The organism is Acinetobacter sp. YH12096, from assembly GCF_013419215.1.
Taxonomy (GTDB): domain Bacteria; phylum Pseudomonadota; class Gammaproteobacteria; order Pseudomonadales; family Moraxellaceae; genus Acinetobacter; species Acinetobacter amyesii.
In genome coordinates, this window is the sequence record NZ_VPAM01000014.1 from 1 (window position 1) to 86,846 (window position 86,846).

The 86,846-nt window shown below is 39.7% G+C and carries 75 protein-coding genes, 1 other RNA gene and 3 pseudogenes; 31 read left to right on the forward strand and 48 right to left on the reverse strand.

Annotation, left to right across the window (positions count from 1 at the left end):
* Positions 1-110: 110 nt before the first annotated feature.
* The 4 genes from FTU36_RS07820 to FTU36_RS07835 form a co-directional block, all read right to left on the reverse strand.
* Positions 111-293, reverse strand: a complete 183-nt coding sequence (locus tag FTU36_RS07820) for a hypothetical protein (RefSeq protein ID WP_180117351.1) — start codon at positions 291-293, stop codon at positions 111-113.
* Between the two features lie 165 nt (positions 294-458).
* Complete coding sequence (locus tag FTU36_RS07825) at positions 459-1,958, reverse strand: succinate CoA transferase (RefSeq protein WP_171525809.1); 1,500 nt, start codon at positions 1,956-1,958, stop codon at positions 459-461.
* 133 nt (positions 1,959-2,091) lie between these two features.
* Entirely contained in the window at positions 2,092-3,261 is a 1,170-nt protein-coding gene (locus FTU36_RS07830) for a thiolase family protein (RefSeq protein WP_078193795.1), read from the reverse strand.
* Positions 3,262-3,362: 101 nt separating this feature from the next.
* Positions 3,363-5,141 (reverse strand): acyl-CoA dehydrogenase C-terminal domain-containing protein, encoded by a 1,779-nt coding sequence (locus FTU36_RS07835; RefSeq protein ID WP_180117353.1) that lies wholly within the window; start codon positions 5,139-5,141, stop codon positions 3,363-3,365.
* Between the two features lie 605 nt (positions 5,142-5,746).
* Between FTU36_RS07835 and FTU36_RS07840 the strand changes: the two genes are divergently transcribed.
* The gene (locus tag FTU36_RS07840; protein ID WP_078190941.1) at positions 5,747-6,352 is read left to right on the forward strand and encodes a TetR/AcrR family transcriptional regulator; all 606 of its coding nucleotides are present in this window, start codon (positions 5,747-5,749) and stop codon (positions 6,350-6,352) included.
* 67 nt (positions 6,353-6,419) lie between these two features.
* Here the strand turns inward: FTU36_RS07840 and FTU36_RS07845 are convergent, their stop codons facing one another.
* From FTU36_RS07845 to cysK, 4 genes are all read right to left on the reverse strand, one after another.
* Positions 6,420-6,614, reverse strand: a complete 195-nt coding sequence (locus FTU36_RS07845) for a heavy-metal-associated domain-containing protein (protein WP_180003680.1) — start codon at positions 6,612-6,614, stop codon at positions 6,420-6,422.
* A gap of 66 nt (positions 6,615-6,680) precedes the next feature.
* On the reverse strand, positions 6,681-7,100 hold the full coding sequence (cueR, locus tag FTU36_RS07850; protein ID WP_180003682.1) for a Cu(I)-responsive transcriptional regulator: 420 nt from the start codon (positions 7,098-7,100) through the stop codon (positions 6,681-6,683).
* A gap of 1 nt (position 7,101) precedes the next feature.
* Entirely contained in the window at positions 7,102-9,774 is a 2,673-nt protein-coding gene (locus tag FTU36_RS07855) for a heavy metal translocating P-type ATPase (RefSeq protein WP_180117356.1), read from the reverse strand.
* A gap of 571 nt (positions 9,775-10,345) precedes the next feature.
* Positions 10,346-11,344 (reverse strand): cysteine synthase A, encoded by a 999-nt coding sequence (gene cysK, locus FTU36_RS07860; protein WP_180011715.1) that lies wholly within the window; start codon positions 11,342-11,344, stop codon positions 10,346-10,348.
* A 282-nt stretch (positions 11,345-11,626) separates the two neighbouring features.
* On the opposite strand from cysK, the gene FTU36_RS07865 reads away from it, so the two are divergent.
* From FTU36_RS07865 to gcvH, 11 genes are all read left to right on the forward strand, one after another.
* Positions 11,627-11,944, forward strand: a complete 318-nt coding sequence (locus tag FTU36_RS07865) for a helix-turn-helix transcriptional regulator (protein ID WP_078193801.1) — start codon at positions 11,627-11,629, stop codon at positions 11,942-11,944.
* A gap of 309 nt (positions 11,945-12,253) precedes the next feature.
* Positions 12,254-13,990 carry a SulP family inorganic anion transporter gene (locus tag FTU36_RS07870; protein ID WP_180117358.1) on the forward strand — a complete coding sequence of 579 codons (1,737 nt, stop codon included), beginning with the start codon at positions 12,254-12,256 and terminating at the stop codon, positions 13,988-13,990.
* 204 nt (positions 13,991-14,194) lie between these two features.
* The gene (gene sstT / locus FTU36_RS07875; RefSeq protein WP_180008874.1) at positions 14,195-15,388 is read left to right on the forward strand and encodes a serine/threonine transporter SstT; all 1,194 of its coding nucleotides are present in this window, start codon (positions 14,195-14,197) and stop codon (positions 15,386-15,388) included.
* Between the two features lie 34 nt (positions 15,389-15,422).
* Positions 15,423-16,097: a YoaK family protein gene (locus FTU36_RS07880; protein WP_180117360.1), complete on the forward strand. Its 675-nt coding sequence runs from the start codon at positions 15,423-15,425 to the stop codon at positions 16,095-16,097.
* A gap of 12 nt (positions 16,098-16,109) precedes the next feature.
* A complete protein-coding gene (locus tag FTU36_RS07885) occupies positions 16,110-16,646 on the forward strand; it encodes a DUF2058 domain-containing protein (RefSeq protein ID WP_168377529.1) in 537 nt (178 codons plus the stop codon).
* A gap of 246 nt (positions 16,647-16,892) precedes the next feature.
* The gene (locus FTU36_RS07890; protein WP_180117362.1) at positions 16,893-18,143 is read left to right on the forward strand and encodes a mechanosensitive ion channel family protein; all 1,251 of its coding nucleotides are present in this window, start codon (positions 16,893-16,895) and stop codon (positions 18,141-18,143) included.
* A 307-nt stretch (positions 18,144-18,450) separates the two neighbouring features.
* Complete coding sequence (locus FTU36_RS07895; protein WP_257224808.1) at positions 18,451-19,734, forward strand: GGDEF domain-containing protein; 1,284 nt, start codon at positions 18,451-18,453, stop codon at positions 19,732-19,734.
* A 96-nt stretch (positions 19,735-19,830) separates the two neighbouring features.
* Positions 19,831-21,705, forward strand: a complete 1,875-nt coding sequence (locus tag FTU36_RS07900; protein WP_180117364.1) for an ABC transporter ATP-binding protein — start codon at positions 19,831-19,833, stop codon at positions 21,703-21,705.
* Entirely contained in the window at positions 21,683-22,132 is a 450-nt protein-coding gene (locus FTU36_RS07905; protein ID WP_180054813.1) for a MaoC family dehydratase, read from the forward strand. The genes FTU36_RS07900 and FTU36_RS07905 overlap by 23 nt, the downstream gene beginning before the upstream one ends.
* A gap of 149 nt (positions 22,133-22,281) precedes the next feature.
* Positions 22,282-23,310, forward strand: a complete 1,029-nt coding sequence (locus tag FTU36_RS07910; protein ID WP_078190954.1) for an AraC family transcriptional regulator — start codon at positions 22,282-22,284, stop codon at positions 23,308-23,310.
* A gap of 72 nt (positions 23,311-23,382) precedes the next feature.
* On the forward strand, positions 23,383-23,757 hold the full coding sequence (gcvH, locus tag FTU36_RS07915) for a glycine cleavage system protein GcvH (protein WP_180117366.1): 375 nt from the start codon (positions 23,383-23,385) through the stop codon (positions 23,755-23,757).
* 97 nt (positions 23,758-23,854) lie between these two features.
* Here gcvH and FTU36_RS07920 read toward each other — a convergent pair whose 3' ends face one another.
* Positions 23,855-25,045 (reverse strand): PilT/PilU family type 4a pilus ATPase, encoded by a 1,191-nt coding sequence (locus FTU36_RS07920; RefSeq protein WP_180117368.1) that lies wholly within the window; start codon positions 25,043-25,045, stop codon positions 23,855-23,857.
* A 270-nt stretch (positions 25,046-25,315) separates the two neighbouring features.
* Complete coding sequence (locus FTU36_RS07925; RefSeq protein WP_180117370.1) at positions 25,316-26,398, reverse strand: 3-deoxy-7-phosphoheptulonate synthase; 1,083 nt, start codon at positions 26,396-26,398, stop codon at positions 25,316-25,318.
* 700 nt (positions 26,399-27,098) lie between these two features.
* Between FTU36_RS07925 and FTU36_RS07930 the strand changes: the two genes are divergently transcribed.
* Positions 27,099-28,682: an ATP-binding cassette domain-containing protein gene (locus FTU36_RS07930; protein WP_180117372.1), complete on the forward strand. Its 1,584-nt coding sequence runs from the start codon at positions 27,099-27,101 to the stop codon at positions 28,680-28,682.
* Positions 28,683-29,173: 491 nt separating this feature from the next.
* Here the strand turns inward: FTU36_RS07930 and FTU36_RS07935 are convergent, their stop codons facing one another.
* The 3 genes from FTU36_RS07935 to FTU36_RS07945 form a co-directional block, all read right to left on the reverse strand.
* Positions 29,174-30,343, reverse strand: coding sequence for an acyl-CoA desaturase (locus FTU36_RS07935; RefSeq protein WP_180117374.1), 1,170 nt, complete (start codon positions 30,341-30,343; stop codon positions 29,174-29,176).
* A 35-nt stretch (positions 30,344-30,378) separates the two neighbouring features.
* On the reverse strand, positions 30,379-31,398 hold the full coding sequence (locus FTU36_RS07940) for a flavin reductase family protein (protein WP_180117376.1): 1,020 nt from the start codon (positions 31,396-31,398) through the stop codon (positions 30,379-30,381).
* Positions 31,399-31,656: 258 nt separating this feature from the next.
* Positions 31,657-32,772 carry an S-(hydroxymethyl)glutathione dehydrogenase/class III alcohol dehydrogenase gene (locus tag FTU36_RS07945; RefSeq protein WP_180109120.1) on the reverse strand — a complete coding sequence of 372 codons (1,116 nt, stop codon included), beginning with the start codon at positions 32,770-32,772 and terminating at the stop codon, positions 31,657-31,659.
* 125 nt (positions 32,773-32,897) lie between these two features.
* On the opposite strand from FTU36_RS07945, the gene FTU36_RS07950 reads away from it, so the two are divergent.
* Positions 32,898-34,454 carry a phospholipase D family protein gene (locus FTU36_RS07950; RefSeq protein ID WP_180117378.1) on the forward strand — a complete coding sequence of 519 codons (1,557 nt, stop codon included), beginning with the start codon at positions 32,898-32,900 and terminating at the stop codon, positions 34,452-34,454.
* Positions 34,455-34,546: 92 nt separating this feature from the next.
* Here FTU36_RS07950 and FTU36_RS07955 read toward each other — a convergent pair whose 3' ends face one another.
* The gene (locus tag FTU36_RS07955) at positions 34,547-35,215 is read right to left on the reverse strand and encodes a class I SAM-dependent methyltransferase (protein WP_180113994.1); all 669 of its coding nucleotides are present in this window, start codon (positions 35,213-35,215) and stop codon (positions 34,547-34,549) included.
* 137 nt (positions 35,216-35,352) lie between these two features.
* Here FTU36_RS07955 and FTU36_RS07960 point away from each other — a divergent pair, with 137 nt between their 5' ends.
* Entirely contained in the window at positions 35,353-35,790 is a 438-nt protein-coding gene (locus tag FTU36_RS07960; protein ID WP_180117380.1) for a hypothetical protein, read from the forward strand.
* Positions 35,791-35,893: 103 nt separating this feature from the next.
* Here the strand turns inward: FTU36_RS07960 and FTU36_RS07965 are convergent, their stop codons facing one another.
* Complete coding sequence (locus FTU36_RS07965) at positions 35,894-36,502, reverse strand: uracil-DNA glycosylase family protein (protein ID WP_180021754.1); 609 nt, start codon at positions 36,500-36,502, stop codon at positions 35,894-35,896.
* A gap of 39 nt (positions 36,503-36,541) precedes the next feature.
* Positions 36,542-37,258 (reverse strand): SGNH/GDSL hydrolase family protein, encoded by a 717-nt coding sequence (locus FTU36_RS07970; RefSeq protein WP_180117382.1) that lies wholly within the window; start codon positions 37,256-37,258, stop codon positions 36,542-36,544.
* Positions 37,259-37,486: 228 nt separating this feature from the next.
* Between FTU36_RS07970 and FTU36_RS07975 the strand changes: the two genes are divergently transcribed.
* On the forward strand, positions 37,487-38,854 hold the full coding sequence (locus FTU36_RS07975; RefSeq protein WP_180117384.1) for an alpha/beta hydrolase-fold protein: 1,368 nt from the start codon (positions 37,487-37,489) through the stop codon (positions 38,852-38,854).
* Positions 38,855-38,918: 64 nt separating this feature from the next.
* Here FTU36_RS07975 and FTU36_RS07980 read toward each other — a convergent pair whose 3' ends face one another.
* The 5 genes from FTU36_RS07980 to FTU36_RS08000 form a co-directional block, all read right to left on the reverse strand.
* Positions 38,919-39,965, reverse strand: a complete 1,047-nt coding sequence (locus FTU36_RS07980) for a fatty acid desaturase (protein WP_180117386.1) — start codon at positions 39,963-39,965, stop codon at positions 38,919-38,921.
* A 294-nt stretch (positions 39,966-40,259) separates the two neighbouring features.
* The gene (locus FTU36_RS07985) at positions 40,260-41,003 is read right to left on the reverse strand and encodes an SDR family oxidoreductase (protein ID WP_078193819.1); all 744 of its coding nucleotides are present in this window, start codon (positions 41,001-41,003) and stop codon (positions 40,260-40,262) included.
* A 19-nt stretch (positions 41,004-41,022) separates the two neighbouring features.
* Positions 41,023-41,721, reverse strand: coding sequence for a histidine phosphatase family protein (locus FTU36_RS07990; protein WP_078193820.1), 699 nt, complete (start codon positions 41,719-41,721; stop codon positions 41,023-41,025).
* A complete protein-coding gene (locus tag FTU36_RS07995; RefSeq protein WP_078193821.1) occupies positions 41,718-42,839 on the reverse strand; it encodes a phosphotransferase family protein in 1,122 nt (373 codons plus the stop codon). The genes FTU36_RS07990 and FTU36_RS07995 overlap by 4 nt, the downstream gene beginning before the upstream one ends.
* A 110-nt stretch (positions 42,840-42,949) precedes the next feature.
* Positions 42,950-44,191, reverse strand: a complete 1,242-nt coding sequence (locus FTU36_RS08000) for an acyl-CoA dehydrogenase family protein (RefSeq protein WP_180117388.1) — start codon at positions 44,189-44,191, stop codon at positions 42,950-42,952.
* A 93-nt stretch (positions 44,192-44,284) separates the two neighbouring features.
* Here FTU36_RS08000 and FTU36_RS08005 point away from each other — a divergent pair, with 93 nt between their 5' ends.
* The 5 genes from FTU36_RS08005 to FTU36_RS08025 all read left to right on the forward strand — a co-directional run bounded on the left by FTU36_RS08005 (position 44,285) and on the right by FTU36_RS08025 (position 48,707).
* Positions 44,285-45,202: a LysR family transcriptional regulator gene (locus tag FTU36_RS08005; protein WP_180117390.1), complete on the forward strand. Its 918-nt coding sequence runs from the start codon at positions 44,285-44,287 to the stop codon at positions 45,200-45,202.
* A 217-nt stretch (positions 45,203-45,419) separates the two neighbouring features.
* Positions 45,420-45,974 (forward strand): thermonuclease family protein, encoded by a 555-nt coding sequence (locus FTU36_RS08010; protein ID WP_180021742.1) that lies wholly within the window; start codon positions 45,420-45,422, stop codon positions 45,972-45,974.
* A gap of 139 nt (positions 45,975-46,113) precedes the next feature.
* Positions 46,114-46,887, forward strand: a complete 774-nt coding sequence (locus FTU36_RS08015) for a DUF805 domain-containing protein (protein ID WP_180021740.1) — start codon at positions 46,114-46,116, stop codon at positions 46,885-46,887.
* A gap of 190 nt (positions 46,888-47,077) precedes the next feature.
* On the forward strand, positions 47,078-47,524 hold the full coding sequence (locus tag FTU36_RS08020; RefSeq protein ID WP_180054836.1) for a MarR family winged helix-turn-helix transcriptional regulator: 447 nt from the start codon (positions 47,078-47,080) through the stop codon (positions 47,522-47,524).
* Positions 47,508-48,707 (forward strand): MFS transporter, encoded by a 1,200-nt coding sequence (locus FTU36_RS08025; protein WP_180117392.1) that lies wholly within the window; start codon positions 47,508-47,510, stop codon positions 48,705-48,707. Before FTU36_RS08020 ends, FTU36_RS08025 begins: the two co-directional genes overlap by 17 nt.
* 7 nt (positions 48,708-48,714) lie before the next feature.
* Here FTU36_RS08025 and FTU36_RS08030 read toward each other — a convergent pair whose 3' ends face one another.
* Positions 48,715-49,701: a GlxA family transcriptional regulator gene (locus FTU36_RS08030; protein ID WP_180011429.1), complete on the reverse strand. Its 987-nt coding sequence runs from the start codon at positions 49,699-49,701 to the stop codon at positions 48,715-48,717.
* Positions 49,702-49,823: 122 nt separating this feature from the next.
* Between FTU36_RS08030 and FTU36_RS08035 the strand changes: the two genes are divergently transcribed.
* Entirely contained in the window at positions 49,824-51,611 is a 1,788-nt protein-coding gene (locus FTU36_RS08035; RefSeq protein WP_180117394.1) for an acyl-CoA dehydrogenase, read from the forward strand.
* 153 nt (positions 51,612-51,764) lie between these two features.
* Here the strand turns inward: FTU36_RS08035 and FTU36_RS08040 are convergent.
* The 6 genes and pseudogenes from FTU36_RS08040 to FTU36_RS08065 all read right to left on the reverse strand — a co-directional run.
* Positions 51,765-52,199 (reverse strand): annotated as a pseudogene (locus FTU36_RS08040) (nitroreductase family protein); the annotation flags it as partial.
* A 42-nt stretch (positions 52,200-52,241) separates the two neighbouring features.
* On the reverse strand, positions 52,242-54,080 hold the full coding sequence (locus FTU36_RS08045) for an ATP-binding protein (RefSeq protein ID WP_257224811.1): 1,839 nt from the start codon (positions 54,078-54,080) through the stop codon (positions 52,242-52,244).
* 53 nt (positions 54,081-54,133) lie between these two features.
* Positions 54,134-54,817, reverse strand: a complete 684-nt coding sequence (locus FTU36_RS08050; RefSeq protein WP_180117398.1) for a response regulator transcription factor — start codon at positions 54,815-54,817, stop codon at positions 54,134-54,136.
* Between the two features lie 225 nt (positions 54,818-55,042).
* Positions 55,043-55,822 (reverse strand): glutathione S-transferase N-terminal domain-containing protein, encoded by a 780-nt coding sequence (locus FTU36_RS08055; RefSeq protein WP_180088415.1) that lies wholly within the window; start codon positions 55,820-55,822, stop codon positions 55,043-55,045.
* A 146-nt stretch (positions 55,823-55,968) separates the two neighbouring features.
* On the reverse strand, positions 55,969-56,481 hold the full coding sequence (gene rraA, locus FTU36_RS08060; protein ID WP_180117400.1) for a ribonuclease E activity regulator RraA: 513 nt from the start codon (positions 56,479-56,481) through the stop codon (positions 55,969-55,971).
* A 10-nt stretch (positions 56,482-56,491) separates the two neighbouring features.
* Complete coding sequence (locus FTU36_RS08065) at positions 56,492-57,157, reverse strand: NAD(P)H-binding protein (protein WP_180117402.1); 666 nt, start codon at positions 57,155-57,157, stop codon at positions 56,492-56,494.
* A 215-nt stretch (positions 57,158-57,372) separates the two neighbouring features.
* Here FTU36_RS08065 and rpsT point away from each other — a divergent pair, with 215 nt between their 5' ends.
* A complete protein-coding gene (gene rpsT, locus FTU36_RS08070; RefSeq protein WP_078188707.1) occupies positions 57,373-57,639 on the forward strand; it encodes a 30S ribosomal protein S20 in 267 nt (88 codons plus the stop codon).
* A 104-nt stretch (positions 57,640-57,743) separates the two neighbouring features.
* Here the strand turns inward: rpsT and FTU36_RS08075 are convergent, their stop codons facing one another.
* Positions 57,744-60,338, reverse strand: coding sequence for a M66 family metalloprotease (locus FTU36_RS08075; protein WP_180117404.1), 2,595 nt, complete (start codon positions 60,336-60,338; stop codon positions 57,744-57,746).
* Between the two features lie 444 nt (positions 60,339-60,782).
* On the opposite strand from FTU36_RS08075, the gene FTU36_RS08080 reads away from it, so the two are divergent.
* Positions 60,783-61,226, forward strand: a complete 444-nt coding sequence (locus FTU36_RS08080) for a hypothetical protein (RefSeq protein WP_180066534.1) — start codon at positions 60,783-60,785, stop codon at positions 61,224-61,226.
* Positions 61,227-61,314: 88 nt separating this feature from the next.
* Here FTU36_RS08080 and FTU36_RS08085 read toward each other — a convergent pair whose 3' ends face one another.
* Positions 61,315-62,058, reverse strand: a complete 744-nt coding sequence (locus FTU36_RS08085; protein ID WP_078188709.1) for a histidine phosphatase family protein — start codon at positions 62,056-62,058, stop codon at positions 61,315-61,317.
* A 69-nt stretch (positions 62,059-62,127) separates the two neighbouring features.
* Positions 62,128-62,979 carry a 3'(2'),5'-bisphosphate nucleotidase CysQ gene (locus tag FTU36_RS08090; protein ID WP_180059080.1) on the reverse strand — a complete coding sequence of 284 codons (852 nt, stop codon included), beginning with the start codon at positions 62,977-62,979 and terminating at the stop codon, positions 62,128-62,130.
* Between the two features lie 13 nt (positions 62,980-62,992).
* Between FTU36_RS08090 and FTU36_RS08095 the strand changes: the two genes are divergently transcribed.
* The 4 genes from FTU36_RS08095 to FTU36_RS08110 all read left to right on the forward strand — a co-directional run bounded on the left by FTU36_RS08095 (position 62,993) and on the right by FTU36_RS08110 (position 66,042).
* Complete coding sequence (locus tag FTU36_RS08095; RefSeq protein WP_180007774.1) at positions 62,993-63,694, forward strand: HAD-IA family hydrolase; 702 nt, start codon at positions 62,993-62,995, stop codon at positions 63,692-63,694.
* Positions 63,687-64,127: an RNA-binding S4 domain-containing protein gene (locus FTU36_RS08100; RefSeq protein ID WP_168377604.1), complete on the forward strand. Its 441-nt coding sequence runs from the start codon at positions 63,687-63,689 to the stop codon at positions 64,125-64,127. Before FTU36_RS08095 ends, FTU36_RS08100 begins: the two co-directional genes overlap by 8 nt.
* Before the next feature lie 145 nt (positions 64,128-64,272).
* Positions 64,273-65,316, forward strand: coding sequence for a recombinase RecA (gene recA, locus FTU36_RS08105; RefSeq protein WP_078188713.1), 1,044 nt, complete (start codon positions 64,273-64,275; stop codon positions 65,314-65,316).
* Between the two features lie 81 nt (positions 65,317-65,397).
* Entirely contained in the window at positions 65,398-66,042 is a 645-nt protein-coding gene (locus FTU36_RS08110; protein ID WP_180117406.1) for a regulatory protein RecX, read from the forward strand.
* Between the two features lie 108 nt (positions 66,043-66,150).
* Here the strand turns inward: FTU36_RS08110 and ffs are convergent.
* An RNA gene (ffs, locus tag FTU36_RS08115) (signal recognition particle sRNA small type) lies at positions 66,151-66,247 on the reverse strand.
* 291 nt (positions 66,248-66,538) lie between these two features.
* Here ffs and FTU36_RS08120 point away from each other — a divergent pair.
* Positions 66,539-67,400: pseudogene (locus FTU36_RS08120) on the forward strand (YbgF trimerization domain-containing protein).
* Positions 67,401-67,459: 59 nt separating this feature from the next.
* Here the strand turns inward: FTU36_RS08120 and lpxA are convergent.
* From lpxA to rimO, 12 genes are all read right to left on the reverse strand, one after another.
* Positions 67,460-68,248 carry an acyl-ACP--UDP-N-acetylglucosamine O-acyltransferase gene (gene lpxA, locus FTU36_RS08125; RefSeq protein ID WP_180115180.1) on the reverse strand — a complete coding sequence of 263 codons (789 nt, stop codon included), beginning with the start codon at positions 68,246-68,248 and terminating at the stop codon, positions 67,460-67,462.
* A complete protein-coding gene (fabZ, locus tag FTU36_RS08130) occupies positions 68,245-68,730 on the reverse strand; it encodes a 3-hydroxyacyl-ACP dehydratase FabZ (protein WP_171263789.1) in 486 nt (161 codons plus the stop codon). Before fabZ ends, lpxA begins: the two co-directional genes overlap by 4 nt.
* Before the next feature lie 5 nt (positions 68,731-68,735).
* Complete coding sequence (gene lpxD, locus FTU36_RS08135; RefSeq protein ID WP_180117408.1) at positions 68,736-69,806, reverse strand: UDP-3-O-(3-hydroxymyristoyl)glucosamine N-acyltransferase; 1,071 nt, start codon at positions 69,804-69,806, stop codon at positions 68,736-68,738.
* Between the two features lie 3 nt (positions 69,807-69,809).
* Positions 69,810-70,310, reverse strand: coding sequence for an OmpH family outer membrane protein (locus FTU36_RS08140; protein ID WP_180117410.1), 501 nt, complete (start codon positions 70,308-70,310; stop codon positions 69,810-69,812).
* 41 nt (positions 70,311-70,351) lie between these two features.
* Positions 70,352-72,829, reverse strand: a complete 2,478-nt coding sequence (bamA, locus tag FTU36_RS08145) for an outer membrane protein assembly factor BamA (RefSeq protein WP_180065064.1) — start codon at positions 72,827-72,829, stop codon at positions 70,352-70,354.
* A gap of 40 nt (positions 72,830-72,869) precedes the next feature.
* On the reverse strand, positions 72,870-74,225 hold the full coding sequence (gene rseP, locus FTU36_RS08150) for an RIP metalloprotease RseP (RefSeq protein ID WP_180007769.1): 1,356 nt from the start codon (positions 74,223-74,225) through the stop codon (positions 72,870-72,872).
* Positions 74,226-74,228: 3 nt separating this feature from the next.
* A complete protein-coding gene (ispC, locus tag FTU36_RS08155; protein WP_180007768.1) occupies positions 74,229-75,425 on the reverse strand; it encodes a 1-deoxy-D-xylulose-5-phosphate reductoisomerase in 1,197 nt (398 codons plus the stop codon).
* Complete coding sequence (locus FTU36_RS08160) at positions 75,426-76,250, reverse strand: CDP-archaeol synthase (RefSeq protein WP_078193533.1); 825 nt, start codon at positions 76,248-76,250, stop codon at positions 75,426-75,428. It abuts the gene before it with no gap.
* Positions 76,251-77,006, reverse strand: a complete 756-nt coding sequence (gene uppS, locus FTU36_RS08165; protein ID WP_180117412.1) for a polyprenyl diphosphate synthase — start codon at positions 77,004-77,006, stop codon at positions 76,251-76,253.
* 6 nt (positions 77,007-77,012) lie between these two features.
* The gene (gene frr / locus FTU36_RS08170; protein ID WP_078188724.1) at positions 77,013-77,567 is read right to left on the reverse strand and encodes a ribosome recycling factor; all 555 of its coding nucleotides are present in this window, start codon (positions 77,565-77,567) and stop codon (positions 77,013-77,015) included.
* Between the two features lie 79 nt (positions 77,568-77,646).
* Entirely contained in the window at positions 77,647-78,375 is a 729-nt protein-coding gene (gene pyrH / locus FTU36_RS08175; protein WP_078193535.1) for a UMP kinase, read from the reverse strand.
* Between the two features lie 45 nt (positions 78,376-78,420).
* Positions 78,421-79,764: a 30S ribosomal protein S12 methylthiotransferase RimO gene (gene rimO / locus FTU36_RS08180; protein ID WP_111883759.1), complete on the reverse strand. Its 1,344-nt coding sequence runs from the start codon at positions 79,762-79,764 to the stop codon at positions 78,421-78,423.
* A gap of 352 nt (positions 79,765-80,116) precedes the next feature.
* Here rimO and glnL point away from each other — a divergent pair, with 352 nt between their 5' ends.
* On the forward strand, positions 80,117-81,223 hold the full coding sequence (gene glnL / locus FTU36_RS08185; RefSeq protein WP_078188727.1) for a nitrogen regulation protein NR(II): 1,107 nt from the start codon (positions 80,117-80,119) through the stop codon (positions 81,221-81,223).
* Positions 81,213-82,688 (forward strand): nitrogen regulation protein NR(I), encoded by a 1,476-nt coding sequence (glnG, locus tag FTU36_RS08190; protein WP_078188728.1) that lies wholly within the window; start codon positions 81,213-81,215, stop codon positions 82,686-82,688. Before glnL ends, glnG begins: the two co-directional genes overlap by 11 nt.
* Before the next feature lie 70 nt (positions 82,689-82,758).
* On the opposite strand, the gene FTU36_RS08195 is transcribed toward glnG, so the two are convergent.
* The 4 genes and pseudogenes from FTU36_RS08195 to FTU36_RS08210 form a co-directional block, all read right to left on the reverse strand.
* Positions 82,759-83,085, reverse strand: a complete 327-nt coding sequence (locus tag FTU36_RS08195) for a hypothetical protein (protein WP_078193710.1) — start codon at positions 83,083-83,085, stop codon at positions 82,759-82,761.
* 114 nt (positions 83,086-83,199) lie between these two features.
* Entirely contained in the window at positions 83,200-84,405 is a 1,206-nt protein-coding gene (gene mhpT, locus FTU36_RS08200; RefSeq protein WP_180117415.1) for a 3-(3-hydroxy-phenyl)propionate transporter MhpT, read from the reverse strand.
* 343 nt (positions 84,406-84,748) lie between these two features.
* Positions 84,749-86,629 carry a tRNA uridine-5-carboxymethylaminomethyl(34) synthesis enzyme MnmG gene (gene mnmG, locus FTU36_RS08205; RefSeq protein WP_078188730.1) on the reverse strand — a complete coding sequence of 627 codons (1,881 nt, stop codon included), beginning with the start codon at positions 86,627-86,629 and terminating at the stop codon, positions 84,749-84,751.
* Between the two features lie 127 nt (positions 86,630-86,756).
* Positions 86,757-86,846, reverse strand: a pseudogene (locus FTU36_RS08210) (IS5/IS1182 family transposase); the annotation flags it as partial.

The following is an 86,846-nucleotide window of genomic DNA, read 5'->3' on the forward strand; positions in this document are numbered from 1 at the left end:
AGTAACTTGGACCAGTGTTGATCATTTAGCATTGTTCGAGGCATAGCGAGTGTAAAATTGGGTTTGGCGATTTAATTTTACTATCTCGCTATTTTTTTAATCAACAAATGTCAACAGACCCTAATAATCAACGCATTTTCAAGTTGCGGATCTACTGCGGTATTTTGCCATGTTCCAGCATAATCAGGCGCTGGACTTTGTTTACATGCAGTGAGGAGAACTGCGAACAACATCGCAGAAAATAATTGAATCTTTTTCAAAATACTGACCTTCTTTGTCAATGAGTTTTGCATTATAGAAAGCCTTGAAGAGAACTTAAGGCCGTTCATGTTGTGCAAAAGTTTCAAACAAAGTGCTGCTGTTTTTCTTTTGTCATGTTTTGAAACATTTGTAGTCTTTTATAATAAATAAGCCCACTTGATCATGGGCTTATATTTAAATATTTTCAATCTTTAGATTTATACGATTTGACGCATTGAACCAGTTTCTTCAAAAGTGGCATGCCAAGACAAAGCCTCTTTTAAAATATGCGGTGTCTGACCACCACGCTCACATGCGCGTTCAAAGTAGCTCAACAATGCTGCGCGATAATCTGGATGTGCACAGATTTCAATGACTTTACGTGCACGCTCACGTGGTGAAAGACCACGTAAATCTGCCAAGCCCTGCTCTGTAACTACGATGTCAACGTCATGGTCAGTATGGTCGGTATGGCTCACCATTGGCACCACAGATGAAATCGCACCGCCTTTTGCAATCGACTTAGTTACGAAAATGGCAATGTGCGCATGACGAGTAAAGTCTCCTGAACCGCCAATACCATTCATCATTTTGGTACCCGTCACATGGGTCGAATTTACATTTCCGTAAATATCAAACTCAAGCGCCGTATTAATCGCGATAATGCCTAAACGTCGAATGATTTCAGGATTATTGGATAGCTCTTGTGGACGTAACACAATTTTGTCTTTGTACTGATCAAAATTGTTCATCACATGCTGAGCACAAGGCTCAGACAGCGTCATTGAACAGCCTGAAGCAAAATTCATTTTTCCAGAATCAATCAGCTGGAAGGTACAGTCTTGTAGTACTTCTGAATACATTTCCAAATCATGAAAATTCGAATGCTCAAAACCTGCGAATACAGCATTGGCAATCGAACCCACACCTGACTGTAGCGGGCCTAAATTTTCAGGCAAACGCCCTGCTGCGACTTCACCTTCAAAGAAATCAATCAGATGCTGAGCAATCGCTAGGGTTTCAGCATCAGGTTCATCCATTTTAAACTGGGTATCTGGCAGATCATTCAACACAATAGCTGAAATCTTATCGGGGCTGACATTGATCCCAATTGTACCAATACGTTCACCGACCTGAGTCAGTGGAATTGGCCCACGGTTTGGTCGCGCTTTCGGCACATAAATATCATGTACACCTTCGAGCACTGGGTTAATCGTATTATCAATTTCAATAATCACATGATCTGCCATTTCAATGAAATTGGCTGAGTTACCACATGAACCTGTCGGAATAACTTGACCATCTTCTGTAATTGCAGTCGCTGCAATAACGGCCACATTAATGCGCGGTAAATTATGATGACGAATATTATCGGCCATTTCAGACAAGTGTTGGTCAATATACATAACCTCGCCAGCGTTAATGGCTTTACGTAAACCAGGATCTGCCTGATACGGATAACGACGTTCTATCGCATGCGCCGCATTGAGGCGACCATCGATACTATTTCCTAAACTAGCACCCGTTGCCAACGTGATACGAAGAGGATGTGAAACTGCATGATCTGCAAGTGCCAATGGAACCGTCTTTGCCTCACCTGCACCACCAAAACCACTTAAACCAACCACTGAACCATCTTGAATTAACTCAATCGCTTTTTCAGCAGACATTACTTTGTCGCGAAGGGAGAGTAAGCGAATGCGATCTAAACCATTCATAATTAAATCTCAAAAAATAAATATCTCAAAATAAACATCTTTTTTCGCCATCCCAGCGAACTGAGATAGCGTTTGTTATTGCTTATCTAAAAACGTACTTATCTAAAAGCTTACTTATATAAATTGAGGCAAATTAAATCAGTTCAACCGCAATTGCAGTTGCTTCACCGCCACCAATACACAGTGCTGCGACACCTTTCTTACCGCCAGTGCGTTTTAAGGCATGAATCAGCGTCACAATAATACGTGAACCTGATGAACCTAGTGGGTGACCAAGTGAGCAAGCACCACCGTGAATGTTCACTTTTGCTTCATCTAAGTTAAATCCATCAATCGCCAGCATTGTAACCATGGCAAATGCTTCATTGACTTCCCACAGGTCAACTTCTTGTGCATCCCAACCGGCTTGTGCAAGTACTTTCTCAATAGCACCGACTGGAGCAATCGTGAACTCTGACGGATGCTGTGAATTTGTAGCATAAGCAACGACTTTTGCCAGTGGTGTTAAACCACGTGCTTGGGCCGTTTCTTCTGATGTAACCACCAAAGCAGATGCACCGTCAGAAATTGAGCTGGCATTGGCAGCTGTGATCGTGCCGTCTTTTTTGAATGCAGGACGCAGTGTAGGGATTTTTTCAGGCTTAGCACTTAATGGCTGTTCATCTGTGTCAACAACGACGTCACCTTTACGGCTTTTAACAGTAACTGGCACGATTTCATTTTTGAAGAAACCGCCTTGAATCGCTGCAACGGCTTTATTGAGTGAGTTGATGGCAAAAGCATCTTGCTGTTCACGGGTATAGCCTTTTTTATCTGCCATATCTTGTGCCAGAATACCCATCGATAAACCTGTCTCAGCATCTTCTAAGCCTTCTTGAAACATGTGGTCTGTGGTTTTACCATGACCCATACGATAGCCTGAACGCGCTTTTTCAAGTAAATATGGCGCATTTGACATCGACTCCATACCACCTGCAACCACAATATTGGCCGAACCGGCTTTAATCGCATCAGCTGCTTGCATCACCGCCTTCATGCCTGAACCACAGATTTTATTAATCGTGGTGGCACCCGTTGTATCTGGTAAACCTGCTTGACGCATCGCTTGGCGTGCAGGACCTTGTTTAAGACCAGCCGGTAATACACAGCCAAAAATAACTTCGTCAATATCTGTAGGTTCTAAACCTGCACGTGCAACAACAGCCTGAATCGCTGCAGCACCTAAGTCTGGGGCTGTACAAGATGAAAGTGAACCCTGAAAACCACCCATCGCTGTACGTACGCCATCTACAATTACAATCATTTCTTATTTCATCCTGTTTTAAATCTTTTAACCCCAAGGAACCATGACTGGTTCCTCAGATTTTCCATCTTAATATTTTTCACAGTGGTTTCGATGAAACCTTAAGATTGAGCGGTGAAGTATTCTTCAGATAGCTGCATGATAAGTTCAGAACCTGCTTTAATGCGTTGAGCACGAGCAGCAAGGTCAGGTAGAACTTTATCAACATAGAAATCTGCGAGTACCAGTTTGTTTTGGTAGAAGCTCTCTGTTTTTGCTGCCGCAGCTTTGCTAATACGTGCAAACATATAAACAAAGCTGAGTAAACCAACTGCATGCAGATAATCGACTGCAACCGAACTGCTAAAGTCTGGTGTAGTTTTAGATTGTTCAATAATGAATTGCGTTAATGCTTCAACTTCGTCAGAAACTTGCAATGCTGCAGATTTAACTTTTGAATCTGCCATGGTTGCAGCAAAATCACGAATTTCAGTAATGTATTCGGCAATAAATGCACCATTACATTTCGTGGTTTTGCGTCCAATTAAATCAATCGCTTGTACGCCATTTGTGCCTTCGTAAATCTGCGAAATACGTAAGTCACGAATGCATTGCTCCATGCCCCATTCACGGATATAGCCATGACCACCAAAGCACATTTGCGCTTCTAAAGTAGCTTGTAGGGCTGTATCTGTTAGGTAGGCTTTTGCAATAGGTGTCAATAAAGCCACGCGGTCATTGGCTTTTTTCACTGCAGCTTCGTCAGTTGAATATTTTGTAATATCCAGTTGCTGACCAACATACACAGCAAATGCACGCGATGCTTCGTTGTTGGCGCGTACATTCAACAACATACGACGTACATCACCATGTACCAAAATAGAGTCGGCTGGTTTTTCAGGAGATTTTACACCTGTCGCAGAACGACCTTGTAGACGATCAGTCGCATACTGTGCAGCATTTTGGTAAGCAAATTCTGCGGCGCCAATCCCTTGGATACCCATCGATAAACGTTCATAGTTCATCATGACAAACATCGCCGCAAGACCTTCGTTTTCTTTACCAACGATATAACCTTTGGCACCATCAAAGTTCATAACACACGTTGCAGAACCTTTAATACCCATCTTGTGTTCAATTGAACCCGCTGAAACAGCATTACGTTCACCGACTGAGCCATCGGCATTGACATGGAATTTTGGAACGATAAACAATGAAATACCACGTGAACCCGCAGGTGCATTTGGCGTTTTTGCTAACACAAGATGGATGATGTTTTCACACAGATCATGTTCACCACTAGTGATGAAAATTTTCGTGCCTGTAATATTAAATGAACCATCTTCATTCGGCTCTGCTTTGGTTTTAATGATCCCCAAATCAGTCCCTGAATGTGGTTCAGTTAAACACATAGTGCCTGACCATTCACCCGTATAAAATTTTGGAAGATAGGTTTCTTTTTGCTCTTGCGAAGCACGGTCATTAATCGCCATACCTGCACCCACAGTCAGTAGTGGATACAACATAAATGATGGATTGGTACTCCAAATCATTTCGTCAGCAAGTACTGTCAACATTTTCGGCATGTTTTGGCCGCCCCATTCTTCAGAAGCGCCTAACCCAACCCAACCACCTTCAGCGAATTGTTTAAAAGCGTCTTTAAACCCTGTAGGCGTAGTAACAACACCATTACTAAACTGCGCACCACCTTCTTCATCTGCAGTACGGTTCAAGTCTAGAATAACGTTTTTAGAAAACTTAGCCATTTCTTCTAAAATGGCATTTGCAGTCGCCATATCAATATGAGCTAAGTTTTCATTTGACTGCCAGAACTCATCTGCATTGAATACATCATTTAAGATGAAGTCCATGTCCTTTAACGGCGCATTGTATATTGGCATTGTACTTTCCTTTTCTACAGGCTTTGTCAGCGTTTTTGACAAAGTACTTTTTTAAAGTTGCACGCTCCCGCACAAAATCATCAAATCAATTTTGTGTGGATTTTTTAAAGATCTGTTTTTTCAGATAGATATCTAAAATGGATATAGATAATGTGTTTTTACCGACAAGTGGAAAATAACCACCTGATATTTTGAGCAGCATTATTTTATTACAATTAAATAAATTTATTGAATTGACTAAATTTATAATTGGTAATTGATTAAAACCAAACATAATAGTACCTATAATCATGTTTAATTTAGGTTGTATTAATAACATAACAACCAAGACCGTTTTGTTAAATGCTGCTTTTGTTGTAAAAGCGAAAAGACAATAAATTAAAAAAAATAAAAATGGAATTTTATTTCAAAAAAATGACCTCAAGGGTTCAGTTTTATTGACATTAATTTTATGCTATGAATTCTATATGTTTTACGCACTCTACTAATGTGTTTATTTTTAAACCAATTTATGTAATATTTGAGACCATAGTGGAATGTAAGATTCACAAGATTTAGCTTAAGCTAGGCTTGTTCACCCTCAAGATGTTTATGGAACAGTTATCATGAGTTCAGTACGCCAACAAAATTTTATCCTTCGCAAGGAAAAAATTTTAGCCATGGCAGAAACCCTGCTATTAGATAATAATCAAGACATCACCTTAAGTGAGTTAGCTTGTGAACTAGATATTGCCAAAGGCACGATTTATAAACATTTTAAAAGTAAAAACCAATTATATTTAGAACTGATTATCTTAAATGAAAAACGATTATTAGAAATTTCAAAAAAATATAATCATGATATTAAAACTTATGTTTCACAATATATGCTTTATAATATGTTGAATTCCAATAGAACTATATTATTACATGTCATTGAAGAACGCTTAACCAATAATGAACGTAAATTAAAAGAGTTATTTGAAGAGCTCTATCGTGTTCGTGAAGAACGTATTATTGAAATTAAGGATATGACCAGTGATTATCTAAAATCACTTGAAAGCGCAATGTCGATACGTGATTATTTATCTTATATTTGGACGGTCACTTATGGTGCATCCCTACTCCTCAATTCAACGCATTATCAAAAATCAATCGGTTCACGTGAACGCTTAATCAAGCTATATATTAATCAGGCGCTGATGACGCCAGATAAAATTTCAGCCGTATAAAATTGATTTATAAATAAAAAATCCGAACAATTGTTCGGCTTTTTTTATACATTAGACAATATCTAAGTTATGCAATCACAGGTGGGAAACCATCTTCGGTTAAAGCGCTAATCAATTGCTCTGCACTAGCACTGGATTCAACCTCAACTAATTTAGTGGCTACATCAATAGTGACCGTTGCATTTTCATCTAAGTCTTTAATCGTTGCTGTCACGCTACGTGCGCAACCACCACATGTCATATTATCAATACGAAATTTCATGCTGTTCATCCTTCTTTTCTAATAACAACACTATAAACCTTGCCACGATTGTAAGGTCAAGCGGGTTTAAATCTTTGCTGTATGGCAGCACTCAGCCATGCCCGTTTCGATTTGATTTAAAATCGTACAATCGGCTTGATCATTACCGGCACAGCCATCGACGGACTGTTGCAAGATCTCAACCATGGCCTGTAAGTCTGCGATTTTTTGATTTAAGGTCTGGATATGTTTTAACGCCAATGCTTTAACTTCTACACTTTGCCGACTTTGATTTTTCCAAAGTCCAAGTAAATCTTTCATTTGTTCAGAAGAAAAACCTAAATCACGCGCATGTCTCAAGAAACTCAAGGTTTTAATATCGGCTTCCGAGTAAATTCGATAGCCTGCATCGGTGCGCTGTGCATTATTTAACAGCCCAATCGATTCATAATAACGGATCATTTTTGCAGAAATGCCCGAAGCTTTTGCTGCTTGTCCAATATTCATCTCAAGACTCCTGAAAAACTGGCCCTTTAAATGCTTTTAAACGTAAGGCATTCGACACAACAAACACCGATGAAAGTGCCATTGCACCTGCTGCGAACATAGGTGAAAGCAGTATGCCAAAGAATGGATATAACACACCTGCAGCGACAGGAATCAATGCTGCATTGTAAATAAATGCCCAAAATAGGTTTTGGCGAATATTATTCATCGTCGCAGTACTCAGTGCGATTGCTGTCGGTACCATTTGTAAATTACCCGACATGAGCACCACGTCCGCAGCCTCTATCGCCACATCTGTCCCTGTACCAATCGCCATGCCGACATCTGCTTGCGCAAGTGCAGGCGCATCATTAATACCATCGCCCACAAAACATACAACACCATGTTCTTTTTGCAATTTTTGTACAGATTGCACTTTTTGATCTGGCATTACTTCAGCGATCACATGATCAATTTTCAACTGTCGTGCTATCGCAGTGGCAGTGTGTCGGTTGTCACCTGTAATCATGGCCACTTTCAGTCCTAAATCATGCAAAGCTTGAATGGCTGCGAAGGTTGTGGCTTTGATCGGGTCGGCAACAGCAACAATGGCAGCAAGCTGTTGATCGATCGATACATAGAGCGGGGTTTTCCCTTCATTGCCCATGCGTTCCGCCAGTGATGAAAAGATTTGTGTATCTAAACCAAGTTTATGCATCAAATGATCTGCACCGATATAAATGCTTTGTCCTTCAACAACGGCCTGAATCCCAGCACCAGTCACGGAATCAAACTGTTCAACCTCTAAAAGTTGCACTTGCATCTCTTTCGCAGCTTGTACGATGGCATAGGCAATTGGATGTTCAGATTTCTGCTCTACGGAGGCCAATAACTGAAATACACGATCTTTATCAAATGCTTCAGTGACTTCAAAATCTGTCAGTTTCGGTTTACCTTCCGTCAAAGTCCCAGTTTTATCGACCGCAACCACTTGCGTATTTTTGAGTTGTTGTAAGGCTTCACCTTTACGGAACAATACTCCAAGCTCTGCACCTCGCCCTGTACCGACCATAATAGACGTTGGCGTTGCCAAACCCATTGCACATGGACATGCGATGATCAGAACTGCTACAGCATTGACTAATGCATAGGTTAAACTCGGTTCAGGTCCTACAACATACCAAACTAAAAAGGTGATCAAGGCCAACGCCATCACCACCGGTACAAACCATAACGTGACTTTATCCACCAAAGCTTGAATCGGTAATTTTGAACCCTGAGCTTGTTCGACCATATGGATAATTTGTGCCAAAACAGAATCTTGACCTACCGCAGTGGTTTGTATTTTCAATGCCCCATTTTGGTTAATCGTACCACCGACAACTTCATCACCGGCTTTTTTCTCGACCGGAATAGGCTCTCCACTGATCATCGATTCATCAATATAACTGTTCCCAGACACTACAGCACCATCAACTGGGCAACGTTCACCAGGCCGTATTTCAATCAACATACCTGTTTCAACATCACTAATCGGCAAATCTATATAGCTTCCAGATTGCTCTACACGTGCTGTTTTGGGTTGCATGCCGACTAAGTATTGAATGGCTTGCGATGTTTTACCTTTGGCTTTCGCCTCCATAAAACGACCCAAAAGAATCAACGCCACAATTACTGCGGCTGCTTCAAAGTACACATGAACCGTACCTTGCGGTAATAATTGCGGAGCAAATGTTGCAACACAAGAAAAACTATAAGCAGATAAAGTCCCGACTGCGACCAAAGAATTCATATCCGGGACAAGTCGCGCAAGTGCTGGTATGCCGTGCTGATAAAAGCGTCTTCCGGGTAGGATTAACACCAAAGTGGTTAATATAAACTGAATATACCAACTATTTTGTGTCCCTAAATTATGCGCAATAAAATGATGAAACGCTGGAATCATGTGTGATCCCATCTCCAAGATAAAAACAGGAACAGCGAGTACCAATGCGATGATTAAATCACGTTTGAGTAACCGAGCTTCGTCGGCTTTTTTTTCTGCCATTGTCGGTTGTTGCTGCGTAGCAATGCTAGCACTGTATCCCGCTTTTTTAACTGCCGCGATCAATTCTTGTGTTTTTGAAGCGGGAGCCTGAACAAAGGCTTTTTCACTGGCTAAATTTACCGTTGCTTTATTGACACCGTCTACAGCGTTTAAGGCTTTTTCAACCCGTGCCACACATGAAGCACAGGTCATTCCATCAATATTTAATTCAATATTGGGCTGTGCAATATGAAAACCTGCTTTTTCTACAGACTTCGCCAATGCAGAATTTTCAACAGTTGCCAATGCCGTAATCGTGGCTTTTTCAGTTGCCAAATTCACTTTTGCATCGATGACTTCTGGAACTATCTTTAAGGCTTTTTCAACACGTGCAACACACGATGCGCAAGTCATTCCTTCAATTTCAAGTTCAATCTGCTTTTGTGCAACGCCAAAACCTGCCTTTTCAACGGCCTGAATTACAGCAGAATAATCCACATTTTTATCACTCTGAACATGTGCTGTTTCAGTGGCTAAATTCACTTGAGCATCAGTGATGCCATCGACTTTTTTTAAGGCTTTTTCCACCCGTGCCACACAAGAAGCACAGGTCATCCCTTCAATAGCAAGTGTGCCATCAAAAAGTTTGCGTTCTGTCGAATCTGTCATGGCAAAATCCCAATCATATGTGCTTGTTTTAGGCTATAGCTTAAACTTTACCACAATGGGAAGGTCAAGTTTTTCTGACTCACAGCAAGGCTTTTCTTTAAGGTATAAAGAATTGCGAAGATTTAAAAACATAATCAATAATATTGAATAATGATTATTCAATTAGTTTGTTTTTCTGATATTAAAACCACACATTTCCTCATTATTCAGTAAGATAGAGATTCGTGACCACCAAACGAATTACTCTCTTTCGTATGTACAAACTGTCGAACATTTGCTTTAACTGCGCATATTTATGTGCTTTTTTATTTTTAATTTTAAGTTGGAGTCTAGATCATATTGATGTTTGGCTCACTCAAGTGGTTATCCCTGCTGTCACGATATGCATACTCTTAGGCTTCCTGTTTAAATACATCGCTCGAAAGTTAGGACATGAACCACCTAAAAGAAAAATTAAACAACAAAATGCCAAAAACGATGATCAAGACGCGGCTTAAGATACTTATAAATAACGAAATCATCAATAAAAAAGCCCATTCAAATGAACGGGCTTTTTTTCATGTCAGACCTATTAGTCAGCACTAATATCTTCAAATAAAACTGACGAAAGATAACGTTCACCACCATCCGGTAAAATGACCACAATAGTTTTGCCTGCATTCTCAGGACGCGCAGCAAGTTTTGCCGCCGCAGCCATAGCAGCACCGCTAGAGATACCCACTAAAATACCGTCATGAGTAGCCGTTTTACGTGCCCATTCGATCGCTTCAGCACTTTCAATACCGATCACTTCATCAACAAGGTCTAGATCCAAGTTACCCGGAATAAAGTTAGCGCCAATTCCCTGAATTTTGTGTGGCCCAGGAGTCAGTGTTTCGCCTTTTTTCGCTTGGGCAATAATCGGAGATTCAGCCGGTTCTACCGCAACAGAATAAAGTGGCTGATTTTTCACTTTTTCAAAATAGCTTGAAATGCCTGAAATCGTACCGCCTGTACCTACACCTGAAACTAAAATATCCACTTTACCACCGGTCGCTTCCCAAATTTCTGGGCCAGTGGTCAATTCATGAATTTTAGGGTTTGCAGGGTTTTCAAACTGTTGTGGTAAATAATACGTTTCAGGATGTTCGGCAACGAGGCGCTGTGCTTCTTCGACCGCACCTCTCATGCCTTTAGCAGGTTCAGTCAATACGAGATTTGCACCAAAAGACTTCAACACCTTACGGCGTTCGATACTCATACTTGCTGGCATGGTTAATGTAATTGCATAACCTTTCGCTGCTGCAACAAATGCTAAAGCAATCCCTGTATTACCACTTGTAGGTTCTACAATATGCATACCCGGTTTTAATAAGCCTTTTTCTTCTGCATCTGCAATGAGAGCTGCACCTACACGACATTTCACTGAAAATGCTGGGTTACGGCTTTCAACTTTAGCCAAGACCGTTGCTTCTGACTGAATCGCACGATTAATACGAACTAAAGGTGTATTACCAATCGCTTCAGCGTTATTACTATATACTGCGATACCTAAATTACTCGTTGCTGGAAAAGCTGAATCTGTTGTCATGACTATTTATCCCTTGTGTATTTATTGAATACGATCTTTAGATGATACAATTATTTTCAAAGTGTGCATGATGTTTTAAGCTAATGTCTTATATTTATGTGCATTTTGTGAAAGCTTGCACTAAAATCAAGCAATAAATTTAACTGATTAACTAAATTTAAACTTATAAAAATTAATGATATTTGATTTCATAAAAAACCATAGAAATTGTCTTATTTATTCAATGTATTAAGCCGTGATATCCGTATACTTGAGCTGTTGTTAATCGTATGGACATATCCAATGAATACCGATCTGGAAATCACTACTATGCGTGATTCTGCCGAATTAGTCGTGGGCGTTTTAAAGTCGCTGGCAAATACGGATCGTCTACTAATTTTATGTCATCTAGCACAGCAAGAATTGAATGTGTCTCAGATTGAAGAAATCACTGATATTAAACAGCCAACCCTCTCACAACAACTGATGATGTTACGCAAAAGTGATGTTGTGACCACGCGTCGTGATGGAAAGCAAATTTATTATTCAATTAAAGATGCAAATTTAGTTCAAGTTCTCAATACTCTTTACCAATTGTATTGCAACCAATCTTATAAATAACACTTAGTTATTTTAAAATTTCAAGCCAGACATGCTGTTCTTGCACCACTATAGATGAATTATCGCAATGGGCAGCAATTCAATACCTCAATTTACCCGCAATACTTCTTCAAAATTTCAATATCTATATCTATTTCGAATATCCAAAGCTTTAAATCAGCTCATACTTTTCATTAATTCATTTAAAATGATGGCTTCTTAAATATCCCCTTAAATTTCCTGCAATATTGTACGGTCAAAATTTATTGCACAAGACTTCTTAGCATTTTTTATGCATAATATATATGAAATTGTGATTTAGATAAGTTTATGTCAGATTTAAAACCTCATTTCTTACAGAAATTTCCTGCTTGGCAGTGGTTACAGCACTACAGCACTGTGAAATTTAAATCTGATGTACTTGCTTCGCTGATCGTTATTGCCATGTTAGTCCCTCAAGGTATGGCGTATTCCATGCTGGCAGGTTTACCCCCAATCATGGGTTTATATGCCAGTATTTTACCTATGATTGTCTACGCCCTCATTGGTGGAAGTTCAACCTTATCGATAGGCCCTGTGGCAATCATTTCGATGATGACCTTCGCCACGCTCAATCCGCTATTTGAAGTCGGTTCGCCTGTTTATATTGAAGCAGCGACACTTTTGGCCTTAATGGTCGGGCTGATTTCTCTACTTTTGGGTGTATTCCGTTTCGGTTTTTTAATTCAGTTGATCAGTCATCCTGTCATTAAAAGCTTCATTATTGCTTCGGCACTGCTCATTGCACTGGGTCAGTTTAAGTTTCTCGTCGATGTCCCGCTAAAAGCCAACAACATCCCTGAGTTTGTTTTAAGTCTGTGGGAATACCTGAGTTTAACTCACTTTGCTTCACTCATCTTTGGTGTGCTGGCCATACTGTTTTTAATCTATGTACCAAAAATGTTGGCCACTCAATCGATCCAATCTCGATTCGGCTCTACTGCCTTTCTAAGTAAAGCACTTCCATTGATACTCGTGGTGATTTCGATTGCATCGGTGATGTTATTTGACCTGCAAAATGTCGGCATTAAAACCGTCGGTGAAATTCCTTCAGGTTTTCCACCCTTAAGCTTTCCACATTGGAACTGGGAACTGGTACAAACCTTACTGCCCGGTGCAACAATGATTGCCATGATCAGTTTTGTTGAGTCACTGTCTATTGCCCAAGCCACTGCCTTACAACAACGAAGCCAACTCAACAGTAACCAAGAGTTGGTCGCTCTAGGTTTAGCCAATCTAAGCGCTGGGGTTAGCTCTGCCTTTCCAGTGACGGGTAGCTTATCTCGTACAGTGGTTAATGCAGATGCAGGTGCAAAAACCCCGATGGCAGGTGTGTTGTCGTCATTGCTGATTATCGTTGTCAGTCTTTACTTCACTGGTTTTTTCCAAGACTTGCCCTTAGTGATCTTGGCGGCCACGATTATTGTTTCTATTTGGAAATTAGTCGACTTTAAACCTTTTGTGGATACTTGGCGTTATTCAAAAGCTGATGGTATTGCGATGTGGGTGACCTTTTTCGGTGTGGTGTGTATCGATATTTCTACGGGTCTCATTATTGGCATTATTTCTACCTTTATTCTGTTGTTATGGCGCATTAGTCGTCCACATATTGCGGTGATCGGCTTGGTTGAGGGCACACAGCATTTCCGTAATGTACAGCGTCATCATGTCTATACCGCACCACATATACTCTCGCTCCGTATAGATGAAAATATCTCGTTTTTAAATGCCAATACGCTTAAAGGTTTCCTGATCAATGAAGTCAGTCAAAATATTGACCTAGAGCATGTTGTTATCAATTGCTCAAGCGTCAGCTCAATTGACCTCAGTGCCTTGGAAATGTTGGAAGATTTAAATGCTGAATTATCAAAATTAGATATTCGACTGCATTTTTCCGAGGTCAAAGGCCCTGTCATGGACAAATTGCAGCACTCAAAATTACTCACGCATTTGAGTGGTCAAATTTTTCTCACCCACTATCAAGCCGTTACAGAGCTTGCGACAGCCAGTTCTGAGTACCAAATTTAAAGGCCTATTAGCTCACTGTTTAATCAATGCGAATTTGATAAACAGTGAGTTTTGAAGGGTTTACATTTTAATACACAAAAATAGATTATAAAAAACAAAGGTTTATTTTTAAATTAAATTATTTTTTAAGCATTCCACATTTTCGTATAAAATACAGGGCTAATTTTCATCATTTTGTCATTGTTATTCTGACAAGGCTCTCCTATGTTTTCAGCATTTACACGCTTGAGTTTAGTAACCCGAATTATTATCGCCATTATTTTAGGTGTATTGGTTGCTTTTGTTGCTCCAGGCGTTGCACCCTATTTAAGTTTGCTTGGTGATTTATTCATTAAGGCATTGAAATCCGTAGCACCGATACTGGTCTTTGTACTTGTACTGTCATCCATTGCAAATTTCAAAGTGGGCAGCAGTAATTCTTACATTAAACCGATTATGTTGATGTACGCTATTGGTATGTTCCTTGCTGCTTTAAGTTCAGTAGTAGCAAGCCTTTTATTCCCAATTACATTAATTTTGGATGTTGCTGCAGAAAATCTTGTTCCGCCAGGCAGTCTTGCTGAAATATTGAAAAACTTATTATTAAGTTTTGTCGCAAACCCTGTTACAGCCATTTCAGAAGCAAATTTCATTGGAATTTTAGCTTGGGCTGTTGCCTTGGGTATTGCATTTCGCCATGCATCAGATACCACTAAAGTTTTCTTATCCGATGCTGCTGATGCGGTGAATAAAGTAATCCGTTTAGTGATTAACTTTGCACCTGTCGGTATCTTTGGTTTGGTTGCTGTTACATTTGCCGACTCAGGTTTGAAAACACTGATCAGCTATGCACACTTACTTGCGGTCTTAATTGGTACCATGTTCTTTGTTGCCTTGGTCATCAATCCACTAATGGTGGCATTTATGACCCGCTCAAATCCGTTCCCATTGGTTTTCCAATGTTTACGTGAAAGTGGTATCACTGCATTCTTTACGCGTAGTTCTGCTGCAAACATTCCTGTAAACCTTGACCTTGCGAAGCGTCTTGGTGTACCAGAGTCAACTGCAAGCGTAGCGATTCCTTTAGGTGCAACTGTCAATATGGCAGGTGCATCGGTCACAATTACAGTCCTCACACTAGCAGCAGTTCATACTTTGGGCATTTCTGTTGATTTCAGCACAATGTTGATTTTATCAGTCGTTGCTACCGTTTCTGCATGTGGTGCTTCAGGTGTTGCTGGTGGTTCATTGCTGCTTATTCCAGTGGCTTGTGGCCTGTTTGGTATTTCAAGTGATATCGCGATGCAAGTTGTAGCCATTGGTATGGTTATTAGCGTACTTCAAGATTCAACTGAAACCGCTTTAAACTCTTCGACTGACGTATTATTTACAGCTGCAGTAGACCGTGGTTTAAGATAATATCCTGATATTGGATACTTTTTAAGGCGAGGCCATGCCTTTTCAGACTTTACCGCTTTGGATACAACTGGGTGCTTTTTTTCTCGCAGTGAATGCAGGAATGATTAATGTACTCGGCCTGGTGACGATCTTGCACCAGTCGGTATCTCACATGACGGGTAATGTCAGTATGTTAGCCATGGCTTTAATTGCAGGGCAGCCGGCTACAATTATTTATTTGATTTTAGTGTTGCTCTGTTATGTGATTGGCTCATTTTATAGTGGGCTAATTCTAGGAAATAGTCACTTTAGCTTAACGCGACGTTATGGCGTCCCATTAAGCTTAGTGGCTTTTTTTATTGTCCTATGTTGGCTACTATTGCCCTATTTTCCACGTTACGCTTTGCTTTGGGCATGTGTGGCTATGGGTGTACAAAATGCAATGGTTAGCCACTATAAAGGTACCATTATTCGTACCACACACCTTTCTGGTGTTTTGACGGACTTAGGTTTGGCTTTGGGTTATAAAGCCCGTGGACTTCCGGTTGAGTCGAAACGTGTGGTCTTACATTTATTAATTTTGGCGGGATTTATCGTCGGTGGCATACTTGCCAGTTGGCTTTATCCTTATTTAAAATTAAACGCATTCCTGATTCCTGCCGCACTCAGTTTAGTCATGAGCGCGGTATATTGGATCATCTATTTTCATTATCGACATATACACGATTAGTTGGAACGTACTATGGTTAAAAATGCATTACAGGCGCAACTGCTTAAAGCAGGTCTGGTCGATAATAAAAAGGCAAAAAAATTGTCTAAACAAGCCGTACATGAAAAACGTACTGGTGAAAGTAAAGATGCTGAAATCAAGGCGAAAATTGAGCAAGATCAGCAGCAGAAAATGGCCAAAGATCATGCTTTAGAGCAAGATCGTAAAGCAGTTTTGCAAGAAAAAGAATTAAAAGCTGCCATCATGCAAATGATTAATCAGCATAAAATTCGTGATACCGATGGCGAATCGACCTATCAATTTATCGATGATGCCAAGATCAAAAAGCTTTATATCAATCAGCAAATTTATAATGCCCTTGTTGCGGGTAGTCTTGTTATTGCACGTGAAAATAGCAACTATGCTTTTTTACCAAAAGAATTAGCCGACCGTATTAATGCGAAAATGGAAGGCTTTATTATTGTGAATAATTCTGAAGTGAATGAGCAAACCACGGATGAAGAAGATCCATATGCAGCTTATGTAATTCCTGATGATTTAATGTGGTAAGCATTTCATATCGCTAATGAAGCTCCTAATTAGGGGGCTTTTTTTAGCTCAACATTTATTTATTTTAGTTCATCAATTAGGTTATACCTTCAAAAAATCATTTTTAGCACAAAATAAGTAACATTATGGACTATACATGTCGTAACTCCGTAAAGTTTACGAGTATAAAATTGCTTATATAATCATAATAATTACAATAGTTTGATCATTAAGCCTTTCATTTACTTCAATAAGAGTAGGATAATTTTGGAAAAATTTCAGTTCATTAAAAATATTCAAGATTGGTCAGATCAATACCCTTGGTTAGAAATGCTGACATCGCTCAGTCTCATTATTGTTTTTGCCATCATTGCAAATTTTATCGCCAAGCAAATCGTGGTGCGTGGAATTCGTAAGCTCGTTTCTAAAATGGCCTTTAGCCATAGTCAAATTTTGTCAGAACATAGTGTGATTAAACGCTTTGCTAACATTGTTCCAGCAATTGTGATCTTAAATGGCATAACCACAGTCCCACATTTATCTGTGAAATTTATTTCAATCGTGCAGATGGCTTGTCAGGCTTTTATCTTCTTGACCATTGCTTTGGCAATTTCTGAATTACTGAATATTTTTAATCTGATTTACCAACGTAATCCAAAATCTAGAAACAAACCGATTAAAGGCTATTTGCAGTTGGTCAAATTGATTATTTTTTTGGTGTGTGGCCTGATGATTTTAGGTACTTTCCTGAAAAAAGATGTATTTACATTACTCGCAGGCTTTGGTGCTATGGCGGCCGTGCTCATGTTGGTTTTTCAGAACACCATTTTGTCACTGGTGGCTTCGGTACAAATTTCTTCTTATGATATGGTGCGAATTGGTGACTGGATTGAGATGCCGTCGCTTAATGCAGATGGCGATGTCATTGATATGTCATTACATACCATAACCGTGCAGAACTTTGATAAGACTTTTACCACGATTCCAACCAATAAATTGGTGACTGATACCTTTAAAAACTGGCGTGGTATGGCTCAGTCAGGTGTGCGCCGTATCAAACGCTCGCTTTATATCGATCAAAGCTCTATTCATTTCATGACTCAGGATGAGCAAAACAAACTCAAAGAATTTTTATTATTAGATCAATATCTTGACCATAAGCATGAAGAGCTTGCTCAGTTTAATCAGCAACTTTCAAATCAGTCGCAATATAATCAGCGCCGTTTAACCAATCTTGGGACCTTTCGTGCCTATGTAGAATTCTACTTACAACAGCATTCAGGCATTGCCCAACACCAAACGATTTTGGTGCGTCAGTTACAACCCACGAGTGAAGGCATTCCTTTAGAGATTTATGCTTTTAGTAAAACCATTGCATGGAAAGATTATGAAGCGATTCAATCTGATATCTTTGACCATCTGATCGCAATCACACCTGAGTTTGGACTTAAAATCTATCAAGCCCCTTCTAGTGCCGATTTTAAAGCCCTCGTTCAACCAAATGCCGATAAAAGTTAAACTTTCCTCTCCCCATGTATATTCAAAGAAGAAATTCTGCAAATTTAAAAAGTCACAATGGCTTTTGAATATACATGGGGCTATCGGTTACCCCCCTCTACTTCCGCAATTACTTTAGATCATGCGATACAAGGAATAAAAGCGAATCAGATAAATGCGCTAATCGCTCAATTCCTTAAAAATATAATTCATCCGAAACAACTAAATATAATTAAAAAATCAGAACAAATACTATACAAATGTAGACATTTTTAGATACTATTTGTTAACAGTTGCATAAAAACGCTTCTAAAATAGGAACTTGATCATGGAAGGCCCCAATCAACCTTCTCAGAAATCAGTTAAAAACGAATCACAATTACTCATAGAATCGATGAATCGCACTTCTGCCAAACATACGCTCATACAGGCAGAAGCATGTGACCTAGAGAATCGTGTCTGTATTGAGCGTGCTTTATCCGACCCGATTGCACGAATTCCGGCACAGTTTAAAAATGCTTATTACAAATTTTTGTACTATAACCAGAAAGACTATTTAAAACAGGTCAACTATTTCGCTCAATTGGCTTTTTTAATCTATTTTTGGGCAGATCGCTATGTCCTGCCAGACGTAGAAATGCTTTCAGGTGTAATTCGTATCATTGCAATTATTGGTGCATTTAGTCTGAATTATATTCTGTTTAAATATATCAAACAGATTAAATTGCTCGATTTAATATTACCACTAGCGACTTGCCTTTCTGCAATCCTCTGGTTTGAGATATTACTTCAGTCGAAAAATGAACTGGTTCATAGCTATCAATATGCCGCCATTATTTTGATCGTATTGGGTAATTTAAGTATTCATGTGCATTTTCGCCCTTCGATTATGACCTCAGCCATGATCACGGCAGCGATCCTTTTTGGCGCATGGCGCATTAATGATTTTGGTGATTTTACAATATTTTTATTGGTGTACGTTCCTGTGCTGCTGTTCAGTATGTATATCTGCTGGAACTCTACGCTCAACTCTCGTAAAACGTTTCTAAGAGCGCTGCTAGATGACTGGAACTTTCATACCCTGCGCAAAATTGCCCATACGGATGAATTAACCCAGTTAAGCAATCGTCGCCAATTTGTACATGCTGCAAATAAAAAAATCCAAGAAACCCCTATGACGGTCTGTACCAGTCTTTTGATTTTTGATGTCGATCATTTTAAAGCGATTAACGATCAATACGGACATGATGTCGGCGATCAAGTGTTATGCCAAATTGCTGAAATTGCACGGAAAGAAATGCGTTTTTACGATATATTGGCGCGTTTCGGGGGTGAAGAATTTATTGTACTTTTGCCTTATACCGTCCCAGAAGATGCATTAAAAATTGCTGAACGGTTAAGACATAAAATGGAACAATACCAGTTTTATATAGATGGTCAATTGGTGAAATTTTCGATCTCCATTGGTGTTTCCAAAATTGACCCTAACCACGCCAAACTTGATCAGTTAATTAAACAAGCCGATATTGCTCTATACGAAGCAAAACGCCAAGGTCGTAATCGGGTTGTACATTTTAATTCTATGAACTTTTGCAGCCAAGCTTTTAAGTAAATAAAACAAATCAAAATGGAGAAAAACCAGCGAATCCATTACACTCAGAGCTGAAGAAAGAAAGATTAATTATAGCAAAATTCTCAGGTTATCTGCATGCTTAAATGGTTTGAAAATTTAGTTGACGCTTATCCTGAACAGGACTTGAATAAACCATTGCCGACAAAATTTTTCCCCTTTGTATGGCAAGCTGCGACGGGTGTAAAAAAATACCTATTGTTATTGGTACTCTGTACAGCAGGTGTAGCGAGTTTTGAAGCACTGCTTTATTCCAAAATTGGCGAATTAGTCAATTGGATCAGTAAGTCTCAACCTGAAACCTTTTTACAGCAGCACCAGACGAATCTGACCATTTTAAGCTTTATTTTATTGGCAAATATCTTCTTTTCTTGCCTTCAAACCATTATTAAACATCAGATTCTATATAGCACCTTTCCAATGCGCCTACGTTGGAGATTTCATAACTTATTACTGAAACAAAGTTTAGATTTCTTCCACAACGACTTTGCAGGTCGTTTATCTGCCAAAGTCATGCAAACTTCACTGGCTGTACGTGAGTTTTGGATTATTCTTGGTGACATGTTGGCCTATGTCTTCATTTACCTGATTTCGATCACCGTGATTTTAGGTGCTATATCGCCACTGTTGATTGTTCCATTATTACTTTGGCTGGCTTTATTTATTGGTTCTGCATGCTATTTCATCCCAAAATTAAGCAAAATTTCAAATGAACAAGCCAATGCACGCGCAGTAATGACTGGTCGTGTCACCGATGCCTACACCAATATTCAAACGGTGAAATTGTTTGCCCATGCAGGACGCGAAAGCCAATATGCTAAAGCCTCTATGAAAGAGTTTATGGTGACGGTGTATAAGCAAATGCGACTTGCTGCAAAATACAACATCGCGACGAATTTGCTGATCATTGTTTTATATGGTGGCGTACTTGGAACAGCCGTTTGGCTCTGGATGGATGGTCAAGCTGAGCTTGGGGTCATTGCAGCAGCGACCGCCATGATTTTAAAACTCAGTAGTATTTCCGAGTTTATGATGTGGCAAACATCTGCCCTATTTGAAAATGTCGGGACCATTCAAGATGGGATGAAAACCATGGGCCGCCCAATTCATATTCAAGACAAAGCTGATGCAACCGACTTAAAAGTACCGCAAGGCGAAATTAAATTTGAGGACGTCAGTTTTGCTTATAATGATAAAAATGTCATCGATCAATTTAATTTAACCATTCGACCAGGCGAAAAAATCGGTATTGTCGGACGTTCGGGTGCCGGAAAATCGACATTAATTCAACTTTTACTCCACTTTTACGATATCAATCATGGTCGTATTTCGATTGATGGCCAAAATATAGAAGATATTACCCAAGATAGCTTAAGAAAAAATATTGCATTGGTGACCCAAGACACCTCGTTATTGCATCGTACAGTTGAAGAAAATATTAAATATGGTCGCCCGAATGCAACCGATGAAGAAATGTATGATGCAGTGCGTAAAGCGAAAGCTGACGAATTCATTCCTCAATTGATCGATTTACGTGGCCAACGTGGCTATGACGCATTTGTCGGTGAACGTGGCGTAAAATTATCAGGTGGTCAGCGTCAACGTATTGCGATTGCTCGAGTATTTTTAAAAGACGCACCGATTTTAATTTTAGATGAAGCCACAAGTGCGCTCGATTCAGAAGTCGAAGCCGCGATTCAATCGAGTTTAGATGATTTGATGCAAGGTAAAACTGTGATTGCCATTGCGCATCGACTTTCAACCATTGCGCAAATGGATCGCTTGATTGTCTTGGATCAAGGACGTATTGCTGAGCAAGGCACCCACGAAGAGCTTGTTGCTTTGAATGGTATTTATGCACACTTGTGGCAGCGTCAAACCGGTGGATTTTTAATAGAACAACATAAAGTAGAATCAAAGGAAGATGAAAATGCTGTATCTGGAAGACCTTAAAGTTGGTGATCACTTTAGCAGTCGTGAATATGAAATGACTGTTGAAGAAATCAAGCAATTTGCCAACGCTTATGATCCTCAGGAATTTCATACAGATGAAGTCAAAGCCCAACAGCACCCGATCTTTCAAGGATTAGCGGCAAGTGGTTGGCATACCGCTGCTGTAACGATGCGCTTATGGACTGAATGTTTCCCTGTGGCTTATGGCTTAATTGGCTCTGAGTCAAGTCTGCGTTGGCCATGCCCAACACGTCCGGGAGATAAAATTCGTGTAGAAGTTGAAATATCTGCAATTACTCCGTCGAAAAGTAAGACAGACCGCGGCATTGTGACCTATGTTACGCAAGCGCTTAATCAGCACAATGACGTTCTTTATATGTCTACGACCAAAATTGTGGTCTTTTCCAAAGATTTTAAACCGAATTAATCCTTAACGGCCTACTTTACAACGCTAAGGTAGGCCGCTATAAATAGTTGAGCCTAGTCAGTTTGTCCAACAATTTTTGTGGGATACAACACGGAATCATGCCAATATAACCTTGAACAGAAGAAAAACCCGCATTGCAACGGAACGCTATGAAAACAATTAATTCCCGTCAGGATCAGGGTATTCCCGGAGTGTATGGATTGCTCCTTTTAGATGTGGTCTCTCGATGGGGCTACACTGCAGAAACATTATTTAGTCCATTCGGATTAAACAGCGAACAATTGGCTGAACCAGATTTCCGTATTCCAACACCCATCGCCAATCAATTGGTAGAGCACGCACTACGATTAACCGGTGAGCCCACTTTAGGTTTTCATTTGGGCAACCAAATGCGCATCTCTATTCATGGTTTTATTGGCTATGCCATCATGACGGCGAAGGACATAACCGATGCCTTAGTCTTGGCAAACCGTTTTATTCAGCTACGCATGCCCTTTTTACAGCTTTTTTTCTCGACTTTTGGAACCAAAGCGACTGTTCAACTACAAACAGACGTTACGATTGAGCCTTTACGTACTGAGATTTCGATTGCCTTAATTTTTGGCATGATCAGCATGGGCAAAGCAATTACCGGTGTGGATTATTCTGCTGGTGAAATTGATTTTGATTTCCCTCAACCTGAAGGTTTTGAGCGGTTTATTGCCAAATATCCACGGCACCAATTTAGATTTGATCAGCCACACCTTTTACTCAGTTTTGATAAGCAATATTTAACCAATAAATTGGTCCATGCAGACCCGATTGCCAGTCAAATCGCGATTAATCAATGTGAAGCTGAACTCTCCGCTTTGGGCGAACGTCACCGTATTGCCATGCGCGTTCGTGACATTTTAACCAACTCCGAGCAGCACTATTTAAGTATTGAGAGCGTTGCTGAACGGCTACACATGTCCGATCGAACCCTTAAACGCCAACTTGCTGCTGAAGGGACTTCATTTTCAACTTTGGTCGACGAAGTTCGCTACCGCCATGCTACTTCGCTTCTATCACGGACTGACTTTACCTTAGAGCAAATTGCTGATGAATTGGGCTATAGCGATGTTGCCAATTTCAGCCGTGCATTTAAACGCTGGAGTGGTCGTAGCCCAAGCAATTGGCGTAAAGATCCGTACTTATAAGTCTTTTGTTTTACGTAAAAAGCATGTATAACTCATGCCAAAAATGAATTTAATGGATTTAAGGAGTTATCAATGAATCATCCTTCAGATTTAAAGTACGCAAGTACACATGAATGGGTGCGAATTGAAGGTGACCTTGTTGTTACAGGCATTTCTGATCATGCACAAGACGCATTGGGTGATTTAGTTTATGTTGAAGCACCAGATGTGGGTCAACATATCACAGCTGGCGAACAAGCGGGTGTGGTTGAGTCGGTAAAAACTGCTTCTGATATTCATGCTCCAGTTTCTGGTGTGGTTGTTGAAGTCAATCCGGACCTTGAAGATGATCCAGATTTTGTAAACGATGCGCCTTATAGCAAAGGTTGGATTTATAAAATTAAACCAGACAACATGGCTGATATAGATGCTTTATTGACCAGCGAACAATACGAAGCTGGTCTGTAAATATTTATAATATCTAAAAAATCAGCCCTCAGGCTGATTTTTTTATTTCAATAAGATGGCTAAATTGCCTTATATAATATTTGCATGAATATGCAGCTTATATTTCTTCCGAAGCTTCGGTACTTTCAGGTTCTTCTTTCTTTTCTTCAACCATACTAAAAGATTGCGCAGCCGCTGAAGTACCATTTGCACGTGAACTTTTCAGTTTAATTTGCAAACGTAATTCATTAGTTGAATCGGCATTTCTTAAAGCTTCTTCATAAGAAATAGCGCCGTCATTATATAAATCAAATAAAGCTTGGTCGAAAGTTTGCATCCCAAGTTCACGAGATTTTGCCATAATCGCTTTTAGTTCATGAAACTCACCTTTCAAAATCAAATCTGAAATGAGCGGCGTATTTAACATAATTTCAACGGCTGCACGGCGTCCTTTACCATCTTCAGTCCGGATTAAACGCTGCGAAACAATCGCTTTCATATTGCTCGATAAATCCATAAGCAATTGATTTCTTCGCTCTTCTGGGAAGAAGTTAATGATTCGATCTAGGGTTTGATTGGCGTTATTTGAATGTAGCGTACCTAAACATAGATGACCTGTTTCAGCAAAGGCAATCGCATGTTCCATAGTCTCGGTATCACGAATTTCACCGATTAAAATCACATCTGGCGCTTGTCTTAGAGTGTTTTTTAAGGCGTTATGCCACGAATGACTGTCTACACCGACTTCACGATGTGTAATCATGGATTTTTTATGCTTATGCACATATTCCACTGGGTCTTCAACAGTGATGATATGCCCTGCGCTGTTTTCATTTCGATAATCAATCAGCGCCGCTAAAGAGGTTGATTTCCCTGAACCTGTACCACCAACCACTAAAACTAAACCACGTTTTTCCATAATCACGTGCTTAAGCGAAGCCGGTAATTTAAGCTTTTCAAAATTTGGAATTTCTGCCGTAATGGTACGAATGACCATACCCACATGTAACTGTTGCTGAAATACATTGACACGAAAACGCGAAACGTTTGGCACACTAATCGCAAAGTTACATTCTAGTTCTGTTTCAAACTCTTTGCGCTGCTTCTCATTCATCAAACTATAGGCGAAAAGCTTTGTTTTCTCAGCATCAAGCGCTTGCTGCCCAAAGGGTTTCATCATGCCTTGATGTTTAATACTTGGTGGAAAATCTGCCGTAATAAATAAATCAGAACCCCCATATTCAACCACTTTGGTTAACATGTGGAACATAAAACGGCGTGCTTCTTCCAGCAATTCAGCAGTGTACATCAACTTGCCCAATATAAAATTTCAAACACCCAAGCACAGATTGTCATTATTTCAGGCGCTGTATTGGGCTTAGATATTATTGTGCATAAAAAGTGTGATTCACTCAAACATAAAATACTGAATTATCAGTATATATTCTAGGAAATATGCCATTTTTCAATTTTTATATCGCAGTAAACAATAAAGTAAATTTCAAAATAAAAGCCTTAGAACAATCAATGTTCTAAGGCTTTGGGCTAAATCAATTCAGACTGAGTATGCTCTGGATTGTTAAGCACTACGTTTGATTTGTGATGCACGAAGTTCATTCGCAACCTGTTGAATCAAATCAATGGTTTTGTCCCAACCTAAGCATCCATCTGTTACAGATTGACCATAAGTCATGTCACAACTAATTTTTTGATTACCATCCACTAAATGACTTTCCAACATCACACCACGCACTTGGGTATGCTCACGCTCCGCAACAATTGTGCGTAATACTTCAGGTTGCTTCATTGGGTCTTTATGGCTATTGCCATGACTACAATCGATAACTAAAGCCGGTAAATCGCCTTTTACTTTACTGCGAATTTTGTCTATTTCAGCCAAACTATAATTTGGACCTGTATTGGAGCCACGTAAAATCAAATGTGCTTGCGGGTTGCCAACAGATTCTAAAACACACGGTAAGCCAGTTTGACTCATACCTAAAAACTGGTGTGGATGCGAAGCAGATTGAATAGCATCTAGAGCAATTTGGATTGAGCCATCTGTACCGTTTTTGAAACCGATGCTGTATGGCATATGACTCGAGATTTCACGATGAATTTGTGATTCGCTGGTACGCGCACCGATTGCACCCCACGCCAATAGGTCATCAAAATAACCTGTCGCCATTGGGCTTAAAATTTCAGAGGCAATTGGCAAACCCATTTCAATAATTTGTAAGTACAGCTCACGTGATTTTTCTAAGCCCAACTGCATATTAGATGAGCCATCTAAACTTGGGTCATACATATAACCTTTCCAGCCCACTGTAGTACGTGGTTTCTCAATGTATGCGCGCATCACAAGAAAAATTTGATCTGAAACCTGTGCCTGTAATTGTTTTAATTTTTCAGCATATTCCAACGCAGCAATTGGATCATGGATTGAACATGGGCCGCTAATAATCATTAGACGCGGGTCTTGACCCGTCAAAATATTTTGAATCGTTGCACGATGTGCAGCAATTTGCTCTGCAGCATGAACTGATAAAGGTAATTGTTGTTTCAATTGATGTGGCAAGCTCAAAAGTGTTTCTTTTGGCTGTGTAGATTTCTGAATTTCTGAATTTTGAGTTTGTTGTAAAGCTGTATTTAGCGCATTCATTGGTTCTATTCCTTTGGACTGTATACATTAACAGTCCGATCTTTTATCTGAGCGTTATGGGACTTTGGGACTTCAAGGCTTTAGACATAGACTGACTAAAGTAAAACCAATAACCGTTGCTAAAATATGAATTATTTACAGTAAACATGAGATTTCTCCAAAAATATTATAAAAATCAAGACATAAAAAAACCTGATCAGGGTTGCCGATCAGGTATAAACTTGGTGGGCAACCTTTTTCATGCCCGAACGCGTTCAGGCAATTATCTAAACTGCCAGAAGTAATAATATGCGTTTGAGATTAAAGGTTGCTTTAACATCTTGATTTCATCAAAAAGTATCTGTCTGAAAATTAAAATACGCTGTATTCATCGGTTTGACAATAGTTTTTTGCTATTTTGTTGTATTAAATAACGCTGCTGTCAATTATAGCGACCTATTTTAAAAATTTGATGTGTTGATTAATAAATCAACATTTACTAGAATGCACAACATTAGGCTGTCTCAAGCTTTTTTCCATTTATTTTTTAATTCGAGTATTTGCCAATGAAGTAAGCCCTGTTTTTTCATCATCAAATCCATTTTTTTGATGTGCAAACACATGGCTAATGACTTTGACTGCATTTTCTCAAATATTGTCTTTTTTATAAAATAAAATTAGTTATTTGTATTGCGCATCTTTGCTATTGCAAGGTGCATCTATGACTCAAACAGCTTGTACAATTTCCCAATTAAGCTTGGAATTTCCCTCTAAAACACTTTTTAAAAACCTGAAATTTAACCTCAATCAACAGCAGCTTTCGGCATGTATTGGTCGCAATGGTTTAGGAAAGTCCTGCATCCTTAAAATCTTACATGAACAAAATCTGAAAGATCTCCCCTATGAAGGTGAAATTTCATGGAATGTACCACATGCCTATTTATCACAATTTTCTCGGCTAGAAGCTGACACGATTGCTTCTGCACTCGGTGTGGAAGATTTATTTAGCGCATTTCAACGTATCGAAATAGGCAATGCCAGTTTTGAAGACTTTGAGCTGACTGAAAACCAGTGGCACCGTCCTGCATTATGGCAGCAACAACTTAAGCAGGCGTCACTTCCGACAGATTTAAATTTCCCTGTCGCTCAGCTGAGTGAGGGTCAAAAAACCAAATTGGCTTTGTGTGCATTATTTTTAAAAACCGACCATTATTTACTTTTGGATGAACCTAGTAACCATTTAGATGCATCCTCACGCTTATGGCTCATCGATCGTTTAGAAAACCATCCTGCCGGTGCATTTATTGTCAGTCATGATCGAGAGTTGCTGCAACATGTAGATCATATCTATGCTTTAAATGAGTTTGGACTCACACATGTTACTGGCAACAATGAAGACTACGTTCAACAAAATGATCTGCAAAATAAAGCCTTACAACGTAATGCTTTACAGCATAAACGTGAGTTAAAACAGCTCAAATTACAGCAACACGAAACACAAATGAAAGCACAAAAACGAGAACAACAAAGTCATGCACTACGCAAGTCGGGCTCCCAAGCTAAAGTATTACTCGATTTTAAAAAGGAACAAGCAGGTCAAAGCCTAGCGACAGTTCAAACGCAACAGCAGAAGCAATTGGAAGAAAAGATATCTCAACTGATTCAGTCACAGCAACAACTTGAGCATGTCAAAGAGCAGAAATTCGTTTTTCAACATCGCGCTGAAAAAACTGGAGAAATCTTAAGAGTTAAACATTTTCATCGCAAAACATCTCAGCACCTTCCTTTCGATTTGGCCTTACAGGCAGGTGAAAAAATTCATTTAAAAGGAAAAAATGGTATTGGTAAATCTACATTTCTAAAATATCTGAGTCAGATCACATCACAGTCTAGCCATGAATTATTTTTGTCTGTGCATACCCTGTATTTAGACCAAAACTTGAGTGATTTATCACCTGAATTGAGTGTTTTAGACAATCTAGCAAAGTTTAATCCTGAGGTTTCCTCAACGGAATGGCGTAATCAACTCGGTCAACTTAGAATCCGCGGTCAAAAAGCGGAACTACCATTTCACTGTTTAAGTGGTGGTGAACGTTTAAAAGCGACCTTGTTGGGCTTAAATTATTTAACATCGAATATTGAGCTTTTATTGTTAGATGAACCTGAAAACCACTTAGATATAGAGTCTAGAGCGTTATTGGCTCAAGCCATTCAGCATTATACAGGTGCTGTGATCCTCGTTTCACATGATGCATATTTTGTAGAATCTTGTGGCATTCAGAGTAGCGTGCAATTAGTTGAATAACTCTTGCTCACTAGATATATCTAAAAAAGCCAAAGTAGATGAACGCTACTTTGGCGAATTTGCTGCTTTAGAAATCGTTCTTATTTAACTGATATTACGCACGTAAAAGTAATTTCGCATTTTTAAAATGCTTTTTCAGTCTATTCGACGGAGTCTTACATCTAGGGTTTAGATAAAGAGATTAGCCTTCGGCTGGAGGTACTCTTACGAAACGATGTTTCTCATTAGGCAAAATGAGAAGCAAAGCTTCGCAAGGAAACCATCTTGCGGTGCAATGCACCTCACCGACTAAACTCGTTCACTAGCGTCAAATTATTCAAAGTATCGCAAAAACATTTTTGATGAGAAGTAGTCCTGTCTCAAACAGTTGCGGATGACATTACCGTGTATCGTTCTTTTATTTGAATCAAATTACGTTTCTGATGTTAATACGTAGCTTCAGCTTCTAATTTAAGATCTCTTAGGACAATATTGCTAAACAATACTGTGTTTTAACGCCCGATTTTCTTCATGATTTTTTGTTTAACATGCTGTTGAAGTGATGCTGAACGTTCCTTGATTTCGGCTCTCCAGTCATTCGGCACTGAGCATTTCGCGAGGCGAACCCAAACGCTTGCAAATTGTTTGATAAAACTGGCTTCGTTATAGTGAATACCATATTCGTCACAAAGTGCTTTAATTTTAGGTGCGGCTTCTGCATAGCGATTCGCAGGCATATCTGGAAATAAATGGTGTTCAATTTGGTGACTCAAATTACCACTGAGTATATGCAACCATTGTGTTCCACTAAAATTACTTGAGCCACGAATTTGACGGAGATACCATTCTGCTCGAGTTTCATTTTCGGTATTGTCCATCTCAAAGTTTTCCGCATCTTCAGTAAAATGTCCATTAAAGATGACAGCGGAAGCCCATAAGCTACGAATCACGTTGGCTACAGCATTTCCTGCAAATACAGGAATCGCATTGGGACCTGCAATAAGCGGGAAAAATACATAATCTTTAATCACTTGGCGCTTAATTTTCTGACGTACATCGGCCGCTTCATGCCATACATCTTTCCAAGTTTTGGTTTTATACGCAATAACATCTTCTAAATGTAAACGTTGAATGCCGACATACCACTCAAAGAAAACCATGAGTTGGGCAGCCAGTGGAATATTGAAAAGAAAACGTGGCTCCCACTTTTGCGATTCACTTACACGGATTAAGCCATAGCCGACATCATGGTCCATACCGACAATATTGGTATAGGTATGATGCACATAGTTATGGGTATATTTCCAGTCTTGACCTGTGGCAATGGTATCCCAATCATAATTAGCACCATTTAAACTCGGGTCATTTAACCAATCAAACTGACCATGCATCACATTATGACCGAGTTCCATGTTCTCTACGATTTTAGAAATACCCAATAAACCGGTACCCAGTAACCACACCGGTGGAATCCAGCCTGCAAACATCAACATGCCACGAGATGCGATCTCGCTATAACGGACAAAATTGCGAATTTTATAAATATACGCTGCATCTTTTTCACCTACACTCTGCATGATTTCACGGCGAATTTGCTCAACTTTTTCGCCAAATTCAGCAGTTTGTTCTGGAGATAAATAACGTGACTTACTATTCGGACGAATATATATCGATTGATTCATGATGATGCCCTTGATTTGTTTTTATGCGGCTTGGGTTAGAGTTGAATACGTACAGGTGAAATGGCCTGAGAGACACATAATTTGATTTGTGTGTTATTCGCATGATCGATTTCGCCAGTGAGTAAGTTTTTCACCGAACCCTGTAATTTGGTACACGAACAAGTATTACAAATACCCATCCGACAGCCATGCGCAGGTTTTAAACCGGCTTTTTCAGCACTTTCCAGTAAATTACCTTCTGCTAAAAAATCTTGCTGGGCTAAACTAAAAGTGACAGGTTGAGCAGGTACTGAATCATCAGCAATCATTTGAAAATATTCAGTATTTAAATACTCTGAAAGCTTGAACTCACGATACAGTTGCTCAATGCTTTGCATCATTGGCGCTGCACCACAGGCATAGCAATCTCGCTGCTTAAAATCAGGGACCATGTGATTTAGCACCTCTGGTGTGATATGCAATTTGGTTTTCAGCGTATTAATCCCATGTAAATGTGCATGGTTAGATTGCTTCGCCAGTTGAATCAATTCATCCAAATACGCATCATCTCGATTGAAATAAATCAGGTCAACCTTACGCCCAATCTGTATTGCTTGTTTAAACAAAGCCATAATTGAGGTAATGCCACTACCAGAAGCAAGCAGCAAAATTGGTCGATCCGAATTTAGCTTTAAGCCAAACTCACCTTGCGGTTGAGATAATTCAACAACCTCACCTTTTTTTAAATGAGTTAAGCAGTTGGACACTTTGCCTTGTTGTTTGACTGCGATGACTACATGACCAGATGTATTGATTTCGACGATGCTATAGCTACGTTGATGACGTACACCATCCTTTACAACTGTCACCAGAACACATTGGCCTGGTCGATAGTTTGCTACTTTAAAGTTGTGATTCGCTAAAAAACTCAGTTCATAAAACCCGATTCCCACACAACGTGATTTAACCAATTGTGCTTTTACACGTTTGTAGGACCAAATTGCATCAAATTTTTCTGCAATAAAATCAATAAAATCTTCCCGAATCCACTCAGGCTTGTAACTTGTAGTTGTCATTTTTTGCCTCGGATAATGCATTAATATACATTTGTTTTTAAATTATGCTTACCTTATGTTTAGTGCTAATTTCCCACCATGTGAATTCGGGACAAAATCTATCATTTGGCATTTTTTATCATTTTATGTCTAACAATCTGTCACTTTTTGCAAATCCTAATTTGAAGTTTTGATTTGTTATAACGACACAAAAAAAAACTAGGCCAAAGCCTAGTTTTAAAACAGTGAAAATTAACGCATTAATATTTACATCAATGCTTAATCTTCAAAATGTACAACAGAGCGAATTGATTTACCTTCATGCATTAAATCAAAAGCTTCATTGATTTTATCTAGCCCCATGGTGTGGGTCACGAATGGTTCAAGTTTGATCTCACCTGACATGGCCTCTTCTACCATACCCGGTAATTGTGAACGACCTTTAACACCACCAAAAGCAGTGCCTTTCCAACTACGACCTGTAACCAATTGGAATGGACGGGTTGAAATTTCTTGACCTGCACCTGCCACACCAATAATCACAGATTGACCCCAACCACGGTGAGCACATTCCAAAGCAGAGCGCATCACATTGGTATTGCCAATACATTCAAATGAATGGTCGACGCCCCAACCCGTCATTTCTACAATCACTTCTTGAACTGGACGATCATAATCTTTTGGATTAACAAAATCTGTAGCGCCAAATTCTTCAGCCAGTTTGAATTTGTCAGGATTGGTATCTACCGCAATGATACGACCTGCTTTGGCTTTTTTAGCACCTTGTACCACAGCCAAACCAATACCACCTAAACCAAAGACTGCAACTGAATCACCTTCCTGAACTTTAGCGGTATTTTTAACTGCACCTAAACCTGTTGTTACGCCGCACCCCAACAAACACACATGCTCATGGTTCGCTTCAGGGTTAATTTTTGCCAAAGACACTTCTGCAACCACAGTATATTCAGAGAATGTTGAACAGCCCATATAGTGATAAATCGGCTGACCATTATAAGAAAAACGTGTTGTGCCATCAGGCATTAAACCTTTCCCTTGTGTTGCTCGTACAGATACACAAAGATTCGTTTTACCCGATTTACAGAATAAACATTCACCACATTCTGCGGTATAAAGCGGAATAACATGATCACCTGGTTGCACTGAAGTCACACCTTCACCGACTTCAACCACAACACCTGCACCTTCATGCCCTAAAATTGCTGGAAATACGCCTTCAGGATCATCACCTGACAATGTAAATGCATCTGTATGACACACACCTGTATGGCTAATTTTGACTAAAACCTCACCTGCTTTAGGTGGTGCCACATCAATTTCAACAATTTCTAAAGGCTGACCCGGTCCAAAAGCAACGGCTGCACGTGATTTCATGTCTAAAAACATCCTGTATGGCTTATATTAACAGATGAGTTACAGTAACCTCTTTTTAAGCCTAGATACAACCTTAAAACATGATGTTATGATGAATTTTTCAAGGAATGATTAATGCTATTCGAATGATACAATTACGTGAAATAAGTTGTACTGTCGGTTTAACTGTTTCGATCAGCCTATTAACTGGATGCAGCTTACCTAGTAATCAGTCAAAAAAAGATGTCCCTATACAATCACATGCAGAAAAATGGATTACGTCTGCTACGGATTTAGAAAAATTAGAACAAAAACAAACGGCTTATTTAGCATTAGATGATGCCTTCTTAAGCATTGCTTCTCGCCTACATTTGATTCGAAATGCAAAATACACCATCGATTTGCAATATTACATTTGGGAAAATGATGCTATTGGGCATCTGATGTTTCAAGAATTACTGCATGCCGCTGACCGGGGGGTAAAGGTAAGGCTATTAATTGATGATCAAAACGGGACGAAACTCGATCCGACCTTACAATCCCTTTCAGCTCATCCCAACATTTCAATCAAACTGTTTAATCCCTATAAATTCAGAAAATTACGTGTCATTGATTATGCATTTCGCTTAAAGCATATTAACCATCGTATGCATAATAAATTAATTGTTGCCGATGGTTTTATGGGCGTAACTGGCGGTCGTAACATCAGTAATGAATATTTTGATGCCAGTGAAAGTTTTCAATTTACAGATTTGGACATCCTTTTCTATGGCGAAGCCATTCAACAAGCCAATCAGGTGTTTTTGAACTTTTGGAATGATGATTTAAGTTATTCTGTCCAGCAATGGATTGGTGCAGGTACAAAAGAAGAATTAAATCAATTAAGACAAACATACCAAGAAAACTCTACAACGTTGACTAAAGATCAGCAGCGCATTAACTATGCACAACAACAACTGGCGGCTCAGCTTAAACTTAGACCGGTGAACTGGGCTGAAGCTCATTTTATTGCAGATAGTCCGAATAAAATACGTGGTGAAGCCAAAGAACAAGAATTGATTTATAACCAATTTTCTACTTTGATGGGACAGCCCAAAGAACGCATGGAATTGGTTTCAGCTTATTTTGTTCCTACGCAACAAGGTACTGACTTTCTGACGGGTCTTGCAGGTAAAAATGTAGAAGTCCGTGTGTTAACCAATTCATTTTTAGCCAATGACGTCGCTGTCGTTTATGCGTTTTATCAGAAATATCGCAAAGACTTACTCGAAAATGGCGTGAAATTATATGAATTTAAACCCTATATAGAACGCTCTAAACGCACATGGTATGAAGTCATGACTGGAAATATCATCCCTGCGAAAGGCAAAAATGCCTCTAGTTTGCATGCAAAATTTTTCGATATTGACGGTATGGTGTTTATTGGATCGTTTAACTTTGATCCACGTTCCGCAAATTTAAATTCGGAAGTTGGTCTAGTCGTTAAATCTGATCGATTACAAAACGATATTTCTGCCGCATTAAACCAATACTTACCGCAAATTGCATATGAGCTAAAACTGGATAAAAACGGCGAAATCATTTGGTTAGAGCATCAAAAAAATGGAAAAATCAAAACCTATATTCATGAACCAGAAACAACTCGATTCCAAAGATTTAGCATAAAAGCAGTGTCATACCTCCCGATTGAATGGATGATGTAATGACAATGCACTGCTAAATGATTAAATTTTCCTCATCGAGGCTATTTATTGAAATAATCTGAAAAGTTCGATCAAGTCGAAGATGTTCTTGGTCAGTCTCGTTTATATGAGTGCTGGCTTTTGAAAATAACCAAACCATTGATTTCGCCAAGACATTCCACTTGGCCATAATTGGCTGCTTTAAGCGCTGCTAAATGTTCCTCAACTGACTTATACAACTCATGATTTTGCTGAGCATGTGCTGCATATAAATGATCACATACAAAATACACGCCTTGTGTATTTAACAACGTTTTTACAGTCCGATGAAACTCTGCTGCATACGCCTTATGTCTCAATTCATGTAAGGCCTGATGAATAATAATCACATCAAAGGTACTTTTTTCATTGAAGTGAAGAGATTTTTCCCAATCCGATTGTTTGAAATCCCCTGTTATAAAATTGCATTTTAAGCGTTGCGCTACACTTAGTTTTCCTTTTGCCAAGTCATGCATAGCTTCGGAAAAATCAAATGCTGTGTAGTGAATATTTGGACAATGATTAATTAAAAATTCAGCCAAATAACCTGGACCTGAACCCAGTTCAAGTACACGGGCATTCGGGTTGAAAGCCCAAATAGAGTCAACATACATTTGAAAGATGTCATAACGCCACGGTCGTTTAAGATTCACTTCAGCGGCCCATTGTTTAGCTTCGATTGTATCTTTTAAGTCTATAGGGCTGGGCACATCGGTTATGTGTTTATTATTTTCACAATTCATTTTCTTAGACTTAATTTAGATAGATTGAATGCTATTTATACATAAAATATCTCAATAAAAGCAAAGGTTTTACTCACACTTGATGATGCTTTAACATCCACCTCTTATTTTGTTTTATCTCCTCCTAAAGTTTTCTAATGCAATTTTTTGATTTAAGCCGCCAATTTAATTTAAGTGATATTTTAACGCCTTTTACGACACTTCCTGAACTTGGACATCAAGAATGGTTTTTGTCGAAAGTTCGGGTTGAGCATGACTGCTTATCTGACAATGACATGATTGAAGGCCAAGCTGTGCTTAAATCTAATCACAATATCCAAATTGAGTTGGAATGGTTAATTCAAGATACAGGTCATGAATTACAGCTTTTATTTAAAGGCATTGAAACTGCTCCTAGCGAAGAAACTTTGGTGATCGTGAAAGGCGCGCAAATTGTAGATGATGCAAACAAAAAAGTTTCATCTCAGACACTGAGTTTATGGATCGATGGCACTTTACTACCTATGCTGCCTCATATTCGCAAAGAAATTAAAGCGCGTTTGAACCTTTGGGATTATGTTGAATATGATGGCTAAGGAGTTGATGTTTATCCATAAGATGCCACCTTTTAATCATTGAATGTTTGCCTGTTTAAATAAGAAATTTTATTCAAGGCATTTCATAAATCCGAAAACTTACTTAAAGGAAGCCTATATCTTTAAATAAGCTTTGGTAGGCTTCGGCTTTTTTTTCCAGTGCCAGTGGATAAGCCCTAGATGATGATGGCATGCGGTATAAAGTCAAATCTCTGCCTGCAAATTCGGTACGAACAGCATGCCCAATGTGTGGTTTTTCAGTATTTTCTGGCATCGAGAGCATCAAAGTATCAGTCGCCTTGTCTCCCGTCGTCATAATACTGTGGCAATTCGGCATTTTTTGAAGCAGCTTCGCAATATCGGTTGGCTGATGGAGCTGTAAAAACTTGTCTGATGCATTGCCTTTCAAACGAATCACTTGATAGGCCGTATCAAAAATGCCTATGCCTTTTTGATTTAAAAAATCTCGAATGCGCTGTTCTTTAAAAGTCTTGCTATCTAGATTGAGAAAATGATTTTTATCCTGAAAAAAACATAGGCCAAAGATTTTCCACATGTCATTTTGGAAATTTGGATAATAAAAATCCATCTTCCAGCGTGTTTTAGGTGGCGGAAAACTCCCTAGCATCAATAGTTTCCCATTTGATGGCAAAAATGGTGCTAAAGGATGCGTTTCGATTTGCGGATTCGCGTCGGAAATGTCTTTGCTCATATAAATTTAACTTCGCCCAGTGGTTGAATCATAAAATGTCTATGAAAATTGTTCAGTGATTTGTTTAGCTATTTTTTTAGCCCATAACTGATAAATTTCTTTACTCGGGTGAAAGCCATCTTTGGCCATTTGTAAGTTTTTCTCACGACATTCTTGTAAATCGTATTCAATTAACCGCATATTCGCTTGAGTGTTAACATAATTTTTTAACAGCGCATTCATCTTTTGTGAATATTGTCCAAACAACCATGACAATGGAAACGGTAAAGCTGGAAACGCATCCATTGGTGGCACACCTGAAATGATCAATAGCTGTGGATGAAACTTTTCCTCGACAGCTTGATATAAACGCTGCTGGAGCTTCAACCATTGGTCTGGCTGTTTTAAAGCTGTGACATCATTGACACCAACAGAGCTGATCACGACATTAAAGTTCTGCGTAGTGACATTGTCCAAAGCATTGATGATTTGCTGGCTGTTATGTCCCGTTGTGGCTTCAAGGCAATAGTGAACTTGATAATCAGGCGATAAAATTTTAAGTAATTGTCCCAATAACGCATCCGACTGATGCTCGACGCCGACACCTGCTGCTGCTGAATCACCTAGTATTAATAGCGATAATGGCCGATTACCCTGACCAATCATTCCACAGCGCTCTCCCACCGGTTCTGCTAAACGTGGGGTATTTTTTTTCACACGGTAACCTTGGATCAGTAATGCAGGTAACAGCAGCAGTGTTGATACTTTGAGTAGCATAATATTTGGGTAATGAATTAAAGCTTGTCGACTGCATTATTTTAATTATTTTAAAAAACAAAGCATTGACTCTATTGTTATTTTTCTACATTTTCTTTTTTTAAAAGCACCATTCTGCGGCATATTGCTAGTTTTTTATATTAATAATGATTATCATTTATCTGATTTCATTCTACCTATTTTATTATTTCAATGAAAAAACTTTCCCTACTTTTTTTGGCTTGTTCTATGAGCTTTGCTATTTCTTCTGCTTTTGCCCAAACTCAAAATTCACCCGCTTTAACCGATACAACAGAAAAAAAACATTTCCCCTATGCTGCTGCATGTGAAGATGTCAAGGCGCAAAGCCAAATATTATTAAACCTACAACATCAGTTAAATCAAAATCCAAAACAACATGCTCAAATTCTTGAAGATTTTTGGAAGCGTGTAGAGCTTATGGGTACACCAATCATTGAAAACTATGATGAAAAACATGACCGTATAATTTTTTTATGGAAAGGTGCGCAGCATAATGTACGCCTTATTGGTGGCCCGAGTAATGACCATAAATGGTTAACACGCCTACCAAATACCGATATTTGGTTTAAAGAATCGATTATTGATCATCGTTACATTGGCAGTTATAGCTTTGCTGTCGATTTACCGAACTTTGAAGGTTATCTGTCAAATTATTGTCCGCATCTGAATCCTAAACTTAAAGAATCAAGAACGCAGCGTCGTGCTGTGATACAAGTACAACGCATTGATCCTTTCAACAAAAACACTTATCTCGCAAGTGATGACACATCAGGCTTGCGTAATGAAAATTTTGTGGCCCTTAAAGATGCCCCGCCTTTTATTGATCCAAAACAATATCTAAATGTTAAACAGCCCAAATTACAAGAGTTTGCTCTAGATAGCAAAATTTTGAATAACTCACGTAAAATCCAAATTTACCAATCTAAAGCCAAGAAAAACCAGAGCTATATCACCGCTATATTTTTTGATGGTCAGCAATATAATGAATTACTGAATGTTCCAAAGGCATTAGACATTTTAGTTGAACTAGGTCAATTGCCATCAATTCAAGCCATATTTGTTTCTCCACCGAACGATCAGGAACGACCTAAAGAATTAACACCAAATGCAAAATTTTCAGCATTTTTTAGTGATGAACTGATGCCTTGGATTCAAAAAAATGCACCTGCAAAAGTCGATTCGAAGAAAACGGTACTACTTGGGTCAAGTCTTGGCGGTTTAAGTTCAGCTTATTTAGCCTTAGAAAATCCAAATCAAATTAGTCATGTCGTACCGTTATCTGGATCATTTTGGTGGCAAAATGCGCCGACAGACCTCCCTAATGGCATGAGTAAAATCATTCGGGATAAAAACTCACAACCTAAACAGCATTGGTTTATTACTGCCAATAGTTATGAGAGTTCACGCAATAATAATAATGAACTGAGTATTTTAGAGACTTCGCCTATTGTTGCAGCCGACTTAAAAAGCAAAGGTCATGATGTACATTACCAATCGTATATCGGCGGACATTCCTACGCGGTAGGGCAAATTGCCTTACAAGATGCACTCAAACATTTTTTTGCGCAAAAGTAGTTTATAAACGTTTAGATCATAAAAAAGCCCTCAATTGAGGGCTTTTTTTGAAGATGGTACTGATTTAATTCCAGCGGTTTATGCGTTTAAAGGTTCCAAAATCATTGAAACGTACACCAACCTCACGCATGACTTGGTGTGCAGTTTTTGCAGTAAGGTGACGAATATAAAACGGCTCTTTTACCACAAAATGGTGAATGGCATGGGTAGAACCGAAGTTAAAGCAAAACAATTGCATTGGGAACAACCACCAAGGATTTAACACCTGAGTTTGTTTAATGACATCACGTGGGTCAATATCACCATAATAATGCATATTTGAGCTGATAAATTGTAAGCAGAAAGAGCGTATAAAGTTCGGAATAATCCAAACGACGGCTAGAAAATTAATCGTTGGAATTAATTTCACTAAATTGACTGACCAACTAATACTTTGTCCTAACATTGGAGCAATACCATTCACCACATGATAAATGACAAATACATACCAAATGCCGTAATAAACAAAACTTAAAGGAAAAAAACCAGTCAGTTGAGAGAACAATGCAGTTTTACGTTCTTTTTCAGGTTGTTTTTCAATGAATTTCCCAATCATTTTGAACATTTGAAATGGGCGCAAATACACCGTCATCAATTGATCGCTCATGACCAATAGACGACGTAATCCCCAAGGCATGCCATTACTAATGCCCCGTTCTTCCAAATCGTATTCTGAACCTGAATACTTGTGATGATTGAGGTGCAAACGACGACGTGCCCAAGGACTAATGGTATTGGGACGTGCTAACCACACCAAGGCCAACATGAGATGGTGAGCCCACGGCGTCTTTTTAAAATACATATAATGAATCAGGTCATGTTCTAATTCATGTGTCAGTGACGCAAACATCGCCACCAAAATCACACAAGCCCATGCCGGTAAAATGCCAACAGCAAACGCCCAAGCTGAAACCAACATTCCCAGTAGCGCAAAAATAAGGATGGAAGTGCCTATAAAGTTTTGATGTTTTAAAATGGGATACTGCTGACGTAAGTCTTCACCAGCTTTCGTTACGACAGTTCTGACTTTGTTAATTCGCTGTTGATCTGTCATATCGGAAGACATAGACATAGTACAAACCTAAAAATTAAAGAACAGTTGTACATTAAAGCAAATTAAAAAAAAGGAAATCGCTATTTTGAGAACAAATCACCGTCTGTTCAAATATTCAACATTTTATTTATTTTCAATATCTTATTTATAAATAATCTGAGTAATTACTCCAATTTTTCTTTGCAAAATCGGCTGCTTTTAATGTCTTTTGATCACAGGTTTTATGTATTCCTTTTTAACCTACAGAGGAAGGTGAAGATCATTTGAGAATAAAAAAGCCCCAAAATTGGAGCTTTATTATTGAATAAAGGTTTAACCCAATTTATTCACAATTTTCAACGGCAATACTTTCATTGCAAGACCTAAAGGCAACCAGGGCCATTGTGGTACATAAGCTTTAACCGGTGCTTTCTCAATGGCTTTTGCTAAAAGATGTGAACCAGTTTTTTCATCGACTTCAAATGGCAGTTTTTTCGCACCTTCATTGATCTCTGTACGAATATAACCAGGGAAAATAGTCGTCACTTTAATTGGGGTATCAATCAGTTCTGCACGAATACCTTCAGCTAGAGCAGCAACACCTGCTTTACTCGCACCATAAGCCGTTAAATGTTTAGGCATGCCGCGCATAGCACTCATCGAAGAAATCACCACCAAATGCCCTGCATTTTGGCTACGGAAAATTTCAACCGCAGCTTCACATTGCGCTAATGCAGAGATAAAGTTAGTTTCAACTGTGGCACGGTTAATTTCAAAATTGCCTTTACCAATACGACGACCTTCACCGACACCTGCGTTGACAATAACACGATCAATACTGCCAAAATCTGCTTTAAAGGCACGGAATACTTCAAACACTTGATCGTAATTTGTGACATCGAGGGTTTTCGCAATCACTTTGATGCCATATTGGCTTTCCAGTTCATTTTTTAGCGTTTCTAGACGCTCTAAACGACGTGCGCAAATGGCCAAGTTGTAGCCTTTTTGTGCAAACTCGCGTGCCATTCCTGCACCAATCCCTGAGCTTGCACCTGTAATTAAAATTGTTTTAGCCATGATAATTCCTTTGTTTATCTTAGATCCAAGTTAATAAATTTGGATCAACTGCTTTTATAAAATGATGTTCATTTAAACTGAGTAATTGCGGTTCATTTCCGACTAAACGCAGTGTTGTCATACTGGTATTGGCAATGGCCCAATTGAGTGCAAATGTTTTTTCTGGACTCAGCCCTAAAATTTTACCTACGGCAACGGAGATCACTCCACCTGAACTAAACACAACAGCATAGCGTGGTTTGGTTTCAGCCAGTTGAGTGCATAACTTTTCTAGCGCTGTTTCGACTCGACTTTTAAAATGTGGCCAAGATTCATCATATTCATGATGAAATTCTCCACCTGTCCAACGCTCAATGGCGCCTTCAAAAATTTTCGATAAATAAGCACGTGGGTTTTCATGCTTAGATACATCTTCTTTTAATAAATGCGGTTGGTTAAATCGAGGTTCATATTGAGCAAAAACTTGCTGATGATTAAATTCATTCCACGCGTTATCTGTATCAACTTGTGCTTCTGGAAAGCATTCAGCCAATGCAAGATTGGCTGTTTGTTGATGACGTTGCATTGAGCCCGCAACCACATAAGGACTTTCTTTTAAAATACGGTCGAAATACTGTCCCAGCACCTTAGCCTGTAGCTCACCGTTGGGAGAAAGCTTGTCATAGCTTTCCGCACCAAAAGAAGCCTGACCGTGCCGAATTAAATATATCGTGGTCATTTCCCTAAAATATCCTTCATTTTTTCAATATATTTTTGTGCCACGTCATTGGCTTCAAGTTTTTGCAAACCAATAAGTTTTAATGCACGAATATGTAAAGCATGGATCACAATCCAAAAATCTTTGAATGCAGGATTATTGGTTTGTTTGTGGTAAAAGCGATAATAAATTTGCTGTGCAATTACCGCTAAACGGAAAATACCGAACACTTCATAAAAGGTCCAATTGTCCGTTTGAAGACCAGTTTTTTCTAAGTAATATTCAACGACTTCTTTACGGCTAAACATGCCTTTCAAGTTGGTCGGCTGACGGCGTGTGGCTTTAAAAATTGCGTTATCGCCACTTTCAACCCAATACGCCAAAGCTGAGCCTAAGTCCATCAATGGATCACCAAGCGTTGCCATTTCCCAATCCAATACGCCAATCACTTGGGTAGGATCATTTGGATCTAATATCACGTTATCAAAACGCCAATCGTTATGAATTACACAGGTTTTAGAGTCAGCAGGAATATTGTCTTTGAGCCAATTACGGACATATTTAAAAGAAGGAACATTTAAGGTTTTGGCTTTTTCATAGCGTGCGTCCCAACCTTCCACCTGACGACGACAGTATCCGTCGCCCTTGCCTATTTTTTCTAAAGCGGTGCCTTCATAAGGCACTTGATGCAGTTCAATTAACTTATCGATGACGTTGGTACACAACGCTCGAACTTGAGTTTCATCAAAATTAATTTCTTTGGGTAAGTTTGCACGTGGAATGATGCCTTCTACGCGCTTCATTACGTAGAAATCACAGCCAATCACTGATTCGTCCTGACATAGCGCCACCATCTCAGGGAGTACAGGATAAAATTCAGATAATGCCTTCTGAACGTTATACTCACGTGCCATATCATGTGCAGACTTGGCTTTGGTGCCTTTCGGTGGACGACGTAAAATTAAATCAGCATTGTCGTATTTTAAGCGATAAGTCCAATTTGATGCGCCACCTGAATATTGAGTGACTTCAACAGGCCCTTCTATTTCAACGCCATGTTCAATCAACCAATTGCCTACGGCACGTACATCCAGTTCTTCACCCTCACGAACTGAACCGCCTACATCAATCACTGACATGCTTTTCTTCCTAAACTTGAATCTATCATGATGATAAAAATATAATTTTCTATAGTTTTATAGCATGGACAACTCGGGGTTGCCATGCCAAATATGTGACTACAACTTGTTTATTTTTTACGACGGCTGCTGTAACCGCGCTTAGCCAATTCTAATTTAGCAATCATGCCTTTATGTACTTCATCAGGGCCATCAGCTAGACGCAGTGAACGTGCTTGGGCAAAGAAACCTGTGAGCGGTGTATCTCGAGAAACCCCAGCACCACCGTGAATTTGAATCGCCATATCAACGACTTTTTCTAAGACACTTGGCGCAACCACTTTAATTGCCGAAATCTCGGTTAATGCAGCCATATTCCCTAGAGTATCCATTTTATATGCTGCATAAAGGGTCAGTAAACGTGCCTGATCAATCGCAACACGTGCTTCTGCTACGCGTTCTAAATTGCCACCGAGTTTTAAAATTTCTTTACCAAAAGCAGTACGGCTCATACCGCGGTCAATCATCAGTTCTAGCGATTTTTCAGCAGCACCAATACAACGCATACAATGATGAATACGGCCTGGGCCTAAACGACCTTGTGCAATTTCAAAACCTTGACCTGCTCCGCCAATAAAGTTTGCAACAGGAACACGCACATTTGTGAAGCTAATTTCACCATGTCCATGTGGTGCATCATAATCACCAAAGACCGGAAGCATACGTTCTATTTTGACTCCATCCGTATCTACTGGAACTAAAACCATAGAATGCTGATGGTGACGGTCTTTGCTTTCATCTGGTGTATGTGCCATAAAAATAATAATTTTGGCATTTGGATCACCTAAACCTGAAGACCACCACTTACGGCCATTCAATACAATTTCGTCGCCTTCAACGACAGCCGTAGCTTCCATATTGGTGGCATCACTTGAAGCAACAGCAGGTTCTGTCATACAAAATACCGAACGGATTTTGCCGTCTAGTAATGGTGTTAACCATTGCTGCTTTTGTTCTTCTGTACCATAGCGCCAAATCACTTCCATATTGCCGCTGTCTGGTGCATTGCAATTGAATACCGTAGGTGCAAGTAAACTACGGCCTGAAAGTTCTGCGATGTGTGCATATTCTTGTACAGATAAGCCTTGCCCAAGTTCAGGACAAGGTAAGAACATATTCCATAAGCCTGCAGCTTTGGCTTTATCTTTTAAGACCTCTAACTGTGCCGGCCATTGCCATTTGGTCCAATCACCACCTTGGTTCAGCTCATGAACTTCTGCCCAAAACTCAGTTTCTACTGGCTCAATTTCATCTTTAATAAATTTTTTTGTTCTTTCAATATAATCTTGTGCACGTGCTGAAAGTTCAAACATGACAACATCCTTTAAATATTATGTTCTTTACGCTTTACAACACCATAACCTGAAATCTAATATGAACAAAATGATTTAATTCAATAGATGAACATGAATAGTATTCATAAAAACACCGTCATCGATATGGGTGTGTTTCACCGTATGGATATCAATTTATATCCACTTTATATCGCAATTTATGAACAAAAAAGCATTTCAAAAGCTGCAAAAATTTTGTGTATTACTCAGTCTGCAGCGAGTCATGCACTTCAACGGTTAAGACAACATTTACAAGATGACTTATTTGTACGTGCTGGAGCAAAAATGCTTCCGACGCCATTTGCCGAGCAGATTTATCCTGTAATTAAAAATGCGCTTATTGCGATTCAAAGTATTTCTATCCAAAAACAACAATTTACTCCTTCAATGGTACAGAGCTTGAAAATTGCGGTACATGATGAAATTGAACCGATCATTTTTCCCAAGTTAGTTGAACACTTTCAACAGCAACAGTTTCAGATCCAATTTTCCAGTATCAAATTAGATCGCAAAACCATTGTGGCTGATCTTGCTGCACAGCAAATCGATTTTGCGATTGACCTTGAGCAAAACTTTGGTGAAAAGATCAATTTTCAAACCTTGGTTGAAGACCAATTCGTGATTTGTAGTCAACACCCTAAGATGGATCAGTCTATTTATCTTTCTGCTCCTCACATTGGGGTTTCTTCCCGACGTGCAGGTGTATTAGTCGAGGATATTTATTTAAATCGTAAAAAACACTCTAGAGAGATTTTTTTACGCTGTCAGCATTACTCTACTGCGCTACAAGTTTTGGCACAGCAACCTAAGGCAATATTGACGATTCCGCAAAATATTTTGACGCATTTACATGTTGCTCCCGAACTGAATATTTTTGATGTACCTGTAGACTTGCCGAAAATTAAACTAGGGATGTATTGGCATAATGATTTGGAATTAAATTCGCGGCATGTTTTTTTGCGAAGCCAAATTTCTAAAATTTTTGCTTAGGCTATTTTATGATGATATATCAGCTTGCTTAGGCTATTCACATGGATTTAGATTTAATTCTGCGTGATGAAACTTGCTGTATATTTATAGATCAAATGCTGATTATTTAATGTATTTTTAACTGACCGCCGGTTTATTCGACAGCCATAAATCATGAGTTCTTATAAAATCTAAACTCCTGTTTTTATGCGATATGACTTCGTTCATATCATTATGTATGCTTTCAAATCTCTCCACAAATTGGCTCATGGCTTTAGGTGCAGTATTGTGCCTGATCACAGTCTATGTTTTCTATAAAGTCACCATTTTCTTAAAGGATTTTTTTCAACCCTTTAAGAAAGGAAAATCTTACCTCTGCCGTGTATCCGATATTAGTGATGGCGATACCCTCACCTGCTATCGGATGAATCTGAGACGTTCTAAAACCAAACTTCGCTTTGCTTATGTGGATGCGCCAGAATCGACACAAGCCTACGGTAAAGAGTCAGCCCGCCTGATCAAATCCATGGTTTATAAGAAATTTGTCCGTGTAAAAATCACTGATGTAGACCGTTATGGCCGCTGCGTTGGGGTTATTTATCGCTATCGTAAATGCATGAATGAAGAAATGGTAAAACGTGGTGCTGCGTGGGTGTACGAAGAATACATCCGTGACCAAAAGCATTTGCACTATATGATGAATTTACAAAGTAAAGCACGTAAACAAAAGAAAGGTTTGTGGAAAGCCAGTCGTCCAATGCGCCCTAAAGAGTATCGTAAATTACATAAATAACAGACCACATTACAGCATGGCTAAGGAATATTTAATGACTTAGCCATGTCTAATATTTGACCTTTTTTTACTTCGCTATACAATATTGCTGCCCTTTTGGGCATAGAAAATAAATTAGATAATTAAAATTGGAATAATAATGACTGAACTTACTTCAAGCGAATTGAATCCGTTTCAACAAGATCAAAATATTCAGCCTCAAATTCAAAAAGCCGATCATCCACTGTCTCCTGAAGGACGTTTTGGCCGCCTGTCCTATTTAGCGTGGTTATTTATCATTAGTATGATTTATACCTGCCTATTAGGCATCAGCGTCGCACTGGGACTTTTTGCATTTTTCAATTCAGCAGAACGTAGTATTGAAGCACTTTTTAATTCGTTTTTAGGACTCAGTGCGATCGCACTGATTGTCGTTTCTATCGTTGCAATGTTTGTCGCAATGATCTGCATTACGATTCGTCGTTTACATGATCTAAATAAAAGCGGTTGGCTCTGTTTAATTTTTCTCATCCCACTGGTCGGTACCATCTTTAGCATTTATGTGATGGCTGCAAAAGGCACTGAAGGTGAAAATAAATATGGTATTAAACGTCCAACTGAACAAACAGAGAAAGTCATTGGGTCACTGTATCTGATCCTGATGATTGTTTATTTATTGGTTATGATTCCATTGATGTTCAATATGCAAAGTATGATGAGCAATTTAGAACAAGCGCAATTACAAGAACAAGCAATGATGTCTGAAGGTGAACCTGAATTAACGGATGAACAACTTGCGGCTTATTTAGAGCAAGCTGAATCAGAAGGTGAAGAACTTGCTTATGCAGATGGTGAAAGTGTAGAAATTTCAGAAAATGCAGACAGCTCAGCGGAAGATGCAGCAATTGCAGCTGCAGAAGCTTCTGTAGAATAAACACGTATTGTTTAAGGTATCAATTCAACGATATGCATTGAACGATAAGCTTTAAATGAAATGTTTTGCAAGAAAACCTGTGTGCGCACAGGTTTTTTTATACCTGTTTTTTATGCTTTGAGTTGTTCACTTGAATTCAAAATAAATTAGGCGTAAAGTTGCGACAATTTAGTTACCCTAGTTAACTATCATGAATTCCACATTAGGTTTCCGCTCTTCTCTTCTGCGCTGTGCGCGTCTGATGAGTGATGAAATCAACACGATTTTATTGCCCTATCAATTGAACTATTCACTTTGGCAAGTCATGTTTGTCATCCGTGAAAAAACTGCTTGTACATCTATTGAAATGGCGGAATATTTAAATGTATCCAAGCCATCCATCACTAAGCGTGTCAAAATTCTTGCTCAGATGGATATTTTGGCACATGTGCAAACTGACGATAAACGTCAAAAGAAAATGATGCTCAGCGAGACTGGACGTGAGTTATTTCAGCAATGTGCAAAAGACATAGATGCCTTTGAGCAGCGCCTGATCGCGCCATTAGCAAGCCAAGATATCCAACACTCCATTCAAATTTTACACCGTGTCATGCAAGAACTTGAACAAAACACTGTAGGTGATGATCATGCAAGATAAAGCACCACTTTGGACTCGAAATTTTATTTTAGTCAGCGCCATTAACTTCCAATTGGTTTTAACCTTTTATCTCTTGGTTGTGGTGATCGTGGGCTATGCGGTGGCTGAATTGGGTGCGACTACAGCCCAAGCTGGTTTAGTTTCAGGCTTGTTCATTGTCGGTACATTGGTCGGGCGTTTATTGGTGGGCAAGTTCCTAGAACGTTTTGGTCGTAAAACAACACTGATCGTTGGTTTAATTGGCTTTTTAGTCTTTTCTGGTTTTTACTTCATTCAGTTTGGCGTCGGCATGTTGCTTTTCATACGCTTTATGCATGGCTTTATGATGGGTATGGCATCAACAGTGCTGGGTACCTTAATTGCCCAAATCTTACCAGCGACACGTCGCGGTGAAGGCATTGGCTACTACAGCATGAGTAGTACTTTAGGTACAGCTATTGGGCCATTTCTTGCCATTTGGATGATGTTACACATTGGTTATCACGCGATTTTTATCGTTTCTACGATTATCGCATTGAGCTGCCTATTGGTTGCCTTGCTGATTCAAGTGCCCGATTTACCCAAAATCAATAAACCCTTCGATACTGTTGAAGCCGTCAAAAAACCGAGTTGGATTGCTCAATTTGTAGAACCTAAAGCATTACCGATATCATTCATCATGCTTTTCGCTTCAATCTGCTATTCAGGTGTTTTATCTTTCATTAACTTCTATGCCAAAGAAATCGATTTGGCTGAAACAGCCTCGTTTTTCTTTTTGATGTATGCCATTGCGATTTTAATTTCTCGCCCATTTACAGGCCCGTTGATGGACCGTAAAGGTGAAAATATTGTGATCTACCCTGCTTTTGTGATTATGGGCGTAGCATTGGTACTGCTCAGTATCACACAGAGTTCATGGATGCTTTTACTTTGTGCCGGCTTACTTGGACTCGGTTATGGCAATATTCAGTCGGTCTGCCAAACAGTTGCCGTGAAAAGTGCACCGCTTGAACGTATGGGCTTTGCCACTTCGACTTTCTTTATATTTTTGGATGCAGGCTTAGGCTTTGGACCATACTTTATCGGTAAATTGCTCGACCATATTGGTTACTCACAATTGTATTTGTATAGCGCATTTGCTGCCTTTGCATGTATTGGTGCTTACTACATTTTACATGGTCGTTATACCGTTCGAACGGCTTAAACTATAACTAAACATCAAATCGTCGGCTGAAACGTCGACGATATTCTAAGGGGCTCAGCCCCGTTTTTTTTTGAAATAACCGTCGAAATGAGCTTGGGTCATTATAGCCGACATCTCGCATAATCAGATCTAAAGCATGTCCCGTTTCTTCTAAACGCTTTCGTGCAGCTTCAATCCGTATTGATTGTAAGTATTGATTGGGAGGCATATCCAAAGCCGCTTTAAAATGACGAATCAATGTCCTTGTTGTCACATTAAACTGCGCCGCAAGTTCATCTAAGACTATATTTTCATGATAATGCTGTTCTAACCAATCTTGAACTTTTTGCACCAAACCATCCTGATGCGGTTTAGATATTTTCAATAATGAATAGGACAACTGACTATCACGACGATAATCCAATACAAATGATTTTGCCGTGTGGATTGCCGTTTCAAAACCATAAAAACGTTCTATCAGGTGCAGTCCCAAATCAAACCATGCTAAGCCACCTCCAGCACAGTAAATATTTTGATCATGGCTAATGAGCTGATCTGCATTCAGTCTTACCAAAGGATAGCGTTCACGAAACATTTGCTGAAAGCCCCAATGCGTCGTTGCCTGCTTACCATCTAAAAGCCCTGCTTCTGCCAGAAAAAAGTTACCCGTACAATTTCCTGCGATCAGTCCGCTTTGCAATTGCCGAGTTTTTAATAATTCGATCAGTGCTGCGTTTTGCGCTAAAACATCTAAGATCGGCGCACCTATCGTTGGGACAATGATGACATCTGCATCTGTTATTTCAGAAAATGCTAAATCTGCAAAAAGCTTGATGCCATTGATACATTGCACTGCTTGACTATGTTGTGAGGCAATTTTGACCTGAAATAGCCGCTGCACATTTTGTTTTTGGATCCGGTTCCAACTGACTCCCGCCATTGCAAATAGATCAACAACCCCAGTAATCGCGGAAGCCAAAGCACCATCAAATGCTAAAATTATGATTTTCTTCATTTAAAGTTCAAATTATCAAAATGTCATTTTTAACTTATTAAGTGTCATTATTGACAATTCTATATCTAAAAATCAACTGCTAGGCTTAAGGCATAAAATTCAACCCGATTAGAGATTGAGCAATGGCGCAGTTAATCAATGACAAAGATTTAAATTTTTTGCTATTTGACGTGTTTAAAGCGCAAGACTTAACGCATTACCCACGTTTTGCTGAGCATGATACTGAAACCTTCAAAAGCATCCTAGAAACTGCACAAGGTATTGCTCAAGACTTTTTTGCACCACATAACGCAACAGCCGATCAAAACGAACCTACGTTTGATGGTCAACAGGTTAAAACCATTGCAGAAGTCAAAACGGCATGGAAGCAATTTGCAGATGCCGGCTTGCTTTGTGCGCAGCATGATTATGATGCAGGCGGTATGCAACTTCCGACTTTGATCAACATGGCTGCAAATGCTTATTTCATGTCAGCAAATCCTTCATCAGTGGCTTATTCATTTCTAACCGCTGCGGCTGCAAATGTGATTCAAGCTTTCGGTACGACTGAACAAAAAGATATGTTTGTACCGCATATGTTCAGTGGTCGCTTTGCAGGAACGATGGCTATGACTGAACCTGATGTGGGTTCATCTTTAGGTGATTTGACCACAAAAGCTATACCGCAAGCCGATGGTACCTACCTCATCAAAGGCCAAAAGATGTTTATTTCAGGGGGTGACCAAGACATCACTGAAAATATCGTCCATTTGGTCCTTGCTCGCATCCAAGATGCACCTCAGGGCGTAAAAGGTATATCTCTGTTTATTGTTCCGAAGTTTAAAACCCTGAGCGATGGTTCACTTGCAGGCGCCAATGACGTTCAACTGGCTGGCTTATTACATAAAATGGGCTACAGAGGTACAACATCGACAGTACTGAGCTTTGGTGAAAAAGACCAATGTACAGGCTATCTGATTGGTGAAGCAGGTGCTGGTCTTAAATATATGTTTAAGATGATGAATGAAGCACGAGTCGGTGTCGGCTTAGGTGCAGCCATGATTGGATACCGTGGCTATTTAGAGTCACTCGAATATGCCAAAAACCGTCCACAAGGTCGCTTAGTATCAGATAAAAATCCTGCCTCAAAACCTGTCAATATTATTCAACATACAGATGTTAAACGGATGCTTTTGGCACAAAAATCCTATGTGGAAGGCGCACTCGCATTATGCCTATTTGCTGCACGATTAATTGATGAACATCAAGCCGCTAACAATGAAGACAGCGCGTTGTTATTAGATTTGATTATCCCTGTCGTCAAATCATTCCCTTCCGCCTATGGACCAAAAGCCAATGATTTAGCCATTCAAGTTTTAGGTGGCGCTGGCTATACCCGCGAATATCCACTTGAACAATGCTATCGCGACAACCGCTTAAATCCGATCCATGAAGGTACATTTGGTATTCAATCTTTGGATTTGTTGGGTCGTAAGCTTTGGCAGCACAACAGCAGAGGTTTGATGCTGTTATTACAACGTATGCAAAATACGATTGATCAAGCTCAACATCCAAAAACGGAAGCGCTTGCAGCGATTTTTTCAGGGCATTTAAACACGGTGAAGAAAACCACACAAAGTTTGGGACAAGTCCTCGCACAAGGTCGTGTCGATCAGGTACTGGGTAATTCTGCCTTGTATCTAGACATGATGGGCAAAGTCATCATTTCATGGCTATGGCTTGAAATGGCTAATCAAGCTCTTGTGAAATTTGAACATTCAGATTTAGCTGAAGATCAACAATTCTTAGCCGGTAAATTACAAGCCGCGCAATATTTTATCCGCTGGGAATTACCTGAAATAGAGCACCAAGCCAAGTTATTGCTAGAACTTGATGATACTTGCCTCAACATGCAAGAAAGTTGGTTCTAGTCACCCGTTTAGCTCAGTCCTCAATGGGCTAATCTGGACAAGGTTTTCACGGATGAAAATCTTGTCCAACCCTATCTATTTCAATATAACTGCAATAAAAAAGGAACATAGTTTCGTTCCTTTTTTATCAAGATAGTGTGCTATACGCCGCAATTATTGGAAGACTTTAAAACGAGCGGCATCATCCATATAGCCTTTTTCTTTCGCTTCACCTTCCACTGAACCAAAAACCAATTGAGCACGAAGTTTCCAATGTGCAGGAATGTCCCATTCAGCATGTACTTGTTCATCCACAATTGGGTTGTAATGCTGTAGTGATGCGCCTAAACCTTCGGTGTGTAACGCAGTCCAAGTCGCAAATTGGGCAATGGCAGTTGAATGTTCTGCCCAAATTGGAAAGTTTTCTGCATAAGAAGGAAACTGTGCTTGTAGAGCACTGACCACATCTAAATCTTCAAAGAACAGAACCGTACCCAATCCTGCTGCAAAACTTGCCATTTTACCCGTCGTCTTCGCAGCACTTTCTTCATCTTTTGCATAAGATTTTAATTTGTCAGCGACTAAGCCCCCAAATTTTTCGCTTTCACCAGTAGAGTCTGTTGATATTTAATTATGCTCATTTAGAGATATTTATGCAGCTGATTTTAAATTAATTTCTGTATGAATAATCGTGCAGCCTTGCTGAGAATGAATTTTGAAATTCCCACCTATCCGTTCTACACGCATTTTCATACTTCGCATGCCGATACTCATGCCATGATTTGAAACACTCTCAACATCAAAACCTACGCCATCATCTTCAATGGTTAATAACAATGCGCCATTCTCGAACTGTGACAGCGTTACATTGACATGATTAGCTTGGCTATGTTTCACAATATTGGTCAGGCTTTCTTCAATTACTCGTATTAAAGTCAGGCACTGAATTGCTGTTGGTTTGATCGCCCACTTCGAAGGAATGCACCATTTGGCATTCATTTCCACTTCATCCATCAACTGGCTAAAGCGATGTCGAACTGGTGCGATCCAGAGCAAAGGTGAATCTGGCACTTTGCTGTCCAAAGATGATCCACTATCAATAATTTGCCTTAAATCATCGCGCAGTAATTTCAACATCGACAAGAACTGTCTATTTGGAATATTACTTTCACATTGGTCAACCAAGATCATCGAGCGCACAATAGATGCGCCCAGACCATCATGCAGATCATGTGATAATTTAATCCGTTCCTGTAAGCGTACATTACTCAGTTCAAGCTGATGTTTATCATTCAAGCTACTGCATAATTCATCACTGACTTTCTGAACTTCAAATGCCAAATCATCATTATATTTTTCAATTTTCTGTATATTCCGATTGAGTCTCGCCCCCAAGATCACCACGATAAATAAGGTAATAATCGGTGAGGTAAATGGAGATAACGGTGTAAAACCATGTTTTGGAAAGAGGGCCAGTACTGTGATGTCTGCAATGACCATCACAATAATCGCAGTCAAACAAAGTGCTAATAAAGTGTAGTCTCTACGTTTTTCTTTAAAACTAATCCAGCAAAGATAAATGTAAGTGATAAAAAAGAGGCTGCAATATAATAAGAAAATGAGGCTCGAAATTTCCGCATTTCGCTCAAACGGCCAGATACATACCACACCAATCAGTGCAGCTGTCAGCATGGTAAACGACAGTTCAATGCGTGGAAATTTACGCCCAAGAAAGCGCAAGATATAGATACTAAAACACTGAAAGTACAGCATTGCAAAAATCAGATTGGCTTTGGTGGAAAATATTGAATCTGGGTACGGAAAGGTTTCAGTGGTCAGTGCATTACTGAGAAATAAAATCCACAACACCGTTGAAAGCGCAAACCAGCCAAAACTCGTATCACTGCGACGCATCAACCAAATAATGAAGCAAATTAGACCCAAGACCCCAGAAAGAAAAATATTTAATTGTAATATGGTTCGACGAGTCCAAGTGGCTTCTTCGGCCTGCTCTATTGTTGCCATGACATTGTTAAATTTAACTGGTCCTAATCCTGCATTTAGACTCGAGTAGCCATACACATAGATCAAGGTTTCATTATGATCATGCTTGATTCCACTTATCGGTAAAATCCAATAGCGTGCAACATTCCAACTTTTAGAGACCGGTTCTTGAAGATTTTTATTGGTCCACAGCAAGTCGCCATTCAGAAAGACTGAACCCGTATTAATAATGTAATCAACATATAGTGCGATGGGTTCTGCCAAACGCGCATTATTTTTACAGTACCAAGACCAGTCTAATTTATACCAAGCACCACCTTGATAACCCTCCCAGTCTTTATCTTCTTTCCAACGGTCAGGTAATTGCGTGGTTTTCCATCCAGTTCTGGGTAATTCTTGATTGGATGGTGTCTTCACCCGTGAAATGCTATTCACAGTTACATTACATTGATCATTTACAGGGAAAACTTGCTCTGCATGACTCAAGCTCCCCCATACTAAACAGAGGATAAATAAGAAAAAATATCCTCCTTTACGCATTATAGAATACCCATAGATCTTGCTGTACTCACGGCTTTGGTTCGTTTCGTTACGGCTAATTTGCGATAAATATGTTTAATATGGCTTTCTACCGTATAGCGAGAAACAAAAAGCTGTTCAGCAATCTCACGGTTACTCAAACCTTGAGCAACCAAACATAAAATTTCTTTTTCACGACTGGTCAAGAGGTTCAGGTCTGCTTCATCGGCGACTGTTTGTTCTGGACTTGGCGCTTCGGCTTCGGATATTTGTTTAAGGATTTCTCGTGCAATAAATGGGTCAATCGGCGCCCCACCACGTAAAATACTCCGAATAGATAAAAGTACTTCAGCATCATCACGTTCTTTTAATACATAGCCCGTTGCACCTGCTTTAATTGCGACAAATAAGCTTTCTTGTGTACTCCATGCAGAGACAACCAAGATCATGGTATTACTTTCGAGGGAACGTATTTTTTCAATAATTTCGATACCACTACCATCAGGCAAACCTAAGTCAACTAAGGCTAAGGATATCGGTTGGGTCTCTACGGCTTGAATAGATTCTTTAACATTTTTGGTGAAGATAAGCTCTTCACGCTTATAACCCAGCTCTGTCAAAATTTGACGTAAACGTAATTGAATAATTTCCTCATCTTCAACGACGAGCACCGGTACGGGTAGTATGACTTCTTGTGGTGACATGATTTACTTCCCCCGAAAAAATGAAATGTCTTTTACATTAATGAGTTTAATCCTTTTAGGATATCCCTATAATTAAGTAAATTTCTTATTTTTAATAATTTATTCTAATTCAATTGATGCAGCTATGATGCATTTTTCTTCTAATTTTAAATCCATTTAACATTACAATATGTGTATAGCCATCAGTCTGACTATACACTGCACTTAGCTTAAACTTGAGTGAGATTAGCTCAAATATTGCTTCTTCAGATATTTTACAATTTTTTCAGATTCAAAAAGTTCTACACCAGTATTAGGATCTTTCAAATATGGCACTTGAATATTGTTCCCCATGATTTTTAACACTTGTTCACGCTTGCCACCTTTCAGGGGTACATATTTACCAGGTCTTAAGCGCATTACCGCTAATCCCTGATCTTGCCAACGTTCCTTAGCCACATTATGAAAGATATATGCCAATTCCATTTCAGACAATGCGCTACGTACGATACGTGTATATGGACTCGCTTCAAAACCCCATAGTTCTAAGAGTTGACTTGGAGCATCACGATGAATGACTTTACGGTGCACCCACACGCCTTGAGCCCCATTAATTAAGGTTCCAACATAGGCAACATACGGAATTTTAGGATAATTGGCATATTTCTTAGGAGTCTGACCTGTTTTGCCATAATGTTTAAATAGATGATGAATTATTTGCTGAGATTCGTACAAACGATCCCCAGTATTGTCATCCACCAAGAAAGGGAATTGCTGTTTTCCACCTAATTTCTGTACCTCTAAACGGTACTTTTTAGCCCCTTTGGGACATGGGTAAACCTCATAATCCAAATTAAGTGTGGTCAAAACTTCACGCACACGACGGCAATAGGGAGACCCTTCAAATTCGTACAGTTTAAGGGCTTTATCAGGTTGTTTGGGATAAGGCGTCCCATTTGTACCTCGTCCTCCCTCTGCTACGCCTGAGAGCAACGCTTGCGCCACTTTTAATTGATGCAACAACATAATTTTTTCCTTTCTTTTTTTATTTCGTATTTTTATACAACAGCCGAGAGTCCTCAGCTGATGTTTGTATTTTCTTTTTCACATTTATATCGTCGTGTATGAGCAAGAATTACGCTTTCATTCCACGACTAAAAATTCAAACTCACTTATAGAGCAACCAATTGCTCTTTTGAAACAACGATGCCGTTATTGTCAGCATAGATGAAATCACCAGACTGAATGCTTACCCCACCAAAACTTAATGGAATATCTGTTTCACCCACACCTTTGCGGTTACTTTTTTGTGGAATCGCAGCCAAAGCATGCACACCTAAATCAAGTTCGGCTATCGCATCGACATCACGCACACAGCCGTAAATAATGACACCATTCCAATGATTGTTGACTGCAGATTCAGCAATCATATCGCCCATCAAGGCACAGCGCATCGAAGCGCCACCATCCACAACCAATACTTTACCCGTACCATCGGTTGCCAATAATTCTTTAACACGAGAGTTATCTTCAAAACATTTGACCGTCACCACCTGACCGCCAAAACTTTTTCGTGCACCATAACTTTGAAAGAATTTACCATCCATTGATGGGATCACCACTTGTAATTCTTTGTCTGGATGATCATCAAGTAAATCACAAGTGACGAATGGAACTGTAGACACGGTATTTCCCTCATTTAATTGTTAGTATGCGTAAATTATCATAAATCTCGAACTTTTCAGTCTGAGTTTGTGCCGCCTCGACCATAGTATGAGCCACTTGCTGTGCTGTCACTGGCTTAAATTTGAAACGATCAGGTACAAAATGCGAAAAGCGCATATAAAGTTTCTGTGTCACATCTTCTAAACGCCGAGATTCATGACGCTCACCAAGTAACAGCGAAGGTTTTAAAATCGAAAGTTGATTTAACTTTAAGGTTTTTAAATAATATTCTAATTCACCTTTGACTCGATTATAAAAAAACGCGGAATTGGCTTTTGCGCCCATTGCACTGACAATGATCAGATGTGTGTCTGTATATTCTAATAATTCAGCGAAATGTGCATTGATGCTAAAATCGATATGATAAAAATGATCTTTAGACCCTGCTTTTTTAATGGTCGAGCCTAAACAACTAAAGGCATGACTATAATCTCTCACATCATCCTGAGTCAGAGAAAGAAAGTCACTGATCACCATTTGTTGAACTTTTGCCAGTCCATTCAGTTCATGGTCACGCTGACGTACCACAGCCGTAATATTCTTACATCCTGTATTTTGACTGAGCTGACGAATCAATTCCCGCCCGACCAATCCTGTTGCTCCGATGACAATCGCATTCTCTATACTTTTAGTCATTTTTCATACAATCTCAATCACTTTAGACTAATCTAACGTTTTCTTTAAAATTTTTCTGCATCTAAAATGTTGTCAAAGCATGTCAAGACTTGACTTAAGCGCTTAGTTTAATCACAATATGGCACTTGTTTACGGGCTGGTGATAGTTCTTCTGATGTTGGTTTTCAGATGTAATTTCAGCCCGCCCAGACCAATCTATTTCAAGGAGTGCACGAGTGGCAAACTCTGCTCAAGCAAAAAAACGTGCTCGTCAAAACGTTAAAGCACGTCAACACAACGCAAGCTTACGTTCTATGGTTCGTACTTATCTTAAACGCACAGTAGCTGCTATTGCTGCTGGTGATTACGCTGTCGCTACAGAAGCTTACAAAAAAGCTGTTCCTGTTATCGACCGTATGGCTGATAAAGGCATCATCCATAAAAACAAAGCTGCTCGTCATAAGAGCCGTTTAAATGCACAAGTTAAAGCTTTAGCTAACTAATTTGTTGCGATGAAAAAAGCCCTTCTTAGGGCTTTTTTTGTGCCTATTGATTTTTAAAAGCAAAAAAATAAGGTCCTTATTGGACCTTATTTTCTATTTACAGATTATTTATTAATCAGTTTCATATTCGTCGCTGATAAATATGTCCATAATAAGTTTTTGCTTGCTGTCAAATTTGTCCAACGTTGATTGCCACCGTTGGTACAGCTATATCGAATTAAATCCGCACGGTTATTTTGCAAACGTCCCGTATTTAAATCCATGCATTGACCACTTTGACGAATCGTTGTAGTCGCAGGGTCCATGGTCCAAATTTGGTTGGTTTGGTTTAACACGCAACGTTCTAGCTTCACTTTAGCTGAACCACCGTTGCCTGTTATGCATTGATCTGGATTTGACTTACTGTGTATCCGACCAATGGCATCATATACCCACTGTTCAGTATCATCCGCCGTACAACCGCTTGAGCCACTGATGTATAAATTTAATGTTCCATCAGTTAAGGTTTCAGATTTCAAACAGTTGTTACCATTTTTGATCAATGTCGCCTGCTCGAACAAACCTTCTTGAGTGACTGAAAGCTTTTTCATAAATGCTTCGAGTGCGCTTTGCGCCGCAGGTACTTGATTGGTTAGGTCTTGAGCATACACGTTCATCCAACGATTTAGTCGGTATGCGGTGTTTTGTTGCGATTCATAACGGGTTAATTGCTGACGCGCCACACTATTCATCAATGACTTGTCATTTTTATATGACTCATATAGCATTTTTTCAGTTGGATTTAGTGCAACAACAGCATTTGCAGCTTGCGCTTCCAAAGCACTTTCTAATTGAGGAAGTTCGATAGCACGCAAAGCACTATAACCATGCTGACGCCCAATTTTGACGGCCGGCTTGATCGCTGTGCTGTAAACTGGAATATCAATATTTGCTAATAACTTGGCTTCTTCACCTGCTTTTTTACAATACAAATCAACTTTCTGTGGTTGATCTGCCAAAGCTAAATTGACATGCAGTTTATTGGCATTACTACCTAGTCGTACAGGTGCTAAAGCAATATTGTTGACTTTATTCGTGTATTGCACATTCAACCAACATGCAGCTTGGTCTAAGGCCGTATTGGCCGCCGTTAAATCATAAACATTACCCCAGTTTGAACGTGCAGCAGGATACAACAAACCGACTTGATTGACAGGATCATAGCCCCCTAAAATGGTAATTACGGGCTGACCAAAGACCCGTGGTCGTGGATAATTTTGATCTGCGTTATACCAAACCGGAGCCGTAGAATTTGGCATCTTCGGTTGAGCGACTTCCATTTCACGAGTGGTTTTATTCCACTTTTTGTAGCCGGTAGGTGATGTTTCATCCCAGACATAACGGTCAAAGTGCGGTTGAATTTTCAGGAATGTGCTGTAACCCGTATAGTGTGTGTAGCGTGATACATTACTATCAGGATACCCGCCGGACATAGCATCTTTTCCGTACGGAAACAAATTTTTAAAATTAGGGATCCCATTACTACCATCCCACTTCCATGTCGCTGTCCACGATAAATTACCACGCATCATATGACGATTGGCAATATAACCCCATCCACTATCTGCATGGTGTGCAGCCCAAAATAGATTGTCACCCACCTGACCAGGGTAATGCCCTAAACCATAGTGATGGCCAATTTCATGGCTAAATTCATTACCTACAGAATCATAGAGCGTCAGCATACCATTACCGCCGCTTAAGCCGTGACTTTGTTCACCATTCGTATATTTACCCTTAGTATGGTGTGCAACAACAGTTTGCGTAAGTTGCGGCTGACTTTGATTTGACATAGAGGCACTGGTAATACCCCAATTGGCAAGGTTAATACCTACACTATATGTAGATTTACCAACATCTCCGCGCATATCCCCAGAATAGACATCACCAGCTGTTGCACTGGCTGTATCATAAATGACACCTGACGAGACCATTACACGGTTCAACTTAACATCATCATATTGCGCGACCGTCATTTCTGCAGCTGGAATAGTCTGAAAGTAATCTGTCCCTGCTTTTTCAGGCTCTAAAAGCATGTAATGACCTGAAGATTTGGGTGTATCTGTCAACATTCCTATACGGATATTATTCAACACCAATTCACCTGGTGCAGCAAAATCGATTTTATCTTCAGCCAACTCACCACTGACTTTATTTGCGTCGATAAATTTTAATCTTAGACCGGGTTTAACTTCATCCCAATTGAGTGTTGTGGTCCACGCGCGTTTACTGTACCAAACATCTGGACGCCCTCTTTGCCCACTTTGGTCTGAAACAGGCATCTGCGTTGGATCATCCAATGTCGCGGTGCGAACTAAGCGATTGTTTTGATAGATTTCTACTTTGAGTTGCTTGATGTTTTGCATATCAAGTGTTGGCGTCACGATAAGCAGCGCTTCTTTTTCACTGGTTAACTGTGGCATTTTCTTGGCTTCGTTCGCATTCGGGTCAACGACATGACTTTGACCAAATTGAACTTGCGCGGAAAAGCTACCGACTAAATCATTACGTATTTCACGAACAGCATCATTGGCATCGTAGTCATAAAAACCAATGCTTGTTTCATCGACTATATCTTGGGTCGGTTCTGGATAACTGGCAGATGATGCAGTGCCACTTGAACTATCACCACCACCTCCGCCACCACAAGCAACTAACATTAATGACACAATACAAATTGATAATTTGTTATATGAAAAACCTATCACACTTTTCACTACTATTCCCCAATTAGCCACAAAAAAATCCAATTAAGAGACTTACATAAAATATATAAATCAATAAGTTACAACAAATATAATGCTATTTTCTTTTTATTAATCATTCAATTGCCGCGTTTTGTCACTTATTAACAATTCAAATTTAATCTAAATATTTAGTATTGGCTGAATCACGATTGCTGTGACAGGTACTTCACTTATCAACTAAAATTAAGGTGTAGTCCTTTAAATACAATCGTATATTCCCGACAAAAATTGTCAGGATATTTTTAGAAACTTTGTAAATAAAAATTTTTAGAAATGGTTTAATCCCATATATTTTTTATGGTATTTTAATTTTCATCCTAGGCAGCCATTGCTGTACAAATGAAAAGAGGGATAAAAATGTCGATTAACCAATTTTTGCCATCATTAGAAAAATTTGCAGAAGCAGAAAATCAATATATTGAATATTTTACATCGAAAGGTGAAAAAGACATTTTAGGTAAAGTCATTTCAAATATGAAATCGACCGCTGAGATTCAAGCCTCTCAAGGCGTAGACTCATGGTTAGCATATGGCGTGTACTTACCAGCTGTAGAACGTATTTTTGCACTGCATCAAGGGGAAACAGAAGCTGAATTTTTTGAACGCACACAATATCCAGTTGAAATCGTACAAGCGTATAGCATTAAAGATCATGACATTGCCACATTGATTGCCGCAGACAAATACAGTCGAATCCACCAACAACATCTCCCTGTCAATACTAGCCGCTGGCCTTATAGTGACGACGGTTCAAGTATTGATTTAAATCAGTATCCTGCACGAATTAAAGCCAATATTTAATCTTTTATTTAATGAAATATTGAAGCAGATAAAAAAGGCATCCCGTACATGGATGCCTTTTTTAAATATTTTGTATGCGCAAAAATACTTAGAGTTGCTGCTCAGCCTGCTGAAATTCACGAATATTTAATTCATTTAGTTCTCCACGCCAAATCCATTTCAGTTTTGACTCAAGGAATACATCTCCTTCAAACCAAACAAATAAACCTTCCATCATTTTCGGCCAGTCTTCGCGTGTCACGATATTTTTACCTGAAATAATGGCAAGAATTGCAGCCAAAATCGTATCATGACTCACCGCTAGACTCAGACCATAATCATTGGTTGGATGAGTGTTGTAAATCAACTCCAAAACATCTACCACCCCATGAATGGGCTGTTTCATACCCGGCAAAGCATTATTCACAAAACTATTGATAAAGCCTAAAGCACCTTGCTTTTGAAAGTATGGTCCTGCTTTTTTAATATCGAGCACAAAACTTCCCGGCTCGACCAATAATCCTTGTTCAATGATCTCGATATGGTGGGTATTCGGTTCAATCGTGACATTATCTGCACCTTGAATCATCAATGCCGCCGTATCCACACAGCGCTGAATTGGACTCGAAATACAGTGCTGAATAACACGATCGGTATTTTCAACCAAATAGCTGCCCCACGCTTCGGCTAAATCACGTCCTTGATGGGTCAGTTGCAAGTCATAACCGGCCAAGCCTTGTCCTTGTACAACTTCACGAATGGAATGACGTGTAAACAATGTTACAGGCGTCTTTTCATCCGGCAATAAGTCTATTGCTTTCAGCATACTAGGAGGGAGCAAATCTAGGGCCATAATTGACAGTTCTTAAATGCAGGAGATTTAACGGAGTGTGCTGACACTATAGCATGAACCCGATTTAGCTCAAGTTTTGTCAGGCATGTTTGCCAAAGCATTTAAGGCCAATTCTTTCATTTCGGCATTTTTAAATGCAATAAATCCACCATTTAATAAAGTCGTGCGTTGGTTATATAGAAATGCGCGACCTTTAAAATCAACCAAACCACCACCAATACGTTCGATTAAACATTGTCCAGCGCTGGTATCCCATTCACAAGTCGGATGAAAACGCGGATAAATATCCACTCGATCTTCTAACATCATACAAAACTTATATGCACTACCAGCATGGTAGGCCTGAAAAGGAGTGAGTTTTTCTAAAGCGTCTAGATAGTCCGTATAAATCGGCTTATTTTTGGCACTTTGACTCAAGCCAACGTGTACGACACTCTCTGCAGAGGTTTGAACATATTCATACCATGCAGTGGACTGGCTATCATATTTCAGCGGCAGTCCCGCAAAGGGGCAAATATATACGCTATATTCCCCCGGGATCGCCAATATGGCAAAAGTGGTATTGGCCCCATCTACCAAACTCAGATTAATGGTAAATTCAGGTCTTTTATGTAAAAACTCTTTGGTACCATCCAAGGGATCAAGCAGCCAAAATTTTTGCCATTGCATACGCTCAGACTTATCACCTTCTTCTGACAATACAGGCAAGTTAGAAACTTTGGATAATGCTTGGGTAATATAGCTATTTGCACGATAGTCCGCCTGCGTTACCGGTGAATCATCACTTTTACGTTCCACATCAAAATTCGCTCCTGAGCAATAACGCTGATATTCTTCTCGCAAAATTTCGCAAGCTTGTGTCACAATGGGAACCAACTGCAAAATCAGTGGGTCTTGCGGTGCTGTTGTTGTTTTAAACATAGAATACCTTTATATGCCAAATTACTCAGAAAAGCCGACGATCATTTTTGATATGGACGGTACTTTACTCGATCTTGCTTATGATGATTTCATTTGGAATGAGCTGCTGCCAATTCGTTATGCTGAACAGCATCAATGCTCACTCGAACAAAGCAAGCAAACGCTATTTAGTTTTTATCAACAGCATAATCATACCCTAAAATGGTACTCATCTCGCTTTTGGACGTCACAAGTTGGCGTTGATGTTTTGGCAATGCAAATAGAACAAAAAGCCAAAGTGGCTAAACGCGAAGGCTGCATTAAGCTGCTTACCTATCTAAAAGAAAATGGCTATCCTATTTGGCTTGCGACCAATGCCGACTTTGCAGGCTTACAATTCAAACTTGAAGAAACCGGTCTTCGTGATTATTTTGATGTTATCGTCAGTTCAGAAACTCTCGGTCATGCCAAAGAGTTTATTGAGTTTTGGCAAATATTAGCAAGCAAACACCCCTTCTATGCAAAAAACTGTTACTTCATTGATGACACAGAAAAAGTGCTCAATGGTGCAAAACTTTTTGGGATTGAACAGCTCTATTCGATTCAGCAACCTTCATCTGCCAAAGCGCCTCGCGAGACTTGCAATTACCCAATGCTGTCCGCATTAACAGATTTAATCCCTATTTTAGAAGCTCAAACGACTGAGCAAGCCGAGGAACAGAAAAAATATGCGTAAATCAAATCTAGCCGAAGATGCGGTTGGTATGCGTATAGACAAATGGTTGTGGGCTGCACGTTTTTTTAAAACACGCTCTATTGCCAAAAATGCTATTGAAGGCGGTAAAGTTCATCATAATGGCGAACGCGTTAAAGTCTCTCGTGAAGTTCGTGTAGGCATGGAATTAACCATTGCACAAGGCCTTGAGAAAAAAACCGTGGTGGTGAAAGCACTGTCGGATGTTCGTGGGCCTGCCCCAACCGCTCAGCTGCTTTATGATGAAACTGAGGTCAGTATTGCAAAACGGGAATTGCTCGCATCCCAAAGAAAGTTGCATAATCTAGCTCGGCCAGATCATCGACCAAGTAAAAAAGATCGTCGAGATATTGGTAAATTTAAAAGAGAAAATGATCAACAGTTTGACCAGCAATGGTCTTATAATGATGATTAAGTTAAAGCGTCACAACATGTCGCACCTGTTGTGATTTTCATAGAACAAAAGGATGATTTCTGTCACTATACCCTCGTGGAACAGATTTAAACTGAATACATCCACTTGAGTATATTGTTTCGTGACATCGTATTGAGGTTGTAAGATGGATGATAATAAAAGCAAGGCGTTAAATGCGGCCTTAAGCCAAATTGAAAAGCAGTTTGGTAAAAACACCGTAATGCGTCTTGGTGATAATACTGTACAGGCGGTTGAGGCTGTCTCTACGGGTTCTTTAACACTAGATATCGCACTAGGTATTGGTGGTTTACCTAAAGGTCGTATCGTAGAAATCTACGGTCCTGAATCTTCTGGTAAAACGACTATGACATTACAAGCCATTGCCCAATGTCAAAAAACTGGCGGTACTTGTGCATTCATCGATGCTGAACATGCATTAGACCCTCAATACGCACGTAAACTTGGCGTAGATATTGATAACCTTCTTGTTTCACAGCCAGACAATGGTGAACAAGCGCTTGAAATTGCAGACATGCTGGTACGTTCAGGTGCCATTGACCTGATCGTAGTCGACTCGGTCGCTGCACTTACCCCTCGCGCCGAAATTGAAGGCGAAATGGGTGACTCACACATGGGCTTACAAGCTCGTCTGATGAGCCAAGCACTCCGTAAAATTACTGGTAATGCAAAACGTTCGAACTGTATGGTGATCTTCATTAACCAAATCCGTATGAAGATTGGTGTAATGTTTGGTAGCCCAGAAACCACAACGGGCGGTAATGCATTGAAATTCTATGCGTCTGTACGTTTAGATATCCGCCGTATTGGTCAAGTGAAAGAAGGCGACGAGATCATTGGTTCAGAAACCAAAGTGAAAGTTGTGAAAAACAAAATGGCTCCTCCATTCCGTGAAGCGATTTTCCAAATTCTATACGGTAAAGGCGTGAACCATTTAGGTGAACTTGTTGACCTTGCGGTACAACAAGAAATTGTTCAAAAAGCAGGTGCTTGGTATTCATACCAAGGTGACAAGATTGGTCAAGGTAAAAACAATACCATTCGCCACTTAGAAGAACACCCTGAACTTGCACAAACCATTGAAAAACTGATTCGTGAACAACTTCTGACTACGGGTACAGCACCTGTAGAAGACAAAGACGAAGAAGAACCAGACTTTTTAGATGCTTAATTACAGCATGCTTTAATAGCGGACAAAAACGCCCTACGGGGCGTTTTGTTTTGCACTCAAAATTTGTATTAAAATGACCCCATGACTAAAGACCATTTTCCACTCTTGCTCGACTATGAAGCACTAAAACAACAGTTTGCAGAAGCTGAAGAACCCACCAGCGTAAATCATGCTTCACAAACTGACATCCCGCATGACAATGCTTCAGTGATCGATCACTCTGCGTTGCATTTTGATGCCAATGGTAAAGATGTTCAAGCTGAAAAAAAACCAGGACTGCGCGGCTCTCGTCTACGCTCCTACGCCTTTGCAGTACTCACACGCAAAGAATACTCAAAAGCGGATTTAATCGAGAAATTAGCACTGTATGCGGATAGTCGTGAAGAAGTCATACACTTGGTGGAAGAACTCGCACGTGAGAACTATCAAAGCGATCAACGTGTAGCAGAAATGCTGTTGTCGAGTCAAAAGCGTAAAGGTAAAGGTCCCAACCGTATAAAGCTCGCTTTAAAAAATAAAAAAGTAGACAGTGAATTAATTCAGGATGAATTAAAAGAAACAGATTGGGTCGCCGAAGCCTACCAGCTCAAGATCAAAAAATTTGGCAAAGCTGTTGAACGTGATCCAAAACAAAAAGCCAAACAAATACGTTTTTTACAATATCGAGGATTCGATCTCGATACAATTTTTAAAGTGATTGCACGTAAAGAATTTGATGACGAATAACAAAGATATAGATCTAAATGAAGAATTAATAAAACTAAAATAAAGAAGAATTTAGGATTAAAAAAAATGAGAGGAAGTTTAATTTATTATGATTGAAACTGGTGGCAACCCTACCAGCAAGACTTCGGCACATCATATTTCTACTACCGTTGCTACCTTCCGGTCCTGGCGGGGTTTGTAGAGTACAATTGCGAAGTAACCGGCAGGGCTACCATTGCAAGAACAGAGTATAGAGATTTTTGATAAACATGCAAGACTAAAACCAAGAATTCCTGAGTAGAAAACACTGTTTGATTATTTATAAATCAATATGATGGTCGATGATGTAGAAAACGTGAAACATCATCACTATATTTTTACTTTAATACACAACAAGATTGTAAAAGCTTATTGCAATTCAGAACTTTGGCGTTTTTAATGTGCTTATCGTTTTATCTAAAGCAGTCTGTAATAAAACTATTCAATACGGACATGCTTGCAACTACATGGAATTTTTATGATGTTTAAACAGCATGTATTGTGTGCCCTTACATTGACTTGCTCAGGTACGCTATTTGCCAATATTCCAATTGAATCTCGCGGTTTGAGTGGCGCAGATAATGGCACTGTGTATACAGCAAATAATACGGCCATTCAAACAGGTGCTGGCTCTACCCCTACGCCAACCAATTTGAATTGGCAGCTCATGCAGAAGAACCAACAGCTCGAAAATGAATTGCGTAGCTTACGCGGTAAAATGGAAGAGCAAGACAATATTATCGAACAATTAAAAAGTGAACTTACAAACCGCTATGCAGATTTAGATCAACGTTTAGAACTACTCCAACAAAAAGTAGATCCAAGTGAAGACACAGAGGCCGCGGAGGATAACCAACAAGGTACTGCACCCAGTAACAGCTAATACAGCGCCTACACCTCTTAAACAACCTACGACCCAATCAACATTAAGCTCATCTGCAAACCAACCTGTAAATGCAGGTGGTGACTCACTTGAGCTTGAGAAAGCAGCTTATACCGTTGCTTTAGATGCATATAAACAAGGTGGTGCGAAAAAAGCCATTGCACCAATGAAAAACTTTATTAAGAATAATCCTAATAGCGTCTACATTAGCAATGCATATTTTTGGTTAGCTGAGTTCAACCTTGCTGTTGAACCGACCAACTACGCAGAAGCGAAAAAGAACTATAGTATCGTGGTAGATCAATACCCTGAGTCGACCCGCGCGCCTAGAGCGTTATATCAACTGTATAGCATTGCAAAAGACGTCGATCGAAATAGCAGTTTAGCAACGCAGCTCAAAACCAAGCTTACCCAAAAATATCCAAAATCTGAAGAAGCAGGCTTTGTTAAAAAATAGTCCTATTTTTAACGCAAAAAAAAGACACCTTATAAGGTGTCTTTTTTTATTCGCAGCATTTAGCGTACGATACCGCGCTTAGACTGCTCAAGTGAGTCAATCAACAATTGCGCTTCTGCCACATCAGGCAAAATTTCAGTACGAATACGCTCAATCGCTTCATTCGTCGTTAAACCATCTTTATAGATCAATTTAAAGGATTCACGTAAACCTTGAATCACATTTTTTGACCAACCTTTACGACGCATGCCTTCAATGTTCATGGCAAAAGCATGGGCTGGATTACCAGATACCATGACATAAGCAGGTACATCTTTCAAAATAAGCGAAGCACCACCAATCATACTGTATGAATCGATTTTACAGAATTGGTGAATACCAGAGTTACCACCTACGATGACATAATCACCGATATGGACATGGCCGGCAACGCCGACATTATTGGCAAAGATATTGTGATCACCTACCACACAGTCATGTGCAATATGTGTATTCACCATCAATAAATTGTGACTACCAACTTTAGTTAGACCCTGATCTTGAACAGTACCACGGTGTAAACTACAGTGTTCACGAATCGAGTTATAATCACCGATTTCTAACCAGGTTTCTTCACCAGCATATTTTAAGTCTTGGCAGACTTCACCAACACTGGCAAATTGAAAAATTTCGTTATGTTGACCAATACGGGTATAACCACCCACCACAACATGTGAATGCAGTTTAGTGCCCGCTCCAATTGTGACTTTAGGACCAATAATACAATATGGTCCAATTTGCACATCCGGAGCAATTACTGCTGATGAGTCAATAATGGCGGTAGGATGAATTAATTCGTTATTGCTCATGCTGTCTCTGTTTTCTGATGCGAAACCATAATTTCCGCGGTTGCTGCGACTACGCCATCTACAGTGGCAACACAATTATATTTGTAAATGCCACGCTTTTGCATCACTAATTCTGATTTTAATACAAGTTGATCGCCTGCAACGACTTGTTTTTTAAATCGGACCTTTTCTGCACCAGCAAATAAGAACAACGAACCCGCTGAAGGTTTCTCATTATTCATGATGAAACCTAAGATACCCGACACTTGCGCCAATGCTTCAACAATCAGCACACCCGGCATAATTGGGTATTCAGGGAAATGGCCCTGTAAAAATTCTTCGTTAATCGTTACATTTTTATAGCCTACAATCCCGTTGTCAGTCACTTCAACAACACGATCAACCAATAAAAACGGATAACGATGTGGCAAATATTCACGAATAGTCTGAATAGTCATTGGTAATTCAGGTTTTGTGAAAGCTGGGGTATTCGACTCTGTCATCATAATTATTTACGCAATTTAAATGTTGATTCAAGGGACTCAATTTGAGACTGCATATGATCAAGTCGTTTGACCAATTGGGTCAATGGCACATCTGCTAATTGTTTAAAACGGATTGCTGCCTTTTTCCAAGAACCACTTTCAAGCATTGGCGTGCCTGAAGAATAACTTCCAGCAACGGAAATACTTTTTGTGACCATTGACATACCGGTAATTGTCACATTATCTGCAATATTAATGTGACCTACGATACCAACAGCCCCTGCTAGCACACAATTTTTGCCAATAGTTGTACTACCAGCAATGCCACATTTCGCAGCCATTGCTGTATTTGCACCAACTTTGACGTTATGCGCGATTTGCACAAGGTTATCAATAATGACACCATCTTCCAAAATTGTGTCATCTAAAGCACCACGGTCGATACTACAATTTGAACCAATACGCACATCATTCCCGATACGTACAGAACCTAATTGAGCAATACGATGCCATTTCCCTTGATAAGGTGCAAAACCAAATCCTTCACCACCGACCACCGTATTTGCATGGATACGTACACGATCACCTAACTTGGCTTCACCAGTAATCGTCACATGCGAATCGATAAAACAATCTTTACCAATTTCAACACCATGATCAATCTTCACTTGTGATTCAATGCGCGTTCCTTCACCCACCACACTATTCGCACCAATCACCACATAATGCCCAATATAAGCAGTATCAGAAATGATTGCGGAAGGATGAATTTGAGCAGTACTTTCAATACCTGTTTCTACAGATTTTTTTTCAAAAACATGCGTTAGAATAGCGAAAGCCAGATACGGATTGGGTACAACAATGAAGTTTTGCTGCGAAGAGATTTGTGACTGCATGTCTGCAGTCACAATCAGCGCACCAGCCTGAGACTGTTGAGCTTCATTCAGATATTTATCTGCGTTTAAAAATGCAAGCTGATGCGGTTGAGCACTCTCTAAACTTGCCATTCCGCTGAATTGCAAGTCTAGCTGGCCAATACATTGACCTTGAACAAGTTGAGCAAGCTTTTCTAAACTGAATTTTTGAGAATTCATTGATTATTTAATTGCATTAACCTTTTGAATCATTTTATCAGTTAAATCAAACTTAGGGTCATACGCAAGTGCTGAATTTTTATTCAAAACAACATCTAACTTATTTTCTGTGCGCAATTGTTCTGCAACTTGTTTGATTCGAGTATCCATTGTGCGATTTAAGGACTGAATATTCCCTTGAACCGAAGCTTGAACTTTTTGCTGTAAATCAGTCAGCTCTTTAAGTTTAGCTTGATACTGTTGACCCATTTGCTGCTTTTGCGCAGCAGTCAACTTATCACCACCCTGCTGAGCTTTTTGCTGCATTGCTTCCAGCTCTTTAGCCAGTGATTCAATTTTAGTGGTTTGTGGTTTCAACTGCTGTTGAATTTGAGCATTTTGTTGCTTTATATAAGAGCTTTGATCCACCACCTTTTCTAAATCAACCACACCGTAACCTGCTGCATGTACTGCAGCAGAACATGACATACCCAATACCGCCAAACCAGCAAATAATTTATTCATCTTATCAACCTGTAATTTTGTTATTCCCAAAAGGGTCGTACTTAGAACGTACGACCAATCTCGAATTGAATTTCTTTTGTTTCATCACCAGCTTTGTCATTAAGCGGGAATGCATAACTGAGTGAAATTGGACCAATCATCGTGATCCAAGTAAAGCCTGCACCAACGCTATAACGCATATTTTTCATATCAAAACCGAAGTTATCTTTACAGTATTTGCGATCTTCACTTGACTGAGATACATCACATTGGGTATCAAATACTTGCGCGCCTTCAGCAAACAATACTGGGCGTACTTGACGCGCCCAATCGCCTTTAAATGGCACAGGTAAAGCTAATTCAGTACCAAATTGAATTAAAGCATTACCACCAACTTCTTCCATATCATAATCAGTTTGATTGGTATCTTGGTAATAAACACCCGGATATTTTGGACCCAACGTACTGTTATCATAACCACGTACCGAACCAAAACCACCTGCATAGAAGTTTTTATAAAATGGTAAATCATTACCATAACCCAACTTACCATAGCCACGGAACACAAAGTCTTTACCTAATGGGAAGTAAGCCTGGGCATCATACGTAACTTTTTGATATTCAACATCACTACCAGGTAGCGCCACTTCGGCATTCACACGATGAGACATACCTGACGTTGGGAATACTGGACGGTTTAAGGTGTTATATGACCAACCTAAATTTAAATTATAAGTTAAAAAATCACCTTGATACTCAGCACCATATGGCAACGTATTAATCACATTACCTTTAGAGTCTACGCAACCTTTATCCACATCTGTTGTACCAGGACAATATTGACCTGTTTTTGTTTCCTTACCACCATGGCTCGTTAAATAATCAGCAACATATGTAGAAACATAAGGACCCGTAGTCACATCAGTTTTATCTACATTTAACCCCATACTGATACTTTGGTTTTCATCGATCGGATAACCAAAGTTAATACCACCACCAAAACTGTCAGTGACGTAGTTGTTAACGTTATAGTCGTCATCTAACTTGGTTTTACGGTAGTACATATTATAACCACGACGTACACCATCAATAGTGAAATACGGGTCAGTTACACTGAGGTTGTAGTAATCTTGAGTCTCAGAACGTGACAAATCGATAGAAACTGCATTACCTGTACCCAAGAAGTTGGTTTGACTCAAACCTGCTTGGAAAGTTACACCGCCACTTTGTGAGAAACCAACAGCCAAAGTACTTGTACCTGAATGCTGTTCTTCAACATTCACATTTAAATCAATTTGATCTGGCGTACCCGGAATACGTGCAGGTTTAACATCAACGGTTTTAAAGAAGCCTGTACGCTCTAAACGCACTTTAGACAAATCAATTTTTTCGTTACTTGCTAATGCGCCTTCCATTTGACGCATTTCACGACGTAGCACTTCATCAGCTGTTTTCGAGTTACCTGTAAAATTAATGCGGCGAACAGTGACTTGCTGACCCGGATTCACATAGTAATTTAAATCAACCAATTTGGTGTCTTTATTGATTTCAGGAACAATGTTCACTTCTGCAAAGTAGTAACCTGCGTTACCGTATTTACGAAGTAAAAGTTGTTTAACACCATTCACTTTTTCTTGTGAATATAAATCGCCATCTTTATAGAGTTTTAAAGCGTTTAAATCAGTTTGCGTATAAAGCGTATCACCTAAGAAATGGGTTTCACCAAACTTAAATTGTTCGCCTTCATCCACCGAAACTTCGATAAAGACATGTTTTTTATCTTCACTCAAATTCAGACTTGAGTTGGTAATGTTAAAGTTGATGTAACCTTTGTTGAGATACATCGCACGTAAAGCTTCTAAACTCGCAGCCATCTTTTCACGTGCGTAGCGGTCATTACGAGAAATGATCGAGTTCCAACCACTTTCTTTTAATGCAAAAATTTGTTTAATTTCGCTTTCTTTAAAAACCGTATTACCAATGATATTAATATCAAATACTTTGGCAGATTGACCTTCTTCAAACTCGATTAAGACATTTACACGGTTATTCGGTTGAGCGGTTGTAATAACTTTTACATCAGCATCGTAGCGACCTTGCTGCATGTACTGTTGTTCTAATTCAGTTTCAACCGTTTGCAAAGATGATTTCTTTAAAACTTCACCTTCGGACAGACCCATTTTCTTTAAGCCTTCTTCCAAGGCTTCTTTAGGAATAAGTTTATTGCCTTTTAGCTCAACTTTAGAAATTACTGGGCGTTCAACCACTGTATATACAAGGGTATTACCGACTTGTGAAGACTTCACATCATCAAACAAACCCGACGCAAACATGCTACGAATTGAGTTTGAAATGATTTGATCATTGACACGATCACCAGCGGAGAATGGGATCATTCCGGCTACATTGTCAGGAGTTAAACGCACTAAGCCATCAACACGAATATCTTGTACTACAAAATCATCTGCTGCATATACTTGTTGTGCTACGGCCATAGCACTAACCAGTGCCAATGGCATAAATAAATGTTTGTGCTGCATGCCAGTCTTTTCCGCTGTTAATTTATTTCGTATAACGTTCTTATAAACGCATAATGTCATTGAATAGAGCCAGTAGCATCATGCTACCCAGCAATACCATACCAATTTTTAATCCAACCAATTGTATTTGTTCAGAAACAGGTTTACCACGAATTAATTCAATAAAATAGTAAATTAAATGACCGCCATCGAGCATAGGAATCGGTAGTAAATTTAAAATACCTAAACTCACACTCATCAGTGCCATAAATGAAATGAAGGTTTGCCACCCCATTTCGGCACTTTGTCCAGCCACTTTCGCAATGGTAATCGGACCAGATAAATTATCCAAACCCACCAAACCACGCACCATTTTTACAATAGAATTCAGGATCATACTAGATATCTGACCTGTTTTTTCTACCGCTTTTCCCATCGCCTCTACAGGCGTGTATTGAATGGTTTGTTTGTATTCGGCTGGAATATTGACTTTACCCGGATCGCTTTGTACACCTAAAAGCCCTGTGACTTTACCCATTTGATCATGCTTACCTTGCGGCATCACGTTTAAATGCACAATTTTATTTTGTCGTAAAACATCAATTTTAAGTAACTTTTCTGGAGAAGCTTGTACAACTTGTACAACATCAAACCAGTCTTTCATTTTTACGCCATCGATCGAAACAATTCGATCACCCACTTGCATCCCTTGGCGAATCGCTGCGCCATCTTCACTGAGTTTTGAAACCACTGCAGGAATTTCAGGACGATACGGTGTAAAACCAAGAACATCGAGTGGTGACTGAGTTTGATCGCGTAAGAAACTTTGAATCGGTAAACTGAAGTTTTGAATTTGCCCTGCTCGTTCAGCTTGAATTTGAATATTGCCAGTTTCACCTACACGATCAACCAAGGCATAATTCAAGCGCTCCCAAGTGGATACTTGAGTGCCATCTACGGCAGTAATTTTATCACCAGACTGCATTTGCGCAGCCGCTGCTGGCGTATTCGGTAAAATTTTACCTACGCGCGTATTGAGCTGTTCCTGAGCTGGTAAAAATAAAATCCAAAACAACACCACAGCAAAAGCCAAGTTGATGAGTGGCCCTGCAGCAACAATTGCAATACGTTTCCAAGGGTGTTGTCTGTTAAATGCTTTCGGTAAGTCTTCTGCTGCGACATCACCTTCTCGTTCATCCAACATTTTGACATAACCACCCAGTGGTAATGCAGACAGTTGATATTGAATACCCGACTTCTTTGACGTCCACTTAAGTAGTGTTGGGCCAAAACCAATCGAATACACCAAAACTTTTACGCCCAGTTTACGTGCAACGAAATAATGCCCAAATTCATGAATCGCTATCAGCGGTCCAAGTAGCAATATTGCTGCAATAATCATAAACAAGGCATTCATGTCTTAACTTCCTGAATTCAATACTGCTTTTTCAGCAACCATACGTGCCGATTTATCTGCATGCAAAATAACATCAATATTATTTGCAGCTGAGTTTTCAACTTGCCCCAACACATGTTCCACAATTTGAGGGATTTGAGTAAAGCCAATTTTCTCATGCAAAAATGCTGCAACGGCGATTTCATTGGCTGCATTTAAAATCGTAGGAGCTAAGCCTCCAGCCTTCATGGCTTGACGTGCTAATTTTAGCGCTGGGAATCGCTGTATATCAGGCTGTTCAAAATTTAACTGAGAATGAACAAATAAATCTAATGGAGGCACATGTGTTTGAATACGCTTCGGCCATGCTAATGCATGAGCAATAGGCGTACACATATCAGGATTACCCATTTGCGCCAAAGTCGAACCATCTACATATTGAACCATTGAATGAATGATACTCTGTGGATGGACAACAACTGTTACAAATTGTTCTTCAACTGCAAAAAGATGACAGGCTTCGATCAATTCCAAGCCTTTATTCATCAGCGTTGCAGAATCAACTGAAATTTTTTGCCCCATCGACCAATTTGGATGCTTACAGGCTTGGGCCGGCGTTACACTTTGCAATTGTTCTAAACTATGATGTAAAAATGGACCACCAGAAGCGGTAAGTAAAATTTGTTTGACACCTAGCTTTGGCTGACCATGACGCTCACCTTGTAGATAAGTTTCAGGTAAGCATTGGAAGATTGCATTGTGTTCAGAATCGACTGGCAGCAACAAAGCATTATTTTCACGTGCGGTCTGAATCATGATGTCACCCGACATCACCAGCGCTTCTTTATTTGCAAGCAACACGCGTTTACCTGCTTTCGCAGCAGCCAATGTAGGTAGCAACCCTGCCGCACCAACAATAGCTGCCATGACCACATCAACCTGTGGATGTTCTGCTACTGCGATTAATCCTTCTTCATCATGCAGGATTTCAATATCAGTTAATTTTTCAGCTACGAGTAATTGGCGCAGTTCATCCACTTTATTGAATGGAACAACTGCGATTTTCGGTCGATATTGTTTGCATATTTCGACAAGTTCTACAATTCGGCTATGTGCAGTGACTGCAAAAACTGAATACTCTTCGGGATGCTGTTGCAGAATCTTTAAAGTACTTTGACCAATGGATCCTGTTACACCCAATATACAAACAGATTGTGACATCTATAAATCTACGCCAATTAATTTTAAAACATACATACCTGCTGCAAAGATAGGTGCTGCAGCAAGCAACGAGTCAATACGATCCAGCACACCACCATGTCCGGGAAGAATACGACCAGAATCTTTGATCCCTGCACGACGCTTGATCATCGATTCAAATAAATCACCAAGTACTGAACTAAATACTGTTATTACTGAAAGTATTAAAAATAAAATATGTTCAGCGATGCTTAAATCAAGATAAATAATTTCAACAACAATAACTATTAGCATTGCAGTGAATAGACCGCCATATAAACCTTCGATCGATTTATTTGGGCTCACATCTGGTGCAAGTTTTTTCTTACCAAATTTACGTCCCACGAAGTATGCACCACTGTCTGCACCCCATACCAACAGGAACAGATACATGAGCCACCACGGTGAGTTCATCCACACAGAAAAAATAGCAGTTACCGCAGCAGGAACTAAGACTAAACCAATACCACTGAGACTCGGGTTATACCAGTTATCGTAATCAGGATAAGACTTCACCCAATAGACACTTAAGATCCAAGTAAAGATCGAAGCCGCCCAAAGCAGTAATGCAACATCTGTAAAATGCAATGCTAGTGCTGAAAGAATAGCAGTGACTAGACCATAGCCCCAAGCGAAAGGTTTAATCACATTTTGTGTATTCCGCGGCATGAGTTTGAACCACTCATAACCCGCGACAGCTGATGCAATAATCATCAGCACAAGCATTGGGTATTTAGACTCGGTTGCAAACATGCAACTCAGTACAACTGAAACCAGTACCAATGCGGTTATTATCCGCTCTAACATTTATTTATTCTCAAACTGCTCTTGTTGAATCTGCTCTGAGGTCTTACCAAAACGACGTTCACGACCACCAAATACTGCTAGTGCGTCGTCAAATTCTTCAATGGTAAATTCAGGCCATAATGTCTGGGTAAAATAAAGTTCTGCATACGCAGCTTGCCAAAGCAAGAAGTTCGAGAGACGGAAATCACCACCTGTACGAATTAACAAATCTACCGGAGGTAGATCACTTAAACTGACATATTGACCAAAGACTTCAGCATCCACTGCTTCAAGATCTATTTTGTTAGTTAAAACATCTGCTGCGATTTGTTTTGCAGCCTGTGCCATATCCCACATACCACCGTAACTAATTGCAATAGTTAAAGTCATGCTGTCGAAATTAGCAGTCCTTTGTTCAGCTTGCAACATTAAGTCACGTAAGTTAGGAGATAAACGAGAACGATCACCAATAAAACGTAGGGAAATGTTAAATTTTTCCATATGCGGCAACTGCTCATGAATGGTTTCTTCGAGAAGAGCCATCAACAGATCAACCTCAAACTGAGGACGATTCCAATTTTCACTCGAAAAAGCAAAAACCGTCAGTGCTTGGATATTTCTTTTACGACAATGTTCAACGATGGGATCTAGGATGTCCTTTCCAGAACGATGCCCTTCACCTTTTTGCATTTGATTCTTTTTGGCAAAACGATTGTTGCCATCCATAATGATGGCAACATGTTTTGGAAGACGGGAAGTTTCTTCAGATGAGGTCATTAAAACTTAGACCTTCATCAATTCAGCTTCTTTTGCAGCCAGACGTTTTTCAACTTCAGCAACGAATTTGTCTGTGATTTTTTGAATGTCATCACCCGCACGACGCTCATCATCTTCAGAAATTTCTTTTTCTTTCAACAATGCTTTGATATCACCCAAAACATCACGGCGGATGTTACGGATCGCAACTTTTGCATTTTCAGCTTCGTTACGTGCAACTTTCTGCATGTCTTTACGTGTTTCTTCTGTTAATGCAGCCATAGGAACACGGATGGCATCAGCAGTAATCGGGTTTAAGCCTAAGTCAGATTCACGGATTGCTTTATCAATTGCAGCAACCATTGAACGTTCAAAAGGCTGAACAAGTAAAGTACGAGAGTCTTCTACACCCACGTTCGCTACTTGGTTTAATGGCACATCAGAGCCATAGTAAGGAACCATAACACCATTTAAAATTGATGGGTGCGCGCGCCCTGTACGAACTTTAGCAAAACCATGCTCTAGAGAATCTAGAGATTTGTTCATACGGTCTTCTGCGTCTTTTTTAAGATCGTTAATCATGTGATCTTCCTTACTTAATTCGAAAAGATGTAAATTCTAAAATAGCTTGTAGTATAAAGAGCTTTAAGGCCCACGTACATTAGTTAGTAACGTGAGTACCCTCTTTTTCACCCATTACCACTGAAAGTAATGAACCTGATTTGTTCATATCAAATACTTGAAGTGGAACGTTGTGGTCACGGCATAAGCAGATCGCAGTTAAATCCATCACACCCAGTTTTTCATCTAAAACTTGGTCAAATGTTAATGCATCGTATTTCACTGCATCTTCATATTTACTTGGATCTTTGTTGTATACGCCATCAACCTTCGTCGCTTTAAGGATAAGATTGGCTTCAATCTCGATACCGCGTAAACATGCTGCTGTATCTGTCGTAAAGAATGGGTTACCCGTACCTGCGACAAATACACAAACTTCGCCACGAGTTAAATGACGAATAGCATCACGGCTAGAGTATGATTCAACTACTGCACCAATAGGTAAAGCTGACATTAAACGAGTTTTGATATTACGTCGTACCAAAGCATCACGAAGTGCCAAACCGTTCATCACAGTGGCCAACATACCCATTTGGTCACCTGTTACACGGCCAACCAAACCATCTTTTTGTAATTGGCTGCCACGGTAAAGGTTACCACCGCCGACAACGATACCCACTTGAACACCCAAACCAACAAGGTGCGCAATTGCGAGTGACATTTGATCGAGCACTTGTGCATCGATACCCATCTCTTTATTGCCCGCTAAAGCTTCACCTGAAAGCTTAAGCAGGATGCGACCAAAACGTGGTTTTTTAGAATCAAGCATCATCAACTCCGAATTATTTAATTTCAATTATTTTTAATGAATCGTTTAAGCAGACTTAACCGAGATCAGTTTTGCAAATAAGTCATATTCATCTGCATCTGTGATTTCCACTTCAAGTAAATCACCTGCTTTAATCACTGACTTATCGATATCTTCAACAAATACATTACCGTCAATTTCAGGTGCATCTGCATAAGAACGTGCAACAGCAACTGGGAACTCTTCTTCAAGATCATCCACAAGTACTGTCATTTTCTGACCGATACGACTTTGCAATTTCGCAGCAGAGATTTCTTGCTGAACTTGCATGAAACGTTCATAACGCTCTTGTTTGATTTCTTCAGGCACATGATCTGGCAAATCATTTGCAGTCGCGCCTTCAACTGGTGAGTAAGTAAAACAACCCACACGATCAAGCTGCGCTTCTTTTAACCAATCAAGCAACATTTGGAAGTCTTCTTCAGTTTCACCCGGGAAGCCCACAACAAATGTAGAACGAATCACAAGATCAGGACATTTCTCACGCCAAACTTTTAAACGCTCTAGTGTATTTTCACTGTGCGCAGGACGTTTCATGAGTTTTAAAATCTTAGGACTTGCATGTTGGAATGGAATATCCAAATACGGCAGGATTTTGCCTTGTGCCATTAAGTCAATCACAGCGTCTACATGTGGATATGGATATACATAGTGCAGACGCACCCAGATACCCAATTGACCCAATGCTTCACACATATCATAGAATTTGGTTTTAACGGGCTGACCGTTCCAGAAGTCCAATTTGTATTTGGTGTCTACGCCATAAGCCGATGTATCTTGAGAAATCACAAGGACTTCTTTTACACCTGCTTTTTTCAGCGCTTGAGCTTCAGTCAACACTGAACCTACTGGACGAGAAACCAAATCACCACGCATGCTTGGGATGATACAGAATGTGCAACGATGGTTACAACCTTCTGAAATTTTCAAATAAGCATAATGTTTTGGTGTTAATCGAATACCTTGTTCAGGTACTAGATCAATAAACGGATTGTGTTTTGGTGGCTCAGGCACGTATTCGTGCACAGCTTCCATCACTTCTTGATATGCCGCAGCACCTGTCACTTTTAAGACATTTGGGTGCATTTGGCGAATTTTGTCTTCGTCTTTACCTAAACAACCAGTCACAATTACGCGACCGTTTGAACTCATCGCTTCGCCAATGGCATCTAGCGACTCTTGTACTGCAGATTCAATAAAACCACAGGTATTTACAACTACTAAATCTGCACCATCATAATCTGATGCTACATCATAACCTTCAGTCTTTAACTGAGTTAAAATTCGTTCGGAATCTACCAATGCCTTAGGACAACCTAAAGAAACAAAACCGACTTTGGGGGATTTCATGAATCTGCGCTCCACTATAATCCGCGTATTGTATGTCTTTTCAAAACATAAAAACAGGTGAAAAGACCACTCTTTATATCACGCACCAAAATAATGCTATAAATTCATCCATATAATTTCATTTGCACCATTTTAATGCATTTTAGATTTACAGCCTGTTTTTAATCAGCTATACACTTTATTTAAAGTCTTAAATAAGCGCATTTATTCAAATAAGCATCAAAACTTAGCGTATTTCTGAAATAGTTGGCTTATATCTTGCATAACTTGCATCAATTCGAACCTTATTAGATTGAACGATTTGCTTTATGAAGATGCCATTGCGCCATTTTAAGACAGGAACCTCTCGCTAATGGATCAGACTATGACGATTGATTACCGGCTTTTAGTGGATAATTTAACCACTGCCATTTTATTGGTCGATAGCAACCTGAATATTTTTTATTTAAATTCATCTTGTGAAGCGCTTTTTGACATCAGCTTACTTCGTGCATCAGGTCAGCCTGTATTAAATTTACTTCATATGCCCGATGATGAATTCAATACGCATGATGCATTAATGAATACATTAACTTCTGGTCAACACTATACGCGCCGAGAAGCAACGATTAATGTCAACTTTAAAGACATTCATGTCGATTACACCGTGTCACAGCTCAACTCAGGTAAACCCTACCACCCTTTGCTATTGATTGAGCTCAATCAAATCGACCGGATGTTAAAAATCTCTAAAGAAGAAAACCTGATTCAACAGCATCAAGTCGCACGACAACTGATTCGTGGTGTTGCCCATGAAATTAAAAATCCACTCGGTGGTATCCGTGGGGCGACACAACTTTTAGCGCGTAGCTTAAATGATCCGAAGTACAGCGAATTCACCGACATTATTATTAGTGAAGTAGACCGATTACGTAATCTTGCTGACACTATGCTTGGTTCAAGACAATTACCAAGTTACGAACCAGTCAATGTCCATGAACCCCTTGAACGTGTTCGTTCACTGATCGTCAACCAAACCAAAAAGAAAATTAAGATCACTCGTGATTACGACCTTTCTTTACCAGATGTACTGGCAGATCGTGATCAATTAATTCAGGTCATGCTGAATATCAGTGTTAATGCTGTTCAGGCGATGACTGAAAATAAAGAGTTCTTTGTTGAGCATCAACCAGAACTCACCTTGCGCACACGTATTCAACGGCTAGTCACCATCAACGGTGTATTAAAACGTTCTGCGGTACGCATTGACATCGAGGACAATGGACCAGGTGTCCCACAAGAAATATTAGAATCCGTATTTTACCCTTTAGTGACAGGACGAGCGAAAGGCACAGGTCTCGGCCTGAGCATTGCACAAAATATTATGCATCAACATAACGGAATGATTGAATGCCAATCAGTTCCTGGAAAAACAGTATTTAGCCTATATTTACCTTGGGAGTCAGATCATGTCGCGTAATAAGATTTGGGTCATCGATGATGATCGCGCCATGCGTTGGGTGCTGGAAAAAACATTCAAAGAAGAAGGTTTTGATGTTACCAGTTTTGAAGAAGCACAATCCGCTTTAGATCAGTTAAGTGTCGATGCGCCAGATGTTATTTTGACAGACATCCGTATGCCGGGTATTGATGGACTGACCTTTTTAGGTAAAGTCAAAGGCAACTACCCTGACTTACCTGTAATTATCATGACCGCACATTCAGATTTAGAATCTGCTGTGTCGAGCTATCAAACGGGTGCTTTTGAATATCTACCAAAACCTTTTGATATTGATGAAGCTTTAGCACTTGTTAACCGTGCAATTTTACATATTGCCAAATTACAACAACAAGAATCTGCAAAAACCGTTCAACCGATTCAATCTACAGAGATTATTGGTGAATCACCTGCTATGCAGGAAGTCTTCCGTGCCATTGGCCGTCTTTCTCAATCACACATTACCGTATTAATTAATGGTGAATCAGGCACGGGTAAAGAATTGGTTGCGCATGCGTTGCACAAACACTCACCACGTGGCAATAAGCCATTTATTGCCCTCAACATGGCAGCAATTCCAAAAGATTTGATCGAAACTGAATTATTTGGTCATGAAAAAGGAGCGTTCACCGGTGCCAACACACAGCGTCAAGGGCGTTTCGAACAAGCCAATGGCGGGACTCTTTTCCTTGATGAAATTGGCGACATGCCATTTGAAACCCAAACACGTTTACTGCGTGTTTTAGCGGATGGCGAATTCTACCGAGTCGGTGGTCACATCCCAGTCAAGGTGGATGTCCGTATCGTTGCAGCGACACACCAAGACTTAGAAAAATTAGTACATGAAGGTCGCTTCCGTGAAGACTTGTACCACCGTCTAAACGTGATTCGTATTCATATTCCAAAACTTGCACATCGTAGTGAAGATATTCCGATGCTTGCACAGCACTTCCTTGCAAGTGCAGGTAAAGAACTTGGGGTAAGCCCTAAAATTCTGCGTCCTGAAACGCAAGAATACATGCAAAAACTGCCGTGGCAAGGTAATGTGCGTCAGCTTGAAAATACCTGTCGTTGGTTAACGGTTATGATCACAGGCCGTGAAGTTTATCCAGAAGATTTACCGTCTGAATTAAAACAGATTCCAATTCAAGGCACAGATGGCAATCCTGCTACTCAAGGGATTGATCGTATTGGTGTGCATCACTGGGATGAGTTACTTGGTCAATGGGCCGTACAAAAACTTAAAAATGGTGAGATGAAAATTCTCGACATTGCCACACCAATGTTTGAACGCACCCTCATCAATGCTGCACTACAGCAAACACGTGGGCGTAAGCGCCATGCAGCAGAACTTTTAGGTTGGGGTCGCAATACCTTAACCCGTAAACTTAAAGAACTCGGTATGGACAGTGCCGAAGATGATGTCGAAGAAGAATTAGAAAGTTAATTTTCTAATTTACATTAAAAAAGCCACTCACTTGACTGGCTTTTTTATTTTGAGATTTTTTAGCAATATTTTATGCCGTAAAGCCGACATAACGTGAATAACCTTCCACCCCTAAATCAGACTTATAAATCAGAAACTCAGGGAAGCTCGAGGCGGTAATTTCAGTAAACATATGATATTGATCATCATTGGCATGCAAGTCATCGACTGTATGCTGCATGGTTTGCTCAAATTCATCTGTAATAAACTCAAAACCAATATCCATTGCAATAAACAGCACATGCTCACATGGCTGTACATACTGCTCTTCTGACCAATCAATCACTTGCTGCTGACAATGTGGACACTGAATGTTATCTGAAGGAGAAATATCAAGTTCGATCAATTGATAAGACATAGAAGTAAATTTATTCATGAATATTAGATTTATTCTAACAAAACTTAGTTTCAGCTAAAGATATTTATTCAATAAAAAAGGAGCCGTAGCTCCTTTAAATATGACTGATTTCGATTATTTCTTGAGGGATGACTTATAGGCTGACAATGCAGCCACCGCGATAGCCGACAAAGCAATACCCGGCGCACTTGCAATTAAAATACCTGTCGTTCCTAGACCTAGCGCCAAAATCTTGCCTGTAAGTAATGGACCTGTCATTGCACCCAAACGCCCCCATGAAATTGCACTTCCCACACCTGTCACTTTCCCCGCTGGTGTGTAGAAAATTGGAGAGATCCCATACAAAATCGATTGACCACCTGTAGAGAAAATTCCGCCCATGATGCCTGCTGCGATGAGTACAGGAATGGAATTTGTTGTAAACAACACAAATAATGCTACAAACAAACCTGAATAGATAATCACTGCCATTTGCCATAATTTTAGCCGATCAAGCAAGTAGCCTAAACCCAGCGTACCAATCACTGCGCCCACTTGGAACATCAACATGATCATGAAAGCTTGTTGCTTTTCCAGTCCTTGTTCCATAAGCAAGTTAGGCAACCAACTGATCAGAATATAGTTCACCATTAAGGTAAAGAAGAAACTCAGCCAAAGCGGCAATGTATACTTATAACGCTGTTCAGCAAAAAGGATTTGCCCCATCGCTGGAACCGTTTCCTTGCTTTCTGCCTGAACTTTTTCTGTACGCTTATCTTTTAAGATAATCGCCATGAATGGAATCAAGATTAAAGGCGTTAAACCACCAATTAAAAATAGTGTATGCCATGAGATATCTTTAAAGATAATACCCAAGCCAGCAACAAAGATTGCACCTACGGGTAAGCCACAGTACATCAAACTATTTAAGCGCCCACGGTTAGCATCCGTCGCTTCATCACCCACCACCGAGATCATCGTTGGCATCGCAGCGCCCAAACCTAAACCTGTAAAGAATCGTGCGATATATAAAATTTCAATGCTTGGTGCAACTGCCGTGATAGACATAAATACACCGAAGATAAAAATCGACAACATCAGGACTTTCTTCTGTCCCAAATAGTCAGCGACACGCCCCCCAAAGAACGCGCCAAATAACATACCAAACACACCTAAGCTAAACACATAGCCCATTTGCACTTGATCTAAGGAAAATGTCGCTGCGATTCCTTTTGCTGCGATACCGGGCGCTTGCAGGTCAAAACCTTCAAAAAATGCTACCCAGAAACACAAAAATACCGTTAGAAATTTTTGCATTTTTCCCGATTGTTGATTTGCCATAATCGAACTCCATTCATGTAGCGTAAACCCACTTGTACGCCATGCCCTGAAGTTTCGGCTTTATTGGGTAGAATAAATACCACTACAAAGGTCGGAATTCACACGACCAAAAGCCCACCATTAAAACCTAAAACTTTGTATATCAATAGTTTTTAGATCTTATTTTTTGTATTTATATTTTACTATCAATCACTTAAGTTTATGAAAGATTTTAATAATCAAACCATAGCTAAAACTAATGATGATCAAAATATTCATTTAATCCGATCAAATACCAGCAGCCAATAATTTATTGGTAATAAAAAACCCGCAACTGAGCGGGTTTTTTATTTAACTCAAAATCTTATGCAGATTTTTTCGCTTGGTTATTCTTACGAATCGTAATCATCACCAATTGAACAGCCGCAGGTGTAACACCCGGAATACGGCTTGCTTGAGCCAATGTTTCAGGCAATACATTTTTCAGCTTCATAGTGATTTCACGTGAAAGACCAGAAACTACATCGTAATCAAAATCAGCAGGGATACGTGTATCTTCCAAACGCTTCATTTGCGCAACGTCTTCTTGCTGACGGTTAATATAACCCGCATATTTCACTGCAATTTCAATTTGCTCACCCACAAATGCTGAAACTTCTGAACCTGTCAATTCAGCAATTTGTGAGAAGTTGATATTTGGACGTTTGAGCAAATCGATCGCATTGGTTTCTTTAGACAGGTCATCACCAGTCATTTCAACGAATTTTTTGCCTAGTGGATTGTTTGGCGCTGCCCAAAGGTGTTGTAAACGACCTTTCTCCGTTTCAACTGCTTCCATTTTTTGGCAGAACGAATCCCAACGCGCATCATCCACAAGACCCATTTCACGGCCAATTGCTGTTAAACGCTGATCTGCATTATCTTCACGCAACATCAATCGGTATTCCGCACGTGAAGTGAACATACGGTACGGTTCTTTAGTACCGAGAGTAATCAAGTCATCAACCAATACCCCCATGTACGCTTCATCACGTTTCGGTGTCCATTGCTCTTGATCCCATGCACGACGTGCTGCGTTCAAGCCTGCAAGCAAACCTTGCGCACCCGCTTCTTCATAACCTGTTGTACCGTTAATTTGACCTGCAAAATACAAGTTATTAATCGATTTGGTTTCTAAAGAGAATTTCAATGATTGTGGATTGAAATAATCGTACTCAATCGCATAACCCGGACGCAAAATGTGCGCATTTTCCATACCACGAATCGAGCGCACCAATTCAAACTGAACGTCGAATGGTAAAGAAGTTGAAATACCGTTTGGATAAAGCTCATGTGTGTCCAAACCTTCAGGTTCCAAGAACACTTGATGCGAATCTTTATCGGCAAATTTATGAATTTTATCTTCAATCGATGGGCAGTAACGGGGACCCACACCTTCAATCACACCAGTATACATTGGTGAACGGTCTAAGCCGCCACGAATGATATCGTGAGTTTTTTCATTGGTATGCGTGATGTAACAGTTGATTTGTTCAGGGTGCATCGATGCATCACCCATGAACGACATAGTCGGAGATGGGAAATCACCCGGCTGTGGCGTCATCACAGAGAAATCAACTGATCGTGCATCGATACGTGGTGGTGTACCAGTTTTTAAGCGACCTACAGGTAAGTTCAATTCACGAAGGCGCGCAGCCAATGAAATTGAAGGAGGATCGCCCGCACGACCGCCTGAAGCATTATTTAAACCTACGTGGATCACACCACCTAGGAATGTACCTGTAGTTAATACAACAGTTTTCGCATCAAAGCGAATACCCATTTGGGTGACTACACCTTTAACGGTATCGCCTTCAACAATAAGGTCATCAGCTGCTTGTTGGAAAATATCCAAGTTCGCTTGATTTTCAAGGGTTTCACGAATCGCAGCTTTATAACGAATACGGTCAGCCTGCGCACGAGTCGCACGAACAGCCGCACCTTTACGTGAGTTTAAAATACGGAATTGAATACCACCTTTATCGGCAGCCAATGCCATTGCACCGCCTAAAGCATCAATTTCACGTACTAAATGTGATTTTCCAATACCACCGATGGCTGGATTACAGCTCATCTGCCCTAAAGTCTCAATATTATGAGTTAAGAGTAAAGTCTGTCGACCCATACGTGCCGCAGCAAGAGCTGCCTCAGTACCCGCGTGACCGCCGCCGATAACAATGACATCGTAAACTTTAGGATAATGCATAGTGGTAAAGGAGATTAAAAAAGGATGACGGAAGATTATAGCAAAACTTCACCGATAAGTTGACTGATTAACTCGATTTTATTGTTATTGACTAGGGTGTGTTGACATTTACAGCCGATAAATTGAGCTAAAGAGGCAACCATATAAATATACAAGCTAAAGCAACAGCGCTTTGATAGTTACGTTTTAGCTTATCGTATCTTGTGGCAATTCCTCT

Bases quoted from the DNA above. Each gene is read 5' to 3' on its own strand.
- FTU36_RS07900 (WP_180117364.1), top strand. From the start codon at position 19,831: ATGCTTAAATGGTTTGAAAATTTAGTTGACGCTTATCCTGAACAGGAC.
- sstT (WP_180008874.1), top strand. From the start codon at position 14,195: ATGTTTTCAGCATTTACACGCTTGAGTTTAGTAACCCGAATTATTATC.
- FTU36_RS08010 (WP_180021742.1), top strand. From the start codon at position 45,420: ATGCTTTCAAATCTCTCCACAAATTGGCTCATGGCTTTAGGTGCAGTA.
- FTU36_RS07965 (WP_180021754.1), bottom strand. From the start codon at position 36,502: ATGAGCAAAGACATTTCCGACGCGAATCCGCAAATCGAAACGCATCCT.
- FTU36_RS08035 (WP_180117394.1), top strand. From the start codon at position 49,824: ATGGCGCAGTTAATCAATGACAAAGATTTAAATTTTTTGCTATTTGAC.
- FTU36_RS07855 (WP_180117356.1), bottom strand. From the start codon at position 9,774: ATGACAGATTCGACAGAACGCAAACTTTTTGATGGCACACTTGCTATT.
- FTU36_RS07990 (WP_078193820.1), bottom strand. From the start codon at position 41,721: ATGACCACGATATATTTAATTCGGCACGGTCAGGCTTCTTTTGGTGCG.
- rimO (WP_111883759.1), bottom strand. From the start codon at position 79,764: ATGAAATCCCCCAAAGTCGGTTTTGTTTCTTTAGGTTGTCCTAAGGCA.
- FTU36_RS07830 (WP_078193795.1), bottom strand. From the start codon at position 3,261: ATGATTGTAATTGTAGATGGCGTACGTACAGCGATGGGTGGTTTTCAG.
- FTU36_RS08055 (WP_180088415.1), bottom strand. From the start codon at position 55,822: ATGTTGTTGCATCAATTAAAAGTGGCGCAAGCGTTGCTCTCAGGCGTA.
- FTU36_RS08020 (WP_180054836.1), top strand. From the start codon at position 47,078: ATGAATTCCACATTAGGTTTCCGCTCTTCTCTTCTGCGCTGTGCGCGT.
- FTU36_RS07935 (WP_180117374.1), bottom strand. From the start codon at position 30,343: ATGAATCAATCGATATATATTCGTCCGAATAGTAAGTCACGTTATTTA.
- lpxA (WP_180115180.1), bottom strand. From the start codon at position 68,248: ATGAGCAATAACGAATTAATTCATCCTACCGCCATTATTGACTCATCA.
- FTU36_RS07980 (WP_180117386.1), bottom strand. From the start codon at position 39,965: ATGTCTATGTCTTCCGATATGACAGATCAACAGCGAATTAACAAAGTC.
- FTU36_RS07985 (WP_078193819.1), bottom strand. From the start codon at position 41,003: ATGGCTAAAACAATTTTAATTACAGGTGCAAGCTCAGGGATTGGTGCA.
- FTU36_RS07970 (WP_180117382.1), bottom strand. From the start codon at position 37,258: ATGCTACTCAAAGTATCAACACTGCTGCTGTTACCTGCATTACTGATC.
- mnmG (WP_078188730.1), bottom strand. From the start codon at position 86,629: ATGCATTATCCTAAAGTTTACGATGTCATTGTTATCGGCGGCGGTCAC.
- FTU36_RS07885 (WP_168377529.1), top strand. From the start codon at position 16,110: ATGGTTAAAAATGCATTACAGGCGCAACTGCTTAAAGCAGGTCTGGTC.
- FTU36_RS07910 (WP_078190954.1), top strand. From the start codon at position 22,282: ATGAAAACAATTAATTCCCGTCAGGATCAGGGTATTCCCGGAGTGTAT.
- fabZ (WP_171263789.1), bottom strand. From the start codon at position 68,730: ATGACAGAGTCGAATACCCCAGCTTTCACAAAACCTGAATTACCAATG.
- FTU36_RS08025 (WP_180117392.1), top strand. From the start codon at position 47,508: ATGATCATGCAAGATAAAGCACCACTTTGGACTCGAAATTTTATTTTA.
- FTU36_RS08005 (WP_180117390.1), top strand. From the start codon at position 44,285: ATGAATAGTATTCATAAAAACACCGTCATCGATATGGGTGTGTTTCAC.
- FTU36_RS07845 (WP_180003680.1), bottom strand. From the start codon at position 6,614: ATGAAATTTCGTATTGATAATATGACATGTGGTGGTTGCGCACGTAGC.
- recA (WP_078188713.1), top strand. From the start codon at position 64,273: ATGGATGATAATAAAAGCAAGGCGTTAAATGCGGCCTTAAGCCAAATT.
- cysK (WP_180011715.1), bottom strand. From the start codon at position 11,344: ATGACAACAGATTCAGCTTTTCCAGCAACGAGTAATTTAGGTATCGCA.
- FTU36_RS07945 (WP_180109120.1), bottom strand. From the start codon at position 32,772: ATGAAATCACGTGCAGCCGTTGCTTTTGGACCGGGTCAGCCTTTAGAA.
- FTU36_RS08090 (WP_180059080.1), bottom strand. From the start codon at position 62,979: ATGTTTAAAACAACAACAGCACCGCAAGACCCACTGATTTTGCAGTTG.
- FTU36_RS08110 (WP_180117406.1), top strand. From the start codon at position 65,398: ATGACTAAAGACCATTTTCCACTCTTGCTCGACTATGAAGCACTAAAA.
- glnL (WP_078188727.1), top strand. From the start codon at position 80,117: ATGGATCAGACTATGACGATTGATTACCGGCTTTTAGTGGATAATTTA.
- FTU36_RS07940 (WP_180117376.1), bottom strand. From the start codon at position 31,398: ATGACAACTACAAGTTACAAGCCTGAGTGGATTCGGGAAGATTTTATT.
- FTU36_RS08080 (WP_180066534.1), top strand. From the start codon at position 60,783: ATGTCGATTAACCAATTTTTGCCATCATTAGAAAAATTTGCAGAAGCA.
- uppS (WP_180117412.1), bottom strand. From the start codon at position 77,006: ATGACCTCATCTGAAGAAACTTCCCGTCTTCCAAAACATGTTGCCATC.
- FTU36_RS08000 (WP_180117388.1), bottom strand. From the start codon at position 44,191: ATGTTTGAACTTTCAGCACGTGCACAAGATTATATTGAAAGAACAAAA.
- frr (WP_078188724.1), bottom strand. From the start codon at position 77,567: ATGATTAACGATCTTAAAAAAGACGCAGAAGACCGTATGAACAAATCT.
- FTU36_RS07820 (WP_180117351.1), bottom strand. From the start codon at position 293: ATGCAAAACTCATTGACAAAGAAGGTCAGTATTTTGAAAAAGATTCAA.
- FTU36_RS07975 (WP_180117384.1), top strand. From the start codon at position 37,487: ATGAGCTTTGCTATTTCTTCTGCTTTTGCCCAAACTCAAAATTCACCC.
- FTU36_RS08015 (WP_180021740.1), top strand. From the start codon at position 46,114: ATGACTGAACTTACTTCAAGCGAATTGAATCCGTTTCAACAAGATCAA.
- FTU36_RS07960 (WP_180117380.1), top strand. From the start codon at position 35,353: ATGCAATTTTTTGATTTAAGCCGCCAATTTAATTTAAGTGATATTTTA.
- FTU36_RS07835 (WP_180117353.1), bottom strand. From the start codon at position 5,141: ATGCCAATATACAATGCGCCGTTAAAGGACATGGACTTCATCTTAAAT.
- FTU36_RS08085 (WP_078188709.1), bottom strand. From the start codon at position 62,058: ATGGCCCTAGATTTGCTCCCTCCTAGTATGCTGAAAGCAATAGACTTA.
- lpxD (WP_180117408.1), bottom strand. From the start codon at position 69,806: ATGAATTCTCAAAAATTCAGTTTAGAAAAGCTTGCTCAACTTGTTCAA.
- FTU36_RS08140 (WP_180117410.1), bottom strand. From the start codon at position 70,310: ATGAATAAATTATTTGCTGGTTTGGCGGTATTGGGTATGTCATGTTCT.
- mhpT (WP_180117415.1), bottom strand. From the start codon at position 84,405: ATGGCAAATCAACAATCGGGAAAAATGCAAAAATTTCTAACGGTATTT.
- FTU36_RS08065 (WP_180117402.1), bottom strand. From the start codon at position 57,157: ATGACTAAAAGTATAGAGAATGCGATTGTCATCGGAGCAACAGGATTG.
- ispC (WP_180007768.1), bottom strand. From the start codon at position 75,425: ATGTCACAATCTGTTTGTATATTGGGTGTAACAGGATCCATTGGTCAA.
- FTU36_RS07905 (WP_180054813.1), top strand. From the start codon at position 21,683: ATGCTGTATCTGGAAGACCTTAAAGTTGGTGATCACTTTAGCAGTCGT.
- FTU36_RS08030 (WP_180011429.1), bottom strand. From the start codon at position 49,701: ATGAAGAAAATCATAATTTTAGCATTTGATGGTGCTTTGGCTTCCGCG.
- FTU36_RS07920 (WP_180117368.1), bottom strand. From the start codon at position 25,045: ATGTACACTGCTGAATTGCTGGAAGAAGCACGCCGTTTTATGTTCCAC.
- FTU36_RS07950 (WP_180117378.1), top strand. From the start codon at position 32,898: ATGATACAATTACGTGAAATAAGTTGTACTGTCGGTTTAACTGTTTCG.
- FTU36_RS08160 (WP_078193533.1), bottom strand. From the start codon at position 76,250: ATGTTAGAGCGGATAATAACCGCATTGGTACTGGTTTCAGTTGTACTG.
- cueR (WP_180003682.1), bottom strand. From the start codon at position 7,100: ATGAATATTGGACAAGCAGCAAAAGCTTCGGGCATTTCTGCAAAAATG.
- FTU36_RS07880 (WP_180117360.1), top strand. From the start codon at position 15,423: ATGCCTTTTCAGACTTTACCGCTTTGGATACAACTGGGTGCTTTTTTT.
- rseP (WP_180007769.1), bottom strand. From the start codon at position 74,225: ATGAATGCCTTGTTTATGATTATTGCAGCAATATTGCTACTTGGACCG.
- FTU36_RS08050 (WP_180117398.1), bottom strand. From the start codon at position 54,817: ATGTCACCACAAGAAGTCATACTACCCGTACCGGTGCTCGTCGTTGAA.
- FTU36_RS07870 (WP_180117358.1), top strand. From the start codon at position 12,254: ATGTCAGATTTAAAACCTCATTTCTTACAGAAATTTCCTGCTTGGCAG.
- FTU36_RS07895 (WP_257224808.1), top strand. From the start codon at position 18,451: ATGGAAGGCCCCAATCAACCTTCTCAGAAATCAGTTAAAAACGAATCA.
- FTU36_RS07930 (WP_180117372.1), top strand. From the start codon at position 27,099: ATGACTCAAACAGCTTGTACAATTTCCCAATTAAGCTTGGAATTTCCC.
- FTU36_RS08075 (WP_180117404.1), bottom strand. From the start codon at position 60,338: ATGTTAGTTGCTTGTGGTGGCGGAGGTGGTGGTGATAGTTCAAGTGGC.
- bamA (WP_180065064.1), bottom strand. From the start codon at position 72,829: ATGCAGCACAAACATTTATTTATGCCATTGGCACTGGTTAGTGCTATG.
- pyrH (WP_078193535.1), bottom strand. From the start codon at position 78,375: ATGCTTGATTCTAAAAAACCACGTTTTGGTCGCATCCTGCTTAAGCTT.
- FTU36_RS07865 (WP_078193801.1), top strand. From the start codon at position 11,627: ATGAATACCGATCTGGAAATCACTACTATGCGTGATTCTGCCGAATTA.
- FTU36_RS07995 (WP_078193821.1), bottom strand. From the start codon at position 42,839: ATGTCAGTGATTGATGTAGGCGGTTCAGTTCGTGAGGGTGAAGAACTG.
- FTU36_RS07825 (WP_171525809.1), bottom strand. From the start codon at position 1,958: ATGAATGGTTTAGATCGCATTCGCTTACTCTCCCTTCGCGACAAAGTA.
- FTU36_RS07840 (WP_078190941.1), top strand. From the start codon at position 5,747: ATGAGTTCAGTACGCCAACAAAATTTTATCCTTCGCAAGGAAAAAATT.
- FTU36_RS07925 (WP_180117370.1), bottom strand. From the start codon at position 26,398: ATGAATGCGCTAAATACAGCTTTACAACAAACTCAAAATTCAGAAATT.
- FTU36_RS08095 (WP_180007774.1), top strand. From the start codon at position 62,993: ATGCCAAATTACTCAGAAAAGCCGACGATCATTTTTGATATGGACGGT.
- glnG (WP_078188728.1), top strand. From the start codon at position 81,213: ATGTCGCGTAATAAGATTTGGGTCATCGATGATGATCGCGCCATGCGT.
- FTU36_RS07955 (WP_180113994.1), bottom strand. From the start codon at position 35,215: ATGAATTGTGAAAATAATAAACACATAACCGATGTGCCCAGCCCTATA.
- gcvH (WP_180117366.1), top strand. From the start codon at position 23,383: ATGAATCATCCTTCAGATTTAAAGTACGCAAGTACACATGAATGGGTG.
- FTU36_RS08100 (WP_168377604.1), top strand. From the start codon at position 63,687: ATGCGTAAATCAAATCTAGCCGAAGATGCGGTTGGTATGCGTATAGAC.
- FTU36_RS08195 (WP_078193710.1), bottom strand. From the start codon at position 83,085: ATGTCTTATCAATTGATCGAACTTGATATTTCTCCTTCAGATAACATT.